Origin of the sequence: Plantactinospora sp. KLBMP9567, from assembly GCF_033446045.1 — a bacterium.
Classification (GTDB): Bacteria; Actinomycetota; Actinomycetes; order Mycobacteriales; family Micromonosporaceae; genus Plantactinospora.
Map to the genome: position 1 here is coordinate 56,819 of NZ_JAWQRR010000023.1, position 114,040 is coordinate 170,858.

A 114,040-nucleotide genomic window follows, 5' to 3' on the forward strand; every position below is an offset into this window, starting at 1 on the left:
AACCTGCCGGAGCACACCGCGGTGCACTGGCACGGCATGGAGTTGCCGAACTCGCAGGACGGGGTCCCGGACATCACCCAGCCGCACATCATGCCGGGGGAGATCTACACCTACGAGTGGACGGCGAAGACCACCGGCACCCACTGGTACCACTCGCACATGGGCGGCAACCAGGTCGGCAAGGGCCTCTACGGCGCCCTGCTGGTCACGCCGACGCTGGGTGACATCACCGCCGACCGGCACTACACCCTGGCCATCGGGGACGGCTCGAACGGCTTCACCCTGAACGGGAAGTCGTACCCGGCGACGGCGCCGCTGGCGGCGCGGGTGGGGCAACGGGTGCACATCCGGCTGGTCGGCACCGGTCCGGAGCAGATGCATCCGATGCACCTGCACGGCATGTCATTCCAGGTGGTCGCCCAGGACGGCGTCAAGCTCGGCACGCCGTACACGGCGGACACGGTGACGGTGGCGCCGGGGCAGACCTTCGACATCATTTTCCAGCCGAAGGAAGTCGGGAAGTGGCTGCTGCACTGCCACATCTTCTCGCACTCCGAAGGACCGGACGGGATGATCGGTCTGGTGACGGTCGTCGATGTAACCGCCTGACCGGTGGTGGCTCGTGGTCGCCCGACCGGTCGTCGATCCGACGGCCTGAGCACCTCGTCGCGATCGGCGTGACGGTTCCGCGTACCGGCCCGGTCCGGCCAACGCCCGGCCGGGCCGGTACTCCCGATCCCCAACCTCCCTATCGAAGGGCATCCGATGACCCGTCACCCGCTGCGTCCGCCCGGCGCCGTGACCAACGCCGGTTGGCTGCTGGCCAGGCTGGTGGCCACGGTGCTGGCCAGCCTGGTCGGCACCGTGCTGGTCTGGCTCGCCGCTCCGACACCGGCGTGGGCGCACGCCGACCTGATCCGGTCCACTCCGGCCGACGGACAGGTCTACCGGCGATCGCCGGAACGACTGCAACTACAGTTCACCGAGCCGGTCACGGTGGCGGTGGCGGGGTTCCGCCTGTACGACTCCGGGGGCGAGTTGGTGCCGACCGGTGAGCCGAGCCATCCGTCCGGGGACCGGACCACGGTCGACGTGCCGCTGCGCGGTGAACTGCCCGATGGCGGCTACGCAGTCTCCTGGCGGGTCATCTCCGCGGACAGCCATCCGGTGAGCGGTGCGTACACCTTCACGGTCGGCAGTGCCGGGACCGGTGCCACCGGGACGGGCCGGCCGCCGGGGGCGGGGTCGTCCGGATCCGCCACCGGCCCGGTGTACGGCATCGTCCGGTGGATCGCCTTCCTGGCCCTGGCCCTGCTGATCGGCGCCGCCTTCTTCGTCAGCCACGGCTGGCCGGTCGGTGCCGGGCGACGTGCGGTACGCCGCCTGATCTGGGCCGGCTGGGCAGCCTCGCTGGCCGGCGCCGTCGGAGCCTTCCTCAGCTACGGTCCGTACCTGGCAGACCTGCCGTTGGGCCGCACATTCGACCCCGACCTGCTGGCCAGCACCCTCGACACCCGGCTCGGCGCGGCCCTGCTGGTCCGGGTGGGGCTGCTGCTCCTGCTGGCACCGGCGCTGGTACTGCTGCTGCGCAGACTGGCCGCCGCCGGGGACCCGGCGGACCGGCGTACCGGATGGCTGCCGCCGGTCGCGGTCCTCGCCGCCGGGGCTGCCCTGGCGGCGACCTGGGGCGTGGCCAACCACAGCGCCGTCGGCGAGTTCACCGCGCTGGCCCTCGCCTCCGACGTGGTCCACCTGGTCGCGATGTCCGTCTGGCTCGGCGGCCTGGCGGTACTCGTGGGGGCACTGCTGCCGTCCCGGGACCTCGCCGCGATGCGGAGCGCGGTGCCGGTCTTCTCCCGCACCGCGATGATCAGCGTCGCGCTACTCGTCGCCACCGGCCTGTTCCAGCTCTGGCGACAGGTCCGGACCGTCCCGGCACTGCTGGAGACCCCGTACGGCCGGCTGCTGCTGGCCAAGCTGAGCGTCGTCCTCGTGCTGCTCGCCCTCGGCTACCTCGCCCGTTCCTGGGTGCACCGGCAGTACGCCGTGGGCGGGAGTGGCCGGCGGCCCGCCGGGCGGCGGGGCCATCCGGGTGGGCCCGATCCGCATCAGCTTTACCACTTCCAACGGCGGGTGTCGATGGAAGCCGGTCTCGGGCTGGCGGTACTGGGTCTGACCGCGGCACTGGTCGCGACGCCGCCGGCCAAGGTGGTGTACGAGGCCCGCCAGCGCGGCCCCGCCGGACTCGTCGACGGACGCGTCGGATCGGGCGGCGACGGTCGGCCGGCTCTCGCCCAGACCGACGGTACTCCGGCGGCACCGGAGATGATTCCGTTCGACACCGGCTCCGGGGCCGCCGCCACGGGCCTGCTCGCGATCGACGTGCTGCCGCGCCGGATCGGCCCGGCGACCGTGCACGTCTCGGTGCTGGACGCAACCCGCCGGGCCAGGGCGGTAGCCGAACTGCGGGTGTCGCTGCGGTTGCCCGCCAAGGACCTCGGCCCGCTCACCGTGCCGTTGACCAACGCCGGGCCAGGTCACTACCTCGGTACCGTCACGCTGCCGCTGCCCGGCCGATGGGAGATGGGGGTCACCGTACGGACGTCGGACGTGGACCAGACCACGGTGCGTACCGAGCTGGACGTCTCCGCCTGATCGACCCCCGACCGCTAGCGGCGACCGAACATCGACCGGAGGGCGGCGACCAGCAGCACGGTGCCGAGGATGGCGCCGACGATCCGGACGCCCGGAATGTCGAACCAGCTCGTCTCCTCGGCGGCGAGCAGGCGGTGCGGCAGTTCGGCGAGGCGCGACGCGCTCTCCGGGATGCTGGAGTGCATTCCAGCACTGTCGCACGTCATCGGCGGCCATGCCGCACGTCCGGGCCTGTTCCGGCTAATAGGAAGGTTTATTGACTATTTGCTGAGGTGGTGTGACCATGGCAGCACCCGCCGCTACCAGGGCGGCGGCTGTCCACTGTAGATTCGGGGGGAACCGGCGGGATGAGCGGAACGACGGACAACCTGTCCAGCCTGGCGGCGGCGGTACTCCAGCCCGGGTTCGTCGGCACCACCCGACCGCCGGACTGGGTGCGCCGATGGCTCGGTGAAGGGCTCGGCGGGGTGGTGCTGTTCGCCCGTAACGTGGTCGACGCCGCGCAGGTCACCGCGCTGACCGACGCGATGCGGGCGGAACGGCCGGACGTGCTGGTGGCGATCGACGAGGAGGCCGGCGACGTCACCCGGCTGGAGTCCCGGCTCGGCAGCTCCCGGCCGGGCAACCTGGCGCTCGGCGCGGTCGACGACCCCGAGCTGACCGAGGCGGTGGCCCGGGACCTCGGTGCCGAGTTGGCCGCGGCCGGCATCGCCCTGAACTACGCCCCGGACGCGGATGTGAACGCCAATCCGGACAACCCGGTGATCGGCGTACGCGCCTTCGGCGCCGACCCGGGGCTGGTCGCCCGGCACACCGCCGCCTGGGTACGCGGTCTCCAGTCGGCCGGGGTCGCCGCCTGCGCCAAGCACTTCCCCGGGCACGGGGACACCAGCGTCGACTCGCATCTCGACGTACCCCGGATCGCGGTCTCCCGGGCGCGGCTCGACGCCTGCGAGCTGCCGCCGTTCCGGGCCGCGATCGACGCCGGGGTGCAGGCGGTGATGACCGGCCACCTGCTGGTCCCGGCGGTCGACGAGGAGTGGCCGGCGACGCTGAGTCGGCGGGTGCTGACCGACCTGCTCCGCGAGGAGTTGGGCTTCCAGGGTGTGGTGGTGACCGACGGCATCGAGATGCGCGCGGTCGCCGACCGGTACGGCTTCGCCGGGGCGACCGTCCGGGCCCTGGTCGCCGGGGCCGACGCGATCTGTGTCGGCGGCGAGCACGCCGACGAGGCGGACGCCCTGCGGCTGCGGGACGCGATCGTCGACGCGGTGCTCGCCGGGGTGTTGCCGGAGGAGCGCCTGGTCGAGGCGGCCAAGCGGGTCGGCCTGCTGGCCGCGTGGAGCGGTGCCGCCCGGGCCCAACGCGCCGAGTGGACGCCCGCCGGCCCGGACGGCTCCCCGCTGGGCCTGGCCGCCGCACGCCGGGCGGTCCGGCTGACCGACGGTGCCGGCCCGGCCGTACTGCCGCTCACCGGCCCGGCCCACGTGCTGGAGTTCGAGCCGCCTCGCAACATCGCGATCGGCGCCGAGACGCCGTGGGGCGTGGGTGCCCCGCTGGCCGCCCTGCTGCCCGGCACCACGACCGTACGGCTGGCCGCCGACGACCTGGCCGCCGACCATGTCCCGCCGGCCGGGGCGCTCGCCGGCGCAGCCGGCCGAGCACTGGTGTTGGTGGTCCGTGACCTGCACCGGCACGACTGGATGGCAGGCGCGGTACGCCGGCTCCTGGCCGACCGCCCGGACGCCGTGGTGGTGGAACTCGGGGTACCATCGATCGTCACCGGGCGGGTGCACCTGGCCACCTACGGCGCCACCCGGGCCGCAGGCCGGGCCGCCGCCGAGGTGCTCGCCGGACAGTCCTGATCGGACCATCGGGACGACACCCGATCCGTACCGTGGCTGTCACCAAGGGTGCCCCCACGTTCACGGCGAGTCGCGGTATCGTTCGTCCGGTGACCCCTCGCTGGCAGCGGGCCGCCCTTACTCCGTCCTGGATCAGGTGGCTTCCCTGCGCCTTCGTCTACCTCACCGTCGTACCCGGGGATTCCCGGTTCCGCCGGTCGGCCTGGTCGACGATCGTCCCCTGGGAGAGCTCGGCGTGGTGTGATCCCGGCAGCGTCGACGAGTGGGTGGACCGGGCCCGGCGGCGCCGTGCCGGCCGGGACGCCGAGGACGCCGAGCTGAACGCCCGGCAGCACTACGCCTGGATGGTCCGGATCCGCGCCACCCGGATCGAGCTGTTCGCCGAGATGTGCCGGCGGCGCGACGTGCCGGTTCCGCACACCGTCGGCGAGCTGCTGCTCTGCCTGGCGGCGTTCGGCCTCTTCGAGCTGACCGAGGCCGACGGCGACGATCCGTGGGTCACGCCCCGGCTGGATTGCGATCCGCTGGACGTGCTGCCGCTCTCCGAGGCGGAGCGGGAGTTGGAGACCCGGGCACAGCGGGACGACCAGGCCGTGCTGGTGGCCATCGCGATCCGCCGGCTGGCTGCGCGTACCCGGCGGCGATGGCGGCGCCGCGTCGTCAGCACCAGCCTGACCAGCCTGGCCGGCGCGGCGGGCGTCACCGAGGAGCAGGCCCGGCGCTCGCTCGCCGATCTCGGTCAGATCGCCGAGCTGGGGGTCGACGCCGACCGTGGTGGCGACTGGCTGCGGCTCAGCGTGCCCTGGCCCGACTTCCGGCTCCGCTTCCCGTTCACCGAACTACCCGCGCCGGAACACGCGATCTAGACCCGTCAGCAGCCCGGGTCGGTCGGGCCGGTCAGGGGACCAGCCGGAGGATGCGGTCGTCGTCGTCCGCCGGCGAGCCGCGGCCGTCGCGGTTCGAGGTGAGTACCCACAGCGACCCGTCCGGCGCCGGGGCGACGTGCCGGAGTCGGCCGTACTCGCCGGTCAGCAGCGCCTCGGCGCCCTGCCCGTCGGTACCGATCCGATAGAGCCGTTGCCCACGCAGGCAGGCCAGCCAGACCCGGTCGCCGACCACCGCCAGCCCGCTCGGGGACGCCTCGGCGGTACCCCAGGTGGCGACCGGGGTGACGAACCGGGAGTCGTCGGAGTCGCCCTCCACCTCCGGCCAGCCGTAGTTGCCGCCCGGCGTGATCCGGTTGAGTTCGTCGTAGTGGTTCTGGCCGAACTCGGCCGCGTACATCGTCCCGTCGGCGTGCCAGCCGAGCCCCTGCACGTTCCGGTGGCCGTAGCTGTAGACCAGGGTGTCGCCGAACGGGTTGCCCGGAGCGGGCCGGCCGTCCGGGGTCATCCGCAGGATCTTGCCCGCCAGGCTGTTCCGGTCCTGTGCGGCGTCGCGGTCCCCGGCGTCCCCGGTGCCGACATAGAGCATGCCGTCCGGCCCGAAGGCGATCCGTCCGCCGTTGTGCGTACGCGAGCCGCGCGGAATGCCGCTCAGCACGATCTCCCTAGCCGGCTCGCCGAGGCGCAGCCGGGCGACCCGGTTGTCGTCGGCGGCGGTGTAGTAGACGTACACCCAGCGGTCGGCGGCGTAGTCCGGGGAGACGGCGAGGCCGAGCAGGCCGCCCTCGCCGGCCGGTGCGGCCTCCTCGATCCGGGCCACCTCCCGGGCCGTACCGCCGGAGACCTGGAGGACCCGCTTGCTGTCCCGCTCGGTCACCAGGGCCGAGCCGTCGGGGAGGAAGGCCAGTCCCCAGGGCGCCTCAAGGTTCGCCACCACGGTCTGCACGGTGCCGGCCCGGGCCCGGGGCGCGTCCGAGACCGACGGGTCGGCGAACCAGCCCCGCCACACTCCGACTCCGACTCCGGCGGCGGCCAACGCCACCACCACGACCACCACGGTGATCCACCGACCCGCCCGGCCCGTCGTGCGCACTTCCGGCTCCGCCACGGGTACGACCGTAGCCCGTCGCCGGGACCCGACCGCCGTACCCCCGGGCGGCTCAGCCGTCGGCGACCACCGATGCGTACTCGGGATGCCGCTCCAGGAAGGTGAGCAGGAACGGGCAGGTGACCCGGACCCGCTCGCCCCGGTCGCGGAGCTGGTCGAGGGTGCCCCGGGCCAGCGCGCTGCCGACACCCTTGCCCTCGAACCGCTGGTCGACCTCGGTGTGCACCAGCACCATCGTCCCGGACTCGACCTGGTAGCCGATGAAGCCGGCCAGGGCGTCGTCGACCAGGATCTCGAAACGGCGGCGGGCGGGATTTTCTTCGACGAGGAAGCTCACCGGAGCAATTCTCCACCCACCAGCCCGGTGGTGTCGGTGACCCCGCCCACCGCCAGCCGGTCGAGTTCGGCGAGCAGTCGGTCGACGTCCTCGGCGGTGTTGTAGTGGTAGAGGCTGGCCCGGACCGCCCCGCCACTGTCCCGCAGGCCCAGCGCCGAGAAGTACTCGTACGCGTAGTAGTCGCCGGCCGAGACGCAGACACCGCGCTCGCCGAGCGCGGCGGCGGTCTGCCCCGGGCTCTGGCCGGCGAGCCGGAACGAGACGGTCGGGCAGCGGTGCCGGGGCGAGCCGTAGACGGTCACCCCGGGCAGCCCGGCCAGCCCCCGGTGCAGCCGGTCGAAGAGCTGCTCCTCGTGCGCCAGCGCGGCGGCCAGCCCGGCCCGTACCCGCTCCCGCCGGTCGCCGGTGGCGTCCGGGTCCAGCCCGGCGAGATGGTCGACGGCGGCCCGGATCCCGGCCAGCAGCGGAAAGCTCGGCGTGCCGAGTTCGAACCGCTCCGGCGCCCGGTCGGGGGAGGGCAGCAGCTTGGCCGGGCGCAGTTCCGCCCAGCGGGCCGGGTCGGCGACGACGGCGGCCACGTGCGGGCCGGACCACTTGTACGCGCTGGTCACGTAGAAGTCGGCGCCGAGCGCGGCGACGTCGGTGGGCCCGTGCGGGGTGGCGTGCACCCCGTCGACGTAGACCAGCGCACCGGCCGCGTGCGCGGTCGCGGCGATCCCGGCCACGTCCGGCACGGTGCCGATCGCGTTGCTGCCGGCGGTGAGCGCCACCACCCGGGTACCCGGGCCGACCAGGTCGGCGTACTGCCCGGCCGGGAGTTCGCCGGTCTCCGGGTCGAACTCGGCCCACCGGACGACCGCGCCGGTCGCCTCGGCAACCTGCACCCAGGGCCGCACGTTGGAGTCGTGGTCGAGTCGGGAGACCACCACCTCGTCGCCGGGGCGCCACGCCTGACTGAGCGTCCGGGCCACGTGATAGGTCAGTGCGGTCGCGCTCGGCCCGAACACCACCCCGTCCGGGGCGCCCCCGACCAGATCGGCGACCGCCGCTCGGGCCGCCGCCACCAACTCGCCGGAGCGCTGCCCGGGCACGTGGGCGCTGCTCAGGTTGGCCACCGCGGTCCGCATGGTGCCGGCCACCGCGTCGGCGACCGGGGCGGCCACCTGGGTGCCGGCAGCCCCGTCGAAGTGCGCGAATCCCTCGGCGAGGGCGGGGTAGGCGGCCCGGACCCGGGCGATCTCGAACGGCATGGCAGGCACGATATCGGCCGGTGCCGGAAACTCGGCCGGGCCGTTGCCTGGATCACTCCAGGTATCCTTGGTGGGGTGACGAACCCCCCGTACCGCCAAAAGACCACCGTCCGTCGTGCCGCCGGTCTCCTTGCCGGCCTGGCCCTCGGTGTGGCCGTCCTGGCCGGCTGTAGTTCCGAGGGCGCCACCACAGACTGCGGGCTGGACGCCTGCACCGTCACCTTCAAGCAGGGGGTCAATGCCCAGACCAGCATCCTCGGGGTCGAGGCCAAACTGATCGGCGTCGACGGCGACAAGGTGACCCTCGAGGTTGCCGGCGAGCAGTTGTCGTTGACCGTCGGCCAGCAGGCCACCGAGGTCGGCGGCCTGTACGCCACCGTGCAGAGCGCCGACCAGGAGCAGGTGGTGGTGCGGATCGGCCGCAACGCCGGCTGACGCGTGACCCGGGGCGGCGGTGGCGGTCTTTCCGCCGCCGCCGGCCACCGCGCCGGAGGGTCGCCTCCGGCGCCCTGACGTTTGGAAATCGTCCCGACCGGTCATTGACACGCCCATGTCAGCGACTTCTACCGCCGGAGCGAGCGCGGCCCGCGCCGCCAACAGCAAGCCCCTGGAGATCCTCGCCCGGGCCGGCTTCGTCGGTTACGGGCTCGTTCACCTGCTCTTCGCCTGGCTGGCATTGCAGATCGCCTTCGGTCGGCCGGCCGACGACGGCGACCAGTCCGGCGCACTGCGTACCCTGGCCGCGCAGCCGCTCGGCGGTTTCCTGGTCGGTGCGATCGGTGTCGGCCTGCTCGCGATGGCGATCTGGCAGGCCTTCGAGGCAGCGATCGGGCACCTGGAATTCCGGGGCCGCGAGCGGGTCGTCGAGCGGCTGACCTCGGTCGGCCGGACCCTCGTCTACCTCTACTTCGCCTGGACGGCCTACCAGGTCGTGCAGCAGGCGAACTCGTCCAGTGCGGACAAGCAGCAGGCGCTGACCGAGAAACTGATGGCCTCGTCGGGCGGTCAACTGCTGGTCGGGCTGATCGGGCTCGGCCTGGCGGCGCTTGGCGTCGGGCTGATCTGGTACGGCGCGGTCAAGAAGTTCGAGCGGCACCTGAAGACCGGTGAGATGAGCCCGCAGACCCGCAAGCTCGCCCGCCGGCTGGGCGTCGCCGGCTACGTCGCCAAGGGCATCGCGTACGGCATCGCCGGGCTGCTCGTGGTGACGGCCGCGGTGAACTACGACCCGGACCAGGCCCGGGGCCTGGACGCCGCCCTGCACACGCTGCGGGAGCAGGCGTACGGGTCGATCCTGCTTACGCTGGTGGCGCTCGGCATCGCCGCGTTCGCCGTGTTCTGCCTGGTGCAGGCGAGGTACCGCAAGGTCTGACCTGGATTCATAGGACTCTCTGGGGCATCCTACATATTCGGCCCCGCGCGTTCGTGGCCCCGCCGGGTGCGGCTCGGGAGACATCCCGCAGCGGCACCCGGCTTCGGCGTGGAAGGAAGAACATTGGTGGACAGCTATCTGTGGACGGTCATCGCCACAGTGGGTGCGGCGCTGCTCGCGCTCGCCGCGGTGGAGGTGGTGCACCGGACCGTACGCCGACTTGGCCGACGGTCCGTGTTGCTCAGCGAGCTGTCCGAGCACTCGCACCGGCCCTTCCAGGTGGCCGCGACCGTGCTGGCGATCCAGTTCGGCGTGCGGTTCAGCACCGGCTACGGCATCGGTACGCCGTGGCGGCAGACCCTGCTGCACCTGCTCGTCCTGGCGGTCATCGGCACCACCGCCTGGCTGGTCGCCTCGCTGCTGCTGGTCAGCGAGGACACCGCACTCGCCCGGTTCCGGGTCGACGTGCCGGACAACCGGCAGGCCCGGCGGATCAAGACCCAGATCGTCATGCTGCGCCGGGTCACCATCGCGGTCATCGTGGTGCTGGCCGCCGGGGTGATGCTGATGACCTTCCCGAGCGTGCGCGGGGTCGGCGCCAGCGTGCTCGCCTCGGCCGGCGTGATCGGGGTGGTCGCCGCGCTGGCCGCGCAGAGCGTGCTCGGCAACGTCTTCGCCGGGCTGCAACTGGCGTTCAGCGACGCGGTCCGGCTGGACGACGTGGTGGTGGTCGAGGGGGAGTGGGGCCGGATCGAGGAGCTGACCCTGAGCTACGTGGTGGTGCAGATCTGGGACGACCGGCGGCTGATCCTGCCGACGTCGTACCTCACCTCCAAGCCGTTCCAGAACTGGACCCGCACCCAGGCCGCCGTGCTGGGCACCGCAGAGTTCGAGGTGGACTGGTCGGTGCCGGTGCAGGCGATGCGGGAAGAACTGCGCCGGCTGGTGGAGGGGACCGAGCTCTGGGACGGGCGTACCTGCGTACTCCAGGTCACCGACGCGGTCGGCGGGATGGTCCGGCTGCGCGCCCTGGTCAGCGCCGCCGACGCGCCGAGGCTCTGGGACCTGCGTTGCCTGGTCCGGGAGCACCTGGTCGGCTGGCTGCGGGACCAGCGGCCGACCGCGCTGCCCCGGCTGCGCACAGAGGTCGGCGACGCCTCCGGCCGGCTGCCCTGGCAGTGGGTCGAGCCGAGCGGGCCGGTACCCGGTGCCGCCGTCGACGGCCGGCCGACCGAGCACGAGCCGCCGGACGACGCCCGGCTCTTCGGCGGTACCGACGACGGCGAGGCCCGGAGCAGTGCCTTCGTCGGCCCCGACGAGCCGGCCGAGGCGCCGCCCCGCTGAGCGCCGCGAGCCGGGCCGCTGACCTGCCGGATCGGCCGCCATCGGGGCGCTCGGTGGCGGACACTAACCACAGCGGGGGCGGGACGCGTCTCCGCCTCCGCCGCACCGGCCAGCCGTCCGCCCGGCCCGGGACGGGCACGACGAACGGACACCGGGCACGAACGGACCGTCGGCAGGATTGAACCACCGGCGACCGGGGCATACAGCCCAGGAACCTGGATAGGAGGACAGCATGGCCGATGTCGTACGCGACTCCGCTCGACCGGTCGCGGAGCAGTCCACCGCGGAGCTGGTGCAGCGCGCCACCGAGCAGGTGTCGCGGCTGGTACGCGACGAGCTGGCGCTGGCCCGGATCGAGCTGGCCGAGAAGGGCAAGCACGCCGGTATCGGGGTGGGCCTCTTCGGCGGCGGCGGCGCGCTGGCGCTCTGCGGACTCGGCGTCCTGGTGGCCGCCGCGGTGCTGGGACTGGCAGTGGTGATCCCAGCCTGGGCCGCCGCGCTGGTGGTGGCCGGGACGCTGTTCATCCTGGCCGGGATCTTCGCGATGGTCGGCCGGGGGCAGGTACGCCGGGCGGTGCCGCCGATGCCGAAGGCGACGGCGGACAGCCTGCGCGCGGACGTGCGTACGGTGGCCTCGGCGGTCCGGGACAGGGGACAGGGATGACCCGCAGCAACGGCTTCGGCAACCCGGAGGCGCTCCGGGCGGAGATCCGGCAGACCCGGGCCGAGTTGGGCGAGACGGTGCAGGCCCTGGCGGCCAAGGCGGACGTGAAGGCCCGGATCAAGGGCTCGGCGGCGCAGACCCGGGACCGGGTGAAGCAGCGTGCCGGGCAGACCACCGCGAACGTCCGGTCCTCCGTGCACGACGCCGGTTCGGTAGCGTTGCGCCATCCGGTGTCCTGGGCCGTGTTCGCGGCCGGGGCGTTGGCGCTGGCGGTCGTGGTGCTGATGGCACGAGGGAGACGTGGGTGAGCAGGACAGTCAGCAAGGTGGCCTACCGGCCGGTGGGCATACTTCTGGGCATGGCCGCCGGGGTGGCCGCTGGCGCGGTCTTCCGGCAGGTCTGGAAGTTGACCGCCGGTGACGGCGAGGCGCCGGACGCGATCGACGAGGACCGGGGCTGGGGCGAGATCCTGGCCGCCGCCGCGTTGCAGGGGGCCATCTTCGCGGTCGTCCGGGCCGCCGTGGACCGGGGTGGCGCGATCGGAGTACGCCGGCTCACCGGCCGCTGGCCCGACTGAGTCGGCGGACTCCGGAGCCGTCCGGGGCGGATCGCCGTCGACGGCCCACCGGTCGTGAGTACGCTTCGGGTTATGCGTCGATCCCTCGTGCTCGCCGGTGCGCTGAGCCTGCTGCTGGCCGTCTCCGCAGGCTGTACCGACCGGGGCGCCGATGACCCGGCCGGGGGCGCGGAGAACTCCGCGCCCCTGCCCGAGGCGGCCGAACTCCTCTCCAGCGCGGCGACCGAGCTGGGCACGGTGCAGACCGCCCGGTTCGCGATCGTTACCGAGGGCGCCGCCGAGAGTCTCGGCATCAGCGCGGCCGAGGGCGTGATCACCGCGGCCGGCGAGGCACAGGGCACCGCCAAGATCGAGCAGGGCGGGTTGCCGCTGGAGCTGTCCTTCGTGGTCAAGGACGAGACCCTGCACGTCAACGGGCTGACCGGCGGCTGGCAGCGGCTGCCGCTGGCGACCGCTGCGGCGATCTACGACCCGACCGCGATCCTCTCCCCGGACCGTGGCGTCGCCAACCTGGTCGGCAGGGCCACCGGCACCACCGAGGGCCGGGAGAAGGTCGACGGGGTCGACACGTACCGGATCGAGGGGACGCTCCCCGGCTCGGCGCTCGGCAACCTGGTGCCGGGCGTCAGCACGGACGTCACCGGCACGCTCTGGATCGGTGCCGACCGGCGGCTGCTGCACCGGGCCCGGTTCCCGGTGCCCGGCCAGACCGGGACCGTGACGGTGACCCTCTCGGAGTACGACGCTCCGGTCACCATCCGTGTCCCCTGATCCCGTGGCGCGGGCCGGTCGCCGGCTCGCGATCGGGGTGGGCGGCACGGCGGTGCTGCTCGCCGCGCTCGACGCGTACGTCGTGGTGACCCTGCTGGTCGAGATCCTCGGTGACCTGCGGGTCCCGGTCAACCGGCTGGAACGGGCCACTCCGGTGGTCACCGGCTACCTGCTCGGCTACGTCGCCGGGATGCCGCTGCTCGCCCGGCTCTCCGACCGGTACGGCCGGCGCGTGGTCATCGAATGCTGCCTGGCCGGCTTCGCCGCCGGTTCGGTGCTGGCCGCCCTCGCCGACAGCCTGCCGCTGCTGGTCGCCGGGCGAGGGCTACAGGGTCTGGCCGGTGGCGCCCTGCTGCCGGTGACGATGGCGCTGGTCTCCGACCTCGGCTCGGCCCGGCGCCGGGCACTGTCCCTGGGGCTGGTCGGCGCGGCCCAGGAGTTGGGCAGCGTGCTCGGTCCGCTCTACGGTGCCGGGCTCGCCGCGCTGGTCGGCTGGCGCGGTGTCTTCTGGGTGAACCTGCCGCTCGCGGTGCTGGCGATCGCGGTGGTCCGGCTGACGCTGCCGGGCCGGGATGTCCGGTCGGACGCGGCCCGGCAGCGGGTCGACGTCGTCGGCGGGCTGCTGCTGGCGGTGGCGCTCGGGCTGCTGGTGGTCGGCCTCTACAACCCCGATCCGGCGCGTTCGCTGCTGCCGCCGTGGGGTCCGGTCACCGTCGGGGCCGGGGTGGTGGTGCTCGGCGCGTTCCTGCTCTGGCAGGCCCGGGCCCGGACCCGGCTGCTGGATCCGGCCGGGGTACGGATGCGGCCCTTCCTGGTCGCCCTCGGGGTGAGCGCACTGGCCGGTGCCGCGTTGCTGGTGACCCTGGTCGACGTGCAACTCTTCGCGCAGACCGTACTCGGGCGTGACGCGGTGCAGGGGGCGCTGCTGCTGACCCGGTTCCTGGTGGCGCTGCCGGTCGGCGCGGTGCTCGGCGGCCTGCTCGCCCGGCGCCTCGGCGACCGTGTCGTCACCGTCGGCGGCCTGTCGCTGGCCGTACTCGGCTACCTGCTGATCGCCGGCTGGCCAGTGGACCCGCTGGCGGCCCGGTACCCGATCGGGCCGGTCGGGCTGCCCCGGCTCGACACCGACCTGGTACTGACCGGTTTCGGTCTCGGACTGGTCATCGCGCCCCTGAGTTCCGCCGTACTCCGTGCGGTGCCGGCGGCACAGCACGGCGTCGCCTCCGCCGCGCTGGTGGTGGCCCGGATGGTGGGCATGCTGCTCGGGGTCGCCGGCGTCACCGCATGGGGGCTGCACCGGTTCCAGCAACTCACCGCCGACCTGGTGACCCCGTTGCCGTTCGGTGTGGACCGTGCCGTCTACCAGCAGCGGGTCGCCGACTACACGGCCGCGGTACGTGACGCGCTTCGGGTCGAGTACGCCGAGATGTTCACCGGTGCGGCGCTGTTCTGCCTGCTCGGCGCCGTCTTGGCGGTTGCCCTGGGCGGTCGGGACGGTGCTGTCGAACCGTCGGCGACGGTGCGTGAGGAGGCCGGGGAGAGTTCCCGGGCTGATCCGGTTTCGTCCGGTTAGCGGAGCTGTCGCCGGCCCGTACCGTCGATGCCTTCGGGCCGCTGGACGCGTTCTCAGGTCACATGTCGGAGAATTTCGTCGGGTAGGCTATGCGAAGTTTTTGCGTACGTGGTTTGCTGTTCCACGCTGTTGAGAGATGGCGTGGTCGAGGGAAGTCCTCCTTCGTGGGGGCCGACTCAAGGCGCCGCTGCTCGAAAACGGCCAACCGGCCGCACGGCGTGCTCGGCCGCCAGTTTTAGAAGGAGATACACATGGCGCAGGGAACCGTGAAGTGGTTCAACGCAGACAAGGGCTTCGGCTTCATCACCGTCGACGGCGGGGGTGCTGACGTGTTCGTCCACTTCTCGGCCATCCAGACCAGCGGCTACCGCACGCTGGAGGAGAACCAGCGGGTGGAGTTCGAGATCGCTCAGGGCCAGAAGGGGCCGCAGGCGGAGCAGGTTCGCCCCCTCTGATTCCGTGACGGCCGGCCCCCGCCGGCCCGAGTTTCGATTGCTTTGGGATCCACGTCGAGCCCCGCGCCCCGCGGGGCTCGACGCGTATCCGGTGCGACCCGGCGGCACCGGTCCGCCGGTCAGGAGGGCCTGCCCCGGCCACGGGCGCGCAGGCCCAGCACCACCAGCACCAGCCCGGCGACCACCACCGCCGGCCCGATCACGGCCCAGAGCGGTTCGCCGGTCATCACACTGCCGCCGAGTCGGCCCAGCCCCTGCAGCGTCCACACGGCGCCGACGACGACGGCCAGTAGCCCAAGCGTGAGCGGGAGCCACCCCTTCATCTGTTTCGTTGCTCCTCTCCACGACGACGTCGCGCCTCTGCGCGCCGAACCGGTCGCACCGCCGCCGCGCCGAACCGGTCACGTCTGCTCCGCCGCGAACCGGTTGCATCCGTTCCGCGACCAACCCGTCGCACCCAGCCAACCGCACGGCGGGCCGGAACGCACGTCGCCTCGCGGGACGCCGCACGCTCCGGCCGATCGTGCTACCAGCGGTCGTGCACCTGCGGGCGGACCAGTTCGGCGTAGACCGCGTCCACCGTGGCCGTCGCCTCGGCCGACAGCGGCGCGAGCGCGGCGGCGGCGACGTTCGAGTGGGCCTGTTCGGCGTTGCGGGCGCCGGGGATGACCACCGTGACGCCGCGCTGGTCGAGGATCCAGCGGAGCGCGAACTGTGCCATCGTTGCCCCCGGCGGCACCGCCGGGCGCAGTCGCCGTACGGCCTCCAGCCCGGTCTTGTAGTCAACCCCGGAGAACGTCTCCCCGACGTCGAACGACTCCCCGTGCCGGTTGTAGTTGCGGTGGTCGTCGCTGGGGAACGTGGTCTGCTCGTCGTAGCGGCCGGAGAGCAGGCCGCTGGCGAGCGGCACCCGGGCGATGATGCCGACCCCGGCGGCGAGGGCGGCCGGGAGTACCCGCTCGACCGGCTTGTGCCGCAGCGCGTTGAGGATGATCTGCACGCTGGCCACCCCGGGGCGGGCGATCGCGGCCAGCGCCTCGTCGCAGGTCTCCACGCTGACCCCGTACGCCGCGATGCGTTCCTCCGCGACCAGGGTGTCCAGGGCGTCGTAGACGGCGTCGGCGGAGAAGACCGGTGTGGGCGGGCAGTGCAACTGCACCAGGTCGAGCACGTCGACCCCGAGGTTCGCCCGGGACCGGTCCGTCCAGGCCCGGAAGTTCTCCAGCACGTACGCGTCCGGCGTCTGTGGCACCCGGCGACCCATCTTGGTGGCGACGGTGAGCCCGGCGTCCGGCCGCTCGCGCAGGAACCGGCCGATCAGTTGCTCGCTGCGCCCGTCGCCGTAGACGTCGGCGGTGTCCAGAAAGGTGACTCCGTCCTCGACGGCGGCGGTCAGCACCGCCAGGGCCGCGGACTCGCTGACCTGGCCCCAGTCGGCGCCGAGCTGCCAGGCGCCGAGCCCGACCACGCCGACCTCGCGGTTCAACCGCGGGAATCTCCGCTTTTCCACGCCGGCGAGCCTATCCCGCGCCGAATTCGGGCCCACCGGGGCGGCACTGTGCCGGTATGGTAAACAAGACGTACGTACGGTTTTGGAGGAGAGTCATGTGGGACCCGGCCAGCTATCTCCGGTACGGCGACGAACGCTCGCGGCCCTTCCACGACCTGGTCGCCCGGGTCGCCACCGAGCGACCCCGGACAGTGGTCGACCTCGGCTGCGGTCCCGGTCACCTCACCACAACCCTGCCGGCCCGCTGGCCGACCGCCCGGGTCGTCGGGCTCGACTCGTCACCGGAGATGATCGCCGCCGCCACCGGCGCCGACTCGCCGGCCGGGACCGGTCCTGACGGCCGTTCCCGGGTCGAGTTCGCGGTGGCCGACGCCCGGACCTGGTCGCCCGGGCCCGAGGTCGACGTGGTGGTCTCCAACGCCGTCTTGCAGTGGGTGCCCGGGCACGGGGAGTTGCTGCTGCGCTGGGCCCGCGAGCTGACCCCCGGCTGCTGGCTCGCGGTGCAGGTGCCGGGCAACTTCGACGCCGCCTCGCACCGCGCGCTGCGGGAGGTGGCCGAAGCCCCGCGCTGGCGGCACCTGGTCGCCGACCTGCTCCGGGCCGCGCCGGTCTCCGACGCGGCCGGCTACGCCGACCTGCTGACCGGTGCGAACTGCGCCGTCGACGCCTGGGAAACTACCTACGTGCACCTGCTCCCGGCCACCCCCGGCGCCGCCGACCATCCGGTGCTGAGCTGGATGGAGGGGACGGCGCTGCGTCCGGTCCGGGCCGCGCTGGGCGGCGCGGGTACGGCCTGGGACGACTTCCGGGCCGCGCTGAACGAGCGACTGGTCGAGGCGTACCCGGTCCGGCACGGGTTGGTGCAGTTTCCGTTCCACCGCGTCTTCTTCGTCGCCCGTACCGGCGCACGTCAGTAGGGAGTTTCCGTGACCGACCTTTCGACCTTCATCGCCGGACTGCCCAAGGTGGAGCTGCACGTGCACCACGTCGGCTCCGCGCTGCCGCGCATCGTCGCGGAGTTGGCCGCCCGGCACGAGGGCCGGAGTCGGGTACCGGCGGATCCGGAGGCCCTCGCCGCCTACTTCGAGTTCCGCGACTTCGCCCACTTCGTCGAGATCTACCTGAGCGTGGTCGACCTGATCCGGGACCCGGAGGACGTCCGGCTGCTCACCTTCGAGGTGGCCCGGGAACTCGCCCGCCAGCAGGTCCGGTACGCGGAGCTGACGGTCACGCCGTACTCGCACGTGCACCGCGGGATCCCCGCCCCGGCGTTCTGCGAGGCGATCGAGGACGCCCGGCGGGCCGCCGAGACCGAACTCGGTATCTCGCTGCGCTGGTGCTTCGACATTCCCGGCGAGGCCGGGCTGCCGGCGGCCGAGCAGACCCTGCGGATCGCCCTCGACGAGCGACCGGACGGGCTGGTCAGCTTCGGGCTCGGCGGTCCGGAGGTGGGCGTGCCGCGGCCGCAGTTCAAGCCGTACTTCGACCAGGCCCGGGCGGCCGGGCTGCGCTCCGTACCGCACGCCGGCGAGACCACCGGGCCGGGGACCATCTGGGACGCGCTGCGCGAACTGGGCGCGGAGCGGATCGGGCACGGCATCTCGGCGGCCCAGGACCCGGCGCTGCTGGAGCACCTGGCGCAGCGGCAGATCCCGTTGGAGGTCTGCCCGACCTCCAACGTCCGGACCCGGGCGGTCGGCGCGATCGAGGAGCACCCGCTGCCCCGGCTGGTCGAGGCCGGCCTGCTGGTCACGGTCAACTCCGACGATCCGCCGATGTTCGGCACCACCCTCAACGACGAGTACGCCGTCGCCGCCCGGCTGCTCGACCTCGACGCCGCCGGGCTGGCCGGGCTGGCCCGCAACGCCGTCACCGCCTCGTTCCTGGCGGCGCCGGAGCGGGACAAGCTGATCGCCGAGATCGACGCCTACCTGGCCGCACACCGGTCCTGACCCGGATGGCCGGTCGGCGGAGACAGGCTGACCCGGCGCGGGGTGCTGCGGGCGGCCGCGCCGGGTCAGCGATCATGGGGCCGCGATCGACCGGTACGTCCCGCGCGCATCGCGGCGGTACGCCGGCCCGACCTCAGCCGTTCTTATCGGCGCGCGGCGGAAACCAGGTGTGGGGGACCGTGCTTCCGCCGCGCGCCAGGCTCCACGGGCCGGGGTTGGGGCAAACATCTGTGGGTAGTGGCCCGGTGGAGCGGGATGGGATCGCGTTTGATGTTGCCACCGCCGCAGGGCACGCGGACGGGCGTTAATCCAGACCTAAGGAAGACTTGCGCGGAACCAGAAACTCGTTACGGCACGCCAGATCCGGCCGGAAGTGCGGGGCTGGAAGTGTGGGGACGCCGGATCCGGCCGGGAGTGCGGGGCCGGAAGTGCGGGGACGCCGGATCCGGCCGAAAGTGCGGCGTCCCGGCCGAGTAGCGGCTCAGCTCGGTGGGGTGCCGGTCGGCGCCGGGCGGATGCCGGTCAGTCGCCGGAGGAGCGCGGCCGGGACCAGCGGCGGCGGGTGACCGCGTCCTTCTCCCGGGCCAGCCGGCCGACCAGCCCGAACCGGCTCACCTGCCGGGGCGCGGCGTCCGGGTCGGCCAGCAGCATGACCACGCTCGCCCCGCCGAGCCGGGCTCGGTCGATGCTGACCGAGCCGTTCGCCTGCTGGGCCACCCGGCGGGCGATGTCCAGGCCGAGCCCGGTGGAGCCGCGGTCGCTGGTCCCCCGGCGCAGCGCCCGGTCCGGGTCGGCGATGCCGGGCCCGGCGTCGTCCACCCGGACCGCGATGTAGCCGTCCCGGCGGGTGACCGCGACCTCGAACGCGGTGCCCTGCGGGGTGTACCGGAAGACGTTGCCCAGCACCGCGTCCAGCGCGGCGGCCAACTCCGCCCGGGGCACCGGCACCGGGATCCGGGTGTGTGCGCCGATGACCCGGTGCGACCGGTTCTGGTCGCCGGCCAGCGCCGACCAGAAGACCATCCGGTCCCGGACCACCTCGCTGACGTCACAGCTTCCCGGCGCCGCCTCCTGGGCGACCGTCTTCCGGGTCGTGTTGATCAGTACGTCGATCTCGCCTTCCAGCGTCACGATCGCCTGCCGGATCCGCCGGATCGTCCGGCGGCGGTCCAGCTCGGCCGCGCTGAACGAGCCGACGCTGGTGTCGTCGGAGTCGAGCGCGTCGGCGTCGAGCCGCAGCACGGTCAGCGGGGTACGCAGCCGGTGCGACAGGTCGGCGACGAGTTCCCGTTCGTCGGTGCGGGAGGTGACCAGCCGGTCCGCCATCCGGTTGAAGGCGTACCCGGCCTCGGCCAGTTCGCGGGGCCCGCTCGGCTGGATCCGCACGTCCAGGTCGCCGTCGCCGACGGCCAGCGCCGCCTGCACCAGCCCCCGGGCCGAGGCGACGGCCTTGCCCGCGAGCCGGTCCACCACGATCACCGAGGCGATCACCAGGCCGATCGCCACTAGGATCAGCATCAGCCAGGTGCCGCCGGTACCGGCGCTCAGCGCCGCCTCGGAGACGAAGACCTCGACCACCAGCACCCGGCCGGCGACCGGTACCGGTTCGAGCCGGACCACGCCACCGGAGACCTCGGCGACGACCGGCGTGCCGGTCCGGATCGCCCGGTCGACGTCGCCGGCGGCGGCCCGGGGGTCGCCACCGAGCGACAGGCCGTGCACGACCGGTGCACTGCCGGTGTTGCCGGCGGTCGACTCGACGACTCGGCGCAGCGCCGCCGGATCGGCGGTGACCGCCAGCGCGCCGGTGACCACTGCGCTGCGCCGGGCGGCCTCGCCGAGCGCGTCCTCGCGGGCGTCGCGTTGCAGCGCCGTGCCGAGCGGGATCAGGAAGGCGAGCGCGACGATGGTGGTCATGCCGGCCCCGAGGTAGGCCAGCGCCAACCTCAGTCCGGTACCACCAACCGGAACCCGACCCCCCGCACGGTGCGCAGGTAGCGGGGCTTCGCCGCGGACTCGCCCATTTTGCGGCGGAGCCAATACAGATGTACGTCGATGGTCTGATCCTCGCCGACCGATGGCTGCCGCCATACCTCCTCCAACAGTTCCCGGCGGGACACTACCCGGCCGGGCCGCGCCGCGAGATAGGCCAGCAGGTCGAACTCCTTGCGGGTCAGCGCCAGGGGCACCCCGTCGAGCAGGGCACTCCGTTCGCCGACGTCGATCCGCAGCCCGCCGACGGAGTGTACGGCCGGCTCGACCGTCCGGCTCGCCCGGCCGACCCGGCGGAGCACCGTGGTGATCCGGGCGTCCAGATGGGCACCGGTGAACGGTTTGACCATGTAGTCGTCGGCGCCGGCCCGGAGCAGCCGGACGATCGCCTGCTCGTCGTCCCGGGCGGTGGCGATGATGATCGGTACGTCGGTGATGCCGCGCAGCATCCGCAGCGCGTCGGCGCCGTCCAGGTCCGGCAGCCCGAGGTCGAGTACGACCAGGTCGGGGGTTTCCGCGGCGACCCGGCGCAGCGCATCGAGCGCCGTGCCGACCGCGTGCACCGCGTGCCCGCGGTCGGCCAGGGAGCGCAGCATGGCGCCGCGTACGACATGGTCGTCTTCGACCAGGAGGACGGTGGCCACCTGATGACCGTACTGCCCATGGCAAGTCGGGTGAATCGGTGGTTGGTGCGGCGGTCCGCCCGGATTGCGAACCTCCAGCTCAGGCGTAGCCGAGTCCGTAGCCGTACGGGAAGAGTGGCGTCTTGCCGTCGCCGTCGTTGATCGGCTGCTGGCCGGCGCTGCTCATCCAGCTCACCGGTAGCCTGCCGGTGGCCGGGCGTACCCCGAACAGCACGTCGGCCACCCCTGCGCCCTCGGTGCCGGGCAGCCAGGCGGCGAGCAGGGCGCGCCAGTTCGGCAACTGGGCGGCGATGTCCAGCGGTCGGCCGGAGACCAGCACCACGATCACCGGAACCCCGGAGGCGCGCAGCCGGTCCAGGGTGGCCAGGTCGGTGGCGTCCAGTCCCATCCCGCTCGGCCGGTCCCCGCGCCCCTCCGCGTACGGCGTCTCGCCGACCACCGCGATCGCGGCCCGGTACGAGCTGTCGATGCCGGTGCCGCCGGCGTGGTAGGTGACCGTGCTGGAGGAGGCGACCGCGTTCCGGATCCCCTGCAGGATGGTGGTGCCGGGGGTGATCGCCCCGCTGCCGCCCTGCCAGGAGACGGTCCAGCCGCCGCTGGCGTACCCGATGTTGTCAGCGCTCTTGCCGGCCACGAAGATCCGGTTGTTCGCGGTGGACAGCGGCAGGATGCCGCCGTCGTTCTTCAGCAGCACCTGCGAGGCGGCCACCGCCTCCCGGGCCAGCGCCCGGTGCGTCGCGCTGCCCACGGTCGAGGTGTACGACCGGTCGGCCAGCGGCCGTTCGAAGAGGCCCAGCTCGAACTTCTTCGTCAGGATCCGCCGGTTGGCGTCGTCGATCCGGGCCTGGCTCACCCGGCCGGCCTGCACCTCGGCGCGCAGGTGGCCGATGAACTGCCGCCAGCCGGTCGGGACCATCACCATGTCGATGCCGGCGTTGACCGCCTGGCGTACCTCGGCCGCGGTGAACCCGGTTGCGCCGTCGAGCTGGTCGATGCCGTTCCAGTCGGAGACCACGAAGCCGTCGAAGCCGAGTTCGCCCTTGAGCAGGCCGTTGATCAGGTAGTCGTGTCCGTGCAGCTTCTGCCCGTTCCAACTGCTGTACGAGATCATCACCGAGCCGACGCCCCGGCGGACCGCCTCGGCGAACGGCGGCAGGTGCACGGCCCGCAACTCGGTCTCGGAGAGTTCGGTGTTGCCCTGGTCGGTGCCGTTCGTGGTGCCGCCGTCGCCGAGGTAGTGCTTGGCGGTGGCCAGTACCGATGCCGGGCCGGCCAGCGAGTCGCCCTGGAGACCGTCGATCACGCTGGTCATCGAGCTGACCAGCGCCGGGTCCTCGCCGAACGACTCGTAGCTGCGGCCCCAGCGGTCGTTGCGGGCCACACAGAGGCAGGGGGCGAAGGTCCAGTTCACCCCGGTGCCGGCGACCTCCTCGGCGGTGGCCCGGCCGATCCGCCGGACCAGTTCCGGGTCGCGGGTGGCGCCGAGGCCGATGTTGTGCGGGAAGATCGTCGCGCCGACCACGTTGTTGTGCCCGTGCACGGCGTCGGAGCCGTAGATCATCGGGATGCCCAGCGGGGTGCCGAGGGCGGCGTTGGCGAACCGGTCGTACATGTCGGCCCAGCTCGTGGCATTGTTCGGGGTCGGCGCGGAGCCGCCGCCGGAGAGTACCGAGCCGAGCCGGTAGCTGGTGACGTCGGCCGGGGTGACCGAGGCGCGCTCGGCCTGGGTCATCTGGCCGAGCTTCTCGTCCAGGCTCATCCGGGCGAGCAGGTCGTCGACCCGGGTGGCGACCGGCAGCGCCGGGTCCTGGTAGGGCAGCGCGGCGGCGCCCGCGGCCGGCGGGGCGGGCGCGCCGAGACCGACGCCGACCAGGGTCAGCAGGGCGGCGGTGAGCAGTGCGGCGGTGGGTCGGGTACGCACGGGAGGTCCTTCCGGCGGCAGGTTCCGCACGTCCGGCGCCGCTCCCCGCCGTACGGTGACCGCGGTGATCGATGACCGTCGTTACCGGCTCGTGCCCGACCCTATTCGGGAGCGCTCCCACGGGCATCCGGACTGCGATAACGATCCGATAACGGACCGACGGCCGCCCCCGTCCGGCCCCGGCTCAGCGGGCCGGCGGCAGTTGCAGCACCCAGCGGTACGCCTGGACCATCCCGGTGTCGAAGCCGGCCGCCGAACCCCAGAGGAAGAGCCGGAACCGCCGGTACAGCGGTTCGCCCCAGCGGCGCACGATCTCGTCCCGGGCACCGTCCAGCCGGCGGGCCCACTCCCGGCAGGTCAGGTAGTAGTTGTGCCGGTCGTCGACCAGGTTGAGCAGCTCGAACGGCGAGTGCGCCACGTGCCGCAGATACTGGTGCAACAGCAGCGGGGCCGAGCCACCCGGATAGACGTACCGCTTCATGAAGGTGGAGACGATGTGCTTGCGGCGCATTGCCAGCGCGTCCAGGTAGACCCGACCGCCCGGGCGGAGCAGTTCGGCGTACTTGCGCAGCGTCGTCCGGTAGTCGGGCAGGTGCTCGGTGACCCCCATGTTGACGATCGCGTCGAAGCGCTCGCCGGGGGAGTAGCCGAAGATGTGCTCCCGGACCACCCGCACCGGCAGCCGCTCGCGGTCGAACAGGTCGGTGAGGAAGCGCTCCGACTCCACCGACAGCGTGGTGGTGGTGACCCGTACCCCCTTGCGGGCGGCGTGCTCGCTGAACGCGCCCCAGCCGCCGCCGACCTCCAGCACGTGGTCGCCGGGGCCGACCCCGATCGCCTCCAGCGCCAGGTCCATCTTGCGGGTCATCGCGTCTTCCAGCGGCTCGTCGTCCGAGGCGAAGACCCCCTCGGTGTAGCAGCGGTGCCGGTGGTCGAGGAAGGTCAGGAAGAAGTCGGAGTCCTCGTCGTAGTGGTGCGAGATGGCGCGTCGGTCGTCCTCCCGCCGTCCGCGCAGCAGCGCCGGCACGAACCGGCCGAGGAAGGCGATCGGATGCCGGTCGGTGAAGAACGACCGCATCCGCAGCGCCGCGGCCAGGTCGCCCTCGACGTCCAGCGACCCCTGTAGGTAGGCCACGGCGACGGCGAACTGGTCGAGCGCGGCCAGCGCCTTGGCGCCCCGATCGTCCTTGACCACGATGGTGAACTGCGGTTCGCCGGTGCCGAAGGTCCGCACCGACCCACCGGCCGGTGCCACCGCGAACGGTACGCCCGGCCCGGTGCCGAAGAAGGTCTGGTATCTACGCTGTAGTGCGCTCACGGCGTCCACGGGTGCCACGGCGTCAATCTAACGCCGAGGTAGCGGCGCCGGCAGGAGGAAAACGCAGGACCGATAGCATCTGGGCAAGCCGATCCCGTCGGGACGTCCGATTCGTCCAAGATCGTAAGGAGCCACCGTGTCCCAACCCCGTACCCCTGTCGGTGCCGACCCCGTCGTCGTCCCGGCCGGGACGACGGCGGCCGAGGCGGTGGCCGCGGCGGGTCTGCCGCACGCCGGCCCCGGGGCGATCGTGGTGGTCCGCGACCCGGCGGGCCAGCTCCGCGACCTGGACTGGGCGCCCGAGGCGGAGACCGTGGTCGAGCCGGTACGGCTGGACTCGCCGGACGGGCTGAACGTACTGCGCCACTCGACCGCGCACGTGCTGGCCCAGGCCGTCCAGGACACCTTCCCGGAGGCCAAGCTCGGGATCGGCCCGCCGATCGAGAACGGCTTCTACTACGACTTCGACGTCGACCGCCCGTTCCAGCCGGAGGATCTCGACCGGCTGGAGAAGCGGATGCAGGAGATCGTCAAGTCCGGCCAGCGGTTCCGGCGGCGCCGTTTCGACAGCCTGGACGCGGCCCGCACCGAGCTGGCCGACGAGCCGTTCAAGCTGGAATTGATCGAGGTCAAGGGCGCGGGGACCGAGGGCGGCGGCGCCGGGCTGGACGCGGGCGAGGTGATGGAGGTCGGTGCCGGCGACCTCACCATCTACGACAACCTGGACGCCGAGAGCGGCAAGGTCTGCTGGTCCGACCTGTGCCGGGGGCCGCACCTGCCCAGCACCCGGCTGATCGGCGCGTTCAAGCTGATGCGCTCGGCCGCCGCGTACTGGCGGGGCAACGAGCGCAACCCGCAGCTCCAGCGGGTGTACGGCACCGCCTGGCCGACCCGGGACGCGCTGAAGGCGTACCTGAAGGTGCTGGAGGAGGCGGCCCGGCGCGACCACCGCAAGCTCGGCGCCGAGCTGGACCTGTTCAGCTTCCCCGACGAGATCGGCTCCGGCCTGGCGGTCTTCCACCCCAAGGGCGGGATCATCCGGCGGGAGCTGGAGGACTACTCGCGGCGGCGGCACGAGGCGGCCGGCTACGAGTTCGTGAACAGCCCGCACATCACCAAGGCGCAGCTCTTCGAGACCTCCGGGCACCTGCCGTACTACGCCGACACCATGTTCCCGCCGATGAGGTTCGAGGGCGCGGAATATTACCTCAAGGCGATGAACTGCCCGATGCACAACCTGATCTTCCGGGCGCGCGGGCGGTCGTACCGGGAGCTGCCGCTGCGGCTCTTCGAGTTCGGCACCGTCTACCGGTACGAGAAGTCCGGCGTGGTGCACGGGCTGACCCGGGTACGCGGGCTGACCCAGGACGACTCGCACATCTACTGCACCCGGGAGCAGATGCCGGGCGAGCTGACCACGCTGCTGGCGTTCGTCCTCGACCTGCTCCGCGACTACGGACTGGACGACTTCTACCTGGAGCTGTCGACCCGGGACGAGTCGCCGAAGTTCATCGGCTCGGCCGAGGACTGGGCGGAGGCGACCGAGGCGCTGCGTACCGCCGCCGAGGCGTCCGGGCTCGACCTGGTGCCGGATCCGGGCGGCGCGGCCTTCTACGGGCCGAAAATCAGCGTGCAGGCCAAGGACGCCATCGGGCGTACCTGGCAGATGTCCACCATCCAGGTCGACTTCAACCAGCCGGAGCGGTTCGGCCTGGAGTACCAGGCCGCGGACGGCACCCGGCAGCGGCCGGTGATGATCCACCGGGCGCTCTTCGGCTCGATCGAGCGGTTCTTCGGGGTGCTGACCGAGCACTACGCCGGGGCCTTCCCGGCCTGGCTGGCCCCGGTGCAGGTGGTCGGCATCCCGATCCGGGAGGAGCACGCCACCCACCTGCACGGGTTCGTCGCCGCGCTGCGCGCCGAGGGTATCCGCGCCGAGGTGGACACCTCGGACGACCGGATGCAGAAGAAGATCCGTACCGCTCAGCAGCAGAAGATCCCGTTCATGGCGATCGCCGGGGACGCCGACGTGGACGCCGGGGCGGTCTCGTTCCGCTACCGGGACGGTTCGCAGCGCAACGGCGTACCGCTCGCCGACGCGGTGGCGCACGTCGTGGAGGTGGTCCGGTCCCGGGTCAACACCGGGCCCAGCGCGGAACCGGTCGCCTAGCGGCACCACCGGCCGGTCCGGGTCGGTCCCGCCGGTTGCGCTGGTCGTAGGATCGTCGGCGTGACAGGCGCGGCGCCCCACGCGGAACTCGGTATGCCCGACGGGCTCGATCGGCTCTGGACCCCGCACCGGATGACCTACATCTCCGGTCCGGACCGGCCGGGGGAGGGGCACGAGAAGCCGGCCGGCTGCCCGTTCTGCCTCGCCCCGGAGCGGGAGGGCGAGGAGAATCTCGTGGTGCACCGGGGCGAGCTGGTCTTCGTGGTGCTCAACCTCTATCCGTACAACCCCGGGCACCTGCTGGTCTGCCCGTACCGGCACGTCGCCGACTACACCGAGCTGGACGCCGGGGAGACGGCCGAGCTGGCCGACTGCACCCAGGCGGCGATGCGGGTGGTCCGGCGGGTCAGCAACGCGCACGGCTTCAACATCGGGATGAACCAGGGCGGGGTGGCCGGCGCCGGCATCGCCGCCCACCTGCACCAGCACGTGGTGCCGAGGTGGGGCGGGGACGCCAACTTCATGCCGGTGATCGCCCGGACCAAGGTGCTGCCCCAGTTGCTCGCCGACACCCGTACCCTGCTTGCCACCGCCTGGTCCGCGCCGGTCGGCTGAGACGCGGACGGCTGGCGGACCCCCAGGTCCGCCGGCCGACTGCGGTGTCTCGGTGGGATGCGGCGGCATCGGTAGGCTTCGGCGGTGGCCGGTCGGCGGAAGCGGCGGATCCGGGTCGACGGCGTCGACTATCTGTGGGTGGTGGCCGGGGCGGGCCCGGGGCATGTCGTGGTGCGGATCTGGTGGGCCGGGTCGGGCCGCGGCCGGCCGCTGGAGGTGCGGGTGCCCTTCGGGGACGGCTGGCTCCGGCTCGGTTCGACCGCGGACGAGCCCGGCGAACCGGCGCCGACACCGGTACGGCCCGGCCTGGTCGAACGGCTGGTCAGAGCCGGCCTCGCCCGCGGCTGGTACCCTGACGCCACCGACCCGGTCCGACTCGCCCTGGACCGGTCCCATCGGCTGCTCGTCCCGCCTTCGGCGGCTGACTGACCCGGCGGGAAGGTGGTCGTTGTGCAGACTGTCGAGCTGGGTGCGTAGCCGGGGCGCAGGCTTCAGCAGGAGCGACGTCGCCCGGTTCGGCTGTGTCGCGGTCGCGGTTCCTGCCGAGCATCCGGCGCGACGACCGGGACGGCGCAGGATGGCGGGGTGGGCGCACAAGCGGGGCAGCTCGACAGGTCGCCCAGCAGACATCTGCCGGTCGCCGACAGGCAGCCGGATGGAGTGGTGCGCCGACGGCCGGCGGCGCTGCTAGGCGGCGAGGCCGTGCCGGGGATGCCGATGGCCGGTACGCAGCCCGGACCGGATCGTCCGGGCGGTCTCGTACCGGCCGAGTCCGCTGCGGGCAGCGGCGTCAGCCAGTACCGCGGTGATGTCGTGATCGTCGAGCAGATCCAGCGCGGCGAGCTGCCCGAGGTGGTATGCCGCCCGGTAGAGCGTGGTGTTGCGGGTACCGGTCACCGCAGCGGCCACGGTGCTGGCCTCGGCGGCGAGCGCGGCGCCGGCGTACCGGTCGGGGTGCCGTACCCGGTCGGCGCCGCCGGTCACGGCACGGGGCGGAGGCGCCGGCGGAAAGAGCAGCTCGGTCAGCTCCGGCGGGCAGTCGACGAGCGGGACGTCCGGCGGGCGGAACCAGCGGTAGTCCCGGCCGCTGGCGTGCCGGGACGGCGGGGCGACGACGTAGCCGCCGGCTCCGCGCCAGTCGACGCCGGGCAGCAGCCCGCTCCGGTTGCCGGCGCCGGTCGGGCGCAGGTAGAGGTGCCAGCCGCCGGAGCCGGTCCGGACCACCGGCCCGGTGATCCGGTGGGCCCGGACCAGGGCGCGCAGCGCGGCGACCCCGTCCGGCGGGTCGACGTCGCAGACGTCGAACCGGTCACCGGTACGCAGTGCCAGGTTGGCCCCCGGCCAGCGGGTCCACCACTGCCGGATCACCTCGGCGCGGGTGCTCGCGTCGTGCAGGCCGTGCCGGAGCAGGCTGCGGTGCCAGCGGGGATGCTTGCCGGGGCGGTCGCAGTCGGGCCGGCGGCACGTGCAGCCGGTCGCGGTCGGGGAGTGCAGGGGCAGCACGGGTACGCCGGCGGCGGCGTACTCCAGGGCGGCGCGCAGCAGCGGTGTCATCCCGACCTCCTCACCGGCCGGATACCCACGGTCAGGATATTCGAACACCTGTCTGATCGGTACCGCCGATCAGTGCCATCAGTTCCGGCCAGGACTCGACCCGGCGAACCGCCGCCAGGTGGGAGCGGTGGCTGCGTACCTCGGGTTCCCTGGGGCGGAAGAGGTAGCGGTGCGGCACGGTCTCCAGGTAGGAGAGCACCTCCAGCCGGTCGTCGACGAAGTGCGTCAGACCCAGCGCGGCGGCGATCGGCGCCTTGCCCTGCCGGGTACGGCAGAAGTGCACATTCTCGGGCCGGACCCCGGTACGCGGATAGAACCCGTGGTGTTCCAGCCACAGCCGGGTACGCCGCTCGACCCGTTCACCGCACTTGGACACCAGGTACACGTGCTCGCCGAACATCTCGGCCACCAGCGCGGCCACCGCCTCGAACGCCCCCGGCATCGGCGGGGTACGCCGGAAGTCCGCGAGCAGCGCGGTGTCCTCGGTCTCCGGGCCCGCCGGCGGGTCGGCGGATATCGGCTCCGGGCCGGTCGTCTGGTCCTCCGGATAGAGCCGGTCCACCTGCTGGACGACGACTCCACCGATGTCTATTCCGATCTTCATGTACCGATGATCGGCAGCCGTCCTGGGTGGAGTCCAGCGGATTGTCGGCGGCCACCCGTTCCTGGCCCGGGTGGCCGCCGTCCGGGACGTGCTCGCCTCGGACGGCCGTACCCTGACCCAGGGCGCGCTGGCACACGGGCCGCTCCCGGCCGACCAGGTCGCCGAGGTGGAGCGGCTGCTCGGCACGCTGTGACGCGAGGTGCCCCTCCCCGACGACCCGGGGAGGGCACCTCGGGCGGTCACCGGCCGGACGCGCTGTGCTCCTTGCGGATCTGGTCGGCCAGGTGCGTCGGCATCGGCTCGTAACGCGCGAAGGAGCGCCGGAAGGTGCCGCCGCCGGCGGTCATCGAGCGGAGTTCCACGGCGTACCGGATCAGTTCGGTCGCCGGAACCTCGGCCCGGACCAGGGTGTGGTCGCTGCCGGCCGGGTCCGGCTCGGTGCCGAGCACCCGGCCCCGCCGACCGGACATGTCGCTCATCACCGCGCCGACGTTGGAGTCGGGCACCCGTACCACCACCTCGTCCACCGGCTCCAGGAGCGTGACCTGCCCCTTCTCCGCCGCGTCGCGCAGCGCCAGCGAGCCGGCGGTCTGGAAGGCGGCGTCGGACGAGTCGACGCTGTGTGCCTTGCCGTCCACCAGGGTCACCTTCAGGTCCACCACCGGATAGCCGGCGACGATGCCCCGGCCCATCTGGGTGCGTACACCCTTCTCCACCGACGGGATGTAGTTGTGCGGCACGGCGCCGCCGACCACCCGGTCGGCGAACTCGAACCCCTCGCCCCGGGGCAGCGGTTCCACCTCGATGTCGCAGACCGCGTACTGGCCGTGCCCGCCGGACTGCTTCACGTGCCGGCCGTGCCCCTTCGAGGCCACCGCGAAGGTCTCGCGCAGCGCCACCCGTACCGGCTCGGTATCCAGATCCACCCCGCCGCCGCGGAGCCGGTCGAGCACCACCTCGGCGTGCGCCTCGCCCATGCACCAGAGCACCAGTTGATGGGTCTCCGGGTTGCGTTCCAGCCGCATCGTCGGGTCACCGGCAACCAGCCGGGCCAGGTTCTTGGCCAGCGCGTCCTCGTCGGCCCGGCTCTTCGCGACGATCGCCACCGGCAGCAGCGGCTCGGGCATCTCCCACGGCTCGATCAGCAGCGGGTGGTCCTTGGCCGAGATGGTGTCGCCGGTCTCCGCCGTACCCGACTTGGTGATCGCGCAGATGTCGCCGGCCACGCAGTACGGCACCTCGCGCAGCGCGGCGCCGAGCGGGGAGTAGATGTGCGAGATCCGCTCGTCGGCGTCGTGGTCCGGATGGCCGCGCTCGGCCATGCCGTGCCCGGAGACGTGCACCACCAGGTCGGGTCGGAGCGTGCCGGAGAAGACCCGGACCAGGGAGACCCGGCCGACGTGCCGGTCGATGGTGGTCTTGACCACCTCGGCCACCAGCGGGCCGTCCGGATCGCAGCTCAGCGGCGGCTGCGGTGCGCCGTCGACGCCGGTGACGGTGGGCAGGTCGTGCTCCAGCGGGGTCGGGAACGCCGAGGTCAGCAGCTCCAGCAGGGCGTCGATGCCGAGCCCGGTCTCGGCGCAGACCGGCACCACCGGATAGAAGTGTCCCCGGGCGACGGCCTTCTCCAGGTCGTCGATCAGGACCTGCACCTCGATCTCCTCGCCGCCGAGGTAGCGGTCCAGCAGGGTCTCGTCCTCGCTCTCCGCGATGATGCCCTCGATCAGCTCGTTGCGGGCGTCGCCGATCGCCGGCAGGTGCTCCGGATCCGGGTCGCGGACCGCCGCTGGCAGTCCGGCGGAGTAGTCGAAGACCCGGCGGGTGATCAGACCCATCAGGCCGACCACGTCGACGCCCTCGTCGTCGAGCATCGGCAGGTAGAGCGGGAGTACGTTGTCGCCGAAGACCCGCTGGCAGAGCGCCACCGTCTCGTCGAGGTCGGCCCGCTGGTGGTCCAGCCGGGTGACCGCGACGGCCCGGGGCATCCCGACGGCGGCGCACTCCTGCCAGAGCGCGGCGGTCGCCCCGTCCATCCCGTCCACCGCCGAGACGACGAAGAGCGCGGCGTCCGCCGCGCGCAGCCCGGCGCGGAGTTCGCCGACGAAGTCCGCGTAGCCGGGGGTGTCCAGCAGGTTGACCTTGACGTTGTCGTACTGGAGCGGCGCGCAGGCCAGGCTGATCGAGCGCTGCTGGCGTACTGCCGCCGGGTCGTGGTCGCACACCGTGGTGCCCTCGGTCACCGCACCGGACCGCGAGATCGTGCCGGTCGCCGCCAGCAGGGCGTCGACCAGGGTCGTCTTCCCCGCCCCGGAGTGGCCGACGAGCACCACGTTGCGAACCCTGCCGGGCTCGTCCACCACCGGCGCCGGGCCGGTGACCCCTTTCTCCTGACTCTTCTGCGCCATCGGGGCGCACCTCCCTAAGCCGGTGGTTGGTGGCGACCGCCGCGCGCGACGGGGGAGCTGCCCTGGCGACTCCGCGGCGATATCCTCGGGTGGCCTGCCGTGCTGCCGGAGACGTGCCGGGTGACAGGTGAGCGACGTCACGTCCCCTGCTCCGATCTCACACCCGTACAAGTCGTGACACAAGCCTGCGGCGTGAACTAGGCGCCACCGGGCGTACCGTCGCCGTTCGCGGCCCGTTATGGTGGGACGGCCATGGCGAAGATCTTCCAGGTGTCGGCCCGGGCCGGCATGACCCGAATCGTCGAACCGATCGCCCGGACCCTGCTGCGGGTCGGGGTGACGCCCAACGCCGTCACCGTGACCGGGACGCTCGGCGTGGTGGTCGGATCGATCGTGCTCGGTGCCCGGGGTTACCTGGTGGCCGGGGCGCTCGTGGTGACCTTCTTCGCCCTCACCGACCTGCTCGACGGCACGATGGCCCGGATGCGCGGCGGGTCGAGCCGGTTCGGTGCCTTCCTCGACTCGAGCATGGACCGGGTCTCCGACGGCGCGGTCTTCGGCGCCGTCGCGTACTGGCTGGCCACCCAGGACGACCGCGTCGGGGTCGCCGCCGCGCTGATCTGCCTGGTCGCCGGCAGCCTCGTCTCGTACGTCAAGGCCCGGGCCGAGGGGCTCGGGATGACCTGCAACGTCGGGATCGCCGAGCGGACCGAGCGGCTGCTCATCGTCGGGGTCGGCGGGCTGCTCACCGGCCTCGGGCTGGACTGGGCGCTGGTCACCGCGCTCTGGCTGCTCGCCGCCGTCTCGGTCTTCACCGTCGGGCAGCGGATGACGCACGTCTGGCGGCAGGCGCAGCGCGCCGAGACGGGCGTGGACGCGTGACCCGGCCCGGGCGTGCCGGAGCAGTGCGCCGGTCCGGACGCGCGGGTGTGCCCGGGCGGGTGGCCGCGTGAGAGTGCGGCGGGCCGGCCGGTGACCCCGGTCGAGTTCGCCTACCTCGCCGGCTGGCGGGCCGTACGCGCGCTGCCCCGGCCGGCCGCGGCGGCGCTGTTCCGGGCCGCCGCCGACCAGGCGTACCGCCGGGGTGGCCCGGGGACGCTCCGGCTCGCCGGCAACCTGCGCCGGGTGGTCGGCCCCGAGCTGCCGGAGCCCGCCCTGGCGGAGCTGGTCCGCCGCGGCATGCGCTCGTACGCCCGCTACTGGCTCGACGTGTTCCGGCTGCCGTCCCGCAGCCGGGAGCAGCTCCGCGACGACTTCCGGCTCGACGGCGAGGAGCTGCTCGCCGCCGACATGGCGGCCGGCCGGGGCGCGGTGGTGGCGCTGCCGCACTCCGGCAACTGGGACGCCGCCGGCGCCTGGGTGGCCGCGAACGGCTGGCCGATCGCCACCGTGATGGAACGGCTCAAGCCGGAGGGCGTGTTCGAGCGCTTCCTCGATTTCCGACGCCGGCTCGGCATGGAGATCCTGCCCACCCACGGCGGCACCCGAGCACCCTTCGACGTACTGGCCGAGCGGGTCACCGCCGGCTACCTCGTCCCGCTGCTCGCCGACCGGGACCTGTCGGCGCGCGGTGTGGAGGTGCGGTTCTTCGGCGGCCGGGCCCGGATGCCGGCCGGCCCGGCACTGCTGGCGATCCGGACCGGCGCCCCGCTCTACGTGGCGGCGCTCTGGTACGACCCGGCCGGTCCACGAGGCCGGCTGACCGGGCCGCTCGAGGTGCCGGCACCGGACACCGGCCCGCTCGACCAGCGGGTCCGGGCGCTGACCCAGCGGATCGCCGACCACCTGGCCGAGGGCATTGCGCAGCGTCCGGAAGACTGGCACATGCTGCAACGGGTGTGGATCGACGAGCCGGCCAGGGGCGCCGGGTCGGCGGGTCCGGCCGGAGTGGGGCCGGGGACAGCGGAGAGCACCCCGTCGATCTCCGAGCCGGCCTGAGGGGGAGGCGCAGTGCGGATCGGCATCGTGTGTCCGTACTCCTTCGACGTCCCCGGCGGGGTGCAGAACCACGTGGTCGACCTCGCCGAGGCGCTGATCGGGCTCGGCCACGAGGTGAGCGTGCTGGCACCGGCGGACGAGGACTCGCCGCTGCCGCCGTACGTGGTGCCGGCCGGCCGGTCGGTGCCGCTGCCGTACAACGGGTCGGTCGCCCGGATCAGCTTCGGGCCGGTCTCCACGGCCCGGGTGCGGCGCTGGCTGGCCCGGGGCCGGTTCGACGTGTTGCACGTGCACGAACCGTTCACGCTCAGCCTCTCGCTGCTCGCTGTGCTCTCCGCCCGGGGGCCGGTGGTCGCCACCTTCCACACCGCGATGACCCGGTCCCGGGCGCTGGCCGCCGCGCAGGGGGTGTTGCAGTTCGCCGTGGAGCGGATCACCGCCCGGATCGCGGTGAGCGCACTGGCCCGCAAGGTCCAGGTCGAGCATCTCGGCGGCGGCGCGGTGGAGATCCCCAACGGGGTGGCGGTGGCGAAGTTCGCCGACACGGAGCCGCTGCCCGGGTGGCCGGGGCCGTGCGGGCCGGGCGAGGGCGGCACGCTGGGCTTCCTCGGCCGGTTCACCGAGCCACGGAAGGGCTTCGCGGTGCTCCGGGAGGCGTTCGTCGGGCTGGCGTCCGAGCGTCCGGGGCTGCGGCTGCTGGTCGCCGGCCCGGGCGACGTGGCTGAGCTGCACGAGGGCGTACCGGAGGGACTGCGGGACCGGATCACCTTTCTCGGCCAGGTTTCCGAACCGGACAAGGCGCGCATGCTTCGGAGCGTGCACCTCTACGTCGCGCCGAACACCGGCGGTGAATCCTTCGGGATGATCCTGACCGAGGCGATGGCCGCCGGGGCGACGGTGGTGGCGAGCGACCTGGACGCCTTCCGCCGGGTGCTGGACGGGGGTCGGGCCGGGGAGCTCTTTCCCACCGGGGACGCGGCGGCGCTGCGGCGTACCCTGGCGCGTCTGCTCGACGACCCGGTGCGCCGGACCGAGCTGTCGGCCTGCGCCCGGGAGGTGGTCGAGGGCTTCGACTGGCCGACGGTCGCCCGCCGGGTTCTCGAGGTGTACGCCACGGCGATCGAGGCAACCGATGGTCGGGTGCTGGACGAGGAGTGGATCGGGCCAACCTGAGCCGGAACCGGTCGCGCCGAGCCGGTCGGGTGCGGTACGGGGCGGACGCGCGGTTCGGCACCGCCGGGCCGGATCGTGCCCGTCGCACCGGACCGTACCGCTCCGGCCGGATCGTCCCCGGCCGGGGACGGTTGGCCGGATCGCGAGCCGGCCGGGGACAGTGACGTGCAGGGGGAGACGGAAGTGGGGCCGCACTACGATGCCGGGCATGTGGTGGGTGGTGGGCGTCGCCGTGGCGGTCGTCCTGGTGACGGCGTACCTGATCTGGATCGCGGCCCGGGTCGACCGGATGCACGTCCGGGTGCGGTCGGCGGCCCGCGCGCTGGACGCGCACCTGCTCCGCCGGGCAGCGGCCGCCGCGGTGCTGGCCGAGGAGCGGTACGCGCTGGAGCTGTACGCGGCGTCCCGGATCGCGCTGGACGCCGAGGGTGACGAGCGGGAGGCCGCCGAGAACGACCTGACCCGGCAACTGCGGTCCAGCCCGCTGGATCCGGAGGAGCCGGTTGCGGCGGCGGTGATCGGGGCCAGCCGGCGGCTCGCGCTGGCCCGTCAGGTGCACACCGACCTGGTACGCGACGCGCTGTCCCTGCGACGCCGCCCCGTCGTACGCCTGTTCCGGATGGCCCGCAAGCACGAGCGGCCGCGCTATTTCGACATCGACGACCCGATCCTGAGCAGCCGACCGGAGCTCTCGGTCGGCTGACCTCCGCGCCGGCAGTGCCTTCGGCGGGGGCGTGAGCCGGGCCACAGGGCAGGCCACCCGGGGTCTGATTGGCTGTCGGCCCGGCGTTGAACTCCGCGTAGCATCGAGTGCGAATCCACCCCGCCCGAACCACTGTCGAGGAGCGAGAACGCCGTGTCCGAATCCACCGCCCAGTCCGGTTCCGACCAGTCGACCGCGGCTGGAGAGCAGACTGTCAGCGCCACCGGAGTGGTCGGCACCGCGCGGGTCAAGCGGGGTATGGCCGAGATGCTCAAGGGTGGCGTGATCATGGACGTGGTCACCGCCGAGCAGGCGAAGATCGCCGAGGACGCCGGTGCGGTCGCGGTGATGGCGCTGGAGCGGGTACCCGCCGACATCCGGGCCCAGGGCGGCGTCTCCCGGATGAGCGACCCGGACATGATTGACGGCATCATCAACGCGGTCTCCATCCCGGTGATGGCCAAGGCCCGGATCGGGCACTTCGTCGAGGCGCAGGTGCTCCAGGCGCTGGGCGTGGACTACGTGGACGAGTCCGAGGTGCTGACCCCGGCGGACTACGCCAACCACATCGACAAGTGGGCCTTCACCGTGCCGTTCGTCTGCGGCGCCACCAACCTGGGCGAGGCGCTGCGCCGGATCACCGAGGGAGCGGCGATGATCCGCTCCAAGGGCGAGGCCGGCACCGGCGACGTCTCCAACGCCACCACGCACATGCGCAAGATCCGTGACGAGATCCGCCGCCTCGGCTCGCTGCCCACCGACGAGCTTTACGTCGCCGCCAAGGAGTTGCAGGCGCCGTACGAGCTGGTCCGGGAGGTGGCCGAGACCGGGAAGCTGCCGGTGGTGCTCTTCACCGCGGGCGGCATCGCCACTCCGGCGGACGCGGCGATGATGATGCAACTCGGCGCGGAGGGGGTCTTCGTCGGCTCCGGGATCTTCAAGTCCGGTAACCCGGCGCAGCGGGCCGCCGCGATCGTCAAGGCCACCACCTTCTACGACGACCCGGACGTGCTGGCCAAGGTGTCGCGCGGGCTCGGCGAGGCGATGGTCGGGATCAACGTGGACGACATCCCGGTGCCGCACCGCCTGGCGGAGCGGGGTTGGTGAGTGCGAGGAGTGAGCCGGGTTTGCGAGCCCCGCAGTCGCGAGCGGGCGGCGGGTTGGTGAGTGGGGCGGGGGTGGCGGTCGGCGTCCTGGCGCTGCAGGGGGACGTACGCGAGCATCTGGCCGCGCTGACCGCCTCGGGTGCGGCGGCACGGCCGGTCCGCCGGCCGGAGGAGCTGGAACAGCTCGACGGCCTCGTGGTTCCGGGTGGCGAGTCGACCACCATCAGCAAGCTGGCCGAGACGTTCGACCTGCTCGACCCGATCCGCAAGCGCGTCGGCGCGGGCATGCCGGTCTACGGCTCCTGCGCCGGGATGATCATGTTGGCGACCGAGGTGCTGGACGGCCGCCCCGACCAGCAGAGCTTCGGCGGCATCGAGATGACCGTCCGGCGCAATGCGTTCGGCCGGCAGGTCGACTCCTTCGAGGCGCCGGTGGAGATCGCCGGCATTCCGGGCCCGAGTTTCCACGCCGTCTTCATCCGGGCGCCCTGGGTCGAGCGGGTCGCCGACGGGGTGGAGGTGCTCGGGCGGGTGAGCGACGGCCCGGCGGCCGGCCGGATCGTCGCGGTCCGGCAGGGGAACGCGGTCGCCACCGCCTTCCATCCGGAACTGACCGGCGACCGGCGCCTGCACCAGTGGTTCGTCGACCTGGTGCGCCGAACGGCTGCCTGACGCCCCGGGAGGCGACCGCCAGGCCGGCACCGGCGCGGCGTCGGCGTCACCGGCCCGTCGGGTGGTGCACCGACCCGTCCGGTGGGTCGCGCCTCGGACTGTGGAGTACCGGCCAGGGGTGCCAACAAACCCGATCGGGTCCGTGCGGCGGTGCCGGCCCGGCAGCCGGAACGGGACGCGCCGGGACGCGGTGCCGGTGGGACCTGACAGCGACCGGCCCGCCGTCGGTAGGATTGCCGGGTTCGGCCGGGACAGTCTGCTCGTGATCGCCTGCCACCCCAGAGCCAACCGACCGAGGTCGTGCTGGTTGTCGTCCTCTGGGTGATACGCAGGGTTGGTCGGGATCATCGGGAAGATGAGCGGGCGGTCGTGTATCGAGGCGTGTTGACGACGGAGGTTACAGATGTCCGGCCACTCAAAGTGGGCGACGACGAAGCACAAGAAGGCGGTCATCGACGCCAAGCGCGGCAAGATGTTCGCCAAGCTCATCAAGAACGTCGAGGTCGCGGCGCGCACCGGCGGTGGTGACCCGGCCGGTAACCCGACCCTCTTCGACGCCATCCAGAAGGCGAAGAAGAACTCGGTGCCGAACGACAACATCGACCGCGCCGTCAAGCGAGGCTCCGGCCTGGAGGCCGGGGGCGCCGACTGGCAGACGGTGATGTACGAGGGGTACGCCCCGGGCGGCGTCGCGCTGTTGATCGAGTGTCTGACCGACAACCGCAACCGTGCCGCGACCGAGGTACGCACCGCGCTGACCCGCAACGGCGGTTCGCTGGCGGACGCGGGCTCGGTGTCGTACATGTTCTCCCGCAAGGGCGTCGTGATCGTGCCGAAGGCGGGCCTCTCCGAGGACGACGTGCTGCTCGCCGTACTCGACGCCGGGGCCGAGGAGGTCAACGACCTGGACGAGGCGTTCGAGGTGGTCTCCGAGCCCGGTGACCTGATCGCCGTACGGACCGCGTTGCAGGACGCCGGCATCGACTACGAGTCGGCCGAGTCGTCCCTGGTGCCCAGCGTCACCGTCCCGCTGGACGAGGAAGGCGCCCGCAAGGTCTTCAAGCTGATCGACGCGCTGGAGGACTCCGACGACGTGCAGAACGTCTACGGCAACTTCGACGTCTCCGACGAGATGCTAGCACAACTCGGGTAGCATGCCGGGGCATGACCCCGATCGACCTGCTACGCGGGAAACGCACAAGCCTGTACGTTCGCCTGTCCAGAGCGTCCGATGATCGCAACCTGAGCCGGCAGGGCATGGTTGATGATCTTCGGGCACTTTGCGCTGCTCGCGGGTTCGTGGAGGTAGCCCTACACGTTGACGACGGGCGGTCCGGGGCGGTCCGTGACCGCCCGGAGTTCCGTGCGTGGCTGGCCGACGCCATTGAGGGGCGCGCGGATGTGCTCGTGGCTTGGCACGTCGACAGGCTCAGTCGTGAAGGGCTGAACGTCGCTGCGATCATTCTCGATGTCATCGAAGGCAAGGACCCGACGACGGGGCGGGAAGTCCGTCCACCGGTTCGGTTGATCGGCTATGACGATCGGCTTGACTCTGCGGACGCCGAAGGCTTCCGCCTGAACTTCGTCATCAAGGCGGAACAGGCCCGTGCGGAGTTGGCGCGGATGAAGTCGCGTAGCCGGGCGCGGGTGCAGCGGATGCGCAAAGACAAGCGCTCGACGGGTGGCCTGACGCCGTACGGGTATCAGCGAGCGCCCCGGGGGCCGATGGAGCTAGAGCATGATCCCGTGAGTGCGCCGATCATCCAAGACGTAGTCCGGCGCGTCATCGGTGGAGAAAGCATTGCCAGCGTTGCCCGGGACCTAAACGCCCGTGGGGTGCTTTCCCCGAGGGATCACGCCGCGCTCCGTGACACGGGAGAGCCACGCAAGAACAAGGAAACCAGGGAGCCATTGCCGCCGCAGCGTTGGACCGACGAGACGCTTAGACGGATGTTGACAAACCCCGTACTCCTCGGCTGGCTTACGGACGACAGAAAGGTTGTCCGTGACAATGATGGTGCGCCAGTGCTTCGCGGTGAGGCGCTGATTTCCAAAGAGGATTGGGGCGCGTTGCAGGGCGTCATAACCGGCGCTAAGAGGCCCAAACACCGATCCGCCCCCGACGCCATGCTGTCAGGGGAAGTGTTCTGCCCAGAGTGCGGAGAAGTGCTGCACTTCCATTGGTCCGTGAAGCCAACGCAGGAATACCGCTACTACCGGTGCTCCGGCCGCACCCGTAGAGAAAACGGTTGCAAAGCGGGTGCGCCTCGGGCCGAACGAGTCGAACGGCTTACGGAAGACGCGCTCCTAGGGGTCGTCGGCGACCTGGACGTGATGCGGAAGGTGTACGTTCCCGGGGACGACATTGCTGCACAGTTGGCGGACGTGGCGGAGAGGATGCGGGAGCTTCGCGAGGATCGGCAAGCGGGTCTGTACCGTGGCGAGCAGGGTACGGCCGAGTTCCGGGAGATGTACTCGAATCTCGAAAGGCTTCGGGATGAACTGACGGCTAAGCCGTCTCGGTCGGAAGGCTGGGAGTACGTTTCCACCGGCCAGACTTACCGCGATGTTTGGGAATCGTCGGATACTGCCGGCCGTCGTACGCTAATTCGGGACTCTGGTATACGGCTGGAAGCAATCAAGGCCACGGGTGATGTTTCCCCTGGTCTGTTCGAACGGCCAGGCGAATACGCCGTCTGTTGCACATTGGCCGGGGACGGCGTACGGCTATGGATGTACCTGCCCCCGAACCTGTCGGAGAGGGTTACGGGGAAGGACACTGCGGCTATTCGCTTCGTGCAACGCCCGTTGCCGCCGCTGCAAGGGCAGCCTGCCTTTCCGGACAAGGCAGTTGCCATCTAGCGCTGAGGACTTCCGACACGCCCGTTGGCGGGTTCTAGACTGCTAGCGCGAGGGCAGGAAAGCCAGCATCCGAGAAGCGCCCTGTAGGCGCTCACAATCAAAGGGGCACCCTCTACCAGGGGTGCCCCTTTTTGGTTGCCCCACGGCCGTTTAAACGCCCCGGGCCGGACATCGAGAAGAGAGGAACGAGAGAACGGGGATGGCCACTAGCAGCCATTGGGAGAACGGAGAGAGCTTCCTCATGTTGGGGGCGGACTTGTGTGAGGACGTCGGTACGAACGCCCGGATTAAGCCGCTGCACCTGCGGTTGATATTCCTCGCCTTCTCCCGCGTCAACTCGATCGGGCATGCCGAGTTTGCGCCCGGGGAGCTTGCGCGCGCCCTGGGCGACGTTGACCGGTACGGAGAAATTCTGCCTGCCAAGCGTTCGACGGTCAATACAGCCATCCGGAAGGCCATAGAAACCGCCGCAATCTTGCCCGGCAGCGGGGAACGCTGCCTGATCCTTAACGGCGACGTAAAGCGGGGAAGGTCTACCAACTACTGCACTTGGCACAAGCTGAACACCGATCGACGGCGGAAGCGATCCACACTGGTGCCGCACGTCGCCTAACTGTACGGCGTCACCGTACAAAACTACGGCCGTTTGTACGCCCTGCCCGCACAGAACGCAGCCCGATGTACGGCGTGGCCGTACATCGCTGTGCCGTGAGCTGCGGTCTTGACGCGCTCTCTAGATCTATCTTTGTGGGTTGGCCTTCGCCGGGGGAAGGGAGGCGGAGGGACTACCTACCAACTATCAACCCCGGGCCGCCGAGGGGCGGCCGGAATCCAACGGGACTATTGGGCCGACGTGCCGAACGTCGGCCGGGATGGAAGCTGTGAATAGTACGTGTACCGTCTGCCGAGCGCTGATCCCGCTCGGCTCGGGTAGCCGTTGCCGTGAGCACCGGCCGAGGCGCACACACGCGCTGAGCGCCGTCCAGCGGGGCTATACGACTGAGTACCGCCGTAACCGGCGTCTGGTCCTGGCGAACGTGCCCACATGTACTCTATGCCGGCGCAGGCCAGCAACGACGGCCGATCACATCGTGCCGCTTAGCAGAGGCGGCACCAATGAGCTATCCAACCTGCGGCCCGCGTGCGGTCCGTGCAACTACGGCAGGGGGAACCGTGATCGCTAGGGCTGGTTGCGGGAGGTACCTAGGCTCAGGGAGTGAACTCCACCCCGCTTGCCGCCGACTGGGGCGACATACCTGCCTGGATTAGCGCACTCGGTTCCCTTGGTGCGCTGGTTGCCGCCGTCGTAGCCTCGCTGATCGCACGTCGTATCTACAGGATCGAATCCGAGCGCGACCAGCGCGCGGAACACGAGCGAGCGGAGCGCCAGGGAGAGGCGCGGAGAGCGCAGGCGGGACGCGTCTCCGCATGGTGGGGAACTAGATCCGTTCCTTTTGGCCGCGACAGGTACCAAGACATGAATGCGGCTATCATTAGGAATGCATCAGAGTTGCCCGTTTACTCTTTGGTGGTTAAGTTCCTAGGAAGGCGGGAGGATGAGCACATTTCGTCCGGATGGATTCACCTGCCGGTTCTCCCGCCAGGCTCCGAGCCTACATTTGTAGAGCCGCCGGACGGCTGGCCCATGTTTAGTGGTGAACCTGGCATCGAGGATGTGCAGGTGTTTATCCGGTTCCGCGATTCGGCGGGAGTTGAGTGGGAGCGAGACGAGACGGGACACCTCCGGGAGGCCGGGCGGGCAGGGCGAGGGTTGGCGGCCTCCGGCCGGACTAAGGGGGTTCCGAAACTTCCCGGGCAACCCTGTCTAGACCCAGCGCCTTAGCCGCGTTTTTGCGTCTGCACTTCTTCCCGGATTCGTGGGAACTCGGCCGGCCGGAAACCGGCCGGCCAGGATATACGCGGGTTGGCTGGAGTTTCCCGAGTATGCTCACGGCGAAGGCGCCGTGAAGTGGCTCACAGCCGTGTCCGCAACCCCCGCCCCGGACAACCATTAACGGACGAGGAACGAAAACGATCCCGGTAACGGGCACCCGAAACGGTGAGGCACCTCACACTCATGTCCCCAACCCTCGCGGTGGCCAACGATATAAGGGTGAAGGGCAAGACGACTGACGAGAGGGGGGCCGATGTCCGGCAACACTGAACGCGAATGTTGGGTGTGTGGTGCCCCGGCACGTCGGAACGGCAACACCGGCCGTAGGCCCCGGTACTGCTCCCCGGAATGTAACCGGCGGGCACGCGCGCTCCGTGCCGCTGTGGTACGTCGAGATCGGTACGAAGCTCTGAACGTTCACGGGCGCCGGGAGTTCCGGAAAGCCTTCGAACTCGACTAGGGTGTTCGCCGCGCGTAGGCGCCAAACTCGCTAACAACCGAATACCGCTCATCCCTTAAGGGTCGCCATCCGGCGGCCCTCTTTTCGTGCCCAAAGGAAGGACACACCAAGAAGTGAGCAAGAACTACGAAGCTGACCCGCAGTACGAGAAGCGGGCCGGGCTGGCGCTTGAGATCGTCGAAAACGCTCAGCGCGAGAAGCGGGAACTGACGCAGCAGGAGATTGCCGGCGTTCTTCATGCCTCGGCCGGAACCATGTTTCATCAACGTATGGTGAACGCCGTCAACGGCGAAAACCGTGGGGAAGTTCTGTCCGTTGTCGCGGACATGGCTAAGGCCGCTCACGTGGACACAGTGACGGCGCGGGACCTTGCCGTTGACCCGGAGACGCGGGCGCTCAACGAGCGTGCCGGGCGGCTGGCCGGCGCCGCTGGTCGGGAGAATCGCGGCGGCGACGAAATGGAGTGGCGGGCGCTTCTGCCCAACCGCACCGAACTGCGGGCACTCAAGGAATCCGACGACAGTGACGGCGGGTTCACGGTCCCGACTGGCGTTTCTGGCCGGTACATCAGTCTTCTGCGGCAGCGTTCCGTTGTGCTTCGCGCTCCCGGAATCAACATCATTCCTCTCAGCTCGAATGTGCTGCGGCTGCCTCAGCTCGTTTCTTCGACCGGCGTTGCCGGCCCGACCGCCGAGGCTGCCGTCATTCCCGAGGGTGACACCGAGTGGACCGGTCCGGAACTGCGGGCGTACGGCTACAAGACGCTTCACCGCGCGTCGAACGAAATCCTTGCCGATTCGGCGTTGGAGCTTCGCTCGATCCTGGCGGACACCATGACCCGGGACATCGCTTCCAGGATCGACCTCGACAGTTTCGGGGCTACGACTGGCCGGATTACGGGCTTCACCGCTACCGGTAATCATACGAAGGTCGCGCTTGCTGCCGGCGCCACTACGGTTGCTTGGGATGACGTGGTGGGCGCGGTCGCAGATATCGAGGCCAACGGGGGTACGGCTACGGCCGTGTTCGCTAACGGCGGGATGGCGAAGGCTTTGCGGCTTGAGCGCGAGAACGGCACCACCGGTGCCTATCTTCAAGGTCCGCCGACCGGTGATCCGGCTCGGACTGCTCAGGGGTTGCCGATCTTCGCGTCGAACAATGTCCCGGCCCGGTCGGTGATTGTGGGGGACATGTCGCGGGTGTTCTTCGGCATCCGTAGTACGAAGCTGGCCATCTCCGAAGATGTCTACTTCGACACCGACGAGGTTGGTTTCCGGCTGGTGCATCGTGCGGCCGGTCTGATTGTTGCCGAGTCGGAGTCCGTGATTTGGATTCAGGCGGCGGCTAGCTGACGCGGTACGGCGGCGGTTAGTGGGTTGCGCCTTCGGGCGCGGCCCGCTATCGGCTTCCGTCTTGGTGGGGCCGGGCTCGAAATTGGGTACGAGCGGAAAGCGGCGCGGGTCGTAGGGATTGGGCACCCTGCGGCCCGCGTCTCTCTTTGCTCAAAAGCTTGCACCGCATAACCGAATCAGGAAGGCGCAGAGAATGAACAACAGAGAGATTATCGAGTATTTGACCACGCGTTCCGTGATTATGCCGGCATCGGAAGGTGGCTGCTGGCTATGGGAGCAGTGCCGCAACCAGGACGGTTACGGCGTGGCCACCGTCAACGGTCGGACCGAGTACGCTCACCGCGCGTCGATGCGGGCGCACGGGTTCGATCTGTCTGACCTGACCGTGGATCACCAGTGCGCTAACCGGCACTGCTGGAACCCGGCGCACCTGGAACTGTGTACCCGCTCGGAGAACACGGTCCGGACCGCGTTGAAGCGTTGGGGCGCGTACCGGCGTATTACCGAGCTGACCGGGGTAGGCGACTTCCGCCCATGACCCCCGGCGGTGCGTCCGGCCCTGCTAGGACGGCAGCACCTGGCGGCGGGGCGCTGCTTCTACCGGCAGCACCAATAACTCGGCACCAATAACTCGGCACCAATAACTCGGCACCAATAACTCGGCACCAATAACTCGGCACCAATAACTCGGCACCAATAACTCGGCACCAATAACTCGGCACCAATAACTCGGCACCAATAACTCGGCACGAATAATTGGTTGCCAATAACTGGGCGCAATTGATTGGGTACCAATAAGTGGGTGCCAATCGGGGATGCGAAGTTTGGAGGCCGCTTGATTGCGACCGTCGCAAGTGTGGCAAGCGTTGCAAGTGTTGGACGGTCTCACCCTGTCGCGTAGTGTCGCGTAGCGTCTCGTACGGTCGTGCCCACCCCGAAGCTGCCAGACCTTCCAAGCCTTCCAGAACGACGACCAGACAAACCCGTCAGACCTGACAGGATTCGTCTAGACAAATGAGCCGGTGACCAGCGCTAAGGCGAGAAACCGGGTCGGGGCATGCCCCGCTAGCTTGACCTCGGCCCGTTTCCCCGCACAATGGATGGGCAGGCGGGAGGAGAACCCCAACTTCTAGATGACCCAGAACAAGGCGAACGCCCGGACGGCCATCCGGGCGTTCGCTGGGTGGCTCCGTCTTGCCTAGGTAAGGGTTCAGTCTCACTCAGAAGTTGGAGCGCACGTTGCCGAGAGTAGGTCGAAGGCAGAAACGAGTCAACACAAGACGGCCGGAGTCGCGCGCATGCAGGTGGGTTCACCTGCGGGAACTCCTGCCGATCATCGAAGCTGTGGCAGCTCTGATCCTTGCGGTGGCCGCTGCGGCGGCACTCTTCAAGTAGGCGGCCCGGTCCGGTCGGCAGAAGCCCCGGGGTGCATCGAACCACCCCGGGGCTTCTGCGCTGCCGTCTGCGGCCAGCTATAACAGCGGTTCTCTGGTCGTCCAGTTGATGAACCTTTCGAAGATCTCTCCTGAGTTCGGCGGAGGATTCGGGTTCAGTCTCGCTAAGTCCTGGCGCGCTTCGTGCATGTGCATAGCCATGTAGACGGCGAGCTGTGCCGGGTGTCGGTCAAACTCGGCCCGTAGCAGGGTCCGGGCATCAGGGCATGGCCAGGGGACGCCAGGGCACCCAGCGCAGTACCACAGCGGTCGGGTAGGGCGGTGCGGCCGGGGCTCGGTCACTACGACTCCGCATCGGGCGGAGCAGCGACACGGCACCGAGTTAGGCGCACATAGTGCCAGGACTCCCGCACAGCTTCAACACCGTCGGAGTCGACCAGGTAACCGCGCAGCATCAGGAAGCCTGCACGCGCCGAAGCATTGTCGGGCACGGCCGTGACCCGTAGCCGGAGATCCCCGAGGATTCGGGGCGTCGCGTCGTAGGGCTGGTAGTGATCACCCTCCGGGGCGTACAGGGTGTCGCCTGGCCTCACGGGGTGCCGGGCGCGGCGGAACGTCGGGGACCGGTCGGGTTTCGGCGCGCTCTGGCTGGGCATGCCCAACCGTCCCACCGGCCTTTACGACTCGTCAAGGGGGACCACGTGACGTGTCGTAAAGGGTGGCCCGTCGGAAGGTCTGCCGGTGACCGAGGAAGTGATGGCGATGGCGGAGATTGCCGACTTCCTTGGCATCTCTCGTCAGCGAGCCAACGCCCTGGCGGACCGGGATGACTTCCCTGCGCCGATCGCACACCTGACGGTTGGCCGTGTCTGGGCTACCAAGGATGTCCGGACGTGGGCCGAGAAGCGCCGTAAGGATCTTGAAGGTGAGCACGGCTAGGCAGTGACACACCGGAAGGGCCGGCGCCGGGGGACCGGGCCGGCCCTTCGCTGTCGGTGGTGACTCAGTCGAGTGGTGCGACCCGGGGCGCCTCCCAGGAGCTGTAGAGCTTGCCGTCATGGTCAATTTCGATGGTTGCCAGCGCCACCCCGGCGGGAAGCTTCTCGGCGAGCGCCGCCAGGTCGACGGGAGTCACGGGCGCCGGAACAACGGCGATCCATACGCCCGGGGTTTCTTCGCTGATGATCACGGGGTGACTCCTAAGCGGCGTTGAGGACGGTACGGAGGTAGCGGGGGGTGATTCCGAGGGATGCGGCGACTTGTTCCCGGGTCGCTCCGGGTGCGGCAAGCATCGCCTGAGCGAGGCGGCGGGTTTCGGCGGCCGGACGGCGCTTCCTGGACGGTTCGGGCACCTCCGGCGCTGTCGGGGATGGTGCCGTGTCCGCCGGAAGTTCCTCGACCGGTTCCGGCTGCGACACGGGCTGTTCCGCCGGAACAACCGGCGGCACTACCGGTGCAGTCTTGCCGGACAGGACAAGCTTCGACAGGGCCATGAACGCCAGTGCCGGAACAGCCGACAGCAGCCACCCGGACGGGCCAGGCTTGGCTACCGCTAGCTGTGCGGCCAACGACAAACCGGCGGCGGCAATCAGGAGGAACATCGGATAGCCGATCGGCGCCCCGGTGCGGCGACGCTGCCGGATCGTCAACAGGGCCGCGATCGGCACTAGTTCGGAGATGACGGCGTTAGCCCACCCGAACCATCCGGGGGTACCCGCCGGGCTGTTCGCCATCGTCCAGTCGTGAACGTGCGTGAAGCTTGCTGCCCCGGCGGACAGTCCGACGACTAGCAGGATGAGGACCAGGGCGCCGCGCTCGATTCGCTCGCTCATGCGGCACCGCCGAGGGATTCGCTGCGGCACGGGCCGCAGTTTCCGGCAGGGCTGCCCCGATGGGTCGGGCATTGGTCGGCACGGTTTGCCACCGGCAGGGCCGCCCCACGGCGATCCGGGTACCCGTACGGCTGTCGCTGCGGGTTGGGGGTTTTGCTCTTCGGAAGGAATCGACGCCAGTCCCGCGCGCCAGCGCGGTTGTTCTTCTCATTGGACTTCGCAACTTCGGGCGACACGCCTTGGCTGTCACCCCCGACGCCGCCATTCGTCACCCCCTGGCCCTGGTTGTCACCCCCGGCCGGCTGTCTCGTCGCTAGGCGGTAGACGCGGGTGGCGATGGTGGCGACCTGGCGCACGGCCAGGCGGCCGAGCTGAACCAGCTTCGCTAGGGCGCGCTGAACGGTCCGGGTAGACACTCCGGCGTACTCGGCGATCGTGGCGACGGACGGCCACGCGTCCCCGTCGCGGTTCGTGTGGGCAGCGATGGCAACCAGGATCAGCCGCTCATTCGGCCGGAGATCCTTGGACGCGAGTAGGGCCACCTTCACGGCGGCGGCGCCGCCGGAGTGGTGGTTAGAATGCAGCATGTTGGGGCTCCGATCCCTGACCAGGCCCGGGGCGTTGCAGCGCCGCCGGGCCGTTCCTCTCGAAGGGAGCCGTCCGATGTTCGGTTGTGATCCTGTCTCATCGGACGTCTCCGACGAGGTCATGGCGGCGGTCGGCTGAGCCGGCGGCCACGGTGACCATCGCCGGAGTGGTACGCGAGTTCGACGCCGACCGGGGGTGGGGGGTGCTGGACGCCCCCGAGACGCCGGGCGGCTGCTGGGTGCACTTCTCCGCCATCGCCGCCCCCGGTTACCGCAGCCTGGCGGCCGGGCAGCGGGTCTTCTTCCGGGCCGAGGCGCCGGGGCAGGACGGCTACCCGTACCGGGCCAGGAAGGTCTGGAGCGGCGGACCCGTGGAGCCGCCGGACTGGGGGCCGGACGGGGACGCGTCGGGGGCCTACCGCAGCACGATGACGATCGCCTACGACGATCCGCCCGACGGGGCCACCGCGACCGGTTAGCGCCGGCCTGTGCCGTCAGCGTTCGGTGTCGCGGTCGAGTACCGGCTTCACGTCCAGGATCGGGGTGCCGTCCAGCGCCTCCAGGTCGCGTACCCGGATCCGGAGGTCGTCGATCTCCAGCAGGTGCACCCGGTGCAGGCCGATTGGGTTGGGCCGGTCGGGGGAGCGGGTGCTGAAGACGCCGGTCGGTGACCGGGTCAGGTCGCCCCGGGGATGCACCACCAGCACGTCCCGGCGGGACCGGTCGAACCAGGTCAGCAGGATGACGTCGGAACCGGGGCGGAGATCGCGCAGACCGTCGCGTACCGCCGGGTCGAAGACCAGCCACGCCTCGGGGGCGCCCTCGTCGCCCTGCCGCGGCGCCGTGGCCCGGTCGACCAGCGGTGACTCGACCCGTCCGATCGGAGCCAGACCGACCCTGGTCGGTGCGCTGCCGGAACCGTCCGTCACGCCTCGCTCCTTCCCGCGGCCGGCCGAGCCTATCGTGCCGGCGACGACCGCCGAGGGCACGATAGGGCGGGGCGGTGCCCGGTCGCTTCGTGTGCGGTTACCGCCCCTCCAGGGGGTCCTGACAGCACACAGATCAGCGCTGGCTCAGGCGTCCTGGTCGGAGTGGAGGAAGGTGGGGCGGTCCCTGCGCCAGTCCGGCAGGTCCAGGGAGTTGAGTACCGAGACGAGCTTCCTCTCCTCGTACGTGAAGTGCGTTTCCATGATCGCCGACAGCCCCTCCAGTTCGGCTCGTACCCGGGTCGCGGTGGCCGGGTCGGGCTCGGCCGGCAACCCGCGCAGCAGCTTCTCCAGGTTCCCCAGGATCCAGTCGATCCGGTTGTGGTCGGTCTTCAGCTCGGTGATCACCTGGCGCAGTTCCGGGAACTCGTCGGCGATCACCGGGAACGCCCCGCCGTCCTCGCCGGTGTGGTGCCGGGTGAGCGCCGTGCAGAAGGAGAGGCAGTGCACGCGCAGGTCGCGGGGTGGCGGGCCGTCGCCCGCGAAATACCCGTCGACGTTGTCCCGCAGCTCCGCCAGCAGCTCGCGGAGCCAGATGTGTACCTCGATCAATTGGTTGCCGAAGGCGGTGAGGCGACTGCTCGCCTCGTCACCGGTTGCCATGCTCCTCCAGGGGTCGTCCGTCCGCGTGCCGCCGGCCGCACGGACGGACGACCAGTATGCCTGCTCCGCCCCGGCCACGTTCTCGCGACGGGCGCGGGGTCTACCGGCCGTCGGGGATCGGAGAGGGGCTCTCGGCGAGGTCGGTGCAGTGCGCGAGAGTGGCATCGTCGGCGGCCACCGCCTGGCGGGCCTCGGCCTGCCGGACGCGGCGGATGATCGCGGCGGGTCCGCTCGACGCGAGGATCGCCAGCACCTCCGGCCAGTCGGCGAGCTGGAACCGGTCGACGATCCGGCTGGCTCCGTTACTGAGCAGGACGGCACCGGTCAGCTCGGAGACGGGACGGCTACCGACGACCGCCTCGGCCGCCGCCCGCGGGTCGTCCTTGGCCACCCAGTAGCCGCCGGGCTGGTTGCGGTTGGCGCGCAGTACGGCGATGCCGTCGCGGCGGACCTGTTCGTACTCGGCGCTGCCCTCGGCCGCGGCGTCCAGCGCGGACCGGTACGGCCGGGCCATCGCCACCTCCCGGGGATCGGAGACGACGATCGGCGCGCCGGCTCGGTCGAGAACGAGGACCGAGTCGCCGAGCACGAGGTAGTCGGCCCGGCCGTCGCGGACGCGCAGGATCGCCACGGTCGCCCAGGGGCTGCGGGGATCAGCGAGGTCGCAGGTGCCCCGGTGGGCGTCCGTCACCCGCTCGATCGCCTCGGCCAGCAGCGCCGGTACGGGCCGGTCGCCGTCGGGCGACAGCAGACCGAGGAGTTCCACCCCCAACCGGCGGGCATACCAGGCCGGGCCGTGTCGGCAGACCAGTTCGCTGCCGGAAACCCCACCGGCACCGTCGACCAGCACGGCCGCCGTGGGTACGGCACCGACGAAGTCCTCGTTGCCGCGGCCGGCCCGGGCCGCGGCACTTGCCATCGTCACCCGCACGTCCCGCCGCCCTCCCGTCGGAGCCGTCGGCCGTCCAGTCGAACGGGCCGTGCCGAGCGGTCCATCTGAAGAAGCCACATGAGATTAGCGTCCACGAGGACGCCGGGCACACGCTGGTGGGGCGGTCTTCGTGATCGCGGAACGTTCGGTCCGCCCAGGCGTGCCGAACGCGTCGTCGGGTCGGTGAGATCGCCGCGTACCACCTCGACGCCGTCGGGGGAAGCTGGCCGACCCAGGGTCGCGGGTCAGCGCGCGTACCCGTACCCCCGTCTCGACCAACTGGGCGACCACGAGTCGGCCCACGCTGCCGGTGGCGCCGGTGACCGGGATCGTCACGGATCGTCCCTCTGTTCGGTCCGGGTCGGCGGGCACGCCGGACCGCGCGTCGTCAGGACGCGTCACGACGTGTGTTGGAGCCGGTTGATCCCGTGGCGGGGCTCGAAGAGGACTCATCTGCACCTGCCCAGTGCAGGCACGGCAAACGCGAACAACTTGTTCACGTTTGCTCTGACCTGCGGATACGTCATCGGGGACGGGTACCGGTGCTGAGGGATCGCACCTGATCCGGAGTGGTCCGGACCGCCGTCGAGGCGCCGATTCCGCAGGTGTTCCAGTCGGTGTCCAGTCCTCGTCCAGTGCTGGTGGCGACGCTGGGGTCAGGCGTACCGGAAAGGGGCGGCCCGATGACGACCTCTCGCTCGGACGGGTTCGGTGCGGCGATGGTAGCGGCGGGCCTGGTCATGGCCGGCACGCTGGTCGCCGGCCCCACCGCCACCGCCGTGACCACCGCTCGGCCGGACCGCGAGGTGGGTGGCGGGAGCGTGGGCGGGGCAGCTCGACAGGATGCGCGGCAGGAACCGTCCCCGTCCCCGTCCCCGGCCACCACCGCCGCACCGGACACTCCCGAGCCCCGGCCCGCCGGTTCGGGAACCGGGGCAGGCCGGGGTAACCCGATCGGGTGGGATGACCGGATCAGACGCTGAAGCCGCCGTCGACGTTGGTCGTCGCTCCGGTGACGTACGAGCTGTCGGCGCCGACCACCCAGGCGACGGTCGCCGCGATCTCGGCCGGCGCGGCGTATCGGCCGACGGCGGTGAGGTCGCGGATGGTCTCCGCCATCGGGCTGTCGGCCGGATCCGAGTCGGTGTCTACTTTCCATCCAGAACACTGCTCTGTACTGAAATAACCTCGCTCATGCCAACCATCGTGATCGGACACCGGGCCGTCGTCTGGCGGCGATCGGACGCCTCGTTCCGGCGTCTCCGCGTCGGCCGCGCGCGATCCGGGCGTGCAGCAGCAGCGTCCCGGCGGTGAGCAGGGCCAGCACAGCGGTGCCGAGCCCGGAGCCGAGCAGCGTGCCGGCGGCACCGAACGCGGTCACCAGTGGACCGCCGAGCGCGGCGCCGAGCGGTGTCGCGGCGGTGGTGACCGCGCCCCGGGCGGCGAGTACCGCCGGCAGGTCCGCCGGGTCGGCCGCGTTCTGGAACAGGGCGAGGCTGAACGCCGGAAACGGCCCGTAGACCAGGCCGCCGACGGCGAAGCAGGCCAGGGTGAGCCAGACCGGGGCGTCCAGGCCGAACGGCACCAGCAGCAGTCCCCAGCCGGCGATCACCGCGATGGTCACCGGCCACTGCCGGGCCCGGGTCAGCATCCCGCCGAGCAGGCCGCCGACGACCGCGCCGATCCCGAACGCCGTCCAGTAGCCGCCGAGCAGCCCGGCGGCGGCGGTCAGCTCGTCGGCGACGTACAGCGGAAGGGCGACCTCCACCGGGCCGTAGAGGAAATAGAAGACGGCGGTGACCGCGATCAGTCCGATCAGTTCCGGGCGGTGGGCGAGGATCCGGAAACCCCTGCCGGTCCGGCGGCCGTCGCCGGTCCGGCTGGCGGCGGCCGGTGGGCGCAGTCGGCCGGCCTGCACCGCCAGCAGCAGGTAGCTGAGCGCGTCGAGGCCGAGCACCAGCGCCGGGTGGACGGCGGCGACCAGCAGGCCGGCCACTGCCGGCCCGACCACGAAGGCGGCCTGCTGGCTTGTCCCGACCAGGGCGTTCGCCGGCAGCCGGCGCTCCGCCGGAAAGATCTCACTGATCAGCGTGTACGTCCCGGCGGTGCCCCACGCCGCGAGCAGCGACGAGACCGCCAGCAGGGCGATGTACCGCCCGGCGGTGAGCTGGCCGAGCAGGTGCAGTACGACCACCGCGCCCAGCGCACCGGCCCGGAGTACCGAGTTCGCCAGTACCAGGCGGCGGGCGGCGGCCCGGCTCAGCCAGCGGGCGAGCAGCAGGGCGCCGGCGGCGGCCGGCAGCGCGTACGCGGCTACGGCAGCGCCGACGACCAGCCCGGCCCGGTCCGGCGGGGCGAGCCGCAGCGCGAGCCAGGCGATCGCCACCACGCTCATCCCGTCGCCGAGGTGCGAGACCACCAGTCCGGAGAGCAGCCGCCGGAAGGCCGGCTCGGCGAGCGTGGCCCGGTAGCTGGCCGGCACCAGCCGGGTCGCACGGGTCATCCGGGCAATATCGCAGTTGAAGCCTGGTTGAGGTCAACGCGGTCTGAGGGCTGGCCGGATCGGCGAGCCGCCCGACCCGGGTGGGGCGGACGGCCCGCGACCGACTCAGACCACCTGGATGTTGGTGTCCGCCGAACACCAGAACTCGATGCTGGTGTAGGGGCTCGGCGGCGCGGTGATGTGGGCGCGGCCGGTGAAGCTGCCCTCCAGGTAGGGAAGCGGACCGCCGGAGAACCACCGCCAGTTGACCCGGATCCACGGCTGGTCCGCGACGTACCAACGGCCCTCCGGCCAGAACGGGTGGACGAACGAGGCCACCTGGTTCCACCGCCCCGCCCAGCAGCCCGCGAGTCCGGCCGTGCCGGCCCGGGCGGTCCCGGTGCCCGGTGCGGTGGCCGCCGTCCGGTCGTCCGTACCGGCGTCCTCCGCACCGGTGCGCTCGGCCGTGCCGCGCTCCGTCGCTTCGACCATCGCGGCGTGCAGGAGCGGTCGGAAAGGGCGGCGGGGTTATCCGTACAAGGCCGTACGCCCTGTCCGGGCAGCCGCGCCTGGGCCACGGCGGAGGTCGGGGTGAGGCGGGTCACATTACGATACGGAACGGTACCGTTTCGGTTTTGAGCTGACTATCGTCGGGGCGGTCAAGAAACTTCCCCGCAGCCGAATCCGGCGATGCGGGGTCTCGGGGGGACACCAAGGCATGGAGTTAACCGAAAACACCGGGCACCCGAGGCGCTGGGCCATTCTCGGCGTGCTTGTGGTCAGCCTGCTGGTGATCGTGTTGGACAACACGGTCCTGAACGTCGCGCTGCGCACCCTGGCCGACCCGGTGCACGGCCTCGGCGCCAGCCAGGGCCAACTGGAATGGTCGATCAACTCGTACACCCTGGTCTTCGCCGGGCTGCTGTTCACCTTCGGCGTGCTCGGCGACCGGTACGGGCGGAAGTGGTTCCTGCTGGTCGGCCTGGCGGTCTTCGGACTCGCCTCGCTGCTGTCGGCGTACGCGCAGAGCCCGGGTCAACTGATCGGGGCCCGCGCACTGATGGGCTTCGGGGCCGCCGCCGTGATGCCGGTGACCCTGTCGATCATTTCGAACGTCTTCGACCCCCGGGAGCGGGGCCGCGCGATTGGGGTCTGGGCCGGTGCGATCGGCCTCGGCGTGGCGATCGGCCCGGTGCTGGGCGGCCTGCTGCTGGAGAACTACTGGTGGGGGTCGGTCTTCCTGATCAACGTGCCGGTGGTGTTGATCGGGCTGGTCGCGGTCGCCATGCTGGTGCCCGACTCGCGGGACCCGAAGCCGGGCAAGATCGACGTGATCGGCGTACTGCTCTCGGTGATCGGTCTGGTCGCGCTCTCGTACGGGATCATCGACGGTGGCGAGCACGGCTTCGGCCGGCCGCTGATCTGGGTGTCGATCATCGGTGGCCTGGCCGTACTGGTCGGGTTCGTGGCCTGGGAGCGCCGAATCGAGTTCCCGTCCCTGGACGTACGGCTGTTCCGGGTACCCAGGTTCGCCGCTCCGGTCGCGGTGATCGGCCTGGTCTTCTTCGCCGCCATGGGCGTGATGTTCTTCAGCGCGTTCTACCTCCAGCTCGTCCGCGGCTACAGCCCGCTGGAGACCGGCCTGCTGATGCTGCCGTTCGCCGCCGCCCAACTGGTCTTCGCACCGCGCAGCGCCACCATGGTCAAGCGGTACGGCGGCAAGGCCGTGGCGGTGACCGGGCTGGCGCTGACCTCGGCGGCGCTGGTGGCGTTCGCCTTCGCCACCGCGACCACCCCGATCTGGGTCATCGGACTGATCTTCTTCGTCCAGGGCGTCGGGATGGCCAACATCATGCCGCCGGCCACTGAGTCGATCATGTCGGCGCTGCCTCGGGAAAAGGCCGGGGTGGGCTCGGCGGTCAGCAACACCGTCCGCCAGGTGGCCGGCGCGCTCGGCGTCGCGGTGCTCGGCTCGGTGCTCTCCGGGGTCTACCGGGACCAGATCGAGCCGGCGGCCCGCGCGCTGCCGGCGCCGGTCCGGGACGCCGCGTCCGAGTCGGTCTCCGGGGCGTACGCGGTGGCGGAGCGGCTCGGCGGCCCGGCCGGCTCGGCGGTGACCAGCGCCGCCAACGACGCCTTCGTCTCGGCGATGCACTGGGCGAGCGGGATCTCGGCGGTGGTCGCCGCCCTCGGCATCCTGGTGGTGCTCCGCTGGCTGCCCGGCCGCACGGCCGAGGAGCAGCTTCTGCCGCCGGAGCCGGTGGCGGATCCCGAACTGGTCGCCGCCTGACCAACAGGGGACAATGGTTAACGTGACCGAAACGATGGATGCTCCGCGGGCGCCAGGACGCCCGCGGAGCATCCGCGCGGACGAGGCGATCCTGGAGGCGGCGCTCGACCTGCTCGCCGAGGGCAGCAGCATCGAGACGCTGTCGATCGAGGCGATCGCCGCGCGGGCCGGCGTGGGCAAGGCGACCATCTACCGGCGCTGGACCGGCAAGGAGGCCCTGCTCCAGGACGCGCTGCGCCGGCTGAAGCCGCCACCGCCGCCACCGCCCGGCCGGTCCGTCCGCGAGGACCTGATCGCGCTGGTCGGCAACACCGGGCACAACCCGGATCCCCGGATGCGGCAGATCATGCCCTGCCTGATGCCCACGATCAGCCGCAGTCCCGAGCAGTACCGGCTCTACCAGGAGCTGGTCGAGCCGCGGCGGCGGATGATCCGCGAGGTGCTGCGCCGGGGGATCGACCTCGGCGAGTTGCGAGCCGACCTCGACGTCGAGCTCACCCTCTCGCTGGTCACCGCCCCGCTGCTGATGCAGCGGCTGCTCCGCGCCCAGCCGGAGCTGGACGAGCGCGACCTGCCGGCGCGGGTCGTCGACGCGGTTATCGCCGGCATCGCCGCCCGCTGAGGTGCCGGTCCGGTCGGCGTCCGTTCGTCGCCCGGCGGGTCCGCCGGGCGAGCCACCCGCTGGACAGCACCGCCCCGGGCGGCGTCGTCAGGATAGTTCGGGCCGGCCGTCCGCCGTGCCCTGGCCGGACGAGGCGCGCAGCCGGTGCAGCCGCAGCGCGAGCTGCACCTCCAGCGCCCGTTCGGGTTTCTGCCACTGCGGCCCCAGTAGCTGCCCGACCCGGTCCAGCCGCTGGGTCACCGTGTTGACGTGCACGTGCAGCACCTCCGCCGCCCGGGCCAGGCTGCCGCCGGCCCCGAAGTACGCCTCCAGGGTCTTCACCAGCGCGGTCCCCCGGCGGGCGTCGTAGTTCACCACCGGGCCGACGGTGTCGACCAGGAACCGGGCCACCTCCCGGTCGCCGCCGGACTCGACCGCGCCCAGCAGCAGCCCGACGAAGCCGAGTTCGGCGCTGCCGGCACCCTCGCCGGCCCGGCCCAGCGCGCGCAGCGCGGTCAGGCAGCGCTCCGCCTCCCGGGCCGCACCGGCCAGCGAGGCAGGTCCGGTCGCCGGCCCGCCCGCTCCGGCGGTGACCGGCCGGCCCAGCGCCCGGGACAGGTCCCGGACCACGGTCCGGGCCGCCGCACCGGCGGCGCCGCCCGGCAACATCAGCACCGCCCGGCCGTCCCGGGCCGCCGCCAGGCCGCCGTGGGCCGAGGCGTACGTGCTGGCCCACGAGGTGACCCGCTGCCGCACCGAGGTACTGCCGGCCATCGCGTCGTCGCCGACCGCGACGAGCACGTGTGGGGCGTCCAGGTCCACGCCGAGCCGGCGGGCCCGGCCGCGCAGCGCGGCGACGTCGAGTACCGGCCGGGCGATCAGGTCGTCGAGCAACTCGCCCCGGACCCGTCCCTCCGCCTCGGCGACCGTCTGCCGGAACAGCAGCAGCAGCGCGGTGACCAGCGCCGCCCGCTCCAGGATCCGCTGGTCGGCGTCGACCAGCTCCTCCTCCGGGCGGGAGACCAGGGCGCCGAGGTTCTCCGTACCGGCGACCACGGCGGCGTACCAGAGGTCGCCCCGGCGCACGCTGCGCCCCTCGGTACGCGACGCCACCACCGCCTCGGAAAGCGCCGCCCGCTCCGGCTCGCCGATCTCGCCGACCCGGGCCAGGGTCCGGCCCTCGGCGTCCAGCGCCAGCAGTGCCCCGCCGAGCACCTCGGTCACCGCCGCCGCCACGTCCTCCACCCCGCCGCCGCGCAGCACCAGCGAGGTCATCCGGTCGTGCGCGGCGGCGGCCCGTTCCACCGACGCGCTGTGCGCCTGGATCGTGGAGTTGGCTGCCGACAGTTCCGCCAGCGCGGCCCGGGTCTCGGCGAGCAGCCGGGCGGTGTCGATCGCCACCGCGGCGTGCGCGGCCAGGGAGAGCAGCAACGACACCTCCTCGCGGGCGAACGGTCGGGCCGACCGGTTGGCGGCGTAGAGCACCCCGATCACCCGGGAGCCGAGCCGCAGCGGCACCCCGAGGATGGCGACCAGGCCCTCCTCGCCCACCCCGGCGTCGATCTCCCCGGTGTGGTGGAACCGGGCGTCCTCCGGATAGTTCGCGGTCGCGTACGGGCTGCCGGTCTGCGCCACCAGCCCGCCGAGTCCGGCGCCCATCGGCAGCCGCAGCCCCTGGAACCGGGCCGAGATCGAACCGTCGGTGACCCGCATGTACGTGTCGCCCCGGTCGTCGTCGACCAGTGTCATGTACGCCACGTCGGTGCCGAGCAGGTGCCGGGCCCGGTGCACGATCGCCCGCAGTACGTCGTCCGAGTCGCGCAGCCCGGCGAGGTCGCTGGCGGTGTCGTACAGGCCGGAGAGTTCCGCCTCGCGGCGCCGCCGCCGTTCCAGCAGGGCGCGTACCCGCAGCGCCACCACCTTGGCCGCCTCCAGCTCGGCGAGCCGTTCGGCGGGTACCCCGGCCGCCCGGGCGGCCACCAGCGGCCCCTCGAACTCGACCGGAGCGGCCTCCCGGGCGAGGAGCTCCAGAAACTCGATCGGCGAGGACACGGGGTTCATTCTGCGGGAGACACCGGGTCAGTTCGCCGTCCAGCCCCCGTCGAGGGGGATCGAGGCGCCGGTGAGGAAGGAGGCGGCGGGGGAGCAGAGGTAGGCGACCAGTTCGGCGACCTCCTCCGGCTCGATCAACCGCTTGATCGCCGCCCGGGCCAGCATGATCCGCTCCACCACCTCGGTCTCGGCGATGCCGTGCGCACTCGCCTGCGCGGCGATCTGCCCCTCGACCAGCGGTGTCCGGACGTACGCCGGGTTGACGCAGTTGGCCGTCACGCCGTGCGCCGCCCCCTCCAGGGCGACCACCTTCGACAGCCCCTCCAGGGCGTGCTTCGCGGAGACGTACGCCGACTTGAACGGCGAGGCGAGCAGCCCGTGTACCGAGGAGATGTTGACGATCCGGCCCCACCGGCGGGCGTACATGTGCGGCAGCGCGCGCCGGACGATCAGGAAGGGTGCCGTCACCATCACCCGGTGCAGGTGGTCGAAGCGTTCCGGCGGAAACTCGTCGACCGGCGCCACGTGTTGTAGCCCGGCGTTGTTGACCACGATGTCCAGCTCGGGATCGATCCGGTCGGCGGCGCCGGGATCGGCGAGGTCCAGCGCGAGCGCCCGACCGCCGATCTCGGCGGCGACCGCCTCGGCCCGGTCGGCGTCCCGGTCCAGCACGGTCACCGTCGCGCCGGCTGCGGCGAGCCGGACGGCGCAGGCCCGGCCGATGCCGCTGGCACCGCCGGTGACCAGGGCGGTCCGCCCGGACAGGTCGAGCCGGACCACCTGCGGAAGGCTCCGATCGGCGCCGGTCGCGCCCGGCGCCCCAGCCTGCTGCTGCCGCCGTCGCGCGGCCTGGTCGTCCCGACCGGGTTCTACCGTCATGGCCGAAAAAGCTACGAGCCAACCGGGCGGCGGCACATGGGCGGCGGCCACATACTCCGGTACCGGCCTATGTGGCGGGCTGCGGCACCCGGACGGCGCCGGCCGGGCCCGGGGTCTGATGATCGGGTACGGGCGTGTCGACGTTTCCGGCTCCGGCCCAGGCCAGTAGGGTGTCGAACACACGTACGTGCTGCGGCACGGGGAGGGGGCGGCGTGCGGGTGCTGGGCGTCGACCCGGGGCTGACCCGGTGCGGGGTCGGCGTGGTCGAGGGCGTGCCCGGCCGGCCGTGCACCCTGGTGGCCTACTACGTCGTCTACACCGACCCGGCCGACGAGCTGCCGCTGCGCCTGCTGCATTTGGACACCGAGCTGACCCGGCTGGTGGCCGAGCACCAGCCGCAGAGTGTGGCGGTGGAACGCGTCTTCAGCCAGCACAACGTGCGGACGGTGATGGGCACCGCGCAGGCCAGCGCGGTGGCGGTACTGGCCGGGGCCCGGGCCGGGCTGCCGGTCCAGACGTACACCCCGAGCGAGGTCAAGGCGGCGGTCACCGGTTCGGGCCAGGCGGACAAGGCGCAGATGATGTCGATGGTCACCCGGCTGCTGCGGCTGGCCGAGCCGCCCCGGCCGGCCGACGCCGCCGACGCGCTGGCGCTGGCGATCTGCCACATCTGGCGCGGCGGCACCCGGGCGCGGATCGCGGAGGCGGCCAGCGCGGCCCGGCAGCGCACGGCGGCCGCCGCGTCCCGGGACGGCGCCCGTCCCGGTGCGCCCCGGCGGGCCGCCCGGCCGGGCGCGAAGCGACAGGGAGGAACGGGATGATCGCGAGTGTCCGGGGCGTGGTCGCCGGGCTGTCCCCGGACGGCGCGGTGATCGAGGTCGGCGGGGTGGGGCTGGCGGTGCAGTGCGCGCCGGGCACCCTGGCCGGGCTGCGGGTCGGCTCGCCCGCCCGGCTCGCCACCAGCCTGGTGGTCCGGGAGGACTCGCTGACCCTCTACGGCTTCGCGGACGACGACGAGAAGCAGCTCTTCGAGTTGCTCCAGACCGCCAGCGGGGTCGGCCCCCGGCTCGCCCAGGCGGTCCTCGCCGTGCACGCCCCCGACGTGGTACGCAAGGCGATCGCGAACGCCGACACCGGGACCCTGACCCGGGTGCCCGGGATCGGTAAGAAGGGGGCCGAGCGGCTGGTGCTGGAGTTGCGCGACCGGATCGGCCCGGTCCCGGTCGGCCCGGACGGCGCGGCGGGGGTGACCGGCGGAGCCTGGCCGGAGCAGGTGCGGCAGGCGCTGGTCGGGCTGGGCTGGACGGCATCCCAGGCCGACCAGGCGGTGGCGGCGGTGGCGGAGACGATCGACGGTGCGGCCCCGCCGGTGCCGGTGCTGTTGAAGCAGGCCATCCGACTGCTGGGCAGGACCCGATGACCGACCCCGAGGGGCTCGTCTCGGCGTACGCGGACGACGCCGAGCGGGACGCCGAGGTCACCGTACGCCCGAAGCGGCTCGCCGACTTCATCGCCCAGCACCGGGTACGTGACCAGCTCGACCTGCTGCTGCGCGGCGCGATGGGCCGGGGCAGCCCGCCGGACCATATTCTGCTCTCCGGCCCGCCTGGCTTGGGTAAGCCGGTCTCGGTCGAGGCCCTGGTGCTGCTCGCCGACGGCACCCGGCGCCGGCTGGGCGACATCGTGCCGGGCGACCGCGTGATCACCCGCACCGGGCGTCCGGCGCTGGTCGAGGCCGTGCACGAGCAGGGGGAACTCGACTGCGTGCGGATCCGGACGACCAGCGGCCGGGAGGTGGTGGCGGCTCCGGACCACCCGTTCTGGACCACGGACGGGTGGATGAAGGCCGGGGACCTGACCGACCGGGACGTGTTGGCGAACGTGTTGCGTCCCGAGCTGGCAGCCGGCGGCACCGAGTCGACCGACGAATTCCGGTTGGCCGGCTACCTGATCGGCGACGGCTGCACGTCCAACCAGGTCACCTTCACCGGAGGCGATCCGGACGTGCTAGCCGACTTCCGGTCGGTGTGCGACCGGCTCGGCCATCCGCACCAAACCCGGCCGAACAGCGCCCGCAGCTCCGTCGTCCGGATGTCGGGGCTGCGGGGTTGGCTCGCCGAGCACGGCCTGCTGGACAAGACGGCGTGGCACAAGCGGGTTCCGCCCTTCGTCTACCAGGGCGACGAGTGGCAGGTCGGCGCCTTCCTCGGGGCGTACTTCGCCTGCGACGGGTCGGTGAGCCGGCGCGGGCGCGACCGGTACGACGTGGTGGTCGAGTTCTACAGCGTCTCGCACGGACTGCTCCAGGACGTGCAGCACCTGCTGCTGCGACTCGGGGTCCAGTCCCGGCTGAAGCTCAAGCGGGGCAGCTACCAGGGGCGGCCGCACGAGTCGTGGCGGCTGAGCGTCACCAGCCAGGACGACGTCGCGCGGTTCGTCGAGCGGATCACCGTGCTCGGCGAGCGTGGCCGGCGGCTGGCGGAGTGGGCGCCCCGTCGGGACCGGTTCGAGGAGAGTCTCGCCGCCGACCGGGTCGCCTCGGTCGAGCCGGCCGGACTCCATCCGTGCCGGTGTCTCACCGTCGCCGACGACCACACCTTCACCGTCAACGATCTGGTCGTGCACAACACCACCCTGGCCAACATCGTCGCCGCCGAGCTGGGCGCGGGGATCCGGGTGACCAGCGGTCCGGCCATCGAGCGCTCCGGTGACCTCGCCGCGATCCTGACCAGCCTGGCCGAGGGCGACGTGCTCTTCATCGACGAGATCCACCGGATCGCCAAGCCGGCCGAGGAACTGCTCTACAGCGCGATGGAGGACTTCCGGGTCGACGTGGTGGTGGGCAAGGGGCCGGGCGCGACCGCGATCCCGCTGGACGTCGAGCCGTTCACCCTGGTCGGCGCGACCACCCGGTCCGGGCTGTTGACCGGCCCGATGCGGGACCGGTTCGGCTTCGTCGCGCACCTCGACTTCTACTCCGCGGACGAGCTGGACGTGCTGCTCCAGCGGTCGGCGCGGATCCTGGGGGTGCCGATCACCGAGGGCGGTTCGGCGGAGATCGCCGGCCGGTCCCGGGGTACGCCCCGGATCGCCAACCGGCTGCTCCGGCGGGTACGCGACTTCGCCGAGGTCCGGGCGGACGGGACGGTGACCCGGGAGACCGCGCGGGCGGCGCTGCGCGTCTACGATGTGGACGAGCTGGGGCTGGACCGGCTGGACCGGGCGGTGTTGATTGCGCTGGTCGACTCGTTCCGGGGCGGCCCGGTCGGGCTGTCGACCCTGGCGGTGGCGGTGGGGGAGCAGCCGGACACCGTCGAGGAGGTCTGCGAGCCCTTCCTGGTCCGGGCCGGTCTGTTGGCCCGTACGCCCCGGGGGCGGGTGGCCACCGAGGCCGCTTGGCGACACTTGGAGCGCAATCCGCCAAATGGTACATTTGGTTCGAGTGGGCCCGCGGTGCCCGACCTCTTCTCCGCGGGGTCCCAGGAGGTGTGATTCGTTCGTGATCTGTGCCGCATTCGGTGTTCTCAGGTGCAGCGACTAGACTCGCCGCGGTTTGTACAGGACGTGAGTTCCTGCCTCCGCTCCGGCATGCGCGTGCCGCGACGAGGCCGATGGGAAGGTCGTAACAGTGCCTTTGGCAGCAGCGAGCGGCGGAGCCGGGAGTTTCATGCCGCTCCTCATGATTGTCCTGCTCTTCGTCGTCATGTACTTCATGATGATCCGGCCGCAGCAGAAGCGGCGCCGCGAGGCCGAGCAGATGCAGTCCTCGATCGGCCCCGGCGACGAGGTGGTCACCATCGGCGGGCTCTACGGCACCGTCACCAGCGTGGACGACGAGACCGTGATGCTCGAGGTGGCGCCCGGCGTGCAGACGCGGTACGCGCGGCCGGCGATCGCCCGGGTCGTCAAGAACGCGGAGCGGGTCGAGTCGGTGCCGGAAGAGGTCGACGCGAAGGAATGAACCTTTTCCAACCTCCCCCTGCGGTCCGGCGGACCGCAGGGTCGGACGAGGTGCGTGAGCGCCGCGCGGTTCAGGTTGAAAAGGTTCAACGACCGACCCCGCCCGACGGGGCAGGTTTGGCATCGAAGATAATAGATCGACGGGCCGGTGGGACCCCCACCGGTGCGGTACGCATGTCGCCGGACTCCGCCGGCCTCCGACCCGCCGCCCACCACTAGCGGCCGAACCGCGCAGGGAGACAGGAAAGCCGTGGCACCACCTCAGGGACAGATGCGACCCGGGCGGCAGCTGGCCGTGCTCGGGTTGATCTTCACCGTCCTCTACCTTCTGGTGTTCTTCGCCGCCGGGGCCAAGGGCAGCTGGATGGACCGGCTTGAGCCGAAGCTCGGCCTGGATCTCGTCGGCGGCACCCGGATGACCCTGGAAGCGGCCACCGAGGCCGGCGAGGCGCCCCCCGCCAGCTCCCTGGAGAGGGCCCGGCAGATCATCCAGGCCCGGGTGGACGGCCGTGGCGTCGCCGAGGCCGAGGTGGTCACCGAGGGCAACCGCAACATCGTGATCTCGGTTCCGGGTCAGAACGCCGACCTCAACGACGTCGGCACCCCGGCCGAGCTGCGGTTCCGCAAGGTGCTCAAGACCGTCGACGGTGGCGGTCCGGTCAACGCCGCGCCGACGGCCAGCCCGGCCCCGTCCGGCAGCCCGACTCCCTCCGGCAGCGCCAGCCCGTCCGGCAGCCCGTCTCCGGCGGTGACCTCGTCGCCGGGTGCCGGCGGTGGACAGGGCGGCGGCGCTCCGGCCCCCACGCCCACGCCGAGCGGCAGTGCCTCGCCGGCACCGAGCGCCTCGGCCAGCGCCGCCCCGGCGGCTCCGGCCGACCAGACCCTGGAGCAGCAGCGCGCGGCGGTGGAGCAGAAGGTCGGCGCCGAGGCATGGGCCGCCGCCACCGCGCTCCAGGCACCGGCGGACTTCAGCGCGGACCCGGCGCTCGCCGAGAAGCTCAAGCCGTTCGCCGACCTGACTCCGCAGGAGATCCGGGTCCTGCCGGCCAGCATCCAGTTCAACGTACCGACCATCACCTGCGAGAAGCTCGACCAGCGGCCGCCCGGCTCGATCAAGGAGTCGAGCGAGCAGGTGGTCGCCTGCGAGAGTGGCCAGCAGAAGAACCTGCTGGACGTCGCCAAGGTGGAGGGGACCGACGTCGAGGACGCCGACGGGGTGCTCGACCAGACCACCAGCCAGTACGTGGTCAGCCTGGACTTCACCGGCGACGGCCAGAGCAAGTGGACCAACCTGACCCGCGAGGCGTACAACAACACCGACAGCCAGTGCGACCAGGCGGCCCTGGGCGACGAGGGCCGGTGCCGGGTGGCGGTGGTGCTGGACAACCAGATCATCTCCTCGCCGGAGATCCAGGGAGTGCTGACCGGTGACTCCCAGATCACCGGCAGCTTCAACAACGCCAGCGCGAACGAGCTGGCCAGCCAGCTCCGCTACGGTGCCCTGCCGCTGACGTTCCAGCCGCAGGAGGCGCAGAACATCACCGCCACGCTCGGCACCGAGCACCTGCGGGCCGGCCTGCTGGCCGCCGGCATCGGCATGCTCCTGGTGATCATCTACGCCTTCTTCTACTACCGGCTGCTCGGCTCGGTGATCTTCCTCAGCCTGATCCTCTCGGCCGTCCTGGTCTTCGGCGCGCTGGTGGTGCTCGGCCGGCAGATCGGCTTCACCCTGACCCTGGCCGGAATCGCCGGTTTCATCGTCTCGCTGGGTGTCGCCGCCGACTCCTTCGTCATCTACTTCGAACGTCTGAAAGACGAGATCCGGGAGGGGCGCAGCCCGCGCAGCGCGGTACCCCGCGCCTGGGCCCGGGCCCGGCGGACGATCATCTCGGCGAACGCCATCTCGATCATGGCCGCCGTGGTGCTCTACCTCGTCTCGGTCGGCACGGTGCAGGGCTTCGCCTTCGCGCTGGGCCTGGCCACCATCCTCGACCTGGTGGTCGTCTTCCTGTTCCGGCATCCGATCATGACGATGTTCGCGCGTACTCCGGCATTCCTGTCGCCGCGGGTCAGCGGGCTGGGCCGGGCGTTGCATACCGGGGACGACGACGAGGCGCCGACGACCGGCAAGACCCGCGTGAAGGAGGCCTGAGATGAGCAGGAGTGGGCTCGCCAGCCGCTTGTACCGCGGTGAGGCCGGTCTCGCGATCGTCCCCCGCCGCAAGCTGTGGTTCAGCATCTGCGGTGGCCTGGTCTTGTTGACCTTGCTGAGCTTCGTGATCCAGGGTTTCACCCTCGGCATCGAGTTCAGGGGCGGCAACGAGTTCCAGGTGCCGACCTCGGTCGGCACCATGCAGCGGGCCGAGGAGGCGGTGCACAACGCGCTCGCCGACGAGTCGACCCCGGACGGGCCGGCCGAGGTGGTCTCCAGCCAGCAGGTCGGCAACGGAGCCAACGCCACCTACCTGTTCCGGACCTCGCCGCTCGAACAGCAGCAGGCCACCGACGTACGGACGGCGGTCGCGCAGGAGCTGGGCATCCCGGTCAACGACATCAGCGACAACCGGGTCAGCGCGGCCTGGGGTGCCCAGATCACCCAGCGGGCGCTGATCGGTCTGGTGATCTTCCTCGTGCTGGTCACCGGCTACCTGGTGCTCCGGTTCGAGCTGCGGATGGCGATCGCGGCGGTCTCCGGTCTCGCCCTCGACCTGCTGCTCACCGCCGGCATCTACTCGGCGGTCGGCTTCGAGGTGACCCCGTCGACCGTCGTCGGCTTCCTCACCATCCTCGGTTTCGCGCTCTACGACACCGTGGTGGTCTTCGACAAGATCCAGGAGAACACCCGGGGCATCACCGGTGGCAGCAGCCAGACGTACCCCGAGGCGGCCAACCTGGCCCTCAACCAGACGCTGATGCGGTCGATCAACACCTCGGTGGTCGCCCTGCTGCCGGTCGGTGGCCTGCTCTTCATCGGTGCCGGACTGCTCGGCGCCGGCACGCTGAAGGACCTCGGCCTGGTGCTCTTCGTCGGTATGGGCGCCGCGTTCTTCTCGTCGATCTTCTTCTCCACGCCGCTGCTGGTGTCGCTGAAGGAGCGGGAGCCGCGGATCCGGCAGCACACCCAGCGGGTGCTGGCCCGCCGGGCCGGTGGTGGCCGGGACGGCTCCGCCACGCGCCGTCCCGCCCGGCAGCCCGGCCAGGCCCGGCCGGCCGCGGAGCGGCCGGCCGACCAGCCGGCCGAGGAGGCTCCGGTGCCGGCGGCCGAGGCGACCGCGCTGGCCGGGTCGGCGCCGAAGGTCGGCTCCCGGCCGTCGGGCAAGCGCTCCGGTGGCGCCCGAGGCGGTCGCTCCGGCGGCAACCGGCCCGGTGGCAAGCGGCGCTGAGCCGGACAAGCGGCACTGAGCCGACAAGCGGCACTGAGCCGGACGAACGGATCGAAAGGCGCCCGACGCGCCGCCCAGGCGGCGGGTCGGGCGCCTTCGCCTGGAGAGGACGCAGTGTGACGGAGACCCCGACCGAGGTACGCGGCGACAGCGGCCCGGTCACCGCGCAGTTGGTGGCCAGCCGGGTACTGGACGTGCCCGACTTCCCGAAACCCGGCATCGTGTTCAAGGACCTGATGCCGTTGTTCGCCGACGGCGCCGCGTTCCGGGCGGTGATCGACGACATCGTCGACCACCACGGGCGGAACTCGTTCGACGTGGTGGTCGGGATCGAGGCGCGCGGCTTCGTGGTGGCCGCCGCGATCGCGTACGCCACCGGAGTCGGGGTGGTGCCGGTGCGCAAGGCCGGCAAGCTGCCCCGGGCCGCGTACGCCGCCTCGTACGCCCTGGAGTACGGCGAGGCCACCCTGGAGGTGCACCAGGACGCGTTCACCGCCGGACACCGGGTCCTGGTGGTCGACGACGTACTCGCCACCGGCGGGACGGCGCAGGCCACCCTGGACCTGGTCGAGCGGGCCGGCGGCACGGTGGCCGGGTTCAGCGTGCTGATGGAGCTGGGCTTTCTGAACGGTCGCGAGCGGCTCGCGCCCCGGTCGGTTCATGCCCTCTTGACCGTTTAACCCCCCGGTGACCGGTCGGCCGCGCCGTACGTCCGGAGGACGGTCACCAGGTTGTCCGGGCGGGTACGATTGCCCTTCGTGGCTGGCCCGGGCGACATGCCCGTGACTGGCGTAGGACCGGCTCGACCGGCTACGGTCGGGTCATTCCCGGCGAAGTGTTGAGGAGGCCGGTGTCTTCCGATGTCGCCCCTCCGGCGGAGGGCATGGTGCATCCCACCAACGAGGCTGATACTCCTGCCGACGTTACGACCAGCGCCGGTGGTGCCCAGTCTCCGGCCGGCGGACCCACTCGTCCTGGTGGGCCCTCCGGGCCCGTGGAGCCGACGGCCGCCGTCGAGCAGGCTCAGACCGGCCCCGGCCGGGCCGGTGGGGTGACGGGACCGCTCGTGGCCCGGCCGGCCGCCGGCAACCAGACCGATGCCGCCGCTCCGGCTGCCGGACCGCTCACCGGTCCCACCGTCGTTCCGGCCGTGCCGGCTGGCGTCGGTGCCACCGTCGGGGCTGGCGCGGCCGCCGAGTTCGCCGGAATGGCGGGCGGGGCTCCGCAGCCGCCCGCGACGAGCTTCGCCCTGGCCAACGCGCCGACCGGGCGCCGGGTCCGGGCCCGGCTGGCCCGGTTCAACGCGCCCTGGCAGACCCCGCAGGTGAGCGAGGTGCTGGAGCCGCTGATCGCGACACACCGCGCGTCGCACCCCAAGGCGGACGCGCGGCTGCTGCAACGCGCCTTCGACATGGCCGCCCGGTGGCACTCCGGGCAGTACCGCAAGTCCGGTGACCCCTACATCACCCACCCGCTGGCGGTCGCCACCATCCTGGCCAACCTCGGGATGGACACCACCACCCTGGTCGCCGCGCTGCTGCACGACACCATCGAGGACACCGACTACGGGCTCGACCAGATGCGCGCCGACTTCGGCGCCGAGGTCGCCCTGCTGGTCGACGGCGTCACCAAGCTGGACAAGGTCAAGCTGGGTGACGCGGCCAAGGCGGAGACGATCCGCAAGATGGTCGTGGCGATGGCCAAGGACCCCCGGGTACTGGTCATCAAGCTCGCCGACCGGTTGCACAACATGCGTACCCTGACCTTCCTGCCTCCTGCCAAGCGGGAGCAGAAGGCCAAGGAGACGCTGGAGATCCTGGCGCCGCTGGCGCACCGGCTCGGTATGAACACCATCAAGTGGGAGCTGGAGGACCTGGCCTTCGCCAACCTCTTCCCCAAGCGCTACGAGGAGATCAACCGGCTGATCGGGGAGCACCAGCCGCAGCGTGAGGCGCTGCTGCGGCAGGTGACCCAGAAGGTGCAGGTCGACCTCCGCTCCGCCAAGATCAAGGCGGAGACCACCGGTCGGCCGAAGCACCTCTACTCGATCTACCAGAAGATGATCGTCCGGGGTCGGGACTTCAACGACATCTACGACCTGGTCGGCGTGCGGATTCTGGTCGACACCGTGCGGGACTGCTACGCGGCCCTCGGTGTGATCCACGCGAACTGGCAGCCCGTACCGGGCCGGTTCAAGGACTACATCGCGATGCCGAAGTTCAACATGTACCAGTCGTTGCACACCACGGTGATCGGGCCTTCCGGCAAGCCGGTGGAGATGCAGATCCGCACGTACGCGATGCACCGTACGGCCGAGTTCGGCATCGCCGCGCACTGGAAGTACAAGGAGAAGAAGGGCGAGACGATCGTCGGCCCGCCGGCCCACATCGACGAGATGACGTGGCTGCGGCAGTTGCTGGACTGGCAGCGCGAGGCGGCCGATCCGAGCGAGTTCCTCGACGCGCTCCGCTTCGACCTGTCCAGCCAGGAGGTCTACGTCTTCACGCCGAAGGGCGACGTGATCCCGCTGCCGACCGCGTCGACGCCGGTGGACTTCGCGTACGCGGTGCACACCGAGGTCGGGCACAAGTGCATCGGTGCGCGGGTGAACGGCAAGCTGGTGCCGCTGGAGTCGACGCTCTCCAACGGCGACGTGATCGAGATCTTCACCTCGAAGTCCGACACCGCCGGCCCGACCCAGGACTGGCTGGGCTTCGTCAAGAGCCCACGGGCCCGGACGAAGATCCGGCAGTACTTCAACAAGGAGCGCCGCGAGGAGGCGATCGAGGCCGGCAAGGACGCGATCGTCAAGGCGATGCGTAAGCAGGGCATGCCGTTGCAGCGGATGCTGACCACGGACAACCTGATGACCATCGCCCGGGACCTGCACCTCGCCGACGTCGCCTCGCTCTACGCCGCGGTCGGCGACAGCCAGGTCTCGGCGCAGTCGGTGGTGCAGAAGTTGATGGCCGGCTACGGCGGTGAGGAGGGGGCCGCCGAGGACCTCGCCGAGACCGCGGTCGCCACCCGCCCGCAGCGCCGGGGCAACAGCAACGACCCGGGCGTGGTGGTCCGGGGGGTCAGCGACGTCTGGATCAAGCTGGCCCGCTGCTGCACTCCGGTGCCGCCGGACACGGTCTTCGGCTTCGTGACCCGCTCCGGCGGGGTGAGCGTGCACCGGGACGACTGCGCGAACGCCGAGGACCTCAGGGCGCAGACCGAGCGCGTCGTCGAGGTGAGCTGGCGGCTGACCTCGGCCTCGACGTTCCTGGTGGCGATCCAGGTCGAGGCACTCGACCGGCACAAGCTGCTCGCCGACGTGACCCGGGTGCTCTCCGACGAGCGGGTCAACATCCTCTCCGCGACCGTGACCACCACCCGGGACCGGGTGGCGGTCAGCCGGTTCAGCTTCGAGATGGCCGACCCCAAGCACCTGGGGCACCTGCTCGCCGCCGTGCGCAAGGTGGACGGCGTCTTCGACGCCTACCGGGTCACCTCGGGCGCCTGAGCCGTCCCGGAGGCCGGTAGGCGGGCCGACGCCGCACGCACCCTCACGAACGACAAGAACGGCGCCGCGCCACCCCTCGACGGGGCGGCGCGGCGCCGTGGTGACTACCGGGCCGGTCTCAGCCGACCGGGGCGCTCATGGTCAGCGACTTGATCAGGACTTCCTTCTTCGGGTGGCCGCCACCGGCCTGCTGTGCGAAGGCGCCGTCGTCACCGGCCGCGCCGACCTGGGCGACCAGGTCCAGACCGCCGGTGACGGTGCCGAGCACGGTGTACGAGGCGGGGAGCTGCGAGTCGCCGTACACGATGAAGAACTGGCTGCCGGTGCTGGCGGGTCCCGCGTTCGCCATCGCGATCACCCCGGCCGGGTACGGCGGCCGCTTGTCCGTCGGCAGGTTCTCCTCGGCGAACCGGTAGGTCGGCCCGCCGGTGCCGTCGGTCTCTTTCCACTTGTCGCCGGTGACGCTCGGGTCGCCGCACTGGAGCACCTGGAGGCCCTGGGTGACCAGCCGGTGGCACTTGGTGTTGTCGAAGAACTTCTTCTCGGCGAGGTGGGTGAAGCTGGCGGCGGTGCAGGGCACGTCGGCAAGGTTGATCTTGGCGGTGATCGGACCGAGGTTGGTGTCGATCGTCATCGTCTGGCTGCCGGTGTTCTTCACCGAGGTCGGCGGCAGCCCGACGTCCTTGGTCGCCGCGTTGCGCTGCTCGGCCGGGATGTCGGTCCAGGCGCAGGTGGCCGCGCCCGCCTCGGTCGAGGCGTCCTTGTCGTCGCCGAGGCTCATCACCAGCCACACCGAGCCGGCGACCACCAACAGCAACGCCACCCCCGCGCCGATGCTGGCCTGCACTTGCCGGCGCTTGCGGGCGGCGGCGGCGCGCTCGGCCATCTCCCGTTCCAGCTTGGCCCGCGCCGCGGCGCGCTGCCGCTCTCTGGTGGACGTCACGGTGGCTCCTCCTGGACTATGTGCAGCGCGGCCGGGTCCGCGGCTGGGCTGGTCTCTGCGGTTCTCAGGACTGTCCGGCGACCGTCGGGCTGGCCGACGGCGCGGTCGGCGTCGGGGTCGCCGCCGACGGTACCGCCGTCGGGTCGGCCGACGCCGGCTCACCGACGGTGAGGCTCTGGATCACCACGTCGGTCTTCGGCTTGATTTTGACGCCGGAACCATTGTCCACGGTTTCCATGGCGCCGATCTTCTTGATCACGTCGAGCCCGCCGCTCACCCGGCCGACGATCGGGTAGTTGGGCTGGCTCGGGCTGAAGTCCTTGAAGAAGATCAGGAACTGGCTGCCGTTGGCGCCGGGCGGGTTGCCGATCATCGCGACGGTGCCGACCGGGTAGAGCGGCGCGGCGGGGGTGGTCGCGGTCGGGCTGGGGGACGGGCTCGCCGACGGGCTGGCGCTGGCCGACGGGTCGGCGGACGGGCTCGGCGCCGGGGCGTCCGGGGTGTTCTCGCTGAAGAACGTGTAGGTCGGGCCGCCCTGGCCGGTACCGCTCGGGTCGCCGCAGCGCAGCGCTCCCTCGCTGGTCAGTTCGTGGCACTTGGTGTTGTCGAAGAACGACTTCCCGGCCAGGTGGCTGAAGCTGGCCGCCGCACACGGTGCATTCGCCAGGTCCAGTTCGACGGTGACCGGGGCGCCCTGGTCCGTGGTGATCGTCATCGGCCGGGTGCCGGTGGTGGGCAGGTCCCGGGTGGGCGGGGTGCCGACGTCCTTCAGGTTCGTGTTCGCCTGGGCGTCCTGGGCGGTCCAGGCGCACGTCTCGGGGGCGGCGGCGTCGTCGGCCGGGTCACGGTCGAAACCGCCGAGCGCCCAGAACGAGCCCAGCACGATCAGCAGCAGCGCGACGGCGGAGCCGATACCGGCCCGGATCTGTCGCTTGCGCCGGGCGGCGGCCGCCCGGCGGGCCATCTGCCGGTCGAGCTTGGCCCGCGCGAGTTTGCGCTGCCGGTCTCTGCTGGAAGCCACCCGCGCTCCCCTTTCCATGTGCCCTGGTCGTCGTCTTACCTGAGGTCGCCGTGCCGGCGGTCGTCCTGGCCACGGCACGATCCGCCGCCCCGGCGTCAAGTGCGCCACGCCACACGCCCGCCAGAGTGTACGGGTAACCGCTGGGAAAGTGTTGTACGAGGTCACCCCGAAACCATCGGAGATTATCACTGTGTCCCCTGATGGCTGCCGGGGCAGGTGTGTATGGGCGGTCGCCCGCGCGGGCCGCCCCGATATGGTGGGGTCGAAACTGACATTGAGACCTGAGGGCCAAACCGCTACTGAGACCGTCGGAGGGGAGGAGCGGACGTGCTCGTCGCCGGCTTCCCCGCGGACGCCTTCGGCACCAACTGCTATGTGGTGGCCACCGCGCCCGGGGAACAGTGTGTCGTCGTCGACCCCGGCGTCGGGGTGCTGGACCGGCTCGATGATCTGCTGGCCGAGCATCGGCTGCGGCCGGCCGCCGTGCTGCTGACCCACGGTCATCTCGACCACACCTTCTCGGTCGCGCCCGTCTGCGGCGCCCGGGGCATTCCGGCGTACGTGCATCCGGGCGACCGCGAGCTGCTCGCCGACCCGGCCAAGGCGCTCTCGATGGACCTCGCCCAGCTCTTCGGCGGCCGGCTGCCGTACGCCGAGCCGGAGGAGGTGGCCGAGCTGACCGACGGGGCGACCCTGGCACTGGCCGGGTTGGAGATCACCGTCGACCACGCGCCGGGCCATACCGGCGGGTCGGTGCTGTTCCGGCTTCCGGGCGCGGGCCCGGCTGTCCGGTCCGACCTGCCCCTTCCACCCGGGGTGGACTGGGCGGCGGAGCAGATCTGCCTGGCGGGCGACGTGCTCTTCGCCGGGTCGATCGGCCGCACCGACCTGCCGGGCGGCAGCCTGCCGACCATGGTGCGGAGCCTGCGGGAGAAGATCCTCCCGCTCGCCGACGACACCGTCGTGCTGCCCGGCCACGGCCCCGCGACCAGCATCGGCCGCGAGCGGGCGAGCAACCCGTACCTGATCGAGGTCGCCGACCTCGACGGGCCGCGGGTCGCGCCCACCCGGGGCTGGTAATCCCCGCTCGCGCGTTGGCGCGAGACCCGACAGGAGCATTATGAGCAAGCCAACACCGATCTCCGGCTTCCCGGAGTGGACCCCGCCGCAGCGGATGATCGAGCAGTACGTGCTGGAGCGGATCCGCCGCACCTTCGAGCTGTACGGCTTCGCGCCGCTGGAGACCCGCGCCGTCGAGCCGCTGGAGCAACTCCTGCGCAAGGGTGAGACCTCCAAGGAGGTCTACCTGATCAGCCGACTCCAGGAGGAGGGGCCGGCGGGGGCCGGCGAGGGCACCCTCGGGCTGCACTTCGACCTGACGGTGCCGTTCGCCCGGTACGTGCTGGAGAACGCCGGCCGGCTCCAGTTTCCGTTCCGGCGCTACCAGATCCAGAAGGTGTGGCGGGGGGAGCGCCCGCAGGAGGGGCGCTACCGGGAGTTCCTCCAGGCCGACATCGACATCGTGGACCGGGACACCCTGCCGCCGCACCACGAGGCCGAGATTCCGCTGGTGATCGGCGACGCGCTCGGCGGCCTACCGATCGGTGGCACCGACGGGCGGCTGCCGATCACAATCCAGGTGAACAACCGCAAGATCCTGGAGGGCTTCTACCGGGGGGTCGGGCTGGCCGACCCGCTGGCGGCACTGCGCGTGCTGGACCGGCTGGACCGGATCGGGCCGGACCGGGTGGCGGCGCTGCTGGCCGAGACCGCCGGGGCGACGGAGGCACAGGCCAAGGCGTGCCTGGCGCTGGCCGAGATCGCCACACCGGATCCGTCCTTCGCCGACGCGGTGCGCGGGCTCGGGGTGACCGACCCGATGCTGGACGAGGGGCTGGCCGAGCTGGTCGCGGTGATGGAGAACGCGGTCGCGCACGCGCCCGGGCTCTGCGTGGCCGACCTGCGCATCGCCCGGGGCCTGGACTACTACACCGGTACGGTCTACGAGACCCAGTTGCGCGGGTACGAACGCTTCGGCTCGGTCAGCTCCGGCGGCCGGTACGACAACCTCGCCAGCGACGCCAACGCCCGGTTCCCGGGAGTGGGCATCTCGATCGGGGTCACCCGGCTGCTCGGGCTGCTCTTCGGCGCGGAGGCGTTGACGATCTCCCGCAGCGTGCCGACCTGCGTGCTGGTGGCGCTGGCGGCCGAGGAACGCCGGCCGGAGAGCAACCGGATCGCCGACGCGCTGCGCCGCCGGGGCATCCCGACCGAGGTGTCGCCGTCGGCGGCGAAGTTCGGCAAGCAGATCCGGTACGCCGAGCGGCGCGGCATCCCGTACGTCTGGTTCCCGGGCGCGGACGGGGTCGGCGACGAGGTGAAGGACATCCGCTCCGGCGACCAGGTGGCGGCGGCGTCGGACGTCTGGCAGCCGCCGGCGGCGGACCTCTGGCCGACGGTGGGCTGATCTTGCCTGACCGGGGGTGACGGCCGTAACCTACGCGAACGTAACTTACGCCAGCGTAGGGAGAGCCCGTGACCGTCACCCCCACCGCACCGCTCAGCCAGACCGCCCTGCTGATCGAGTTGGAGCCGGTCGTCGCGGACAATCTCGACCGGCACCTCCGGGTGGCCAAGGAGTGGTTCCCGCACGAGTACGTGCCGTGGGGTGAGGGGCGGACCTTCGACGGGATCCTCGACGGCGAGGCGTGGGCGCCCGGGGACAGCACGGTGCCCGAGGTGGCCCGGACCGCGCTGGTGGTCAACCTGCTGACCGAGGACAACCTGCCGTCGTACCACCACCAGATCGCGACGCTCTTCGGTCGGGACGGCGCCTGGGGGACCTGGGTGCACCGGTGGACCGCCGAGGAGGGGCGGCACGGCACGGCGATCCGGGACTACCTCACGGTGACCCGGGCGGTCGACCCGGTGGCGCTGGAGCGGGCCCGGATGACACACATGTCCGCCGGCTACGACAACCCGCACGACGACGAGGTGCTGCACTCGCTGGCGTACGTCTCGTTCCAGGAACTCGCCACCCGGATCTCGCACCGCAACACCGGCCGGGTCACCGGCGACCCGCGCTGCGAACAACTGCTCACCCGGATCGCCGCGGACGAGAACCTGCACATGGTCTTCTACCGCAACCTGCTCGGCGCCGCCTTCGAACTGGCACCGGGCCAGGCGATGCGGGCGGTCGCCGACGTGGTGGCCGACTTCCAGATGCCCGGCAACGGCATCGAGGGCTTCGCCCGCAAGTCGGTGGCGATGGCCATGGCCGGGATCTACGACCTGCGCCAGCACCGCGACGACGTGCTGCTGCCGGTGCTGCGGCAGTGGGACGTCTGGAACGTCACCGGCCTGGACTCCGACGGCGAGGCCGCCCGCGAGCAGTTGGCGGCGCAGCTCGACGGGCTGGACCGGGCGGCGGCCCGGTTCGAGGAGAAGCGGGACGCCCGACTGGCCCGGCGGGCCGGGGCCTGACAGACCCATACCGGGCCCACACCGGGAAGGGGGCGGCCCGGTCCCGGGAGCACCCACTCCGGAACCGGGCCGGGTCGGAGCCGGTCGACCGCGGGGAACCATCCCCAGCGCCCGACCTGCCCGTCGTGGTCATTCCGTGCGGAGCCCGGACCGGCCGGAGCACCCGAGTCATTCCGTGCCGAGCCCGATCGGCCGGAGCAACCGAGTCATTCGGTGCGGAGCCCGGTCGGCCGGAGCAACCGCCACAGCACCGGCAGGCTCGCCCCCGTCACCAGCAGGACGACGCCGGCCGCGATCCCGGACATGGTGCCGATGCTGGGCCAGTCGAGGCGTACGGGCTGGCTGACCAGGGTCAGCAGGATGCCGCCGAGCGCCGTACCCAGCACGATCGCCAGGGCCAGGCCGAGCAGCACCGGTACGGCGGTCTGCCAGAGCACCGAGGCGCTCAGCGTGCCGCGCCGGGTGCCGAACGCCACCAGTACGGCGAGCGACCGGCGCCGTTCCCGCAACTGCTCCAGGATGCCGACCAGCAGGCTGGCGCCGAGCAGCAGCAGGGTGGCGACCACCCCGACGTAGAGCCCGCGGCGGATCTGGCCGAACCGGGTGACCTCCTCGGTGGCACGCAGCGTCTGCACCTGGGCCGCCGGACCGAATCCGGCCGCCACGTTGCGGACCAGTTCGATGGTGTCGGGGTTGGCCAGGTCCATGCCGAGGTAGACCCTGCCGCCGAGCCCGCGCAGCGTGGTCGGGTCGAGCGCACCCGGGGTGGCGAGCAGGCCGGTGAACTGGTTGCCGGCCGGGTCGGTGCGGCCCGGTACGGTCCGCAGACCGGTCGGGACGGTCCACCGGGTGGTGTTCTCCGGGTTCCGGAAGCCGATCTCCACCTCCTGCCCGGGTGCCGGCGGGTTCGCCTGCTCCGGTGACTGCTCGTCGACGATCCGGAACATGTCGCCGTCCACGCAGCGGTCCGGGCTGGCGAGTTCGCGTAGCGCCGCACAGTCGGCGATCCGCAGCAGGGTCGCGGGCCGCTCGCCGTACTCGTCGGGCGCCGAACCGACCGGCGACACGGTGGTGTCGAGGACGCCGACCGCCCCGTCGACCCCCGGTACGGTCCGGAACCGCTCGGCCAGCGAGCCGGCGTCGGCTCCGCCGAGCCCGCCGCGGATCAGCACCATCGTCTGGGCCCGGCTGACGTCCTGGCCGGTGGCCCGGACGTAGCCGTGCTGGACACCGGCGAAGAGCATCTGCAGGGCGATCGCGCCGGCCACCGCGACCGCGACCCCACTCACCATCCGGGCCGAGGACTCGCTGTCGAGCTGCAGCCGGCGGATGGCGAGCTGCCACGAGACGCTGCCGCCGCGCAGCCGGCGGACCACGGCCTCGACCAGCCAGGGCAGCAGCGCGGCGACCCCGACCAGCAGCAGCACCACTCCGGTGATCACCTGCGCCTGGTTGACCGGGCCACCGGTCTGGTCGATCCCGCCGCGCAGCGGGGCGAGCAGCACGACGCCGACGATCGGCAGGGTCAACCGCCACCAGAGCCGGCGTCGGCGGTTGGCGGACCGGCGTACCACGCCGAGCGGTTCGACGACGACCCGGCGCAGCGCGAGCTGGGCGACCGCTACGGCGACCGCCGGCACCGCCAGCACGATCAGTACGGCGAGCGCCGGGCTGGGCCGGACGTCCCCGGCGAAGACGCTGATCCCCTCCAGCGTGACCCGTTCGACGAGTTGCCGGCCGAGCAGGAAGAAGGCCGCACCGCCGAGCAGACCGAAGAGCGCGCCGACCAGTGCCTCGCCGGCCGCGACCCGGCGGGTCGTCACCGCGTCCGCGCCGACCAGCCGAAGTGCGGCGAGGCGGCGGTCCCGGGCCTCGCCGCCGAAGCGTACGGCGGCGGCGATGAAGACCGCGATCGGCAGCAGCAGCACCACGAAGATGATCAGGACGAGCAGCATCAGCACGGGGTCCAGCCCCTCGGCACTGGACTCGGCACCGAAGTGGTCGATCCGCAGCGTGCCGCCGCCTGGCCGGAGCTGGTCCGTACCGAGGTAGTAGGCGTACTCGTTGGGGCCGGAGAGGCCCTGGTCGGCGATGGTGCCGACGACCGGATGGTCGAGCCGGGGCCGGAGCAGTGCCCCGTCCGGCGAGTCGAGCAGCCGGGCCAGCGCGGGGGAGACCACCAGCTCACCGGGGCCGGGCAGCCGGGTCAGCCCCGGGGGTACCGGCGGATGCGCGCCGTCCGGCTGGAGCAGCCGGCCCCGGATCGCCTCGTCCCGGTAGACGGTGTCGGCCGCCGTGACCAGCAGGGTCCGGTCGCCGGGCGGCGGCTGGTCGACCCCGATGAACTGGTCGTCGCGGGCGGCGGTCCGCTCCGAGCGGGCGTCCAGCATGGTGGAGACGGAGGTACTGGTCAGCAGCAGCGCCACCCCGAGGCCCACCCCGAGGGCGGTCATCAGGGTCCGGAGCAGTCCGTTGCGGCCACCGGCGAAGACCAGCCGGGCACCGAGGGCCAGGTCGGCCGCCCACCCGGTGGCGCGAGGCCGGCTCACCGGTCCGCCAGCACGGTCTCGCGGGTGCGGCCGTCCCGCACCACGACCTCCCGATCGGCGTACGCGGCGACCCGCGGCTCGTGCGTGACCAGTACGACGGCGGCGCCGGCCTCCCGGGCCGTCCCGGTGAGCAGCCGCATCACCTGCTCGCCGTTGAGCGAGTCCAACGCACCGGTCGGCTCGTCGGCGAAGACCACCCGGGGGGCGGTGACCAGGGCCCGGGCCACCGCGACCCGCTGCCCCTGCCCGCCGGATACCTCGCCGGGGCGCTGCCCCGCCACGTCGGTGACCTCGAGGCGGGCCAGCCACTCCGCCGCCCGGCGCTCGGCCTCGCGGCGGCGTACCCCGGACAGCCGCAGCGGCAGCGCGACGTTCTCCAGGCAGGTCAGTTCGGGCACCAGTTGGCCGAACTGGAACACGAAGCCGAACTCGCTGCGGCGCAGGGCGCTGCGCTCGGCGTCCGACATGGCGGAGAGTTCCCGGTCGCGGTAGCGCACCGCACCGGCGTCCGGCCGGACGATCCCGGCCAGGCAGTGCAGCAGGGTCGACTTGCCCGAGCCGGAGGGACCCATCACGGCCACCACCTCACCGGCCCGGATCGCCAGGCTCGCCCCGTCGAGCGCCGGAGTCGTCCCGTACGCCTTGTGCAGCGCGACCGCCGCCAGCAGCGGCTGTTCCCCGGTGCTCACGCCGGCACCTCGCGTCCGGTCGGTCCGCCGGGCTGCGCGGCTGCCTCGGGCTGCGGCGCCTGCGCTGCCGCTGCGTCGGCCTGCGGCGCCGCTGGTTCGGTCTGCGGTGCCGCTGCGTCGGTCCGCGCCGCCGGTGTGCTGGCGGAGAGCGTGGTGGCGAGCTGGTCCAGGCGGGCGGCGGTCAGCTCCAGCCACCGCAGGTCGGCCTCCAGGTGGAAGAGCGCGAAGTCGCAGATGAGCTGGTCGGCGAGGTCACCGTCGGCCTTGCGCCGGGTCAGGGTACGCATCAGCCGCAGATGTTCGGCGCGCTGCACGTCCAGGATGTCCGCGGCATCCCGACCGGTGAGCAGTCCGAGCACCACCTTGGCGTAGAGGGTGTTCTGCAGGTAGGCGTCGGGCTTCTCCGGTTGGGCCAGCCAGCGGCGCACGTCGGTGACCCCGGCCGCGGTGATGGCGTAGCGCTTGCGCTCCGGGCCGGCGCCGGGCTCCACCCCGTCGACGGAGACCAGACCGCTCTTCAGCAGCCGGGCCAGCGTCGAGTAGACCTGCCCGTAGTGCAGCGGGCGGCCCTGGCCGAACCGTTCGTCGTAGACCCGTTTCAGCTCGTAACCGTGCCGGGGGCTGGCCTCGAGGAGGCCCAGGAAAGTCTGTCCGATCGACATGCGGAGGACTGTACACCACGCGTATACACCTAATGTATAGCCGGGGTGCGTACCGGTTCCGTGACTCCGATGATCGATCTGCGTTGTGAGGGTTCGTTAACACGACAGACATCGATGCACTCAGATTCATGAAATCCTTCATTCCTACGGTTCGTGGCACTACGCAGCAGTCCTCGGTGAAAGGGGAGGCGGATGCCACGAGGCGTACGGGAACGGCTGGTCATGCTGGCCGCGGCGGCGATGGTGCTGGCCGTGGGCGGATGTGCCGAAGATCCGACGACGGCGTCGGGTGCTGGCAGTGGAAGCACCATCAAGGTCGGCATCCTGCACTCGTTGAGCGGCACCATGGCGATCAGCGAGGTGACCGTACGGGATGCCGAACTGCTCGCCATCGAGGAGATCAACGCGGCCGGCGGGGTACTCGGCAAGAAGATCGAGCCCGTCGTCGAGGACGGCGCCTCGGACTGGCCGACCTTCGCCGAGAAGGCGCAGAAACTCATCTCCGCCGACCGCGTCGCCACCGTCTTCGGCGGCTGGACCTCGGCCAGCCGCAAGGCGATGCTGCCGGTCTTCGAGCGCAACAAGGCGCTGCTCTGGTATCCGGTCCAGTACGAGGGGCTGGAGAGTTCGCCGTACATCTTCTACACCGGGGCGACCACCAACCAGCAGATCGTGCCCGGCCTGGACTACCTGAAGGAGCAGGGCAAGAAGAGCATCTTCCTGGTCGGCAGCGACTATGTCTTCCCGCGTACCGCAAACAAGATCATCAAGGCGTACGCGGCGGCGAACGGGATGACCGTGCTCGGCGAGGAGTACACCCCGCTCGGGCACACCGAGTACAGCACGGTGGTGAACAAGCTCCAGCAGGCCGAGCCGGACGCGGTTTTCAACACCCTGAACGGGGACAGCAACGTCGCCTTCTTCAAGCAGTTGCGCAGCAGCGGCATAACCGCCGAGGCGATGCCGACCGTCTCGGTCAGCGTCGCCGAGGAGGAGGTCGTCGGCATCGGTCCGGAGAACGTGGCCGGGCACCTGGTCGCCTGGAACTACTACCAGACCACCGCCGGGGCCCGGAACGACACCTTCGTGGCGGCGTTCAAGGCCAAGTACGGTGCCGCCAAGGTCACGTCCGACCCGATGGAGGCCGGCTACAACGCCGTCTACCTCTGGGCGGAGGCCGTCAAGAAGGCCGGAAGCGTGGACGTCGAGGCGGTGAAGAAGGCATCGGCCGGCATCGCGCTGGAGACCCCCGAGGGGACCGTCACCATCGACGGCGAGAACCAGCACGTCTTCAAGACCGCCCGGATCGGACTGGTGCAGCCGGACGGCCAGATCAAGGAGGTCTGGAACTCCGGTCAGCCGATCAAGCCCGACCCCTACCTGAAGGGCTACCCGTGGGCCGCGGGGCTCTCCTGAGCAGCGGGCACCGACCGCGATCGACCACCGGGCACCGGTCCGGCCGACGGCCGACCACCGGGCACCGGTCCGGCCGACGACCGACCACCGGGCACCGGCCCGGCTGACGACCGACTGACGGCTGCGAACCGGGACGGAGGCGCCGGCGCCATGGCGACACTCAACCAACTGGTGATCGGGGCGAGCATCGGAGCGGTGCTGCTCCTGATCGCCCTCGGTCTGACCTTCACGTTCGGCCAGATGGGCGTGATCAACATGGCCCACGGCGAGTTCATCATGGCCGGCGCGTACACCGCGTACCTGCTGCAACCGCTGGTCGGTACCCAGTCGGTGCTGGTCGCCCTGCCGGTGGCGTTCGCCGTCGCCGGGGTGATGGGGCTGATCCTCGAACGGCTGGCCATCCGGCACTTCTACGGAAGGCCGCTGGACACCCTGCTGCTCACCTGGGGGATCAGCCTCATCCTGCAACAGGTCGCCCGGGACATCTTCGGCGCGCCGAACGTGCAGGTACGCGCCCCGGGCTGGCTCACCGGCGGGCTCGACCTCGGTGGCGTGCGGCTGCCGTACAACCGGGTCTTCATCATGGTGCTCGCGGTCGGCTGCGTGCTGGCGATCTGGCTCTACCTGACCCGGCTGCGGCACGGCCGGCGGATGCGCGCGGTGATGCAGAACCGGCAGCTCGCCGCGGTCAGCGGGGTGGCCACCGAACGGGTCGACCAGCTCACCTTCTTCATCGGCTCCGGCCTGGCCGGGGTGGCCGGGGTGGCGCTCACCCTGATCGGCCCGGTCGGGCCCACCCTGGGCACCAACTACATCGTGGACGCGTTCCTGGTGGTCGTCGCCGGCGGCCTCGGGCAGCTCCGGGGCGCGGTCATCGCCGCCTTCGCCCTCGGCATCCTGAACAGCTTCGTCGAATTCTGGGTCGACAACGGGGCCAGCTTCGCCAAGGTGGTGGTGTTTGCCGTGATCATCGCATTCCTCCAGCTCCGCCCGCAGGGGATGTTCGTCGTCCGTACCCGGGCACTGTCGTGAGCGGGACCGCCGCGACCGCGCCCGCCGCTCCGGTCCGGCGGCGGCTGGCCGGTCCGGCGCTCTTCGTCGCGGTCGGCCTGCTACTGGTACTGGTCGCCCCGGCGGTACTGTCGCCGTTCCGGCTGGACCTGCTCGGCAAGTACCTCTGTTACGCCATCGTCGCGGTCGGGATCGGTCTGGCCTGGGGCCGGGGCGGCATGCTTACCCTCGGCCAGGGCGTCTTCTTCGGCCTCGGCGGCTACGCCATGGGCATGCACCTGAAGCTGCGCGAGGCCGGCCCCGGCGGGCTGCCGGACTTCATGGTCTGGAGCGGGGTGGAGAGCCTGCCGGCGCTCTGGCGGCCGTTCGCCAACCCGGTCTTCGCGCTCGCCATGGTGGTGGTGCTGCCGGTCACCGTCGCGGTCCTGCTCGGCCTGCTGGTCTTCCGGCAGCGGGTCCGGGGCGCCTACTTCGCCGTGCTCTCCCAGGCGCTGGCCGCCGCGTTCGTGATCCTGCTGGTCGGCCAGCAGGGGCTGACCGGCGGCACGAACGGGCTGACCAACTTTCAGATGTTCTACGGCCTCGACCTCTACCAGCCGGGCGACAAGCGGATCCTCTACCTGGTCGTGGTGGCCGTGCTCGGGGCGATGTTCCTGCTCGCCTGGCAGCTCTCGCGCAGCCGCTTCGGGCAACTGCTGGTCGCGGTCCGGGACGGCGAGGACCGGGTGCGCTTCCTCGGCTACGAACCGGCCGTGGTGAAGACCATCGCGTTCGCCGTCTCCGCCGGGATGGCCGGGATCGCCGGTGCGCTCTTCGTGCCGATGGTCGGCCTGCTCAGCCCGGCCAACCTGGGCGTCGTCGCCTCGCTCGAACTGTTGATCGGGGTGGCGATCGGCGGCCGGTTCTCGCTGGCCGGCGCGGTCGGCGGCGCCCTGCTGGTCAACTACGCGAAGACCATCTTCAGCGAGGAGTCGGCGGACAACTGGATCTACCTCCAGGGCGCGATGTTCGTGGTGGTGATGCTCTGGGCGCCGCGCGGGCTCGCCGGGCTCACCGCGGACGTCCGGGCCGCCGTGCGGCACCGGCGCCGCCGTCCACCCCGGGCCGTGACGGTCCCGGTCGGCTCGGGTACGGCGGCGGCGAACGGCTCCGGCCACGTCGATCCGGCGGAGCTGGTCGGGCGCCCGGCGGCCGGGGTACCGGCGGTGGTCGCCAACCGGGGGGAGGAGCCGGCATGACCGAGCTGTTGCAGGTGCGCGGGCTGAACGTGGTCTTCTCCGGGTTCCGGGCCATTACCGACCTCGATCTCACCGTCAGCGCCGGCGAACTGCGCTTCCTGATCGGGCCGAACGGGGCCGGCAAGACCACGCTGATCGACGTGATCACCGGGCTGACCAGACCGGCCTCCGGCTCCGTACGCTTCGCCGGTGCCGAGCTGCTGGGGCGGCGGGAGCACCAGGTCGTCCGGCTCGGCATCGGCCGTACCTTCCAGACGTCGGTCGTCTTCGAGCAGTTGACCGTACTGGAGAACCTGGATCTGGCGGCGACGTTCCGGCGACCGCTCGGCACCCTGCTGCGGCGCCGCCGGGGCATCGCCGACCAGGTGGCGGAGGCGCTGGAGACCACCGGGCTGGCCGAGTTGGCGGACCGGCCGGCGGGAGTGCTCTCGCACGGGCAGCGGCAGTGGCTGGAGATCGGCATGCTGCTCGCCCAGCGGCCCAGCCTGCTGCTGCTGGACGAGCCGGTGGCTGGGATGAGCCGGGACGAGCGGGCCCGGACCGGCGAGCTGCTCCGGCAGGTGGCGCGGGAGCACACGGTGATCGTGGTGGAACACGACATGGACTTCCTGCGCCGGTTCGCCAGCACCGTCACGGTGCTGCACGAGGGCAGGCTGCTCTGCGAGGGGACGGTGGCCCAGGTGCAGGCCAACCCCCGGGTGCAGGAGGTGTATCTCGGCCGGACCCGCGAGGAAAGTGCCGACCTGGTCAAGGAGGCGTCGTAAATGCTGACCGTGCAGGGCCTGGACGTGGCGTACGGGCGGGCGCAGGTGCTCTTCGGGGTGGATCTGGAAGCGCCGGCCGGCTCCCTGGTCTGCGTGATGGGGCGCAACGGGGTGGGCAAGACGACCCTACTCAAGGCGATCATGGGCGTACTGCCGGTCCGGACCGGCCGGGTGCGCTTCGCCGGGGAGGACATCACCGGGCTGAAGACCCACGAACGGGTACGCCGGGGGCTCGGTTACGTGCCGCCCGGCCACGAGACCTTTCCGCAGCTCACCGTCGCGGAGAACCTCCAGGTGGCGGCGGAGGCGGCCGGCCGGGTCAGCCAGGGTGCGGTGGACGAGGCCCTCGACCTGTTCCCGGCGCTGCCCGGGTTGCGCAAGCGCCGGGCCGGCTTCCTCTCCGGCGGGCAACAGCAGCAACTCGCCATCGCCCGTGCGTTGGTCAGCCGGCCGAAAATGCTGTTGCTGGACGAGCCGACCGAGGGCATCCAGCCGTCGATCATCCTGGAGATCGAGGAGGCGGTCCAGCGGCTGCACACTGAACTCGGGCTCGCCATTCTGCTCGTCGAGCAGTATCTGGACCTGGCACTGCGGCTCGCCGACCGGTTTGTGATCCTGGACGCCGGCGAGGTGGTCCGGGCCGGCGACCGGGACGACCTACGCGACCCGTCGGTGCGCTCACTGCTCTCGGTCTAGGGATCTGGCACGGTCCGGAATCGGGTACCCCGGATCCCGCGGATTCCCGGTCGGCTCGTCCACGGCATGCCGCCGTGTCGGGTATGCCGCCCGTGTCGGGCATGCCGCTCCTTTCGCGGGATCCGGCCGGCGTGCCCACCCGACTAACATGCTGTAAACGATCGTCGATGCGCTGACGTCGCCCGATCATTTCTCCGTCGTTCATTCCCATCGATTCGCCCGTCGATTCCGCTGACCTGAGCTGGCGCCGGCCGAGCCTCCACGAGGGATCCTCACAATCGTGTACCTGCCTCCTCTGTCCATCGTTTCGCTGGCTGTCGCCGCGGCCGAGGGGCGGCATCCCGGGACGGCGAGCCGCCGATGACCGACGGGGCGGGCCGGCGTACGCCGGAGCGGTCCGCCCGCCGTAGCGCCGACGAACCGGCCTGGACCGGCCTGCCGCTCTGGATCTGGGGCCCGCCCGGCCGGCGACCGCGACCGCTGCCGGCGCGACCCGGGCCGTACCAGCCGGTGCCGGCCTGGGTCACCGCGCTGGTCGGCTTCACCGACGACCGGACCGGACGCCCCCGGGCACTGGTCACCAGCTACGCCGGGGCCCGGGTGGTGCTCGACCTGCCCGACGGTGGATTGGTCGGCGCGGTGGACGAGCGGGCCCACGCGCGGGCGTCCGCGACCGCCCGGATCAACGGCGAGCAGTTGGTCGTCTCCGGCGCCGGGGCCGGCTACCTCCAGGTGAGCGACCTCGACACCGGCCGGTCCCGCTGGCGGCAGTGGTGCGGCGACGTGCGCTCCCTGGCCACCGTCACACTGGCCGGCCGCCCCTTCGCGGTGCTGACCGGCGGATCGCCGCACCTGGAGGTCTGGTCGCTCGGCGCCGACCGGGGTGCCCGGCTGCGCACTCTGCGGACCGGGAGCGAGCGGATCAGCGTGCTGGCCGCGACCGAGGCGGGCCAGGCCGCCGTGTTGGCGGTCGGCACCAGCGCCGGTCGGGTGTGGCTGTGGCGGCTGGAGTCGACTCCGGCCGGCGGCGAAGACGTCCGGGTCGAGTCGCTCGGCGAGTACGGCTTCGAGGTCTCCGGACTGGTGACCGTGCTGGGGTTCGCGGACTGGCACGGCCGGCCGATCCTGCTCGGTGCCGCCGGGCGGGTGGCCCGGGCCTGGGACCTGCGCGCCGGGCGACCTCTCGGGCCGGCGTTCGCCGGACACACCGGCCAGGTCAACTCCGTGCTGGCCGGCCGGCTCGGCGAGCGTACGGTGCTGTGGAGCGGCGACGACGCGACCGTACGGGCCTGGCTGCCGGAGAGCGGCCGGCAACTGGGCGAGGCGTTCCGCTACCCGTACGAGGCGGCGCCGACCCGGACGATCGCGGTCGAGATCGGCGGGCGGTCGACGCTGGTCACCGGGGACGGTGCGGGCCTGGTCTGGGTGTGGGACCCGGAGCGGCCGTACCCGTTCCGGCGCGACCCGCCGTCGGGCGATCGGGACGGCGTTGCGCCGGAGCCACCGGCCGTTTCCGGGCATCGCCTGGCGGTCGGCGGGCCGGCGGGGCGGCCGGTGCTGCTCGCGGCGTTGTCCGGGTACCGGGTCCGGGGATTCGAGCCCGTGACCGGGGCCGAGGTCGGGTTGCCGCTCGACCGGGTCCCGGACGGGGCAGTGCTGGTGCCGGGCGAGCACCCGGTGCTGGCCGAAATCGGGCCGGACGGGGTCGCGCTCTGGGACCCGGGCACCGGGGACCCGATCGGCGCGGTGCCGTTCGGCCGGAACCACGCGCGCCGCCCGGGGCCGGAATCGCGGGACGCGGCGGGTGCGGCCGGCGGTTACCCATCCGGGCCGCTCGCCACGGGACTACTGGACGACCGCCGGGTGCTGCTGGTGGCGGACGGCGCCGCGCTGTTCCGGGCCGACATCCCGACCGGCCGGCTGGACGGCGTGGCGACCGGGCACTCCGCCCGGATCCGGGGGGTGGCGATCGGCGAGCTGGCCGGAGTACCGGTCGGGTTGACCGCCGCCGAGGACGACACCGTACGACTCTGGGACCTGGACGCCTGGGGGTCGCCCGGGTGGACGGTGCTGGACGGTCACGGGGGTGCCGCGTACGCCGTGACGACCGGGACGGTCCACGGGCGCGGCCTGGTGTTCGGGGCCGGCCGCAACGGGCAGGTCCGCTGTGTCGACGTCACCGACCTGATCCGGTCGAAGCGGGCCGGCCGGCCCGGCGGTGCGCAGTCCGGGACCGGCGGCGAGCCCGACGCTCCGGTCGCGCCGATGGTGGACGATCTGCCGCCCGAACCCGTCGTCGTGCTGACCGCCACCCGGCCGGTACGCGCGCTTGCCGTCGTGCAGACCGACCGGACCAGCTGGTTGGTGGCGGCCGACGGCAGCGTGCTGCGCTGGCAGCCCGTCGGTGAGCCGGGGACACCGGGCCAGACGATCGAGGTGGGTGCCCCGGTGACCGATCTCGTGGCGCTGTCCGGGCTGCTGGTGGTGGCGACCGGGGACGGACTTGTCGGTTACCGCCCCCCGCCCGACCGGGCCGGATAGTTCGGCCGGCGGAGGCGGTCCGAACTAGCCGACCGGCGTGCCGCCGGGCTGGCTGCCGGAGGTGGTCGCGACCGGCCCGGCATCCTCCTCGGTGGTCTCGAAGAGCAGGCAGGACGAGGTGGCGTGCGCGACCAGCCGGCCGCTCCCGTCGGTGAGCCGCGCCTCGGCGAGGGCGGTCCGGCGACCGCGCTGGATGACCCTGCCCTCGCAGCGCAACATCCCGCTCTGCACCGTCACCGGGCGGAGGAACTTCACGTTGAGATCCATCGTCGTGTAGCCCATCCCAGCCGGCAGCGTGGTGTGCACGGCGCAGCCGGCGGCGGTGTCCAGCAGGATCGACAGCACCCCACCGTGCACCGTGCCGAGTGGGTTGTAGTGGAACTCCCGCGCGGTCATCTCGACCGAGACCCGGCCCTCGTCGGCGGTCATCCGACCCATCCCGATCAGCTCGGTGACCGGCGGCGCGGCCAGTTCGCCGGCGATCATCGCGCGGAGCAGGTCGAGTCCGGCCCGCCGTCCGAGTTGGGCTGCACTGTCCGTCGGATCGGCCCAGGAGAAGGTGCGGTGGCGTTCGTCCGCCCGCGTGTCGGTCACGTCGTCCCCTCGCTTCGCTCGTCGTCGCCATGACCTGGCAACCTGTGCTGCCTGGTGACCTCGCGGGGCACGGTGACGTCGTCTCCCCGTTTCGCCCGGTCAGAGGGCAGCTTCCCAGGGGGTTGCTGGGTCTGTCAACGAGACCTAGCCTAGGTCACATGATGGCACCGGAGGCGCTGGGCTGGTCGGTCGACAACTGCACCATCGGGCGGGCGATGGCGATCCTCGGCGAGCGCTGGACCGTCGTGGTGCTGCGCGAGGTGTTCAACGGGATCCGGCGGTTCGACGACATGCGCCAGCGCACCGGGATTCCCCGACAGGTGCTGACCGACCGGCTGGCCATGCTGGTCGACGAGGGTCTGCTGCGCCGCGAGCCGTACCGGGAGCCGGGTGCGCGATCGCGGCACGAGTACCGGCTCACCACGAAGGGGCTCGACCTGTGGCCGGTGCTGGTGGCGGTGCTGGAGTGGGGTGACCGCTATCTGGCCGACCCGGAGGGGCCACCGCTGACCACCGTGCACCGGGACTGTGCCGCGCAGGTGCGGGTCGTGCTCCGCTGCGCGGACGGTCACGAGGTGACCTCGCCCCGGGACGTGCTGCCCCGCCCCGGGCCCGGCGCACACCGCCGGAGCTGACGAGCCGTCGGGCGGGAAGCGCCGGACCGGTCTCCGACCCTTCCCGCCCGACGGCTGCTACCAGCGGAATCCGGCGCCGTAGGAGATCTCGGCCAGTACCTGCTGCCCGGAGGCGTTGGGGTGGAAGTAGTCCCAGCCGGACAACTGGCCCAGCGCGAACGGATAGTTGAACACCGCGTTGCCGTCGAACACGCAGTTCGACCCGTACGCGGCGCAGGCCTGGGCGAGCTGGCTGTTGTAGTCGACCACCCGTTGCCGTACCCGGCTGCGCCGGTCCACGTCGGCCTGTGCGGTGGAGGTCGGGTTGGCCAGCATCGACTGGCAGATGCCGAAGAGCGACCACGCCGTACGGGCGGCGAAGTTGCCCCGGCCGACCGACCAGAGCCGCTGGATGTCGGGCACGCTGATCACGAACACCCGGGCGTTCGGCAGCCCGGAGCGGAGCCGGCCCAGCGCGGCGTCGATGTTGCTCCGGAAGGTGCTCACCGGAGTCATGCCCGACTCGGAGCTGGCGCAGGCGTCGTTCGCGCCGATCAGCATCGTCACGTAGCCGACGCCCTGCGAGACGGCGGCGTCGGCCTGGCCGGCCATGTCCGCGGATTCGGCACCGGACTCGGCGTCGTTGTGGTTGCGCCCGTTGATCGCCGGGTTCACCGCGCGGATCCGCAGGTAGTGGCTGTTGACCCCGGCGTCGTCGCCGGTGCTGAACGAGCGGGACGGGCAGTCGACGTACCAGCCGCAGGCGTTGAATCCTCGGGTGATCGAGTCACCCAGGCTGGCCATCGAGGCGGGCGGTGGACCGGGATCGGCGTGCGCCGGGCTGGCGACCAACCCGACGGAGGTGACGAACACGACGGCGGCGAGGAGGGTGGACAGGAGGGTGGCGGTGCGGCGGGGAGCAGACATGGGCGGCCTCCGGATCGCGGTTGCCTGAGCCAGCGGGGGAGTGGGCGAATCATATAGAGCAGCCTGAGTCTCCACAACGGAGATGACCATAAGGCGAACGCCCTGTTGCAGGCGATATGTTAGGCATCTTGTTCATGATCTTAGATGTCTGAATACTCGTATCAGATGTGCCAACTCGGCGCAGACTCCTCCAAACCCCCCTTGGGAGGCTCTACATGCGACCCACAAGGTCTTCGATCCGCCTTGTCGCGATCGCGTCCGCGGCCGGCTCCCTCGTCGCCGGCATGCTGATCGGCGTACCCGCACAGGCTGCCCCGGTCGCCACGCCGGAGGCCGCGACGGCGCTCTCCGAGCGGCTGGGTGCCCGCTCCGCCGGGACGTACCTGGACGCCGACGGCAAGATGGTCGTCACGGTGACCGACGAGGCGGCGGCCCGCCAGGTCCGGGCTTCCGGGGCGACCGCCAAGGTCGTCGCCCGCGGCGCCGCCGAACTGGCCGAAGTCACCGCCGAGTTGGACCGGTCGGCCAGGATCCCTGGCACCGCGTGGTACGTCGACCCGGTCACCAACCAGGTCGCGGTCGACGTGGACAGCACGGTCACCGGCGCCAAGCTGGCCAAGATCAAGGCCGTCACCGCCCGCTTCGGCGGCGCCGTGCGGATCCAGTCGATCCCCGGCACGCTGAGCACCACCATCTCCGGCGGCAACGCGATCTACACCGGCGGTAGCCGGTGCTCGCTGGGCTTCAACGTCCGCAGCGGCAGCACCTACTACTTCCTCACCGCCGGCCACTGCACCAACGCCGGCGCGAACTGGTCGGCCAGCTCGGGCGGCTCGGTGATCGGCACCCGTGCCGGCAGCAGCTTCCCCGGCAACGACTACGGCATCGTCCGGTACGCCAGCGGTGTCGCCCAGCAGCCGGGTGACGTCTACCTCTACGGCGGTTACCGGGACATCACCGGTGCGGCCAACCCGACCGTCAACCAGTCGGTGCAGCGCAGCGGCAGCACCACCGGGCTGCGCAGCGGCCGGGTGACCGCGCTCAACGCCACCGTCACCTACCAGGGCAGCGGCACCGTTTCCGGCCTGATCCGGACCACCGTCTGCGCCCAGCCGGGCGACAGCGGCGGCCCGCTCTTCGCCGGCAACACCGCGCTCGGCCTGACCTCGGGCGGCAGCGGCAACTGCAGCACCGGCGGCACGACGTTCTTCCAGCCGGTGGTCGAGGCGCTCAACGCGTACGGCGTGAGCATCTACTGAGCTGATCCAGGACGACGATCGATCGGCGTGATCGGGATCCTCGGCGGTGGTCCGGCGAACGGCCGGCACCCGCCCTCCCGGTCACGCCGATCGGCGCGACCGGACCGGTCCCGCCGTCCCGGCGCGGGTGTCGTCGGCCCCGGGCGGGTTCGGTCCCGGGTCGGGTGCCGTCGGTCCCGGGCGGGTTCGGTCCCGGGTCGGGCGCCGTCGGTCCCGGGCGGGTTCGGTCCCGGGCGGGTTCGGTCCCGAATCGGGTGCCGCCGGTCGGCCGACGAGGTCAACGGCGCAATCAGGGTCAGCCGGGTGCCGTCCCCGGTCGGCGGCGGGCCCGGCGGAACAGGGTCAACACCACGACCAGCGGCCAGACTGCCTCGGTGCCGGCTATCAGCCGTTCGGCCAACCCCGCCCAGTCGCCGTCGGGCAGTTGCAGTGCCAACCACAGCCCGAAGCCGAGCATCACCAGCGAGGCCGCGCCGCCGGCCGCCGGACGCAGCACCCAGGGCCGAGCGGCTTGGCGAGCCGGTCGAGCCCTTGCGGGTGGCTCGCCGCGTATTCCGTGCCCTTGATGGCGGCCGGATCGGTCCGCCGCCTGGTCCACCGGGGAGCGGCGCGGAGCGGCCCAGCCCCGCCGGTCGTGCCGGGGCGGGCCCTGCCGATGCCCGTTCCGGTCGCGCCGGGGGACCGGCAGGGTAGCCACCGCCGGCCAGGCCGCCAGCGCGACGAAGGCGACCACAGCGGCGATCCCGTGCACCGGGGGAGTCTGGGAGTCGGTCTTCGGCACCGCCGCTACCAGGATCGTGGCCGCCCCGCCGATGCCGTAGAGCGTTCGGGCACCGCTGCGGACCGGGCGCAGACCGACCGCGGTGACCAGGTGGGCCACCCCGAGCCCGGCGAGGCAGCCGACCAGGATCTGCCGGTCGAGCATCCCGTAGGAGGAGAGCGAGCTGACGGTGTCCGCCCACGGGTCGTACCCGGGCGGTTGCCGCACGGTCGCGGTGGTCCATCCGATTACCAACAGCATCGGGAGCGCTGCCGCCGAGAAGACCGCCCACCAGGGCACCGCAGGCATGTCGTCACCCTACGTGACGGCATGCTCGGGTACGTGTCGATATGCCGCTCTGCTGCCGATCCCGCCATCCCCTGCGGCGGCCACTGGAGGCCGAGGGGATGACGACCCCGAATTGCTGGCATCGTCCCAGTTCGCGGTGCGGCCGATCGCCACTTCGTCGCCGGGGACCGGTCGGTCGGCCAGGGCATCAGCCCAGGCGGAGATGACCTCGATGGTCGGCTAGGGCAAGCCGGCTGGCCAGCCGAGTGCCCGGTCGAGCTGTGCCCGGACCGCCCGCGCGTCCGCGCCGACCGCACTGACCAGCACGGCCGGCCCACCGGCCAGCGGCAGCACCGCCGCCGCCACCGCCGGCTCCGGCCGTCCCGGCCCGGCCGCCGGCTCCGGCGCTGCCCCACCCGGCGACCCGGCCCGCTCCGGCGCGCCCGGGCCGGGTGGCACCGCCGAGTCGTAGCCGGCCGGCCCGGGGGGTGGAGATCCGGTCCAGGCCGGGTCGACCATCAGCACCGAGCCCACCGCCCGGGCGCCGCCGAGCACCGCCGGGCCGGACCAGCCGGCGGCGGCGGGTCCGACCGCGAGATCGTTGCGGAAGAGGGTACGACCGCCGTACCGCGCCGTCATCTCCAGCCGGACGTCGCCGACCGGCTCGGCGTGCCGGCCGCAGACCAGTTCCTCGCGCCAGCACAGCGCCGCCCCTTCGGCCAGCTCGACGACGCAGGTGGTCCGGTGCGCACAGCCGGCCGCCCCGATCAGCGGCTCGGGCAGCCAGCGCAGTCGTCCACCGGCCGCCACCCGGGCCCGTACGACGAGCCGGGACTCGGCGCCGCCCCGCGCCGGCAGCGCCAGCGACGCGGCCACACTCCGTACGCAGAGCCGTGCTTCCGGCCCGACCTCGATCTCGATCCGCAGCCGGTCGCCGCCGAGCGGGCCGGCCGCCCCACCGACGAGGTGAAGTTGGACCTCGCGCTCGGGACCCGCCGGGCCGACCGGTCCGGTCCGCCGGGGCAGCAGCGGCGGTTCGCCGCGCAGCACGGTCAGCCGGGTTCCCCGCAGCGGGTCGGCCTCGGCGACGATCCGGGCCAGTGCCCGCATCAGCCCCGGTGCCCCGGGTGGTCGTCCACCGACACCGCCGGTGTCGGCAGCAGCGTCCGGATCCAGTCGGCCACCGCCGTCCCGGCCGGATCCTCCACCAGGGAGAGGAAGACCGTGGGCAGCGTGCCGCGCCGGGCGGCCGCGTCCCGGGCCATCACCGACAGGTCCGCGCCGACCAGCGGAGCGAGATCGGTCTTGTTCACCACCAGCAGGTCCGCACCGGTCACCCCGGGGCCACCCTTGCGCGGTACCTTGTCCCCGCCGGCAACGTCGACCACGAAGATCTGCCGGTCCACCAGTCCCCGGCTGAAGGTGGCGGTGAGGTTGTCCCCGCCGCTCTCCACCAGGACGAGGTCCAGCGGCCCCAGCAGAGCCTCCAGTTCCTCCACCGCGTCCAGGTTGGCCGAGATGTCGTCCCGGATCGCGGTGTGCGGGCAGCAGCCGGTCTCCACCGCCCGGATCCGCTCGGCCGGCAGTACGCCGTTGCGGAGCAGGAAGTCGGCGTCCTCGGTGGTGTAGATGTCGTTGGTGACCACGGCCAGCCGCAGTTCGTCGCCGAGGGTCCGGCACAGCGCGGCAACCAGGGCGGTCTTGCCCGAGCCGACCGGGCCACCGATGCCGACCCGGACCGGTCCGGAGCCGCCCGACCGGTCCACCGGCGGATGCGGGTCGACCTCCGGGTCCGGGTGCCGGTGCGGCACCTCGCCGTCGGGGTGCCGGTGCGGTGTCCCGCCGTCGGGGTGTTGATGGAGGCCGGTCCCGTGGTCGGGTCGGTCAGGATGCAAAGAGACGCACCTCCCAGCTCGCGTGGACCTCGGCGCCGATCTCCAGCAGCGGGGTGGAGTCGGCGGGAAGCTGGTCGACCGGATCGTCCGCACCGGTCACGGCCAGCGCGGCCAGCCGGTCGCAGACGCCGGCCAACTCGGCGAGCAGGGCATGCACGGTGTACGGGTCCAGGCCGAGCAGCCGTACGGCGGCGCTGGCCGGGCCGCTGACCGTCCCGTACGCCCCGGCGACCGCCGCCTCGGCCGGGGAGAGTCCGGCGGCGGCAGCCACCACGCCGAGAGCCACCGGATGGTGCGGATTCCGGATCACCGGATCGACCGGCCACATTGCCCGGCCGGCCCGAAGTAGCGCCCGACCCTGTGCCCGGGAGGCCCGACGCAGCGCCGGAGACGGGGTCCGGGCGTCCATCCCCCGGTCGAGCGCGTCGAGCCTGGACCCGGCTGCGCCGTCCGGCCCGTCGCCGGGGGTCGCATCGCCCGCCGCGCCGGGAGCCTCGAAGGAAGACCCGGCTGCGCCGTCCGGCCCGTCGCCAGGGGTCGCATCGCCCGCCTTGCCGGGAGGCTCGCCGGGAAACCGGGCTGCGCTGTCCGCTGGTTTCCCGGCGGTGTTGTCGGCGGACCCGGCGGTGTTGTCGGCCGACCCGGCGGCGCAGGCGGCCGCCGCGAATGCCGCGGCGACCCGGCCGGTGCCGGCGAGCCGGCCGTGCAGGAAGGCGGTCAACCCGGCCAGGTCGCGGAGCCGGCCGCTGGTCACCGCCGCTTCCAGTCCACCCGAGTGGGCGTGGCCGCCGGCGGGCAGCCGGCCGTCGGCGAGCACCAGCAGGGTGGCGAGTCCGGTCACGGCGGTCACGCTCAGAAGAGGAAGTAGCGCTGGGCCATCGGCAACTCGACCGCCGGCTCCGGCTCCACGACCGCGCCGTCGATGCGTACCGTGAAGGTGTCCGGCTCGACCTCGATGCGCGGCAGGGCGTCGTTGCCCGGCAGGTCGGCCTTGCCCCGGGACCGGGTGTCGGCCACCGGTGCCAACGCCCGGCGGATCCCGATCCGGTCGCCGAGCAGCGCGTCGATGGCGGCCGGAGCCACGAAGGCGAGGCTGGTCGCGGCGGGCACCGCGCCGTACGCACCGAACATCGGCCGGGGCAGCATCGGCTGCGGTGTCGGGATCGAGGCGTTGGCGTCGCCCATCTGGCCAAGCGCGATCATGCCGCCCTTGAGCACCAGGTGCGGGCGTACCCCGAAAAAGGCCGGGTCCCAGAGCACCAGGTCGGCGAGCTTGCCCGGCTCGACCGACCCCACCTCGCCGTCGATGCCGTGCGCGACGGCGGGGCAGATCGTGTACTTGGCGACGTACCGGCGGGCCCGCAGGTTGTCGGCGGTGCCGTCGCCGGGCAGCGCGCCGCGCCGGGCCTTCATCACGTGCGCGGTCTGCCAGGTACGCAGGATCACCTCGCCGACCCGCCCCATCGCCTGGGAGTCCGAGCCGATCATCGAGATCGCGCCGAGGTCGTGCAGCACGTCCTCGGCGGCCATGGTGCTCGGCCGGATCCGGCTCTCCGCGAACGCCAGGTCCTCCGGCACGGTCGGGTTGAGATGGTGGCAGACCATCAGCATGTCGAGGTGTTCGTCGAGGGTGTTCCGGGTGTACGGCCGGGTCGGGTTGGTCGACGACGGCAGTACGTTCGGCTCGGCGGCGACCCGGATGATGTCCGGCGCGTGCCCACCGCCCGCCCCCTCGGTGTGGTACGCGTGGATCGATCGCCCGCCGATCGCCCGCAGGGTGTCCTCGACGAAGCCGGCCTCGTTCAGCGTGTCGGTGTGGATCGCGACCTGCACGCCGGAGGCGTCGGCGACCCGCAGGCAGGCGTCGATCGCGGCCGGGGTGGTGCCCCAGTCCTCGTGCAGCTTGAAGCCGCCCGCCCCGCCGCGCAACTGCTCCCAGAGCGACTCCTCGCTGACCGTGTTGCCCTTGCCGAGTAGCAGGACGTTGACCGGCCAGGGGTCCAGCGCCTCCAGCATCCGCCCGAGATACCAGGGGTTCGGGGTGACCGTGGTCGCCTTGGTCCCCTCGGCCGGGCCGGTGCCGCCACCGATGATCGTGGTGATCCCGCTGGCCAGCGCGGTTTCCAGGATCTGCGGGCAGATCAGGTGTACATGGCTGTCGATCGCACCCGCGGTGAGGATCCTGCCGTTACCAGAGATGATCTCCGTGCCCGGCCCGATCACCAGCTCGGGGTGGACCCCGTCCATGGTGTCCGGGTTGCCGGCCTTGCCGAGCGCCACGATCCGGCCGTCCCGGATGCCGACGTCGGCCTTGACCACGCCCCAGTGGTCCAGCACCAGCGCGCCGGTGATCACCGTGTCCGGGGCGCCGTCGGCGCGGGTGGCCAGGGACTGGCCCATCGACTCGCGGATCACCTTGCCGCCGCCGAAGACCGCCTCGTCGCCGTACCCGCAGTGGTCCTGTTCGACCTCGATCAGCAGGTTGGTGTCGGCGAGCCGGACCCGGTCGCCGACGGTGGGGCCGTACAGGGCCGCGTACCGGCGCCGATCAAGGGTGCTCACCGTACCTCCCCGGCGGGGTGCGAGGCGGCAGGACCAGGCTCGGGACCGAGGTCGGTCCGGTCGAGTGGGCCGGCGCACTCGCCACGCAGTCCGGGGACGATCCGGGCGCCGCCGAGCGGCACCAGGTCGACGTCCCGGCCGATGCCCGGCTCGAACCGTACCGACGTGCCGGCCGGTACGCCGAGCCGGTGCCCCCAGGCCGCCGCCCGGTCGAACTCCAGCGCCGGGTTCGCCTCGGCGAAGTGGTAGTGCGAGCCGACCTGGATCGGCCGGTCCCCGGTGTTCACCACGGCCAGGGTGCGGACGGGGCGGCCGGGGTTGATCGTCACGTCGCCCGTACCGGGCAGCAGCTCGCCGGGGATCACGCCCGCCCCCGTCACGGAATCGGCTCGTGTACGGTCACCAGCTTCGTACCGTCCGGGAAGGTCGCCTCCACCTGCACCTCCGCGATCATCTCCGGAACACCGTCGAGTACGTCGTCGCGGCCGAGCACGGTCCGCCCGGTCTCCATCAGCTCGGCGACGGTACGCCCGTCCCGGGCGCTCTCCAGCAGGAACGCCGTGATCACAGCGACCGCCTCCGGGTGGTTGAGTCGCAGCCCGCGCTCACGCCGGCGCCACGCCAGATCGGCCGCGACATGGACCATCAGCCGTTCTTGCTCGTGACGGGTGAGGAACATCTACACCTCCGCAGCGGGCGAGGACTCAGCGGATCGTGTCAGTCAGAGATTTCGATGAGGTTACGACCACCGCGGGCCGGAGGTGACTCGCCGGGATGCCGTGGGTCGGCCGGACGGAGCCACGGCGGGGGCGGACGGAGCCACGGCGAGGGCCGGACGGAGTCACGGCGGACGGGGCCTGGCGGAGGGGCGACCAGGGCCGGTATCTTGACGAAATCCTGACGCTTCTGAGTTTTCACAAACTTATGAAGTCAGCCTCATGACTACTGCTATCTCGGTCTCCGGCGTGGTCAAGTCCTTCGGCCGGAGCGGCGCGCTGGACGGGCTGGACCTCTCCGTCGATGTCGGCGAGGTGCACGGTTTCTCGGTCCGAACGGTGCCGGGAAGTCGACCACCATCCGGGTGCTCCTGGTACTGCTCCGGGCCGACGCCGGCCAGGTGAGCCTGCTCGGCGGGCACCCGTGGCGGGACGCGGTGGCGCTGCACCGGCGGCTGGCGTACGTGCCCGGTGACGTGAACCTCTGGCCGAACCTCACCGGCGGCGAGGCGATCGACCTGTTCGGGCGTTGCGCGGCGGGCTCGACCGGCGACGCCGCGACGAGTTGCTGGAGCGCTTCGAACTCGATCCGACCAAGAAGGCCCGGACGTACTCGAAGGGCAACCGGCAGAAGGTCGCCGTGGTCGCCGCGTTCGCCTCCGACGTCGAGCTCTACATTCTCGACGAGCCGACCTCCGGGCTCGACCCGCTGATGGAGGCGGTCTTTCAGGAGTGCGTACGCGAGGTGAAGCGGCAGGGCCGGACGGTACTACTCTCCAGCCACATCTTCTCCGAGGTGGAGGCGCTCTGCGACCGGGTGAGCATCATCCGGCAGGGTCGGACCGTGGAGTCCGGCACGCTGACCGAGCTGCGGCACCTGACCCGTACCTCCATCTCGGTCGAGACGGCCCGATCGATCACCGGGCTGGTCGGACTGGCCGGGGTGCACGACGCCCGGGTGGACGGCAGACACGCTCGGCTGGGCCGTCGCGATCGGCCTGTTCGGAGTGACCATCGGCCCGCTGGCCGGCACGGTGGCGGACGCGTTCGCCGGCAACGAGTGTTGCGGGAGCCGGTACCGAACTCCCGGCGCGACCGCTACCACGCCCCCGACGACATCTGGTACACGGCGGCCGTGCAGAGCGGGGTCTACCAGAAACTCGGCGACCTGATGCACCAGGGTGTACTGGCGGTCGGCGGCGACGTGTCGCCGTCCGGTACCCGGCTGGCCGACATGCGCGACTTCCTGTTCTTCGTCCAGGACGAGGTGGCCGCGCTCGTCGAGCGGTGGAACGAGACCCGGCGGCGCGAGCACGGGGAGCGGGCCGGCTGACTCCGCCGGCCGGCACCGGCATTCCCGCTCGGCTGGATCCTCCACAGTGGTCGTCGATGGGGCGCACGCTGCGCGAATGGCCCCGATCTGTCCGTGATTTGTCTGCGCAAGCAAATGTCCCGTGACCGGTACATCTGTAACATGAGTGATATCCGGGGTGACCGAGTCCGTCGATCATCGACCTGGCGACCCGGCCGGCGGTCAAGGCAGCGACCTGTAGAGACCCGCCGGGGCGGGCGGAGCGCGTTCGGGGCGTCCACCTGTCGCGGTAACCCGCACCCCATGAGGTCTGTTCGGGAGAGACCATGCCTGCACCGCTCGTACCACTGACCCGTTGGCCAGGGCCGGCCACCACCGGCGTACCGGCCGACACCGCCCTCACCCCGTCCGGTTCCCTGGAGTTGCGTCGCGATGGTCAGGTGATCAGCGACCTGAACATCACCGGCCGGGTGAGCGTCCACGCCAGGAACGTCACGCTCCGCCGGTCGAGGATCACCTCCGACGGCACCGCCTTTCCGATCCGTACCTTCGACCCGGCGGTCAACCTCCTCGTCGAGGACGTGGAGATCGACGGCAGCGGAGTCTCGCCGGTCGGCGTCTGCTTCGACGACTACACGCTGCGCCGGGTCAACCTCCATTCCGTCCAGGACGGGCTCTGGATCGGTTCCCGGGTCAAAGTCCTCGACTCGTGGATCCACGACCTGGTCGGGGGGCCCGGTTCGCACAACGACTGCATCCGGGTGATCGGCGCCGGCGACGTGCTCATCCGGCACAACCGGCTGGACGCCTGGCGACCGAGTACGGCGGAGACGATGAACTCCTGCCTCTCCCTCGGGTTCGCCGTGCACAACCTCCGCTTCGAGGGGAACTACTGCGACGGCGGCAACTACACCATCGGGATCCGTCCGGACCTGGCCGCCTCGTCGGTGGTGTTCCGGGGCAACGTGTTCGGCCGGAACTACCGTACCGGGGTCGTCACCAGCACCGTCCATGAAGGAGTGGTCTGGGAAGGGTCCAACGTCTGGTTCGACAATGGCCGGCCGGTCCGGCATGCCTGAGCGGACGGTCCCGCGTCCCGGGCAGCGCTGGCGCATCCGGCACGCCAGGGGGGTCTCCGGCCGGCACCCGTTCGAGGTGACCTCGCTGGCCACCGCCGTCGTCTGCGGCGTACTCCTGATCGTGCTGGACAGCCGTCCCCGATCGGTCTCGATCGCCATGCCCACCCTGCTGGAGCAGGTCTGGGCGGTCGGCCTCATCGTCGCCGGCATCGCGGGCCTGTGCGGGGTCGCCTGGCGGGGCCAACCCGCCACCGGTATGGGCGTGGAACTCGGTGCGCTGCTGTCGTTCGGCGCCGTCACCGGGATGTACGCCATAGCCGTCTTCGTCATCTCCGGCCAGCCGGGGCTCACCGCCGGTCTGTTCATCGCCGCGGTGGCCGTCGCCTCGTGGTGGCGGTGCGCGCAGATCACCCGGGACCTCTACCGGATGGCCCAGGCACAACAGCAGCGTGCCGCCATCGAGGTACCGACACTCGTAGAGGGAGCCCCCCATGACCGCTCCAGTGCCCGCTGAGTCGGGCCCGCCCTGGGTCCAGATCCTGCTCTCCGCCATCGGCATCCTCGGTGGCGGTGGCGGCGTCGCCTCGGCTGCCGCCGTCCTGCTGCAACGGCGCAGGTTCCGGGCGGACGCCGCCGACGTGCTGACCGACACCGCACTCACCCTGGTCCAACCGCTCAAGCTCCGGGTCGCGGAGCTGGAGGCGGAGACGATCGTGGCCCGGCAGCAGGTGGAGAAGGCGACCCGGGAGGTTTCCGAACTGCGGACCGTGGTCAGGGAGGCGACCACGATGATCCGGCGATGGCGCACGGCGATCCTCGCCCCGGACGCCACCATCGGGCAGATCCGTACCCTCGTCTCGGACACCAGGCCCTGGCACGACGACATCTACCAGGGTTGACGGCGTCGAGCTGTCCGGCGGGGTCCCCGGCGGTGGGGCCCCGCCGGACTCTCCTCAGGCCACGCCGACCGGCCGGAACTGCACGCTGACCCGGGGACCGACCGGCCGGGACGTCTTCGGCACGGCGTGCTCCCAGGTGCGTTGGCAGGAGCCGCCCATCACGATCAGGTCGCCGTGCCCGAGCGGGAAGCGCAGGCTCGCGCCGCCGCCGCGCGGGCGCAGCAGCAACGCGCGGGGCGAGCCGAAGGAGAGGATCGCGACCATGGTGTCCTCGCGGGCCGAGCGGCCGTGGGTGTCACCGTGCCAGGCGACGCTGTCCCGCCCGTCGCGGTAGAGACACATCCCGGCGGTGACGAACGGCTCGCCCAGCTCGGCGGCGTAGTGCCGGCTCAGCCGTGACCGGGCGGTGCCGAGCACCGGGTGCGGGAGCGGTTCGCCGCCGGCGTACCAGCGGAGCAGCCGGGGGACGTCGACCACCCCGTCGTACATCCGGCGGCGCTCGGCCTGCCAGTCGACGTCGTCGAGCAGGGTGCGCAGCACGGCGTCGGAGCCCCGGACCCAGCCGGGCAGATGGTCGACCCAGGCGCTGGAGGTCAGCTCGTGCCGACGGAGTGCCCCGGCCAGCGGGCCGAGCGCGGCGCCGTCCCCGGCGATCCCGTCGCCGGTGGCGAGATCCAGCATCGAGGGCTGGTAGGCACCGGACGTCATGCGGTCATGCTAGCCCTGCTCGAACGCACGTACGAACCGGACGTCGGTGTGGGTGGGACCGGTCGCCACGGGAACCCGCGGAGCGCGCTGGACGGCCGGTGGGCGTACCCGGCCGGTGTGCGGGGACCGGGGCGGGTGGGGCGCCGGGCGGTCCGGGCCGTCCTGACAGAATGTCAGGGCAGCAGCCCGGACCGCCCGGACAGACGTGAGGAGACACCTGTCGTGATCCGTACCCATGATGCCGGCACCCTGCGCGCGAGCGACGCCGGCCGCACGGTGACCCTCGCCGGCTGGGTCGCCCGCCGGCGGGACCACGGCGGAGTCATCTTCGTCGACCTGCGGGACGCCTCCGGCGTCGTGCAGGTGGTCTTCCGCGAGGGGATGGATTCGGCGCACGCGCTGCGCAACGAGTTCTGTGTCCGGGTCACCGGCGAGGTGACCCGCCGCCCCGAGGGCAACGACAACCCCGAACTGGCCACCGGCGAGATCGAGGTGACGGTCGACCGGCTGGAGATCCTCTCCGAGGCGGCCCCGCTGCCGCTGCCGGTGGACGACCAGGTGGAGGCGGGCGACGACGTACGCCTCAAATACCGCTACCTCGACCTGCGGCGCAGCGGCCCGGCCCGGGCGATGCGGCTGCGCTCGGCGGCCAACCAGCTCGCCCGGGGTGTGCTGCACTCCCGCGACTTTCTGGAGATCGAGACGCCGACTCTGACCCGGTCGACGCCGGAGGGGGCCCGCGACTTCCTGGTGCCGGTACGCCTCCAGCCCGGCACCTGGTACGCCCTGCCGCAGTCCCCGCAGCTCTTCAAGCAACTGCTGATGGTCGGCGGGATGGAGCGGTATTACCAGATCGCCCGCTGCTACCGGGACGAGGACTTCCGGGCCGACCGGCAGCCGGAGTTCACCCAGCTCGACATCGAGATGTCGTTCGTCACCGAGGACGACGTGATCGACCTCGGTGAGGAGATCGTCGCCACGCTCTGGCGGGAGCTGGCCGGGCACGAGATCAGCCGGCCGATTCCCCGGATCACCTGGCACGACGCCATGGACCGGTACGGCTCCGACAAGCCCGACCTGCGCTACGGGGTCGAGCTGACCGAGTTGACCGACTACCTGCGCGGCACCGAATTCCGGGTCTTCGCCGGGGCGATCGACGCCGGTGGCTATGTCGGCGCGGTGGTGATGCCGGGCGGCGCCGGGCAGAGCCGCAAGGAACTCGACGGCTGGCAGGACTGGGCGAAGGCACGCGGCGCCCGCGGCCTGGCGTACGTGGTGCTCGACGCCGAGTCCGGCGAGGCCCGGGGGCCGGTGGCCAAGAACCTGTCGGCCGAGCACCTGGCCGGGCTGGCCGACGCGGTCGGGGCGAAGCCGGGCGACGCGGTCTTCTTCGCCGCGAGCGCGCAGCGGCGCGAGGCGCAGGAGCTGCTCGGCGCGGCCCGGATCGAGATCGCCAGGCGGGCCGGCCTGGTCGACGAGAGCGCCTGGGCGTTCTGCTGGGTGGTCGACGCGCCGATGTTCGAGCGGACCGACGAGGGTGGCTGGACCGCCGTGCACCACCCGTTCACCTCGCCGAACGCCGACTGGGTGGACCGGTTCGAGGAGGCGCCGGACCGGGCACTGGCGTACGCGTACGACATCGTCTGCAACGGTAACGAGATTGGCGGCGGTTCGATCCGTATCCACCGGGCCGACGTACAGCGTCGGGTCTTCGACCTGCTCGGGATCAGCCCGGAGGACGCGGCCGACAAGTTCGGCTTCCTGCTGGAGGCGTTCAAGTACGGGCCGCCGCCGCACGGCGGCATCGCGTTCGGCTGGGACCGGGTCTGCATGCTGCTGGCCGGGGCCGACTCGATCCGCGAGGTGATCGCCTTCCCGAAGACCCGGGGCGGGTTCGATCCGCTGACCAGCGCACCGACCCCGATCACCGCGCAGCAGCGCGCCGAGGCGGGCATCGACGCCAAGCCGAAGCCGGCGGCACCGTCGCACGGCGGTACCGCCGGAGTCGCCGCCCCGGTCGAGCCGTCCTGAGAGCAGCGGCCGGCGGAGGCGTGGCCACCGACGTCGAGCTGATGCGGCGGGCCCGGGGCATCCGAGGTCCTTCCGAGATATCCGAGGCGATGCCTCCCGGGACGTTGCGCCGGGTCCCGGGAGGCATCGGCTGCACGGTTGCGGGGCGGTGATCCGGGAGCGTCGGGGGTGGGCGGCAATCGACTTGCTTCGGATGCTCATACTCGGTCCATGGCGCCCAACCCTGATCTGATCATCGACTTAGACCCGAGCGAGGCGGGATCCGAGGTCGTCAAGACCGTCATCCTGCCCTGGTCGGGTCAGAGCATCCCATTGCGAATTCCGGCCGGGCTCGGTGACGGCACCGTGCTGCGGCTGCCCGGCATCGGACCGGCGAGTGTGCCCGGCGGCCCGCCCCGGGACGCGTACGTCCAGATCCGGATCGTGCCGGGCGGAGGCGGTGCGGTCCCCGCGAGCTTCGGAGCCGCCCCCTTCGGCACGCCCGGTCCGGTCCCACCGGTGACGTCGGCCCCGCCGACCGCCCCGTTCGGTGCCGGCCCTCCGGTCTCGGCGCCGCCGACCGCTGCCTACGGCACCCCGCCGGTCTCGGGTCCGCCGACCGCGCCGTTCGGTGCGCCGCCGCCGGTCTCGGCCCCGCCGACCGCCCCGTTCGGTGCCGGCCCTCCGGTCTCGGCGCCGCCGACCGCTGCCTACGGCACCCCGCCGGTCTCGGGTCCGCCGACCACGCCGTTCGGTGCGCCGCCGCCGGTCTCGGGTCCGCCGACCACCCCGTTCGGTGCCGGGCCCCCCGGGCCGCCGCAGTTCGGTGGGCCGCCGCAGTTCGGTGGGCCGCCACAGTTCGGTGGGCCGCCACAGTTTGGTGCGTTCCCGCCGCCACCGCCCGCCAAGTCCGGGCGCGGCAAGATAATCGCCATCGTCGGCGCTGCCGTTGCCGTGGTCCTGCTGGTCGCGTTGGCGGTGCCGCTGCTGATCTGGGCCGGCAACCGGGACTCCGGGGGCTCGCCCTCGACCAGGACCGCCGGCCAGGGCGGGGAGCCCTCGCCGAGCGCCGCGCCGATCAGCGCCCAGGAATACCAGGCGCTGCTGGCCGAGGTCGACAAGGCGGTGGCGCCGGGCTTCACCCAGCTCGGTGCGGCCAGGAACCCCAAGGCGGTGGGTACCGCCGCCGGCACCATCGGGCGGGCACTCGACCAGCAGATCTCCGCGCTGTCCAACGTGGTGCCGCCGCAGAACGCCTCGGCGGCGCACGCCGACCTGCTGCGCGGGCTGGAGGGCATGGTCGACTCGATCACCGAGGCCGGCTCCGCCGCCGGGGCCGGTGAGGTCTGCCTCGGTGCGTCGGCGCTGGCCCGGCTCAGCCGGGACCCGGCCGCCGAGGACGTACGCACCGCGCAGCAGGCGCTGGCGGCGGCGGACCCGGCGCAGCCGTACCAGGTCGGCACGTTCGTACCGAAGAAGACGGCGGACAGCAACCGGCGGCTGGGCAACGGTGCGTACATCAAGCGGGTGCGCAGCGGCCAGGGGCAGCTCAAGATCGAAAATGGCGGCAGCAGTGACGCGGTCATCAACCTGGTGCTGGGCAGCGCCAAGACCCCGACGGTCAGCGTCTACGTCCGGGCCAAGGGCAAGCACACCGTCTCCTCGATCAAGGACGGCACCTACCGGATCTACATGACCGGTGGCAAGGACTGGGACGGCCGGGCCAAGGCGTTCAGCCGGAACTGCAACTTCCAGCGGTTCGAGGACACCTTCAAGTTCACCACCACCTCCAGCCAGTACACGATCTGGACGATCACGCTGACCCCGGTCGCGGGTGGCAACGCGCGGACCAGCGAGGTCGACCCGAACTCGTTCCCGGGCGGCTGACCGGCGCGCGATGATGCCCTCCCGACGGGAGGCGGGGACGGTGCCTGCTGACGGCGTACCGGCCGGGTCCACGGATCCGGCCGGTACGCCTGTCCGGCCTCCGGCTCCGCCCACCGCGCCGGCCCGTTGAACCTCCGCGGCTGTTCGCCGCCCACCTGATCCCTGCGCTGCCTGCCGGCCCCGGCCGGAGTGCCGATCTCATGCACAGATTCTATGCACAACTATTGTGCATAGAATCTGTGCACAGTTATTGTGCATCCATGGAACCTGAGCCGTCACGTCCTGCCGAGCAGTCGCCCTCGGTGGTGACGCTGGACAGCACCCAGATCCGGGTCCTGGCCCATCCGCTGCGCGCCCGGCTGCTGATCGCGCTCCGCTCGGACGGTCCGGCCACGGCGACCGGGCTGGCCCAGGCGCTCGGCACCAACACCGGCGCCACCAGCTACCACCTGCGGCAGCTCGCCGACGCGGGGTTGGTGGTGGAGGAGCCGGACCGGGGGACCGGACGGCAGCGCTGGTGGCGGGCGGTGCACCAGTTCAGCAGTTGGCGCCGGGAGGACTTCGCCGGTGACCCGGACGCGCTGGCCGCAGCCGACTGGCTGCACCGGAACGCGGTACGGCTGCACGCCGACCTGACCGAGCGCTGGATCACCGAGCAGCGCGACTACCCGGCCGAGTGGCGTGACGCGGCGAGCTTCTCCGACGTGCTGCTCCGGCTGACCCCGCCGCAGTTGCGGCAGCTCAACAAGGAACTGCTCGCGGTGGTCGACCGCTACCGGCACGCCGTGCCGACGGTCGACGGCGCGAACCTGCCCGAGCCCGGTGACGGCACCGAGCAGGTCCTGCTCTACCTGCACAGCTTTCCGGTACGAGGAGCGGTTCCCCTGGCCGGGGGCATCGCCGAGAAGGGGGAGTAGTCGTGACCGCACTGACCGGCCGGCAGGTCCGGCGGCGTTACCTGATCCTGCACGGGCTGCGCTGGCTGCCGGTCGGCCTGCTGATTCCCGTGCTCGTGCTGCTGCTGCTGGAACGCGGGCTCAGCCTGCCGCAGGTCGGGGTCGTCGCCGCGGCGCAGGGACTGGTGGTGCTCGTGCTGGAGCTGCCGACCGCCGGGCTCGCCGACGCACTGGGCCGCAAACCCCTGCTGGTCGCGGCCGGGCTGGTCAACCTCGGATCGCTGCTGCTCCTGCTGGTGGCCGACTCCTTCGTGCTGTTCCTCCTCGCCTTCGTACTCCTGGGGATCTTCCGGGCCCTGGACAGCGGTCCGCTCGAGTCCTGGTACGTCGACGCCGCCCTGGCCGCCGATCCGGAGGCGCCGATCGAGCGGGGACTCAGTGCCGGCGGAGTCGTCCTCGGTGTCTGCATCGGCGCCGGCGCGCTGCTCAGCGGTGGCCTCGTCGCGCTCGGTCCGCTCGGCGGAGTCAGCGCGCTCACCCTGCCGGTGCTGGCGTCGATCGCCCTGGAGGTCGTCGGCCTGGTCGCCCTGCTCCTGCTGCTGGTGGAGGTGCGCCCGGCCGCCGGTGTCGCCGCGCTGCGCACCTCGCTCCGGGCGGTACCGGGCGTGATCGGCGGCGCACTCGGACTGGTCCGCCGCTCCCGGATCGTGCTCGCGCTGATCGCGGTGGAGTTGTTCTGGGGCTTCGGGATGGTCACCTTCGAGGCGCTGCTACCGGTCCGGCTCGCCGAGGTGCTGGGCGACCCGGACCGGGCGGCGGCGCTGCTCGGACCGGCCGCCTCGGTGGCCTGGCTCGCCTCGGCGGGCGGCGCGGCGCTGATCGCGTACGCGAGCCGGTGGCTGGGCGTGCCGCTCAGCGCCGGGCTGCTCCGGATCCTCCAGGGGGCCACGGTTGTCGCGATGGGACTACTCGCCGGGCCGGTCGGGATCATCGCGGCCTACCTGCTCTGTTACGCCGTGCACGGCGCGTCCAACCCGCTGCACTCCGGACTGCTGCACCGGCAGGTCGACGGCCCGTACCGGAACAGTGTCATCTCACTGAACTCGATGGTGGCCCAGCCGGCCGGCGCGCTCGGCGGCGTCGTGCTCACCTCCCTGGCCGCGGCGACCTCGGTGAGCACGGCGATGGTGGTCGGCGGGGTCGTACTGGCCGCCGCCGCACCGCTCTACCTGCCCGCCTGGTGGGCGACCCGCCGCGGGGCCCCTCCGGCCCGACCAGCGCCGGCCGAGCCGGAGCCGGTCGCCTGACCGACCGTCACCGAGGTCCGGACGGGAGGCCGGTGCAGCCGCGCCACGCGTAGAGCCGGCCGGTGCCGTGGATTGGCCGGCGGCGCCGTCGGGTACATCCTGGCCGACCTACTGGGACCCCCGCCGGGAGGAACGCATGCTCGCCTACATCGCCGCCGGAGTTTTCGCCCTCGCGCTGCTGCTGGACCTGTTCGAGGAGGACCTGGGCGCGCCCGACCTGTTCAACTTCTCCACCCTGGTGCTGATCGGGCTGCTCTGCCTCGCCCTGTATCTCGCCGGAGTGGGCCGTGGCCCGCGTACCGCGGGAGGCGGTGGTGGCGGACGCTGGTACCGGGGCCGCCGGCCAGGTCGGGGCTGATGTCCGTCGGAATCACGACCGGCCCGGTTATCGGTGCATTTCCGGCACCGGAAACCGGGCCGGTAATGTCTTCCTGATGGAGTCCGACGGCCTATTCTCTCTTGTCGATCCCGCCGGTGGGCGCCCCGCGCCGGCCGGGACCGCCGCCGACGGCTTCACCGTACCCTCCGCCGATTCGCCGCTGCCGGTCCGGATGCGTCCGGCCAGCCTGGACGAGCTGGTCGGACAGGATCATCTGCTCGCGCCCGGCGCGCCGCTGCGACAGCTCGTGACGGGTACGTCACCGATGTCGGTGATCCTCTGGGGGCCGCCGGGCAGCGGCAAGACCACCATCGCCCACCTGGTGGCCCACGCCACCGAGCGGCGCTTCGTGGCGATGTCGGCGCTCTCCGCGGGGGTCAAGGACGTCCGAGCGGTGATCGAGACCGCCCGTCGTGAGCGGCGGGCCGGCGGGCGCCCGACGGTACTCTTCATCGACGAGGTGCACCGGTTCAGCAAGACGCAGCAGGACTCCCTGCTGGCCGCGGTCGAGGACCGTACGGTCACCCTGCTGGCGGCGACCACGGAGAACCCGTACTTCTCGGTCATCTCGCCGCTGCTGTCCCGGTGCGTACTGCTCACTCTGCAACCGCTGGACGACGACGCGGTACGGGGTCTGCTCCGCCGCGCCGTCGCCGACCAGCGCGGGCTGGCCGGCGCGCTCACCCTCGCCCCCGATGCCGAGGAGCACCTGGTTCGGCTCGCCGGCGGAGACGTGCGCAAGGCGCTCACCGCGCTGGAGGCGGCGGCCGGCTCGGCCACGGCGCTGGGCGAGACCGTCATCAACCTGGCCACCGCCGAGCAGGCCGTCGACGTGGCGGCGGTGCGTTACGACCGGGACGGCGACGCCCACTACGACGTGGTGAGCGCGTTCATCAAGAGCATGCGGGGCTCCGATGTGGACGCCGCCCTGCACTGGCTGGCCCGGATGCTGGTGGCCGGCGAGGATGCCCGGTTCATCGCCCGGCGGATCGTGATCTTCGCGAGTGAGGACGTCGGGATGGCCGACCCCACCGCGCTGAGCGTGGCCACCGCCGCCGCGCACGCCGTGGAGTACGTCGGCCTGCCCGAGGCGCAGCTCAACCTCGCCCAGGCCGTGATCCACATGGCCACCGCACCGAAGTCCAACTCGGCGACCACGGCGATCGGCGCGGCGATCGGCGACGTACGGGCCGGTCGGGGCGGTTCGGTGCCCCGGGCGCTGCGTGACGCCCATTATCCCGGGGCGCGCGGGCTGGGGCACGGCACCGGTTACCGCTATCCGCACGACGACCACCGGGGGGTGGTCACCCAGCAGTACGCCCCGGACGACCTCGTCGGGGTGGACTACTACCGGCCGAGTGGACACGGTGCGGAGCGTGCCGTCGGCACCCGGCTGCCACTGCTGCGCCGGATCGTCCGGGGACAGCCCACACCGCCGCCCACCGACGGCGTACGGCCGCCGGCCCGCGAGGCCGTACGGCCGCCCGGCGCCGACGAAGAGGTGCCGGCGGGCGCCGGAGGGCAGGCCGGGGGTGGGGGCGGTCCCGGCGGGGGGCCGATGGCAGCAGCGTCGGGCAGCGCACCGGAGGAGACCGTGAACGGCAGGATGCCCGCAGATGTCGTACCCGGCAGCCGCGCCCGACGAGGTCAGCCGGCTGTCGCGGCGCCGGAAGATGCGGTGCGGGGCAGGGTGCCAGAAGATGCCGTGAACGGCGCGGCGCCGGAAGATGCGGTGCGGGGCAGGGTGCCAGAAGATGCCGTGAACGGCGCGGCGCCGGAAGACGCGGTGCGGGGCAGGGTGCCAGAAGATGCCGTGAACGGCGCGGCGCCGGAAGACGCGGTGCGGGCCAGGGCGCCCGAGGATGCCGGGCGCGGCACGGTGCCGGAGGATGCCGGGCGCGGCACGGCGACAGCAGATGGCGGCGGGACACCAGAGGGGGAGGAACACCAGTGAGATCGCGCGGTTCGGACCGGGGCGAGGACGGCCACGACGAGCGGCGGGAACCACGGGGCAAGGGACGCCGCTGGGGCCGGGGCAGGTCGGAGGAGGCTCCGCCCGCCGAGCCCGAGGTCAGCGGCGAGGAGCTGGGCTGGATCACCGACCTGCGTACCGCCAAGGAGCAGAAGGCCGACATCGGTCCGGCCGACGGCACCAGCCCGGCCGACCCGCCGGCCCGGGTCCCCGCCGCCTACGAGCGGTTGCCGGAGGCGGGACCGGACGACACCGGATCGGTGCCGTCTCCCGGGGCGCCGTCGGCGGATCCGATCGCCGGGTCCGGTCGCCGTCGGGGCGACGAGCCGGAGCCGGGAGCACCGGTACCGCCGCCCCGGCGGGCAGCGGAGCCGCCGGATCCGGCCCAGCCCGCCCGGGGCGCCGGGCCCCAACCGCCGCGCGCCGAGCCGAGGCCCCCGGCCGTACCGCCGACGCCGTCCGTGGTGCCGCCGGTCGTGCCGGCGCCACCGCTCGGTCGGCCGGGTCGCGCGGCCGAGCCGGTCCACCCGACGGCGTGGTCCGGGCCACCGGAGCGTCGCCCGGCCGGCGACCGGGGCGAGCCTGCGGTGCGGCCCGGGGCCACACCGTGGCCGGGTGAGCCGGTACCGTCCGCCGGTCACCAGCCGCGGCACGGCGCCGCCCCGGTCGAACCGGGTGCGGGGCGGCGGGCAGCGGGTGCCCGGGGCGAGGAGTCGTCCCCGGCACGCCGGGGGGCGCCGCCGACCGAACCCGGCGACGGCCGGCACGGCCGGTCGGCCGGCCCCGCGCCCGGTGACTTCACCGGTCCGGGCAGCCCGGCCGGTCCCGGCGGGCGGTTCGGGGCAGCGGCCGCGCCCCCCAGCGGGGAATTCGTCGTACCGGCCACCGGCAACGCGCCACCGGTCCCGCCCGCTCCGCCCGCACCGGGCCGTCCGGGTGCACCCGAGCGTGATCCGGGCGGTCCGGGACGCGGCGGTCCGGTCCTGGGCGCACGCCGCCCCGGTGCCGCCCCGACGCCCTCCGGCGCCCACGCCGTCGGCACCGGTACGCCTTCCGGCCCGGGCGGCTACTCCCCGGGACCCGGTACGCATGCCGCCTCCGGCGGGGCGCACTCCGCAGACTCCGGCGCGCATTCCGCAGGCGGTGGGACGCACCCGGCCGGTGGAGCACACTCGGCCGGCGCCGGTGCACATGCGGCGGTCAGCGGACCGCCCGGCGTGGCGGCGCAGTCCGCCCCGGGTGGCGAACACGCCGTCGGCGAGCGGGAGACCCGCCCGTCCGACCATCCGGAGCGGCCGGCGGACTGGATCCGCAAGGCCGGCCGGGGAGGGGTACGCCCGGTCACCCCGGCCGCCGGATACGGGCCACCGGCTCCGGCGTCCGGAGCCGGGGCTCCCGGTTCTCCGCCGGTCCCCGGCGGTCCGGTGGAGCAGGGCAGCCGGTCGGCCGGCGGACCAGGTCCGGTCACCGGGCCGGGTTCGGTGGGCGGGCCGGGTTCGGTGGGCGGGCCGGGCCGGGCGGCCAACCGGCCACCGTCCGGGCCGGACGGCTTCGACGGCGGGCAGCCGGGACCGGGCCGGCACGGGACGCCGTCGTCCGAGGACCTCCGGGACGGCGGCCGGGTCGCCCGGGGTCGCCCCGGCGCGGGCCCCTCCGGTCCGCCGTTCGGGGCCGAAGGTACGGGTGGCGGCGGGCGGCACGGTGGGCCGCCACCGGTCGTACCGGGACGGCACGGCGCGGTCGCACCACCGGCCGGCGCCGGACCACGCGGTGATCTTCCCGCCCCCGGAAGTCCGTCCGGAGCCGGCGCTGCGCCGGTGCCGGGTGGTGGTCCCCGGGCAGCGTCGACGCGCGGCGGTGTCCCCCGACTGGTCGAACCGGCTGGCGAGCCAGGGTCGCCGCGGGCCGCCGGGCTCGGCCGACCTCCGGTCGAACCGGCGGAGCGGCGCGGTGCGCCGGGCGGCAGGTACGCCGTCGAGCCGGCCGACCGGAGCGGCCCGCCGGCACCGGGACCGGGCCGCGGCGACGGTCCCGCCGGCCGCCCGACCGCCGGTCGTGCCGGTGCGCCCGTCGACGGCGGCGCGGCCGGTCGACCGGGCGGTGCCGCCTTCGACGGCGGGGTACCGGGGCGCTCCGGCCCTGCCGTGGCGCCAGGCGGCCCCGCTCGGGCGTCCGCCCGGGGGCCGGCCGTGCCGGTCCATCCCGGACCCGGTTCCGCACCGCAGGCCGGGCCGACCCGGGATCCGGGCGCCGGTACGCCCGCCCGCCCCACGCCGGCCGAGGCTGGCCGGGCGGCCACGCCCCGTCCGGCTCCGGCGCGGCTGGACGGTCCGCGCCGGGACGAGGCCGTCCGGCCCGACCCGCCGGTCCGGCCCGACGCCCCGACCCGCCCGCCGGTACGTCCGGACGGCGCCGCCCGCCCCGATGGCCCGCCCCGTCCGGATGCGGCGATGCGTTCCGGCATGCCGCCGGCCACCGCCGGCCTGCACCCCGACGGCGGACCGGACCGGTCCGATCCGGCGCAGCCGGTGGCGGAACCGGCCCGGGGTGCCCGGGCGGAGCTACGACGCCAGCTCCGCGAACAGCGGCGGCTGAAGACGATCGCCCTGCTGCTGGCCAGCCTGCTGGTGCTCGGTGCGCTCCCGACGTATTTCGGTGTCCGGGCCGCGACCCGGGATCCGGTCTTCAACTCCCTCGACGCGCTGGCGGTGCCCGCCTGGGCCGCCACCGACACGGTCGACGGGGTGAGCGGCAGCCGGTGGTGTTTCATCGAGTGCCGCTTCCGGGAGCGGACCGTCGAGTCGGACCGGAAGTGGGAGGAGACGGCGCAGGCCTACGAGGCCGCCCTGACCCGCGAGGGGTGGCGACCGTGGAAGGTGGTGCTCTGCCCGGAACAGCCGGTCAACGGGCACTACACCTGCTGGCGGCGGGACGAGTTGACCCTCGACATGTGGGTACGGCAGCCGGCCTGCCCCGACCCGGCGTTCACCGCCCCGGGTGCGGCCCCGTCGCCCGCCGCGACCGGGCCGGAGGGCGTGAACTGCGAGGGTGCGCTCGTATCGATCAAGGTCCGCAACGCGATCGCGGACGAGCGGATCGGCCCGCAGCCCAGCACCGACCCGTCGCTGACCGGAGTGGACCCCGATCCGCTCTTCACCGACGATCCGCTCGGCGGGCTGGCGCCCACACCGACCCCGTCGTGAGGCCGGTGGTCGTCACCGACGGTAGGGTTCGGGGTTGGTACTCCGAAGGGCATTCCGGGTAACCGTCGTGACACGGCGCCGGACGTCCGGGTGAGACGCGTCGCGCGCGATTTCCGAGACGGTGCATAGAGGAGGACACGGGTGGACGCTGGAGAGATCGGCCAGATCGCCGCGCTCGTCGCGGCCGGGGCGTTCCTGATGCTGGTGTTGGTGCTGGTCAGGCCGATATGGCGGCTGGGCAACACGGTGGACGCGGCGACCCAGGCGATCAACGACATCAACGACCGCACGGCGCCGCTGCTCGCCAACATGAACGTCACGGTGGAGAACGTGAACACCGCACTGGGCCAGGTGCACACCTCACTGGACGGGGTGAACATCCAGCTCGCCAAGATCGACACGATGACCGGTCACGCCCAGAACGTCACCGCCAACATCGCCAACCTGAGCACCGTGGTCTCGGCCGCCGCGGCGAACCCGCTGGTCAAGGTGGCCGCGTTCGGGTACGGCGTGCGCAGGGCCGCCGCCGCCCGACGGCACGCCGAACAGGAGCGCGAGGTCCGTACCACCATCAAGCAGCAGCGCCGGGCGGCATCCCGGCGCGGGCGCCGGGCCGGTGCGGAGGAAGGATGAGGCCATGAAACGACTGCTCTGGTTGGGCATCGGGCTGGCCGTCGGCGCGCTGGTCGTCCGCAAGCTGACCCGCACCGCCCAGGCGTACACGCCGGGTGGCATCGCGAATTCGGTGGCGGAGTCGGCCGGTGGTCTGGTGCAGTCCCTACGGGACTTCGCGGACGACGTTCGGGACGGCATGGCCGAGCGTGAGCAGCAGATCCACCAGGCGTTCGCCGAGGGTGTCGCGTTCGACGACCAGTTCGAGGAGCTGCGCGAGGACCCCAGGATCGGCGACCGTGAGTTGTTTCCGGAGGAAGGCACCAGATGAAAACGGCGGAAGTCAAGCGGCGCTACCTGGCGCACTTCGAGGCCAACGGGCACACGGTGGTGCCGTCCGCTCCGCTGCCGGCGATCGACGACCCGAACCTGCTCTTCGTCAACGCCGGCATGGTCCAGTTCGTGCCGTACTTCCTCGGTCAGCAGACGCCGCCGTTCCGCCGGGCGGTGTCGGTGCAGAAGTGCATCCGTACCCCGGACATCGACGAGGTCGGCAAGACCAGCCGGCACGGCACGTTCTTCCAGATGAACGGGAACTTCTCGTTCGGTGACTACTTCAAAGAGGCTGCGATCTCGCTCGCCTGGGAGCTGGTCACCAAGCCGGTCGCCGACGGCGGTTTCGGGCTGGACCCGGAGCGGATCTGGCCGACGGTCTACCTGGACGACGACGAGGCCGAGGCGCTGTGGCGCGGGATCGGCGTGCCGGCGGAGCGGATCGTCCGGCGGGGCAAGGCGGACAACTTCTGGTCGATGGGGATCCCGGGGCCGTGCGGCCCGTGTTCGGAGATCTACTACGACCGGGGCCCGGCGTACGGCGCCGAGGGCGGGCCGGCGGTCGACGAGGACCGCTACCTGGAGTTCTGGAACCTGGTCTTCATGCAGTTCGAGCGGGGGCCGGGCACCGACAAGGAGAACTTCCCGATCCTCGGTGACCTGCCGGCGAAGAACATCGACACCGGCATGGGCCTGGAGCGGATGGCCGCGATCCTGCAGGGTGTCGACAACCTCTACGAGATCGACGAGGTGCGGCCGATCCTGGACCGGGCGGCCGAGCTGACCGGCCGGCGGTACGGCGCGCACTCCGGGCACGCGGCGAGCGAGTCGCACCCGGACGACGTACGGCTGCGGGTGGTCGCCGACCACGTGCGGACCGCGCTGATGCTGATCGGCGACGGGGTGACCCCGGCCAACGAGGGCCGCGGCTACGTGCTGCGCCGGATCATGCGCCGGGCGATCCGGGCGATGCGGCTGCTCGGCTGGCAGGACCGGGCGCTGCCCGAGCTGCTGCCGGTGGCCCGGGACTGCATGTCCCCGTCCTACCCGGAGCTGGCGACCGAGTTCGACCGGATCTCGTCGTACGCGTACGCCGAGGAGGATGCGTTCCTCTCCACCCTGCGGGCCGGTACGACGATCCTGGACACCGCGATCGCGGAGACCCGTTCGGCGGGTGGTGCGAAGCTCTCCGGGGACAAGGCGTTCCAGTTGCACGACACGTACGGCTTCCCGATCGACCTGACCCTGGAGATCGCCGCCGAGCAGGGCCTGTCGGTGGACCAGGACGGGTTCCGCCGGCTGATGGCCGATCAGCGGGCCCGGGCCAAGGCCGACGCGCAGGCCCGCAAGACCGGGCACGTGGACCTGTCGGCGTACCGCTCGGTGCTCGACTCCGGCGGGCCGGTGCAGTTCACCGGCTACACCGAGGTGTCCCGGGAGTCGTCGGTGCGGGCGCTGCTCGGCACCGGCGGCACGCCGGTCGAGGTGGCCGGTGAGGGCGACACGATCGAGCTGGTGCTGGACGCGACCCCGTTCTACGCCGAGGGCGGTGGCCAGCAGCCGGACGTCGGCCTGATCACCGTCGGCGCAGGTCAGGTCGAGGTGCTCGACGTGCAGCAGCCGATC

105 protein-coding genes and 5 pseudogenes (2 of these 110 cut by a window edge) are annotated in these 114,040 nt (G+C 72.1%); 70 read left to right on the forward strand and 40 right to left on the reverse strand.

Translation table 11 applies throughout. The annotated features are described in order from the left end of the window. Window positions 1-609, forward strand: the 3' portion of a protein-coding gene (locus R6Y94_RS19410; protein ID WP_318397292.1) for a multicopper oxidase domain-containing protein. 774 nt of this gene lie to the left of the window's left edge; the window shows 609 of its 1,383 coding nt (coding positions 775-1,383); its start codon lies beyond the left edge, outside the window; it ends in the stop codon at window positions 607-609. A gap of 156 nt (window positions 610-765) precedes the next feature. Continuing rightward, entirely contained in the window at window positions 766-2,655 is a 1,890-nt protein-coding gene (locus tag R6Y94_RS19415; RefSeq protein WP_318397293.1) for a FixH family protein, read from the forward strand. Between the two features lie 14 nt (window positions 2,656-2,669). On the opposite strand, the gene R6Y94_RS19420 is transcribed toward R6Y94_RS19415, so the two are convergent. Beyond that, on the reverse strand, window positions 2,670-2,840 hold the full coding sequence (locus R6Y94_RS19420) for a hypothetical protein (RefSeq protein ID WP_318397517.1): 171 nt from the start codon (window positions 2,838-2,840) through the stop codon (window positions 2,670-2,672). A 162-nt stretch (window positions 2,841-3,002) separates the two neighbouring features. Between R6Y94_RS19420 and R6Y94_RS19425 the strand changes: the two genes are divergently transcribed. Next, window positions 3,003-4,520, forward strand: coding sequence for a glycoside hydrolase family 3 protein (locus tag R6Y94_RS19425; RefSeq protein WP_318397294.1), 1,518 nt, complete (start codon window positions 3,003-3,005; stop codon window positions 4,518-4,520). Window positions 4,521-4,609: 89 nt separating this feature from the next. Beyond that, window positions 4,610-5,386, forward strand: coding sequence for a DUF6042 family protein (locus R6Y94_RS19430; protein WP_318397295.1), 777 nt, complete (start codon window positions 4,610-4,612; stop codon window positions 5,384-5,386). 31 nt (window positions 5,387-5,417) lie between these two features. Here the strand turns inward: R6Y94_RS19430 and R6Y94_RS19435 are convergent, their stop codons facing one another. From R6Y94_RS19435 to R6Y94_RS19445, 3 genes are all read right to left on the reverse strand, one after another. Continuing rightward, window positions 5,418-6,458 (reverse strand): PQQ-dependent sugar dehydrogenase, encoded by a 1,041-nt coding sequence (locus tag R6Y94_RS19435; RefSeq protein WP_412102820.1) that lies wholly within the window; start codon window positions 6,456-6,458, stop codon window positions 5,418-5,420. Window positions 6,459-6,564: 106 nt separating this feature from the next. Further along, window positions 6,565-6,849, reverse strand: a complete 285-nt coding sequence (locus R6Y94_RS19440; protein WP_318397297.1) for a GNAT family N-acetyltransferase — start codon at window positions 6,847-6,849, stop codon at window positions 6,565-6,567. After that, complete coding sequence (locus R6Y94_RS19445) at window positions 6,846-8,099, reverse strand: cysteine desulfurase-like protein (RefSeq protein ID WP_318397298.1); 1,254 nt, start codon at window positions 8,097-8,099, stop codon at window positions 6,846-6,848. Before R6Y94_RS19445 ends, R6Y94_RS19440 begins: the two co-directional genes overlap by 4 nt. 75 nt (window positions 8,100-8,174) lie before the next feature. Here R6Y94_RS19445 and R6Y94_RS19450 point away from each other — a divergent pair, with 75 nt between their 5' ends. From R6Y94_RS19450 to R6Y94_RS19490, 9 genes are all read left to right on the forward strand, one after another. Then, complete coding sequence (locus R6Y94_RS19450; RefSeq protein ID WP_318397299.1) at window positions 8,175-8,534, forward strand: hypothetical protein; 360 nt, start codon at window positions 8,175-8,177, stop codon at window positions 8,532-8,534. Between the two features lie 115 nt (window positions 8,535-8,649). Continuing rightward, entirely contained in the window at window positions 8,650-9,471 is an 822-nt protein-coding gene (locus R6Y94_RS19455; RefSeq protein ID WP_318397300.1) for a DUF1206 domain-containing protein, read from the forward strand. Between the two features lie 126 nt (window positions 9,472-9,597). After that, window positions 9,598-10,815: a mechanosensitive ion channel family protein gene (locus R6Y94_RS19460; protein ID WP_318397301.1), complete on the forward strand. Its 1,218-nt coding sequence runs from the start codon at window positions 9,598-9,600 to the stop codon at window positions 10,813-10,815. A 232-nt stretch (window positions 10,816-11,047) separates the two neighbouring features. After that, the gene (locus R6Y94_RS19465) at window positions 11,048-11,479 is read left to right on the forward strand and encodes a phage holin family protein (RefSeq protein WP_318397302.1); all 432 of its coding nucleotides are present in this window, start codon (window positions 11,048-11,050) and stop codon (window positions 11,477-11,479) included. Continuing rightward, window positions 11,476-11,787, forward strand: coding sequence for a DUF3618 domain-containing protein (locus R6Y94_RS19470; RefSeq protein ID WP_318397303.1), 312 nt, complete (start codon window positions 11,476-11,478; stop codon window positions 11,785-11,787). Before R6Y94_RS19465 ends, R6Y94_RS19470 begins: the two co-directional genes overlap by 4 nt. Continuing rightward, window positions 11,784-12,056: a DUF4235 domain-containing protein gene (locus tag R6Y94_RS19475; protein ID WP_318397304.1), complete on the forward strand. Its 273-nt coding sequence runs from the start codon at window positions 11,784-11,786 to the stop codon at window positions 12,054-12,056. Before R6Y94_RS19470 ends, R6Y94_RS19475 begins: the two co-directional genes overlap by 4 nt. A 72-nt stretch (window positions 12,057-12,128) precedes the next feature. Next, window positions 12,129-12,827, forward strand: coding sequence for an LppX_LprAFG lipoprotein (locus tag R6Y94_RS19480; RefSeq protein ID WP_318397305.1), 699 nt, complete (start codon window positions 12,129-12,131; stop codon window positions 12,825-12,827). Beyond that, entirely contained in the window at window positions 12,817-14,400 is a 1,584-nt protein-coding gene (locus R6Y94_RS19485; RefSeq protein ID WP_318397306.1) for an MFS transporter, read from the forward strand. The genes R6Y94_RS19480 and R6Y94_RS19485 overlap by 11 nt, the downstream gene beginning before the upstream one ends. Before the next feature lie 251 nt (window positions 14,401-14,651). Then, on the forward strand, window positions 14,652-14,855 hold the full coding sequence (locus R6Y94_RS19490; protein WP_011905669.1) for a cold-shock protein: 204 nt from the start codon (window positions 14,652-14,654) through the stop codon (window positions 14,853-14,855). Between the two features lie 119 nt (window positions 14,856-14,974). Here the strand turns inward: R6Y94_RS19490 and R6Y94_RS19495 are convergent, their stop codons facing one another. Next, window positions 14,975-15,178, reverse strand: coding sequence for a hypothetical protein (locus R6Y94_RS19495; RefSeq protein ID WP_318397307.1), 204 nt, complete (start codon window positions 15,176-15,178; stop codon window positions 14,975-14,977). A gap of 203 nt (window positions 15,179-15,381) precedes the next feature. Next, window positions 15,382-16,365: an aldo/keto reductase gene (locus R6Y94_RS19500; protein WP_318397308.1), complete on the reverse strand. Its 984-nt coding sequence runs from the start codon at window positions 16,363-16,365 to the stop codon at window positions 15,382-15,384. Window positions 16,366-16,460: 95 nt separating this feature from the next. Here R6Y94_RS19500 and R6Y94_RS19505 point away from each other — a divergent pair, with 95 nt between their 5' ends. Continuing rightward, window positions 16,461-17,282, forward strand: a complete 822-nt coding sequence (locus tag R6Y94_RS19505) for a trans-aconitate 2-methyltransferase (RefSeq protein WP_318397309.1) — start codon at window positions 16,461-16,463, stop codon at window positions 17,280-17,282. A 9-nt stretch (window positions 17,283-17,291) separates the two neighbouring features. Beyond that, window positions 17,292-18,317 (forward strand): adenosine deaminase, encoded by a 1,026-nt coding sequence (locus tag R6Y94_RS19510; RefSeq protein WP_318397310.1) that lies wholly within the window; start codon window positions 17,292-17,294, stop codon window positions 18,315-18,317. Between the two features lie 522 nt (window positions 18,318-18,839). Here the strand turns inward: R6Y94_RS19510 and R6Y94_RS19515 are convergent. The 4 genes from R6Y94_RS19515 to R6Y94_RS19530 form a co-directional block, all read right to left on the reverse strand. Continuing rightward, complete coding sequence (locus R6Y94_RS19515) at window positions 18,840-20,234, reverse strand: HAMP domain-containing sensor histidine kinase (RefSeq protein WP_318397502.1); 1,395 nt, start codon at window positions 20,232-20,234, stop codon at window positions 18,840-18,842. A 29-nt stretch (window positions 20,235-20,263) separates the two neighbouring features. Then, complete coding sequence (locus R6Y94_RS19520; protein WP_107262887.1) at window positions 20,264-20,953, reverse strand: response regulator transcription factor; 690 nt, start codon at window positions 20,951-20,953, stop codon at window positions 20,264-20,266. Window positions 20,954-21,032: 79 nt separating this feature from the next. Further along, a complete protein-coding gene (locus tag R6Y94_RS19525) occupies window positions 21,033-22,874 on the reverse strand; it encodes a glycoside hydrolase family 3 protein (RefSeq protein WP_318397311.1) in 1,842 nt (613 codons plus the stop codon). A 184-nt stretch (window positions 22,875-23,058) separates the two neighbouring features. Then, entirely contained in the window at window positions 23,059-24,192 is a 1,134-nt protein-coding gene (locus tag R6Y94_RS19530) for a class I SAM-dependent methyltransferase (protein ID WP_318397312.1), read from the reverse strand. A 136-nt stretch (window positions 24,193-24,328) separates the two neighbouring features. Here R6Y94_RS19530 and thrS point away from each other — a divergent pair, with 136 nt between their 5' ends. From thrS to R6Y94_RS19545, 3 genes are all read left to right on the forward strand, one after another. Next, entirely contained in the window at window positions 24,329-26,362 is a 2,034-nt protein-coding gene (gene thrS, locus R6Y94_RS19535; protein ID WP_318397313.1) for a threonine--tRNA ligase, read from the forward strand. A gap of 93 nt (window positions 26,363-26,455) precedes the next feature. Continuing rightward, window positions 26,456-26,977 carry an HIT domain-containing protein gene (locus tag R6Y94_RS19540; RefSeq protein ID WP_318397503.1) on the forward strand — a complete coding sequence of 174 codons (522 nt, stop codon included), beginning with the start codon at window positions 26,456-26,458 and terminating at the stop codon, window positions 26,975-26,977. Between the two features lie 84 nt (window positions 26,978-27,061). Continuing rightward, window positions 27,062-27,406 (forward strand): hypothetical protein, encoded by a 345-nt coding sequence (locus R6Y94_RS19545; protein WP_318397314.1) that lies wholly within the window; start codon window positions 27,062-27,064, stop codon window positions 27,404-27,406. 258 nt (window positions 27,407-27,664) lie between these two features. Here the strand turns inward: R6Y94_RS19545 and R6Y94_RS19550 are convergent, their stop codons facing one another. Together R6Y94_RS19550 and R6Y94_RS19555 are read right to left on the reverse strand one after the other, a co-directional pair. Next, window positions 27,665-28,531 carry a bifunctional DNA primase/polymerase gene (locus R6Y94_RS19550; RefSeq protein WP_318397315.1) on the reverse strand — a complete coding sequence of 289 codons (867 nt, stop codon included), beginning with the start codon at window positions 28,529-28,531 and terminating at the stop codon, window positions 27,665-27,667. Window positions 28,532-28,562: 31 nt separating this feature from the next. Next, complete coding sequence (locus R6Y94_RS19555; RefSeq protein ID WP_318397316.1) at window positions 28,563-29,135, reverse strand: hypothetical protein; 573 nt, start codon at window positions 29,133-29,135, stop codon at window positions 28,563-28,565. Window positions 29,136-29,205: 70 nt separating this feature from the next. Between R6Y94_RS19555 and R6Y94_RS19560 the strand changes: the two genes are divergently transcribed. Beyond that, window positions 29,206-29,328, forward strand: coding sequence for a hypothetical protein (locus R6Y94_RS19560; protein WP_318397317.1), 123 nt, complete (start codon window positions 29,206-29,208; stop codon window positions 29,326-29,328). Between the two features lie 46 nt (window positions 29,329-29,374). On the opposite strand, the gene R6Y94_RS19565 is transcribed toward R6Y94_RS19560, so the two are convergent. Continuing rightward, window positions 29,375-31,540, reverse strand: a complete 2,166-nt coding sequence (locus R6Y94_RS19565; RefSeq protein WP_318397318.1) for an elongation factor G-like protein EF-G2 — start codon at window positions 31,538-31,540, stop codon at window positions 29,375-29,377. Window positions 31,541-31,792: 252 nt separating this feature from the next. Here R6Y94_RS19565 and pgsA point away from each other — a divergent pair, with 252 nt between their 5' ends. From pgsA to R6Y94_RS19625, 13 genes are all read left to right on the forward strand, one after another. Beyond that, the gene (gene pgsA, locus R6Y94_RS19570; protein ID WP_318397319.1) at window positions 31,793-32,422 is read left to right on the forward strand and encodes a phosphatidylinositol phosphate synthase; all 630 of its coding nucleotides are present in this window, start codon (window positions 31,793-31,795) and stop codon (window positions 32,420-32,422) included. Between the two features lie 90 nt (window positions 32,423-32,512). Then, window positions 32,513-33,478: a phosphatidylinositol mannoside acyltransferase gene (locus R6Y94_RS19575; RefSeq protein WP_318397320.1), complete on the forward strand. Its 966-nt coding sequence runs from the start codon at window positions 32,513-32,515 to the stop codon at window positions 33,476-33,478. Window positions 33,479-33,490: 12 nt separating this feature from the next. Beyond that, window positions 33,491-34,651: a glycosyltransferase family 4 protein gene (locus R6Y94_RS19580; RefSeq protein ID WP_318397321.1), complete on the forward strand. Its 1,161-nt coding sequence runs from the start codon at window positions 33,491-33,493 to the stop codon at window positions 34,649-34,651. Between the two features lie 199 nt (window positions 34,652-34,850). Then, on the forward strand, window positions 34,851-35,354 hold the full coding sequence (locus R6Y94_RS19585) for a hypothetical protein (protein WP_318397322.1): 504 nt from the start codon (window positions 34,851-34,853) through the stop codon (window positions 35,352-35,354). Window positions 35,355-35,582: 228 nt separating this feature from the next. Then, complete coding sequence (gene pdxS / locus R6Y94_RS19590; protein WP_318397504.1) at window positions 35,583-36,461, forward strand: pyridoxal 5'-phosphate synthase lyase subunit PdxS; 879 nt, start codon at window positions 35,583-35,585, stop codon at window positions 36,459-36,461. A 56-nt stretch (window positions 36,462-36,517) separates the two neighbouring features. Next, the gene (gene pdxT / locus R6Y94_RS19595) at window positions 36,518-37,132 is read left to right on the forward strand and encodes a pyridoxal 5'-phosphate synthase glutaminase subunit PdxT (RefSeq protein ID WP_318397323.1); all 615 of its coding nucleotides are present in this window, start codon (window positions 36,518-36,520) and stop codon (window positions 37,130-37,132) included. 403 nt (window positions 37,133-37,535) lie between these two features. Further along, window positions 37,536-38,285: a YebC/PmpR family DNA-binding transcriptional regulator gene (locus R6Y94_RS19600; RefSeq protein WP_318397324.1), complete on the forward strand. Its 750-nt coding sequence runs from the start codon at window positions 37,536-37,538 to the stop codon at window positions 38,283-38,285. 11 nt (window positions 38,286-38,296) lie between these two features. Further along, window positions 38,297-39,994: a recombinase family protein gene (locus R6Y94_RS19605; RefSeq protein WP_318397325.1), complete on the forward strand. Its 1,698-nt coding sequence runs from the start codon at window positions 38,297-38,299 to the stop codon at window positions 39,992-39,994. Between the two features lie 199 nt (window positions 39,995-40,193). Next, entirely contained in the window at window positions 40,194-40,607 is a 414-nt protein-coding gene (locus R6Y94_RS19610; RefSeq protein WP_318397326.1) for a hypothetical protein, read from the forward strand. A gap of 259 nt (window positions 40,608-40,866) precedes the next feature. After that, window positions 40,867-41,178 (forward strand): HNH endonuclease, encoded by a 312-nt coding sequence (locus R6Y94_RS45175; protein WP_412102812.1) that lies wholly within the window; start codon window positions 40,867-40,869, stop codon window positions 41,176-41,178. 1,283 nt (window positions 41,179-42,461) lie between these two features. Further along, window positions 42,462-43,700 (forward strand): phage major capsid protein, encoded by a 1,239-nt coding sequence (locus R6Y94_RS19615; protein ID WP_318397327.1) that lies wholly within the window; start codon window positions 42,462-42,464, stop codon window positions 43,698-43,700. A 193-nt stretch (window positions 43,701-43,893) separates the two neighbouring features. Next, window positions 43,894-44,238, forward strand: a complete 345-nt coding sequence (locus R6Y94_RS19620; RefSeq protein ID WP_318397328.1) for an HNH endonuclease — start codon at window positions 43,894-43,896, stop codon at window positions 44,236-44,238. Between the two features lie 1,597 nt (window positions 44,239-45,835). Further along, window positions 45,836-46,033, forward strand: coding sequence for a DNA-binding protein (locus R6Y94_RS19625; RefSeq protein ID WP_318397329.1), 198 nt, complete (start codon window positions 45,836-45,838; stop codon window positions 46,031-46,033). 64 nt (window positions 46,034-46,097) lie between these two features. Here the strand turns inward: R6Y94_RS19625 and R6Y94_RS19630 are convergent, their stop codons facing one another. The 3 genes from R6Y94_RS19630 to R6Y94_RS19640 are packed head-to-tail and all read right to left on the reverse strand — an operon-like array spanning window position 46,098 to window position 47,513. Then, entirely contained in the window at window positions 46,098-46,283 is a 186-nt protein-coding gene (locus R6Y94_RS19630; RefSeq protein WP_318397330.1) for a hypothetical protein, read from the reverse strand. A 10-nt stretch (window positions 46,284-46,293) separates the two neighbouring features. Next, complete coding sequence (locus tag R6Y94_RS19635; RefSeq protein ID WP_318397331.1) at window positions 46,294-46,926, reverse strand: DUF2637 domain-containing protein; 633 nt, start codon at window positions 46,924-46,926, stop codon at window positions 46,294-46,296. After that, window positions 46,923-47,513, reverse strand: a complete 591-nt coding sequence (locus R6Y94_RS19640) for a helix-turn-helix domain-containing protein (protein ID WP_318397332.1) — start codon at window positions 47,511-47,513, stop codon at window positions 46,923-46,925. Before R6Y94_RS19640 ends, R6Y94_RS19635 begins: the two co-directional genes overlap by 4 nt. 152 nt (window positions 47,514-47,665) lie before the next feature. On the opposite strand from R6Y94_RS19640, the gene R6Y94_RS19645 reads away from it, so the two are divergent. Beyond that, window positions 47,666-47,992 (forward strand): cold-shock protein, encoded by a 327-nt coding sequence (locus R6Y94_RS19645; RefSeq protein WP_318397333.1) that lies wholly within the window; start codon window positions 47,666-47,668, stop codon window positions 47,990-47,992. 15 nt (window positions 47,993-48,007) lie between these two features. Here R6Y94_RS19645 and tsaA read toward each other — a convergent pair whose 3' ends face one another. From tsaA to R6Y94_RS19680, 7 genes are all read right to left on the reverse strand, one after another. Then, the gene (gene tsaA / locus R6Y94_RS19650; RefSeq protein ID WP_318397334.1) at window positions 48,008-48,442 is read right to left on the reverse strand and encodes a tRNA (N6-threonylcarbamoyladenosine(37)-N6)-methyltransferase TrmO; all 435 of its coding nucleotides are present in this window, start codon (window positions 48,440-48,442) and stop codon (window positions 48,008-48,010) included. A gap of 144 nt (window positions 48,443-48,586) precedes the next feature. Further along, entirely contained in the window at window positions 48,587-49,102 is a 516-nt protein-coding gene (locus R6Y94_RS19655; RefSeq protein ID WP_318397335.1) for a hemerythrin domain-containing protein, read from the reverse strand. A 100-nt stretch (window positions 49,103-49,202) separates the two neighbouring features. Then, entirely contained in the window at window positions 49,203-50,021 is an 819-nt protein-coding gene (locus R6Y94_RS19660) for a protein phosphatase 2C domain-containing protein (RefSeq protein ID WP_318397505.1), read from the reverse strand. A 96-nt stretch (window positions 50,022-50,117) separates the two neighbouring features. After that, entirely contained in the window at window positions 50,118-50,486 is a 369-nt protein-coding gene (locus tag R6Y94_RS45180) for an NmrA family NAD(P)-binding protein (protein WP_412102813.1), read from the reverse strand. Window positions 50,487-51,005: 519 nt separating this feature from the next. Next, window positions 51,006-51,152, reverse strand: coding sequence for an SDR family oxidoreductase (locus tag R6Y94_RS19670; protein WP_318397336.1), 147 nt, complete (start codon window positions 51,150-51,152; stop codon window positions 51,006-51,008). 73 nt (window positions 51,153-51,225) lie between these two features. Beyond that, complete coding sequence (locus tag R6Y94_RS19675; protein ID WP_318397337.1) at window positions 51,226-52,536, reverse strand: MFS transporter; 1,311 nt, start codon at window positions 52,534-52,536, stop codon at window positions 51,226-51,228. A 105-nt stretch (window positions 52,537-52,641) separates the two neighbouring features. Beyond that, on the reverse strand, window positions 52,642-53,007 hold the full coding sequence (locus tag R6Y94_RS19680) for a hypothetical protein (protein WP_318397338.1): 366 nt from the start codon (window positions 53,005-53,007) through the stop codon (window positions 52,642-52,644). Window positions 53,008-53,233: 226 nt separating this feature from the next. Between R6Y94_RS19680 and R6Y94_RS19685 the strand changes: the two genes are divergently transcribed. Together R6Y94_RS19685 and R6Y94_RS19690 are read left to right on the forward strand one after the other, a co-directional pair. Next, window positions 53,234-54,805: an MFS transporter gene (locus R6Y94_RS19685; protein ID WP_318397339.1), complete on the forward strand. Its 1,572-nt coding sequence runs from the start codon at window positions 53,234-53,236 to the stop codon at window positions 54,803-54,805. A gap of 13 nt (window positions 54,806-54,818) precedes the next feature. Continuing rightward, complete coding sequence (locus R6Y94_RS19690; protein ID WP_318397340.1) at window positions 54,819-55,427, forward strand: TetR/AcrR family transcriptional regulator; 609 nt, start codon at window positions 54,819-54,821, stop codon at window positions 55,425-55,427. Between the two features lie 87 nt (window positions 55,428-55,514). Here R6Y94_RS19690 and R6Y94_RS19695 read toward each other — a convergent pair whose 3' ends face one another. Beyond that, on the reverse strand, window positions 55,515-57,467 hold the full coding sequence (locus R6Y94_RS19695) for a helix-turn-helix domain-containing protein (RefSeq protein ID WP_318397341.1): 1,953 nt from the start codon (window positions 57,465-57,467) through the stop codon (window positions 55,515-55,517). Window positions 57,468-57,485: 18 nt separating this feature from the next. Then, complete coding sequence (locus tag R6Y94_RS19700; protein WP_318397342.1) at window positions 57,486-58,337, reverse strand: 3-hydroxybutyrate dehydrogenase; 852 nt, start codon at window positions 58,335-58,337, stop codon at window positions 57,486-57,488. 213 nt (window positions 58,338-58,550) lie between these two features. Between R6Y94_RS19700 and ruvC the strand changes: the two genes are divergently transcribed. The 10 genes and pseudogenes from ruvC to R6Y94_RS19750 all read left to right on the forward strand — a co-directional run bounded on the left by ruvC (window position 58,551) and on the right by R6Y94_RS19750 (window position 69,189). Beyond that, window positions 58,551-59,159 carry a crossover junction endodeoxyribonuclease RuvC gene (gene ruvC / locus R6Y94_RS19705; protein ID WP_318397343.1) on the forward strand — a complete coding sequence of 203 codons (609 nt, stop codon included), beginning with the start codon at window positions 58,551-58,553 and terminating at the stop codon, window positions 59,157-59,159. Further along, window positions 59,156-59,758: a Holliday junction branch migration protein RuvA gene (gene ruvA, locus R6Y94_RS19710; protein ID WP_318397344.1), complete on the forward strand. Its 603-nt coding sequence runs from the start codon at window positions 59,156-59,158 to the stop codon at window positions 59,756-59,758. The genes ruvC and ruvA overlap by 4 nt, the downstream gene beginning before the upstream one ends. Continuing rightward, window positions 59,755-59,962: pseudogene (locus tag R6Y94_RS19715) on the forward strand (Holliday junction branch migration DNA helicase RuvB); the annotation flags it as partial. The gene ruvA and the pseudogene R6Y94_RS19715, both read left to right, overlap by 4 nt. A gap of 215 nt (window positions 59,963-60,177) precedes the next feature. After that, a pseudogene (locus R6Y94_RS45185) lies at window positions 60,178-60,774 on the forward strand (LAGLIDADG family homing endonuclease); the annotation flags it as partial. A 15-nt stretch (window positions 60,775-60,789) separates the two neighbouring features. Further along, entirely contained in the window at window positions 60,790-61,830 is a 1,041-nt protein-coding gene (ruvB, locus tag R6Y94_RS19725) for a Holliday junction branch migration DNA helicase RuvB (protein WP_412102821.1), read from the forward strand. Window positions 61,831-62,005: 175 nt separating this feature from the next. Beyond that, window positions 62,006-62,299 (forward strand): preprotein translocase subunit YajC, encoded by a 294-nt coding sequence (gene yajC / locus R6Y94_RS19730; protein ID WP_318397345.1) that lies wholly within the window; start codon window positions 62,006-62,008, stop codon window positions 62,297-62,299. A gap of 249 nt (window positions 62,300-62,548) precedes the next feature. Continuing rightward, window positions 62,549-64,450: a protein translocase subunit SecD gene (gene secD / locus R6Y94_RS19735; RefSeq protein ID WP_318397346.1), complete on the forward strand. Its 1,902-nt coding sequence runs from the start codon at window positions 62,549-62,551 to the stop codon at window positions 64,448-64,450. Window position 64,451: 1 nt separating this feature from the next. Then, complete coding sequence (gene secF, locus R6Y94_RS19740) at window positions 64,452-65,681, forward strand: protein translocase subunit SecF (RefSeq protein ID WP_318397347.1); 1,230 nt, start codon at window positions 64,452-64,454, stop codon at window positions 65,679-65,681. Window positions 65,682-65,797: 116 nt separating this feature from the next. Continuing rightward, window positions 65,798-66,361: an adenine phosphoribosyltransferase gene (locus R6Y94_RS19745; RefSeq protein ID WP_318397348.1), complete on the forward strand. Its 564-nt coding sequence runs from the start codon at window positions 65,798-65,800 to the stop codon at window positions 66,359-66,361. Window positions 66,362-66,564: 203 nt separating this feature from the next. Continuing rightward, entirely contained in the window at window positions 66,565-69,189 is a 2,625-nt protein-coding gene (locus R6Y94_RS19750; protein ID WP_318397507.1) for a RelA/SpoT family protein, read from the forward strand. 118 nt (window positions 69,190-69,307) lie between these two features. Here the strand turns inward: R6Y94_RS19750 and R6Y94_RS19755 are convergent, their stop codons facing one another. Both R6Y94_RS19755 and R6Y94_RS19760 read right to left on the reverse strand, forming a co-directional pair. Continuing rightward, window positions 69,308-70,132 carry a peptidylprolyl isomerase gene (locus R6Y94_RS19755; RefSeq protein WP_318397349.1) on the reverse strand — a complete coding sequence of 275 codons (825 nt, stop codon included), beginning with the start codon at window positions 70,130-70,132 and terminating at the stop codon, window positions 69,308-69,310. A gap of 64 nt (window positions 70,133-70,196) precedes the next feature. Next, a complete protein-coding gene (locus R6Y94_RS19760) occupies window positions 70,197-71,153 on the reverse strand; it encodes a peptidylprolyl isomerase (protein ID WP_318397350.1) in 957 nt (318 codons plus the stop codon). Between the two features lie 327 nt (window positions 71,154-71,480). Here R6Y94_RS19760 and R6Y94_RS19765 point away from each other — a divergent pair, with 327 nt between their 5' ends. From R6Y94_RS19765 to R6Y94_RS19775, 3 genes are all read left to right on the forward strand, one after another. Further along, window positions 71,481-72,233, forward strand: coding sequence for an MBL fold metallo-hydrolase (locus tag R6Y94_RS19765; RefSeq protein WP_318397351.1), 753 nt, complete (start codon window positions 71,481-71,483; stop codon window positions 72,231-72,233). Between the two features lie 40 nt (window positions 72,234-72,273). Beyond that, window positions 72,274-73,620 (forward strand): histidine--tRNA ligase, encoded by a 1,347-nt coding sequence (gene hisS / locus R6Y94_RS19770; RefSeq protein ID WP_318397352.1) that lies wholly within the window; start codon window positions 72,274-72,276, stop codon window positions 73,618-73,620. A 68-nt stretch (window positions 73,621-73,688) separates the two neighbouring features. Beyond that, window positions 73,689-74,636: an acyl-ACP desaturase gene (locus R6Y94_RS19775; protein ID WP_318397353.1), complete on the forward strand. Its 948-nt coding sequence runs from the start codon at window positions 73,689-73,691 to the stop codon at window positions 74,634-74,636. 206 nt (window positions 74,637-74,842) lie between these two features. Here the strand turns inward: R6Y94_RS19775 and R6Y94_RS19780 are convergent, their stop codons facing one another. From R6Y94_RS19780 to R6Y94_RS19790, 3 genes and pseudogenes are all read right to left on the reverse strand, one after another. Beyond that, window positions 74,843-77,185: an ABC transporter permease gene (locus R6Y94_RS19780; protein ID WP_318397354.1), complete on the reverse strand. Its 2,343-nt coding sequence runs from the start codon at window positions 77,183-77,185 to the stop codon at window positions 74,843-74,845. After that, entirely contained in the window at window positions 77,182-77,874 is a 693-nt protein-coding gene (locus R6Y94_RS19785) for an ABC transporter ATP-binding protein (protein ID WP_318397355.1), read from the reverse strand. The genes R6Y94_RS19780 and R6Y94_RS19785 overlap by 4 nt, the downstream gene beginning before the upstream one ends. A gap of 158 nt (window positions 77,875-78,032) precedes the next feature. Beyond that, a pseudogene (locus R6Y94_RS19790) lies at window positions 78,033-78,536 on the reverse strand (PadR family transcriptional regulator); the annotation flags it as partial. Between the two features lie 192 nt (window positions 78,537-78,728). Here R6Y94_RS19790 and urtA point away from each other — a divergent pair. The 6 genes from urtA (at window position 78,729) to R6Y94_RS19820 (ending at window position 86,202) form a co-directional block, all read left to right on the forward strand. Continuing rightward, window positions 78,729-79,952 carry an urea ABC transporter substrate-binding protein gene (gene urtA, locus R6Y94_RS19795; RefSeq protein ID WP_318397356.1) on the forward strand — a complete coding sequence of 408 codons (1,224 nt, stop codon included), beginning with the start codon at window positions 78,729-78,731 and terminating at the stop codon, window positions 79,950-79,952. A gap of 150 nt (window positions 79,953-80,102) precedes the next feature. Continuing rightward, complete coding sequence (urtB, locus tag R6Y94_RS19800) at window positions 80,103-80,984, forward strand: urea ABC transporter permease subunit UrtB (protein ID WP_318397357.1); 882 nt, start codon at window positions 80,103-80,105, stop codon at window positions 80,982-80,984. Next, window positions 80,981-82,201 (forward strand): urea ABC transporter permease subunit UrtC, encoded by a 1,221-nt coding sequence (gene urtC / locus R6Y94_RS19805; RefSeq protein WP_318397358.1) that lies wholly within the window; start codon window positions 80,981-80,983, stop codon window positions 82,199-82,201. Before urtB ends, urtC begins: the two co-directional genes overlap by 4 nt. After that, window positions 82,198-82,965 (forward strand): urea ABC transporter ATP-binding protein UrtD, encoded by a 768-nt coding sequence (urtD, locus tag R6Y94_RS19810; RefSeq protein WP_318397359.1) that lies wholly within the window; start codon window positions 82,198-82,200, stop codon window positions 82,963-82,965. Before urtC ends, urtD begins: the two co-directional genes overlap by 4 nt. After that, the gene (urtE, locus tag R6Y94_RS19815) at window positions 82,966-83,661 is read left to right on the forward strand and encodes an urea ABC transporter ATP-binding subunit UrtE (RefSeq protein WP_318397360.1); all 696 of its coding nucleotides are present in this window, start codon (window positions 82,966-82,968) and stop codon (window positions 83,659-83,661) included. Between the two features lie 360 nt (window positions 83,662-84,021). After that, a complete protein-coding gene (locus R6Y94_RS19820; RefSeq protein WP_318397361.1) occupies window positions 84,022-86,202 on the forward strand; it encodes a hypothetical protein in 2,181 nt (726 codons plus the stop codon). Between the two features lie 24 nt (window positions 86,203-86,226). Here R6Y94_RS19820 and R6Y94_RS19825 read toward each other — a convergent pair whose 3' ends face one another. Continuing rightward, window positions 86,227-86,796 carry a PaaI family thioesterase gene (locus R6Y94_RS19825; RefSeq protein ID WP_318397362.1) on the reverse strand — a complete coding sequence of 190 codons (570 nt, stop codon included), beginning with the start codon at window positions 86,794-86,796 and terminating at the stop codon, window positions 86,227-86,229. A gap of 161 nt (window positions 86,797-86,957) precedes the next feature. Between R6Y94_RS19825 and R6Y94_RS19830 the strand changes: the two genes are divergently transcribed. Next, window positions 86,958-87,431, forward strand: a complete 474-nt coding sequence (locus R6Y94_RS19830; RefSeq protein WP_318397508.1) for a helix-turn-helix domain-containing protein — start codon at window positions 86,958-86,960, stop codon at window positions 87,429-87,431. A 57-nt stretch (window positions 87,432-87,488) separates the two neighbouring features. Here the strand turns inward: R6Y94_RS19830 and R6Y94_RS19835 are convergent, their stop codons facing one another. After that, entirely contained in the window at window positions 87,489-88,337 is an 849-nt protein-coding gene (locus tag R6Y94_RS19835; protein ID WP_318397363.1) for a GDSL-type esterase/lipase family protein, read from the reverse strand. A gap of 215 nt (window positions 88,338-88,552) precedes the next feature. On the opposite strand from R6Y94_RS19835, the gene R6Y94_RS19840 reads away from it, so the two are divergent. Continuing rightward, the gene (locus tag R6Y94_RS19840; protein WP_318397364.1) at window positions 88,553-89,596 is read left to right on the forward strand and encodes a S1 family peptidase; all 1,044 of its coding nucleotides are present in this window, start codon (window positions 88,553-88,555) and stop codon (window positions 89,594-89,596) included. Window positions 89,597-89,891: 295 nt separating this feature from the next. Here the strand turns inward: R6Y94_RS19840 and R6Y94_RS19845 are convergent, their stop codons facing one another. From R6Y94_RS19845 to R6Y94_RS19875, 7 genes are all read right to left on the reverse strand, one after another. After that, a complete protein-coding gene (locus tag R6Y94_RS19845; RefSeq protein WP_318397365.1) occupies window positions 89,892-90,665 on the reverse strand; it encodes a DUF998 domain-containing protein in 774 nt (257 codons plus the stop codon). Window positions 90,666-90,884: 219 nt separating this feature from the next. Continuing rightward, window positions 90,885-91,754 carry an urease accessory protein UreD gene (locus R6Y94_RS19850; protein ID WP_318397366.1) on the reverse strand — a complete coding sequence of 290 codons (870 nt, stop codon included), beginning with the start codon at window positions 91,752-91,754 and terminating at the stop codon, window positions 90,885-90,887. Further along, window positions 91,754-92,410, reverse strand: a complete 657-nt coding sequence (gene ureG, locus R6Y94_RS19855) for an urease accessory protein UreG (RefSeq protein ID WP_318397509.1) — start codon at window positions 92,408-92,410, stop codon at window positions 91,754-91,756. Before ureG ends, R6Y94_RS19850 begins: the two co-directional genes overlap by 1 nt. 118 nt (window positions 92,411-92,528) lie before the next feature. Then, complete coding sequence (locus R6Y94_RS19860; protein WP_318397367.1) at window positions 92,529-93,389, reverse strand: urease accessory protein UreF; 861 nt, start codon at window positions 93,387-93,389, stop codon at window positions 92,529-92,531. Between the two features lie 2 nt (window positions 93,390-93,391). Then, on the reverse strand, window positions 93,392-95,101 hold the full coding sequence (locus R6Y94_RS19865; RefSeq protein ID WP_318397368.1) for an urease subunit alpha: 1,710 nt from the start codon (window positions 95,099-95,101) through the stop codon (window positions 93,392-93,394). After that, window positions 95,098-95,466: an urease subunit beta gene (locus tag R6Y94_RS19870; protein ID WP_412102822.1), complete on the reverse strand. Its 369-nt coding sequence runs from the start codon at window positions 95,464-95,466 to the stop codon at window positions 95,098-95,100. The genes R6Y94_RS19865 and R6Y94_RS19870 overlap by 4 nt, the downstream gene beginning before the upstream one ends. Window positions 95,467-95,477: 11 nt before the next feature. Beyond that, window positions 95,478-95,780, reverse strand: coding sequence for an urease subunit gamma (locus tag R6Y94_RS19875; protein WP_101371287.1), 303 nt, complete (start codon window positions 95,778-95,780; stop codon window positions 95,478-95,480). 259 nt (window positions 95,781-96,039) lie between these two features. On the opposite strand from R6Y94_RS19875, the pseudogene R6Y94_RS19880 reads away from it, so the two are divergent. From R6Y94_RS19880 to R6Y94_RS19895, 4 genes and pseudogenes are all read left to right on the forward strand, one after another. Beyond that, window positions 96,040-96,790: pseudogene (locus tag R6Y94_RS19880) on the forward strand (ABC transporter ATP-binding protein); the annotation flags it as partial. A gap of 665 nt (window positions 96,791-97,455) precedes the next feature. Continuing rightward, window positions 97,456-98,208 (forward strand): hypothetical protein, encoded by a 753-nt coding sequence (locus tag R6Y94_RS19885; RefSeq protein WP_318397370.1) that lies wholly within the window; start codon window positions 97,456-97,458, stop codon window positions 98,206-98,208. After that, window positions 98,201-98,722, forward strand: a complete 522-nt coding sequence (locus R6Y94_RS19890) for a hypothetical protein (protein WP_318397371.1) — start codon at window positions 98,201-98,203, stop codon at window positions 98,720-98,722. Before R6Y94_RS19885 ends, R6Y94_RS19890 begins: the two co-directional genes overlap by 8 nt. Beyond that, on the forward strand, window positions 98,700-99,107 hold the full coding sequence (locus R6Y94_RS19895) for a hypothetical protein (RefSeq protein ID WP_318397372.1): 408 nt from the start codon (window positions 98,700-98,702) through the stop codon (window positions 99,105-99,107). The genes R6Y94_RS19890 and R6Y94_RS19895 overlap by 23 nt, the downstream gene beginning before the upstream one ends. Window positions 99,108-99,161: 54 nt before the next feature. Here R6Y94_RS19895 and R6Y94_RS19900 read toward each other — a convergent pair whose 3' ends face one another. Continuing rightward, on the reverse strand, window positions 99,162-99,815 hold the full coding sequence (locus R6Y94_RS19900) for an alpha-ketoglutarate-dependent dioxygenase AlkB (RefSeq protein ID WP_318397373.1): 654 nt from the start codon (window positions 99,813-99,815) through the stop codon (window positions 99,162-99,164). A gap of 222 nt (window positions 99,816-100,037) precedes the next feature. Here R6Y94_RS19900 and aspS point away from each other — a divergent pair, with 222 nt between their 5' ends. The 10 genes and pseudogenes from aspS to alaS form a co-directional block, all read left to right on the forward strand. Next, window positions 100,038-101,846 (forward strand): aspartate--tRNA ligase, encoded by a 1,809-nt coding sequence (gene aspS / locus R6Y94_RS19905; protein WP_318397374.1) that lies wholly within the window; start codon window positions 100,038-100,040, stop codon window positions 101,844-101,846. Between the two features lie 210 nt (window positions 101,847-102,056). Continuing rightward, window positions 102,057-103,712: a hypothetical protein gene (locus tag R6Y94_RS19910; RefSeq protein ID WP_318397375.1), complete on the forward strand. Its 1,656-nt coding sequence runs from the start codon at window positions 102,057-102,059 to the stop codon at window positions 103,710-103,712. Between the two features lie 260 nt (window positions 103,713-103,972). Beyond that, complete coding sequence (locus tag R6Y94_RS19915) at window positions 103,973-104,629, forward strand: helix-turn-helix domain-containing protein (protein WP_318397376.1); 657 nt, start codon at window positions 103,973-103,975, stop codon at window positions 104,627-104,629. 2 nt (window positions 104,630-104,631) lie between these two features. Next, window positions 104,632-105,915, forward strand: a complete 1,284-nt coding sequence (locus R6Y94_RS19920; RefSeq protein WP_318397377.1) for an MFS transporter — start codon at window positions 104,632-104,634, stop codon at window positions 105,913-105,915. Window positions 105,916-106,051: 136 nt separating this feature from the next. After that, a complete protein-coding gene (locus tag R6Y94_RS19925; RefSeq protein WP_318397378.1) occupies window positions 106,052-106,273 on the forward strand; it encodes a hypothetical protein in 222 nt (73 codons plus the stop codon). A 76-nt stretch (window positions 106,274-106,349) separates the two neighbouring features. Further along, a pseudogene (locus R6Y94_RS19930) lies at window positions 106,350-107,819 on the forward strand (replication-associated recombination protein A); the annotation flags it as partial. Window positions 107,820-110,716: 2,897 nt separating this feature from the next. Beyond that, window positions 110,717-111,469 carry a hypothetical protein gene (locus tag R6Y94_RS19935; protein WP_318397510.1) on the forward strand — a complete coding sequence of 251 codons (753 nt, stop codon included), beginning with the start codon at window positions 110,717-110,719 and terminating at the stop codon, window positions 111,467-111,469. Window positions 111,470-111,610: 141 nt separating this feature from the next. After that, window positions 111,611-112,102, forward strand: a complete 492-nt coding sequence (locus R6Y94_RS19940; protein ID WP_318397379.1) for a DUF948 domain-containing protein — start codon at window positions 111,611-111,613, stop codon at window positions 112,100-112,102. A gap of 4 nt (window positions 112,103-112,106) precedes the next feature. Then, window positions 112,107-112,412, forward strand: coding sequence for a hypothetical protein (locus R6Y94_RS19945; RefSeq protein WP_318397380.1), 306 nt, complete (start codon window positions 112,107-112,109; stop codon window positions 112,410-112,412). Beyond that, window positions 112,409-114,040, forward strand: the 5' portion of a protein-coding gene (gene alaS, locus R6Y94_RS19950; protein ID WP_318397381.1) for an alanine--tRNA ligase. It continues 1,050 nt past the right edge of the window; 1,632 of the gene's 2,682 nt are visible here — the first part of the coding sequence; the start codon lies at window positions 112,409-112,411; its stop codon lies beyond the right edge, outside the window. The genes R6Y94_RS19945 and alaS overlap by 4 nt, the downstream gene beginning before the upstream one ends.

Coding starts and splice junctions, on each gene's coding strand:
- R6Y94_RS19515 (WP_318397502.1), bottom strand. CDS start 20,234: ATGACCACCATCGTCGCGCTCGCCTTCCTGATCCCGCTCGGCACGGCG.
- R6Y94_RS19555 (WP_318397316.1), bottom strand. CDS start 29,135: ATGAAGATCGGAATAGACATCGGTGGAGTCGTCGTCCAGCAGGTGGAC.
- urtD (WP_318397359.1), top strand. CDS start 82,198: ATGACCGAGCTGTTGCAGGTGCGCGGGCTGAACGTGGTCTTCTCCGGG.
- R6Y94_RS19685 (WP_318397339.1), top strand. CDS start 53,234: ATGGAGTTAACCGAAAACACCGGGCACCCGAGGCGCTGGGCCATTCTC.
- R6Y94_RS19495 (WP_318397307.1), bottom strand. CDS start 15,178: ATGAAGGGGTGGCTCCCGCTCACGCTTGGGCTACTGGCCGTCGTCGTC.
- R6Y94_RS19660 (WP_318397505.1), bottom strand. CDS start 50,021: ATGGCAAGTGCCGCGGCCCGGGCCGGCCGCGGCAACGAGGACTTCGTC.
- R6Y94_RS19605 (WP_318397325.1), top strand. CDS start 38,297: ATGACCCCGATCGACCTGCTACGCGGGAAACGCACAAGCCTGTACGTT.
- hisS (WP_318397352.1), top strand. CDS start 72,274: ATGAGCAAGCCAACACCGATCTCCGGCTTCCCGGAGTGGACCCCGCCG.
- R6Y94_RS19835 (WP_318397363.1), bottom strand. CDS start 88,337: ATGTCTGCTCCCCGCCGCACCGCCACCCTCCTGTCCACCCTCCTCGCC.
- R6Y94_RS19445 (WP_318397298.1), bottom strand. CDS start 8,099: ATGCCGTTCGAGATCGCCCGGGTCCGGGCCGCCTACCCCGCCCTCGCC.
- R6Y94_RS19635 (WP_318397331.1), bottom strand. CDS start 46,926: ATGAGCGAGCGAATCGAGCGCGGCGCCCTGGTCCTCATCCTGCTAGTC.
- R6Y94_RS45180 (WP_412102813.1), bottom strand. CDS start 50,486: ATGAGTCCTCTTCGAGCCCCGCCACGGGATCAACCGGCTCCAACACAC.
- R6Y94_RS19900 (WP_318397373.1), bottom strand. CDS start 99,815: ATGACGTCCGGTGCCTACCAGCCCTCGATGCTGGATCTCGCCACCGGC.
- R6Y94_RS19550 (WP_318397315.1), bottom strand. CDS start 28,531: ATGACACCGCTGCTGCGCGCCGCCCTGGAGTACGCCGCCGCCGGCGTA.
- R6Y94_RS19700 (WP_318397342.1), bottom strand. CDS start 58,337: ATGACGGTAGAACCCGGTCGGGACGACCAGGCCGCGCGACGGCGGCAG.
- pgsA (WP_318397319.1), top strand. CDS start 31,793: ATGGCGAAGATCTTCCAGGTGTCGGCCCGGGCCGGCATGACCCGAATC.
- R6Y94_RS19620 (WP_318397328.1), top strand. CDS start 43,894: ATGAACAACAGAGAGATTATCGAGTATTTGACCACGCGTTCCGTGATT.
- R6Y94_RS19750 (WP_318397507.1), top strand. CDS start 66,565: ATGGTGCATCCCACCAACGAGGCTGATACTCCTGCCGACGTTACGACC.
- R6Y94_RS19640 (WP_318397332.1), bottom strand. CDS start 47,513: ATGCTGCATTCTAACCACCACTCCGGCGGCGCCGCCGCCGTGAAGGTG.
- R6Y94_RS19910 (WP_318397375.1), top strand. CDS start 102,057: ATGGCGCCCAACCCTGATCTGATCATCGACTTAGACCCGAGCGAGGCG.
- yajC (WP_318397345.1), top strand. CDS start 62,006: ATGCCGCTCCTCATGATTGTCCTGCTCTTCGTCGTCATGTACTTCATG.
- R6Y94_RS19830 (WP_318397508.1), top strand. CDS start 86,958: ATGGCACCGGAGGCGCTGGGCTGGTCGGTCGACAACTGCACCATCGGG.
- R6Y94_RS19675 (WP_318397337.1), bottom strand. CDS start 52,536: ATGACCCGTGCGACCCGGCTGGTGCCGGCCAGCTACCGGGCCACGCTC.
- urtA (WP_318397356.1), top strand. CDS start 78,729: ATGCCACGAGGCGTACGGGAACGGCTGGTCATGCTGGCCGCGGCGGCG.
- R6Y94_RS19425 (WP_318397294.1), top strand. CDS start 3,003: ATGAGCGGAACGACGGACAACCTGTCCAGCCTGGCGGCGGCGGTACTC.
- secF (WP_318397347.1), top strand. CDS start 64,452: ATGAGCAGGAGTGGGCTCGCCAGCCGCTTGTACCGCGGTGAGGCCGGT.
- R6Y94_RS19890 (WP_318397371.1), top strand. CDS start 98,201: ATGCCTGAGCGGACGGTCCCGCGTCCCGGGCAGCGCTGGCGCATCCGG.
- R6Y94_RS19695 (WP_318397341.1), bottom strand. CDS start 57,467: ATGAACCCCGTGTCCTCGCCGATCGAGTTTCTGGAGCTCCTCGCCCGG.
- R6Y94_RS19585 (WP_318397322.1), top strand. CDS start 34,851: ATGCCGGGCATGTGGTGGGTGGTGGGCGTCGCCGTGGCGGTCGTCCTG.
- R6Y94_RS19895 (WP_318397372.1), top strand. CDS start 98,700: ATGACCGCTCCAGTGCCCGCTGAGTCGGGCCCGCCCTGGGTCCAGATC.
- R6Y94_RS19655 (WP_318397335.1), bottom strand. CDS start 49,102: ATGGCAACCGGTGACGAGGCGAGCAGTCGCCTCACCGCCTTCGGCAAC.
- R6Y94_RS19610 (WP_318397326.1), top strand. CDS start 40,194: ATGGCCACTAGCAGCCATTGGGAGAACGGAGAGAGCTTCCTCATGTTG.
- R6Y94_RS19840 (WP_318397364.1), top strand. CDS start 88,553: ATGCGACCCACAAGGTCTTCGATCCGCCTTGTCGCGATCGCGTCCGCG.
- R6Y94_RS19470 (WP_318397303.1), top strand. CDS start 11,476: ATGACCCGCAGCAACGGCTTCGGCAACCCGGAGGCGCTCCGGGCGGAG.
- R6Y94_RS19465 (WP_318397302.1), top strand. CDS start 11,048: ATGGCCGATGTCGTACGCGACTCCGCTCGACCGGTCGCGGAGCAGTCC.
- R6Y94_RS45175 (WP_412102812.1), top strand. CDS start 40,867: ATGGAAGCTGTGAATAGTACGTGTACCGTCTGCCGAGCGCTGATCCCG.
- R6Y94_RS19540 (WP_318397503.1), top strand. CDS start 26,456: ATGCCCGACGGGCTCGATCGGCTCTGGACCCCGCACCGGATGACCTAC.
- ruvA (WP_318397344.1), top strand. CDS start 59,156: ATGATCGCGAGTGTCCGGGGCGTGGTCGCCGGGCTGTCCCCGGACGGC.
- R6Y94_RS19420 (WP_318397517.1), bottom strand. CDS start 2,840: ATGCACTCCAGCATCCCGGAGAGCGCGTCGCGCCTCGCCGAACTGCCG.
- R6Y94_RS19480 (WP_318397305.1), top strand. CDS start 12,129: ATGCGTCGATCCCTCGTGCTCGCCGGTGCGCTGAGCCTGCTGCTGGCC.
- R6Y94_RS19850 (WP_318397366.1), bottom strand. CDS start 91,754: ATGCGGGCACTGGCCCGGATCGTCGCCGAGGCCGACCCGCTGCGGGGA.
- R6Y94_RS19690 (WP_318397340.1), top strand. CDS start 54,819: ATGGTTAACGTGACCGAAACGATGGATGCTCCGCGGGCGCCAGGACGC.
- R6Y94_RS19600 (WP_318397324.1), top strand. CDS start 37,536: ATGTCCGGCCACTCAAAGTGGGCGACGACGAAGCACAAGAAGGCGGTC.
- R6Y94_RS19915 (WP_318397376.1), top strand. CDS start 103,973: ATGGAACCTGAGCCGTCACGTCCTGCCGAGCAGTCGCCCTCGGTGGTG.
- R6Y94_RS19935 (WP_318397510.1), top strand. CDS start 110,717: ATGCGTTCCGGCATGCCGCCGGCCACCGCCGGCCTGCACCCCGACGGC.
- R6Y94_RS19845 (WP_318397365.1), bottom strand. CDS start 90,665: ATGCCTGCGGTGCCCTGGTGGGCGGTCTTCTCGGCGGCAGCGCTCCCG.
- R6Y94_RS19505 (WP_318397309.1), top strand. CDS start 16,461: ATGTGGGACCCGGCCAGCTATCTCCGGTACGGCGACGAACGCTCGCGG.
- R6Y94_RS19885 (WP_318397370.1), top strand. CDS start 97,456: ATGCCTGCACCGCTCGTACCACTGACCCGTTGGCCAGGGCCGGCCACC.
- R6Y94_RS19565 (WP_318397318.1), bottom strand. CDS start 31,540: ATGGCGCAGAAGAGTCAGGAGAAAGGGGTCACCGGCCCGGCGCCGGTG.
- R6Y94_RS19415 (WP_318397293.1), top strand. CDS start 766: ATGACCCGTCACCCGCTGCGTCCGCCCGGCGCCGTGACCAACGCCGGT.
- urtE (WP_318397360.1), top strand. CDS start 82,966: ATGCTGACCGTGCAGGGCCTGGACGTGGCGTACGGGCGGGCGCAGGTG.
- R6Y94_RS19925 (WP_318397378.1), top strand. CDS start 106,052: ATGCTCGCCTACATCGCCGCCGGAGTTTTCGCCCTCGCGCTGCTGCTG.
- R6Y94_RS19820 (WP_318397361.1), top strand. CDS start 84,022: ATGACCGACGGGGCGGGCCGGCGTACGCCGGAGCGGTCCGCCCGCCGT.
- R6Y94_RS19875 (WP_101371287.1), bottom strand. CDS start 95,780: ATGTTCCTCACCCGTCACGAGCAAGAACGGCTGATGGTCCATGTCGCG.
- R6Y94_RS19945 (WP_318397380.1), top strand. CDS start 112,107: ATGAAACGACTGCTCTGGTTGGGCATCGGGCTGGCCGTCGGCGCGCTG.
- R6Y94_RS19490 (WP_011905669.1), top strand. CDS start 14,652: ATGGCGCAGGGAACCGTGAAGTGGTTCAACGCAGACAAGGGCTTCGGC.
- R6Y94_RS19670 (WP_318397336.1), bottom strand. CDS start 51,152: ATGGCGGAGACCATCCGCGACCTCACCGCCGTCGGCCGATACGCCGCG.
- R6Y94_RS19680 (WP_318397338.1), bottom strand. CDS start 53,007: ATGGTCGAAGCGACGGAGCGCGGCACGGCCGAGCGCACCGGTGCGGAG.
- R6Y94_RS19455 (WP_318397300.1), top strand. CDS start 8,650: ATGTCAGCGACTTCTACCGCCGGAGCGAGCGCGGCCCGCGCCGCCAAC.
- urtB (WP_318397357.1), top strand. CDS start 80,103: ATGGCGACACTCAACCAACTGGTGATCGGGGCGAGCATCGGAGCGGTG.